Raw genomic sequence first — 115,343 nt, 5'->3', positions numbered from 1 at the left:
ACGAGAGGAGTTGATGCAGGAAGAAAAAATTCGTCCCCAAAGCTTTAAGGATTTTGCGGGACAAAGAAAAACGCTGGAAAATCTTGAGGTTTTTGTAACTGCTGCCAAAAGACGTGGCGGTGCGCTCGATCATGTTCTCTTACATGGTCCTCCGGGTTTGGGAAAGACAACTTTAGCTAATATTATAGCCAATGAGCTTGGGGTAAACTGCAAAATTACTTCTGGTCCTGTATTGGATAAACCAGGAAGTTTAGCAGGGTTATTGACCAATCTGGAAGAAAATGATGTTCTTTTCATTGATGAGATTCATCGTCTTTCTCCGGTTGTTGAAGAGTATTTGTATTCAGCGATGGAAGATTATAAGATTGACATCATGCTGGAAACAGGTCCTAATGCAAGAAGTGTACAGATAGGGTTAAATCCTTTTACTTTGGTGGGAGCTACAACGAGAAGCGGGATGCTTACAAAACCGATGCTTGCCAGATTTGGTATTCAAAGCCGACTGGAATATTATTCTATTGAGCTTTTATCAATGATTATTCAAAGAAGCGCAAGGGTTCTGGGAGTGGCAATTTATGAAGATGCGGCAATTGAAATTGCAAGAAGAAGCCGTGGAACCCCAAGGATTGCCAATGCTTTGCTTAGGAGAGTACGTGATTTTGCAGAGATCAAAGGAAACGGTGAAATTGAGATCAAGATTACTAAATATGCTTTAGATTCTTTGAATGTAGATGAGTTTGGGCTGGATGAAATGGATAATAAGATCATGCGTGTGATGATTGAAAATTTCAAGGGAAAACCCGTGGGAATTTCTGCTTTAGCAACCTCTATCGGAGAAAATCCGGAGACTCTGGAAGAAGTATATGAGCCGTTTTTGATACAGGAAGGCTTTATTATCAGGACTCCGAGAGGTAGAGAGGTTACCGATAAGGCTTACCAGCATTTAAATATTTCAAGACCTAGAAATCCTGGAGAACTTTTTTAGTTTAAAGTTCTAAGTGTGGGTTTAAAGCTTTAATATATAAGTTATTAATTGATGTTTGTACCTAAATTATACAGAAGTGAAGATTTGAATCTGATGAGAGAAATTATCAGGGAGAATTCTTTTGCTTTACTGATTTCTTCTGTTGATAAGATTCGGGCGACTCATTCCATGATGATGCTGAATGAAAATGATCCGGAAAATGCTTATATTGAAACTCATATTTCCCGGGCAAATCCTCAGGCGAAAACTCTGAAGAACGGTGATGAAGTTCTTTGTGACTTTTTAGGTGCTCATACTTATATTTCCAGCAGTTGGTATGATCATATTAATGTTTCTACCTGGAACTATGAAGCGGTACAGATTTATGGAAAAGTGGAATTAATGGATCAGGATGAGCTTTACAGTCATTTGGAGAAATTAACATCAAAATACGAACAGTTTCAGCAATGTCCCATGATGGTAAACGATATGGGAAAGGAATTTGTGGAAAAGGAAATGAAGGGAGCTTTTGGAATTAAAGTGATTCCGACAGAAATATTCATCAAACAAAAGTTGTCTCAAAACAGAAAGGAAAATGATTTTAACAATATCATTTCTCATCTTGAACAATCAGATGATGATGCAAGGAGAATTGCTGAAAAGATGAAACTAATAAAGAAATAATCAAAATATACATATGAAGCTATATCCAATACAATGTGGAAAATTTAAATTAGACGGCGGTGCCATGTTTGGTGTCGTCCCAAAAAGTCTGTGGGAAAAAACCAATCCGGCAGACGAAAAAAACCTGATCGAATTAGGAACCCGTTCTCTTCTTATTGAAGACGGAAAAAAACTGATCCTTGTAGACTGTGGTCTTGGGAACAAACAGGATGACAAGTTTTTCGGACACTATTCTCTTTGGGGAGATGATAATCTTGATAAAAATTTAAAAAAATATGGTTTTGTAAAGGAAGATATCACCGATGTATTCCTTACGCACCTTCATTTTGATCACTGTGGTGGTGCTATTGAATGGAATGACGACAGAACCGGTTACAGACCTGCTTTCAAAAATGCACAGTTCTGGACAAACGAAAACCACTGGCAATGGGCAACGGAACCTAACGCAAGAGAAAAAGCAAGCTTCCTGAAAGAAAACATTATGCCTATGCAGGAAAGTGGACAACTTAACTTTTTACCGCTTCCTACTACAGGAAATTACGGTTTTGCACCTGATCTGAAAATGGATGTCATCTTTGTAGACGGGCATACGGAAAAGCAAATGCTTCCGGTAATCCAGTATCAGGAGAAAACAATTGTTTTTGCAGCAGATCTTATTCCTACCGCAGGACATATCAATCAAGTATATGTGATGGGATATGATACAAGACCTCTTTTAACACTGGAAGAAAAAGGAAAATTCTTAAAACAGTGTATAGATAACGAATATTTATTATTCTTTGAACATGATGCTCATCATGAGCTGGCAAGTCTTAAAATGACCGAAAAAGGAGTAAGACTTGATGAAACGTTCAGTTTTAATGATGTTTTCGGTTATTAATTTTTAATTATGGAAGAATTACATTCAGAAGCACAACAGGCAGAGCCGCCCGCACCCAAGGTTATTGGATTAACAGGAGGAATTGGTTCGGGAAAAACTACAGTAGCTAAATTTATTGAAGAACTCGGTTTTCCGGTTTATTATTCAGACGATAGAGCAAAAGATATCGTGAATGATAATGAGGAGCTGAAAATTAAGATCAAAGAACTTCTTGGAGAAGAGTCTTATGATGAAAACGGAATCTATGACAGGAAGTTTGTTGCCGGTAAGGTTTTTAATAACAAAGACCTTCTTCAACAATTAAATGAGATCATTCATCCGGCAGTTCGCATTGATTTTGAAAACTGGGTAAAACAACAGACTAAGTATTTGGTATTCAAAGAAACAGCATTATTATTTGAGCTAAAGCTAAACAGGCAATGCTACAAGTCTCTTTTGGTAACAGCTGAAGATAATATCAGAACCAAAAGGGTAATGGACAGGGATAACAAAACCTACCGAGAAGTAGAGGCTGTGATGGAAAAGCAGATGCCTGAAAAGGACAAGATCAAAATGGCAGATTGTATCATTTATAATAATACAAATCTGGAAGATTTAAAAGAGCAGACAGAAAAAGTAATCTTTGCTATTGAATAACATATCTTAGATTCCTTCTACGTTACAAAATAGAAAAAGCCCTCTAATCAGAGGGCTTTTTTGTATTATTCTTTGATAAATTTCTTTTCTATCGTTTCTCCATTATCTTCAATATATATTACATATACACTGTTGACGAGTTTACTTACATCAATTTTATTATGCAGTATAATGCCGCTTTCAAGCAATTGTCCTGAGAGACTATAAAGCTTATAATTAGCTTTCTGACTAATATTCTTTATATGTAGCACGGTATGTACAGGATTGGGATAAATTGTGATATCCTTGTTCTGATCTATTAAATTTGGAACTGCTTTTTTAGAGATGATTACTTTGTAATCTTCTACTTCTCCATTTTTGAATTTGGTACAGCTTACAGGTACTCCATCTCTTTCCATCGCCACTCTCATCACAATATATTTGTCATCAGTCATGCTTACAGAAGCATTGGCTGGTACATTAAATTTACCAGATACAGGGCTCGTGGAATTAGGTGAAGAAACAAAAACTCTCTCATTAATATCAAAATCTCCGTTTCGGTTGAAATCAATCCAGACAGCGATTCCTTCGTTTTGGGTATTCCCCGTCCATTTTTTATCGATAATAATTTCGTTATCTACCGATCCTTGAATCAATTCAATAAATGCACTAGGAACTCCTGTGTAGTTTGTATAATTAGAGGCTCCTGAAGAATTTTCCATAACAGGTTTTCCATTTGGTTTCACTGTTATTTTGGAAATATGTTCTCCTACAGAACTTTCCGAAGCCATTTGACAATACCCAACATTAGGCGTTGTAAAATAATACATTGGTGTAAAATTTCCAGGTGCTCCATTACAGATATTGGCTACCTGCATTTCATATTTTGTAAGTTCCAGAAGGTTATTCAATATCAAATTATTAACGGGAGTAGTAATCTCCGTCCAGCTTGGAATACCCACTTTTCTGTATCTAAGAATATAAGTAGCTCCAGGAAACGGATCCCATCTAACTTCGGCTAATGTAGGTAATAGTTGAGTAAGTGTCAATCCAGAAGGTGGAGTATCACATTCTCTTTCTGTGGTAAATACCTTAGGATGTGAGTAAGGATTCAAGCTGCCTCCTATACATTGGTTGGCAATCTGAACTTCATATGTTTTATTCACTCCTAAATTCGTAAGAGGAAAGGTATTTGCTGGTGGAGCAGGTAAATTCTCTGTATTCCAAGGGATTGTCCCTACTTCTCTCCATCTCATAACATAAGTTGCACTTGCTACAAGTGGCGACCATGTCACCAAAGCTGTGGTGGATGTAATATTGCTTATTGTAACTGTAGGAGGTGTAGGATCACACTTCGTTAAAAACTCGTCATGAGAAAAAGCTCCTGTGGTTCCGTTACACACTGCGGCAACTTCCACTTCATACAAAGTGGCAGACAGTAAATTGTTTAAATTAAATGTATTCACCGTTAAAGGAGGTAAAGCTACAGGTACGGTTAGTATGTTCCAGTTTAATGTTCCAACAGGTCTGTACCTCAACTGATAATTATCTACCTGATTGGTTCTTGCCCATTTTAAGGTAACTGAATTATGGGTAATATCACTCAATGTAATTACCGGAGTTGCAATATTACAAGTAGGTGTACTAAAACTTCCGCCAGGTACCCAAATACTTTTATCAGTTGAACTACATGCAGAACGTACCCACCAGTAATAAGTAGTATTGGGAGACAATTGAGAAACACTGATAGTCACATCATTGGCACTTCCTGTAGGTGTAGTTCCTAAATTCGGCGGAGTATTGGTTGTACTTAGATAATATTCATATCCATCTGCGGGTGGTGAGGCCGGAGCAGTCCAATTTAATATTGCTGTGGTGGGTGTTACAGCAGACACTTGTAAAGCAGACGGAAAAAAACATTTTCCCAATGAAATATTGTCTATTGCAGCTGGTGGCTGGGTTCCTCCACTGTTATTATTGATCCATTCAAATACCAATCGCATATCGGAACCGGCAAAAGTATTAAGATCCAGATTAGTATTAATATATGTCTGCCACGCAGTCTGCATATTGAAGTCATTTCCAACCTTAATTCTTCCGGCTCCGGCTGTAATACCGGTACCGGCTGTTGGCGAAAAGGTTGCAGGAACAAGCCATACTCTTAGATAATCTTTGGCACTCTCGCCCCCTGCCCTCCAGTCAAACGAGAAAATAGTATTATCCGTTCCGGCAGGAATAGTAATATCTCTATAAGTATGCACAATACTTGCACCGTTAACATTATAGGCATTTGTATTTCCGTATGTATTAGAAATATAGACTGCATTAGGAGGGTTTCCTACAGCATTTCCATATTCCCATTTATTAGCCTGTGATCCATTGATAAAAGTATAGTTATCATTTCCGGAGCTGAAGTCTTCAGTATATGGAAAAGCTGCAGGATTGATAGGAAAACACGATCCAAGTAAAAAAACAAGAGTAGCTAAGCAAAAAACTCTTAGTAAAAAGTAATGTTGTTTCATGGTATTAGTTTTATTGTTGTTTATAAGTTTCTTGCCAACATTACTTGTGTGGTTACAGGAATAGTTTTTAAAAAATTAAAATCAGACTGGTGATGAATAGCAGAATCCTTAGCAACAATTATTGAATAATTCTTATAAATAATTGTCAACAAACCAAGGAAAACTGAGTAGGTAAAAATTTTTCTCATAATTTCCATTAATATTTTGTTATAATCTCACAAACTTAACAATTTCATTGAAACCCGGCAATACAAAATAAATAATTCAACAATAAATGATAAAAAAGTTTGTTTAACATAAAAAAATGGCTTGAACTCATGATGAAATAGAATATTTATAACACAAAAAGACCATACTTAAGTCTATGAAAATCTGTATAAAGTATATAAAAAATCCGAAGAAAAATTTCTTCGGATTTAATTCTATATCATGTTATTTCAGGAAGACTCAACTTCATCTATTCTTTGATAAATTTCTTCTGAGCGGTAGTACCGTTATCATCAATATCAATTACATAAACACCATGTATTAATCGGCTTACATTGATCTGATTATTAAGTAAAATACCTTCTCCGATTACCTGTCCTGCGGCATTGTAAATTTTATACTTCGCTTTCTTGCTGATATTTTTAACATACAATATTGAGCTTACAGGGTTAGGATAGATCATAATATCAGTCTGATCAAGTGGATTAGGAACTCCTTTTTTCGAAATTCTTACCGTATAGTCTTCCACTTCTCCGTTATTGAAGTTAGTACAACTTACAGGAACTCCATCTCTTTCCATTGCCACTCTCATTACTACATATTTGTAATCTGTCATACTTACAAATGCATCCGAAGGAACATTGAATTTTCCGGATACAGGACTGTCTGTATTTGGAGTGGAAGTAAAGATCTTTTCGTTAATATCAAACTCTCCGTTTCTGTTGAAGTCGATCCAAACTGAAACTCCTTCGTTATAGGTATTTCCTGTCCATTTTTTATCAATGATAATTTCGTTATCGGTAGATCCCTGGATCAATTCGATAAATGTTTTTGGAACTCCTGTATAATCGGTATAGCTTGATGCTCCTGAAGGGTTTTCCATTTTTGGCTTTCCGTTAGGTATAACTGTTACTTTAGAAATATGCTCACCTGTTGAACTTCCGGATGACATCTTACAATAAATTACAGTTGGCGTTGTAAAGTAGTAAGGTGGCGTATAGTTTCCTGATGTGCTGTTACAGATATTAACAACCTGCATTTCGTATTTAGTCATTTCTGTAAGACCATTCAATATAACAGTATTTACAGGTGTCGGAACCTCTGTCCAGCTTGGAATACCTACTTTTCTATATCTTAGAACATAAGTTGCCCCCGGGAAAGCATCCCATTTAATCTCTGCCATTGTTGGCAGTAATTGTGTAATCGTTAAACCTGGAGGTGGAATTTCACAAATCCTTTCTGTGGTAAATACCTTAGGATTGGAGAATGGATTTAAGTTTGAATCTCCAATACACTGATTGGCAACCATTACCTCATAGGTTGTATATGGCTCTAAAGGAATTACACTTCCTAATACATATGTATTTGCAGGAGCAACAGGCAAGGTAATGTCGGCATTTGACCATCCTGGTGTACCCACTTTTCTCCATCTCAATGTATAAGTAGAGCTGGCTGCAAGTGGTGACCAGGTAATCAATGCAGTAGTAGGTGTTATGCTGCTTACTGTAACATTAGGAGGGGTAGGATCACATCTTGTCGTAAATGTTTTAATGGCAGTAGGAGTACCAAAAGTACCTCCACAAACTGCTGACACCTGAACTTCATAAGTAGTATTGGGCTGTAAATTACTCAATACATATGAAACATCTGAGACATAAACTTCGGTCCATGCAGTAGCTCCTGATTCTCTATATTGAACAAGATAGGTAAGATTATCGGTTGCTGCGACCCAATTCAATGTTGCAGAATTATGAGTAATGGCATTTTCTGTAAGGTCGGTTGGTGTTTCAGTACTACATGGTTTTAATTTTACAGTATAATCTTCTACTTCTCCATTGACAATATTTTGGCAAATATTAGGGGCATTCCCTCTTCGTAAAGCCACCCTCATGGTAGTAGTATAAGGACCTGAATATGCATTCGCTGGCACATTAAAAGTACCAGTAATAGGATTACCTGTTCCGGAGGCAGAAGTAAGTATTCTTTCAGAATTGACAAACTGCCCGTCTCTGTTAAAGTCAATCCATACTGTCACTGCATCATTTTGAGATGAAGCCGTCCATGCTTTTGTAACAGAAATTTTATTATTTGTTGAGCCTATTTCCAGAGTAATTAATGTATCAGGCGTTGTATAATTTGTATAGTTATTTTGAACAGAGTTATTGTTCATTATTGGCAATGCTGGATTTACGGGAGTTACCTTTACATTCGAAATATGATCATTTGTTCCGGTACCAATCATTGGGCAATAAGATAAGCCTGGCGTTGTAAATTGCTTCAAGGGAGAAAATGATCCCAAATTATTATTACAATTTGTTGCAACCTGAACTTCATATTGAGTTTGTTCCGTTAAATTTGAAATAGTATAATTATTTCCAGGAGGTAAAACGGGGTCAATGGTAGTCCAATTTATAGTTCCCACTTTTCTGTATCTTACTATATAAGTTGCCCCTGTACTTGCTATCCATGATACATTGGCTGAATTCGGAGTAACATTGGCAATTGTAATGTTATCTGGAACTGAATTCGTACATGCTTGTATATCCATTATTTTCACTGCATAATCTTCTACTTCCCCGTTAGTAAATGATCCACATACAGCCGGATTATTAAGATCTCTTATAACAACGCGCATTTTGGTATCAAGAGGTCCTGCATAAGCTGTTGCGGGTACAGCAAAAGTTCCCGACACCGGAGTCGTCTGATAATTTCCTGCATTTAAAATTCGTTCGCTGGTATCAAAGGTTCCATTCTTATTAAAATCAATCCATACACTTACTGCTTTGTTAGCCATAGCTCCTGACCAAGATTTAGACACTGAAACAGTATTATCTGTTGTTCCTCTAATCAGAGTTATTCGTTTGGTTATATCAGATGAATAGTCTGTATAATTATTGGCTCCTGAATCATTACTCATAGTATAAGAGTTTGTAGCCGTTACTTTCACATTTGAAATATATCCTTCATCTGTATTACTGGATATAGCAGAACAATATGGAGTTGTAAAAATTGTGATTGGCGAGAAGCTACCTGTTACTCCTGCACAAATATTGGCAACCTGAACTTCATAGGTAGTTCCGGGTAATAATGCATTAAGGGTTACAGTATTTGAAGAAGGATTAGGATTGACTGAGCTCCAAGCGGTAGTACCTATTACACGATATTGTACTAAATATGCTGCATTATATGCCGCATTCCATGTTACAGTAGCGGTTGCCGGTGTAAGGTTGGTTATTAAAACTCCTCCTGGCGGATTCGATGAGCAAATTGGCAAAGTAGCTATCGAAGCATTTCCTACAGCATAGAAAACATTATTAATAGCGCTTACTCTTATTTTAGCAGTTCCTCCTACAGGAAGAGGGAATGTACTGAAGTCCAGTGATTCAGTCCCATCATTAGGGGTAGAGTTGGCTACCACATACCAATTTAAGCCATTATCTGGGGTAAAATCAATTTTTACGTTGCTTGTATTATAGGGAGATGAATTGGTTCCTGCAACATCCCAAGTCAATGGTGTTGGTCCATTACTATAAATAGTTGTCGGGTTTACTTTGAAAGGACCATTATTTCCTACAATAATAGTTTGAATTGCTGACTGGCTTTGTTGTTGGCTGACAACTGGATTATTATCTCTTACAGTTATTGAGAATTTTGTTGTTCTTGCGACAGTAGATACAGCCTCCCAGGCATCATTGTCATGCAAAACTCCTGATAATACAGAAGACAGTTTTGGAAAATAGCGTGTAGGGCTTGCAGATGGAGTCAAAGATCTGAATGATGCTCCTGTAGTTGTATTTCCTAAATTTATGTTATCTATTGAAGGACCTCCGGAAATCATTGCATCTGCCTGTTCCCAAGTATAAGTCATCGGGTCATTTTCAGCATCGGTGGCTGAAACTGTTAAGACAAAAGCTGTTCCCTTTGGAATATTATAAGTAGGCAAAGGAGCAATTGTAGGAGGAGTATTAGTTGTGCTAGCTTCTATATCACATGTTCTAGTTTCTAAAATAGTCTGAATTTGCTTAATACTATTATTCAAGAAATAGGCATCTGTATTGTTCTGAATATCAAACGTACCTCCCGGCGAAGGGAAAATACCATAATTAGCAGCATTCCCATTGGCAATACCAGCATATGCCATTAGGGTAGAGCCCGATCCCGGCTCAAATTGTGTGTTAGGTTTTTGAAATTGATATGAAAAAGTATGATTCGCTCCTAGCTGATGCCCCATTTCGTGGGCTACATAATCTATATCAAAAGTATCTCCCTGAGGAATTGCGTTTGCGGGAGAAGTATATCCGGAACCTTTCCCACTTCCTGTATTAGGATTTGGATTACCCGGTTCCAGGCAGATACAGCCTATACAACCGGCATTCCCACCTCCTCCTGTTGCACCAAACAAATGACCTATATCATAATTAGCATCTCCTACATTAGCAGTAAGAGTTTGCTGCAATTCAGTATTCCAGGCATCCGGAGCCTGCCCTCCCACTACAGAAGAATAGGGGTCCGTACTTGGATTCAAATATATTATATTGGGATAGTTTTGTAAAATTAAATGTACCGCCAAATCTTTTTCATAAACACCATTTACTCTGGTAAGGGTTGCATTTATTCCCGTTAAAGCACCCGCTAACGTACCTCCAAAAAACTGAGTATACTCCCCTGTTACAGATATAGCTAACCTTAATGTTCTGTATTTCTTATCGGAAGATCTAGCAAAACTTGATGCTTGCTGATTAAAAGATTGTCCATTTTGGCGTAAAGCTTCTATTTCTTTTTTAGCATGAAAGCTTTCATCAGTAGAACATACAAATCCTGTTTTCCCGCCTTTCGTTTTGGGGTGTACTTCATAGACTGTTTTATTAGTATTGGCTGGTTCAATAAATTCTGTCCCTTCATTTGAGATAATCATTGACTGAAAATCATTTGGAGCAAGGCTGAATCTTATGTATTTGGAAGGATCATCAATTCCTACTCCTGCATATGAACCTAATTGATACTGATCTGCTAATTCTTTCACCATAACCGGAAAACTGTAAACAGCAAACTTTTCTATTTTCCCATTGAGAGTTGGTATTGAAATGGTAACAGGCTTTGCATTAACTTCAGCTTCTTCGGCTTTTGTCAATTGTGATTTCAACAATGAAATATCCAAAGTATAGTAACCTTGTGGACGGGTATCATCCCGAAGCTTTTTTCCGTTAAAAATTGTTTGTGTCCATTGTGCATTAAACATTGTGAACAAACAAAGGAAAAAGAAGGATATAAAGATTTTCTTCATAATTTCTATCAAAAATTTGTATTAATCTCACAAATCTAGCCTATCAATTACCGAAAAACAACACAAGGCAATCAATTACATAAAAAGTCACTAACAAAAATCTATATAAATTGAAAAATTCAATATAAAAAAGAAATTTCCATAAAAAATTCAATACTCATAGATTTATTTATTTTAAAATTCTTCCAATAAAAAAATAAGCCTCCATTTCTGGAGGCTTATTCTATATGAAATTGTATCTATTATTCTTTGATAAATTTCTTCTGAGCGGTAGTACCGTTATCATCAATATCAATTACATAAACACCATTTATCAATCGGCTTACATTGATCTGATTATTAAGTAAAATACCTTCTCCGATTACCTGTCCTGCGGCATTGTAAATTTTATACTTCGCTTTCTTGCTGATATTTTTAACATACAATATTGAGCTTACAGGGTTAGGATAGATCATAATCTCAGTCTGATCAAGTGGATTAGGAACTCCTTTTTTCGAAATTCTTACCGTATAGTCTTCCACTTCTCCGTTATTGAAGTTGGTACAACTTACAGGAACTCCATCTCTTTCCATTGCCACTCTCATTACTACATATTTGTAATCTGTCATACTTACAAATGCATCCGAAGGAACATTGAATTTTCCGGATACAGGGCTGTCTGTATTTGGAGTGGAAGTAAAGATCTTTTCGTTGATATCAAACTCTCCGTTTCTGTTGAAGTCGATCCAAACTGAAACTCCTTCGTTATAGGTATTTCCTGTCCATTTTTTATCAATGATAATTTCGTTATCGGTAGATCCCTGGATCAATTCGATAAATGTTTTTGGAACTCCTGTATAATCGGTATAGCTTGATGCTCCTGAAGGGTTTTCCATTTTTGGCTTTCCGTTAGGTATAACTGTTACTTTAGAAATATGCTCACCTGTTGAACTTCCGGATGACATCTTACAATAAATTACAGTTGGCGTTGTAAAGTAGTAAGGTGGCGTATAGTTTCCTGGTGTGCCGTTACAGATATTAACAACCTGCATTTCGTATTTAGTCATTTCTGTAAGACCATTCAATATAACAGTATTTACAGGTGTCGGAACTTCTGTCCAGCTTGGAATACCTACTTTTCTATATCTTAGAACATAAGTTGCTCCCGGGAAAGCATCCCATTTAATCTCTGCCATTGTTGGCAGTAATTGTGTAATCGTTAAACCTGGAGGTGGAATTTCACAGATTCTTTCTGTGGTAAATACCTTAGGATTGGAGAATGGATTTAAGTTTGAATCTCCAATACACTGATTGGCAACCATTACCTCATAGGTTGTATATGGCTCTAAAGGAATTACACTTCCTAATACATAGGTATTTGCAGGGGCTGCCGGTAAAGCAATATCTGCATTTGGCCATCCTGGTGTACCCACTTTTCTCCATCTCAATGTATAAGTAGAGCTGGCTGCAAGTGGTGACCAGGTAATCAATGCAGTAGTAGGTGTTATGCTGCTTACTGTAACATTAGGAGCGGTAGGATCACATCTTGTCGTGAATGTTTTAATAGCAGTAGGAGTACCAAAAGCACCTCCACAAACTGCGGAAACCTGAACTTCATAAGTAGTAGCAGATTCCAATCCACTGATTGTAAGTGGAGAGGTAGCCGTATATAAATCTATCCACGTAAGATCTCCTAATTTTCTGTATTGTACACGATAAGTAGTGGCTCCACTAAGGACAACATTTACAGAGTTATGAGTAAGCGTTGCAATAGGGAATGTAGGAGCATTTGGAATTGTTGTACCACATGTTCTGATTTTCACTGCATAATCTTCTACTTCTCCATCAATAGCATTTGTACATGCCGTAGGAATAGCCGCTGAGCGTTTTAGTACAACTCTCATCGTAGTAGTATAAGGATCTGTATATGCATTTGCAGGGACATCAAATTGTGCCGAAACCGGTGTAATGGTACTTCCTGTAACACCTAAAATCCTCTCTGCATTATCAAATACTCCATCTCTGTTAAAGTCTATCCATGCTGCAACAGCGTCATTACCTGTAGAACCGTTCCATCCTTTTGCAACAGAAATTTTATTATTCTGAGATCCTGCATCTAAAACTATCAGTGTCCCAGGAGTTGTATAGCTTGTATAGTTATTCTGACCTGTGTTATTACTCATTGGAGGAGTTCCAAGGTTAGCAGAAGTAACTGTCACATTAGAGATATGGTCATTATCTCCACTACCTGTTACCGGACAATACTGTAACGGTAGAGTCGTAAATGGCGTAGGTGTAGACCATGATCCAAAGCCGCCTGTACATTTTACAGAAATTCTAACCTCATATTGAGTCTGCTCTTTTAAAGGTGGTGTAACTGGCACTGTATAAACGTTACCTGGTGCAGGTACAGGGTTTACAGGTACCCAAGTACCACCTGGTAATTCTCTGTATTGTATCTGATATGTTGCACCTGTAGCTGCGATCCAAGAGAAAGTAGCACTCTTATCCGTAATGTTTGAAACGGTAATAGCAGGAGGCGTTGTTGTACATGTAGGCTGATCAATTAATTTCACAGCATAATCTTCTACTTCACCGGTTGCAATTGGTCCGCATGATGAAGGAACTCCACTTTTCATCATAGCCACACGCATACGGGTAAGAAGTGTTCCTGTATATGTTGCAGCATTTGGAGGAAGTGCTATTGTAAAGGTGTTTGTTGCGTTTGAAACAGGAGTTGTTGTGCTGCTTGAAGAAGTAATCATTTGTTCACTAGCTTCAAAGACTCCGTTTCTGTTCAGGTCAATCCATACTGCTACACCATAACTGGTTGTAGAACCAGGCCAGAATTTAGTAACAGTTATTTTATTGTTATCAGTACCTCTGATAAAAGTTACCTGCCTTGTAGGATCTCCTGTATAATCTTTATATCCATCATATCCTGAATTACTTACCATTAATGGTCCATTTGTAGGAGCAACCACTACTTTGGAAATATATCCATCTGCTGTAGTCGCTGTAGGAACATTCGTACAGTACGTTAACGCTGGTGTCGTAAAGTTTACACTTGCAGAAAATGCTCCCTGAGTTCCCTGACATTTAGTAGCAATCTGCACTTCATAAGTAGTACCATCCGTTAAGTTAGGAATAGTATAACTACTTGCTGCAGGTGTATTCAATGTAATTGGTGCAGACCAACCAATCGCTCCTGCCACTTTATATTGCAGAATATATGTAGCCCCCAAAGAAGGTGTCCAGGTAACAAGTGCGGTACTTGCTGTAACGTTGGAAACCGCAATATTTAAAGGAGGTGCTGTAGTACAGTTTTGTAATTGTACTCCTGAAAGCATCAGCCTAGGAATATCTGATTCTCTGCTATAAGCACTTGGTGGGTTAGCAGGATCAGGATTAGTTGAATCAGCACGATACATAATACCTCTATTTGCTCCTGCATTATAAGCTCCCCATGAAGCAGTACTATTTCCGTAGTCAGGTGAGTTTTCATCCACTGCAATAACAAGGTTACTTACTCCGTCCCATATAAATGGGGTTGCTAACTGAATTGTTACCCAACTTCCGGCTGTCATTGTAGGAATTGTTCCTGCAAATGCCTGAGAAAGGTTAGCTACAGGTATCCAATCAGTATTAGATGTAAAACTGGTTTTATTAGTATTTCCTAAATAAACTACCCAATCATTATAGGCAGACTGAGGAGAAGTAATTGTTTCATTATAAAACTTAATCTGAGTAATCTGAATAGGAGTATTACCACCCAATGCTGCTGTTAATTCAGCTGCAGTGTAAAGCTGTTGAGAGTAGTTGTATCCATAATAGGAATTAACAGGAAGCATGGTTGAAGTTCCTGTACCAGTTCCTATCTGCCCTGGAACAAATCTAGGTCCCGCTACCCATGCGCTTTTATCTGTTGCTGTACATACACCTCTTACCCACCAATAATACGTTGTTCCTGTTGTTAAAGGAGATATTGTAGCTGTAGTTCCTGTTGTAACTACCAGAGAAGGTGTTGTTCCTGCCACAGGAGGTGTATTGGTTGTACTATAAAAAATTTCATATCCCATTGCAGGAGCAGGTGTAGGCGCACTCCAGTTAAGGACTGCACTTGTTTGTGTAACTGTTCCTACAGTTAATGTAGATGCAGTCAAAGGTATACATGTAGGAGGAGTTGTAAAACTTCTTGGTCCTGACCATGTGCTTTGATCTGTTGAACTACATCTTGCTCTTACCCATGCATAATATGTAGTATCAGGAGTTAAGGGAGAAAGTGTAGCTGTTGTCCCTCCCGGTACATTTTGTTGAGGCAAGGATGTACTTGTCGGAGGAGTATTACTAGTACTGTAATAAATATCAAATCCGCCTGCAGGTGTTTGAGTATAGGCAGTCCAGTTTAATACAGCAGTTGTTGGTGTTATAGTTCCCATTGTCAGAGTTCCTCCTGCTGGCATTGACGGACACGTTGCAACGAAAGAAACTGGTCCGGACCAACTACTTTGTTCTGTGCCACTACATTTTGCTCTTACCCATACATAGTATGTACTTAAAGGAGTCAAAGGAGAAAGTGTAGCCGTCGTACCTGTTGGTACCGTTTGCGTTGGTGGTGTTCCTACATCTGGTGGAGTATTGGTTGTACTATAGTAAATTTCATATCCCATTGCAGGAGCAGGCGTAGGTGCTGTCCAACTAATAACAGCATTCGCTGCTGTTACTGCCCCTAAACTTATTGCTCCGGACGGTAGACATCCGGTAGCTGGAGCAAATGTTAATTGAGCATTTGGCCTTTGCCCATTAAGGCTCAAAAGATCGGCTGCTGCTGGCGGAGTATTATCTTTTTGTTTGTACAAATGTTTTGCTGTATTACTAGTATAAGTAAAAGCACCACCACTAAAACCTGTACCGGCACCACCTCCCCCATAGTTGGTTTCCACCATTACCATAAGGTTATCTGCTCCATTATAATAATAAGGAGTCTGTAATGGAATTGTATTCCAGCCAACGGTTATATTATTTACAGTGCCATCATATACCAAAACTGCTCCTACAGTTAAAGCATCCCAACTTTGAGCTGTAAGTGCGGTTGTTGAACTTGGTACAGACTTAAGATATACTTTCACGGGAATATTTACAGTCACAGCTGCGGTGGCTTTCCACCCTACAGATTGAATATTTCCGGAAGCACTGATTTCTGCAGATGTATAAAGCCCTGCAGATCGCTCATACCCATAATAAGTCCCTAAAGGATAAATCTGGGTGCTTGTACCCGTACCAATGGTAACTGTTTGTGCCTGCATGGACAGTCCGACGACCATACAGAGCAATGCAATGAGCACCTTAAAAGGCCGGCTCATTTTACAGAGTAAAAGTCCACTCATATTTTTCTTGATTTAATAATGATAACGATAATAAAAGAATTATAGTATTTTCAGTTTAAAGATGCTAAAATAGAATTTATAAACATCTCATTTTACAGTTTACCTGTAATAAAAAAGTAATTTCATTCCATAGGCTAATATTTTAATAATTACACAAATCTAATCATTTTTTCATTATAATACATTTATTAAAATGATTTTTTGAAAAAATTAAACACCAACATCACATATAACTAATAATAAAATAATCCCCAGAAAATCTGAGGATTATTTTATTATTTAAAGATATTATTACTTTTTAATGAATTTAAAACTTTCTGAAATAACTCCATCTTTTACGGTAATAACATAGTTTCCTTTTAACAATTCACCCACATTTACCTTATTATTATCAACCGTTCCTTTTTTAACAATTTGCCCTACTACATCATGAATTTCAAACGTTGCTTTAGACGAAACCTTGGTAATGTTTAGGATATCATTTACAGGGTTTGGATAGATTCCAAAGTTATTATTCTTCTTAGTCACTTCATTTGTTCCCAAAGTCTGAACTTTCAATAGTTTTTTCTGAGATGTTGTAAAGCTGCCACCAGAAACTAAAGGAGCACCTGCTGCTGTTTCGATTGTATAGTATCCTCCATAGAATGCAAAACCATCCCCATATGAATCCTGAATTGTAAATGTATAGCACTCATCAGGAGCCAGTTCCCAGTTTTGAGTAATTAAGCCCGGTAAAGCAGTCGTTGAATCATTATAGCCGGTACCACTGCTATATACTACATTTCCAGCACTGTTTTTCAAATCCCATGTTATCTCACTTCCAAAATAATCCAGTTGAAGTTTAAATACTACTTTTGATGGGACTGCCATAGGAGCACCTACATAAGTAGAAGTAACGGTATTATTAGTAGCTCTCTGATCTGCACCTCCATTAGCTGATTCAATATTAATAGTCATTGGTCCTGCCATAGTTCCAGGAGCTACAGGAAGACTTAGCAACTGAGATTTATTCTGAGCAAGATTACCTGTCCAGTTGTAAGGAGTTTGTGCTACTCCATTAATTGTATAATTGATTTTAGCGGAAGTAAGTGCACTGGTTCCTCTGTTAAATAAAGAAACAGGAACATTTTGAGAAACGGCGCAGGTTCCAGTTGTACAAGTTCTTTCTAGTTTAATTTCTGCATCATTTGCGAATAAAGGAATAGCAACATCCTTTACAGAATTTTTCAACGATGATCTTCTTGGAGAGTTATTCATAACAGCTGCAATTCTATCTTTCTGATTAACAGTAAAAATATTCATACAAGCATCATCAGAATAATCCATATAGTTCTGCACCATTTCCATTACCGAATCATCAGTACAACTTGGTAATGTAGGCAAACAACCATAATTAGCGTGATGAGCAACAGGAGTATCTGCACAGAAATCATCTCCACATTGAGAATCTCCCCAAATATGTCTTAACCCTAAAAAGTGTCCCACCTCATGGGTCATCGTTCTCCCTTTATTATAAGGAGATGCAAGTATAAAATCACTACCATAATTTATACTCCCGAAAGTGTAATAACCAGCTACCACTCCATCAGTAATAGCATCTCCACCTACCGGATCTAATCCAGGAAGTGTTGAACCGTCCGGAAACTGCGCATAACCCAACAAATCATCATTCGGAGCACCAAATGCCACACTCCACATATTCATATACTGATTAGGATCCCAAATTGTTTCAGGTTTTACAAAAGCCTCAATCACATCTCTTTTAAAAACAGACTGACATAGATTAACTCTATCAATACCATTGGTTGGATTTCCATTAGGATCTACTTTTGCTAAAGCAAACTGAATCTGCACATCTGCTCCCGCTGGATGATTATTAAACCCCGGAGTTCCTGTCATTCTACGGTAATCCTCATTCATTACAGTAATCTGTGACTCTACCTGTGCATCTACAATATTAGGAGCACTTCCAATCGGCTGCCCACCGTGAATAACGTGCACAACTACCGGAATAGTGATAATACCTCCATTTTGTGATCTTTCGTTTTTAGCTTTCTCAACTAATGGTTTCAGCCAAGCTTCAAACTGATCTTTAGTCATTCTTCCAGGAAAGTTCCTTCTTAAGAATTCTTCATAGTCAGTAGTACCACATCTATCAAAGCCATGAGATAAAGCCAGCTCTTGTGGAGACTTTTTTTGAAACATTCCTTTTTGCTTAACCCCTTGAGCACCTAATAACCCGGCACATAATAAAGGCAGTAAAAACAAAGATTTTGAAGTAGTAGATTTTTGCATTTCTAATTTTTATTAAGTTTACAAATATATCAGTTTTTAACAAAATTATAACACATATCAAAAAAAATAACGAAAAATAACAACAACAAACACCCATAAAACCCCAAAAACAATTATAAAAACATATAAATACAAAAATATTAAAACCAATCAAACCCATAAAAAAACCTCAGAAAAACTACAAACAATATAAAATAAATTCCAAATATTATTAAAAAAAATAACCTCAGAAAAACTCTGAGGTTACAATATCTATAATAATTTATTTCGTTAAAACTTATAAGCAATATTCCATGCAAAGCCCATGTTAAATTTTGACGAACTCTTTCCAAACCCAGGGATAATCATCGGAGATATATCGTCCTGCTTAGAAGTATACACCCAATATCGAGGCTGAAGGTTTACATCAATATAGAAGTTGGATTCAAAAAGCTGAACCCTGCCTCCCAATGTACCTTCGAACCAAAACGAAGATTGTGATGAAGAAGGAAATGCTACTGAAGAATTGCTGCCTCCAAATCCACGAACAGGGATAGCCATGTATTCCTGGTTATAAAACGATCCTGCAACCTTTCCTCCGGCATAAAATCCATTAAATTCGTTTTCTGGATCTTTTGCCAACATATAAAACGCTCCCAATTTCACAAAGGGTCCGCTTGCTTTAGCATCATATCCGTTTTTTTGGTAAACATTTTTCTCAAATCCTGCTTCCGCAATTGCATGAATATTTCCCTTTATCTTTGAAGAGATAAACCCTTGATACAATTTTCTATCTGAGAAAAAACCTACTCCGGCATTCAGGACATCAACTCCAACCATAAAATTGGGTTTATATTTCAGATTTTCCTTTTTCTCTGCTCCTTCCTTATCCTGTGCCCAGCTTATTATTCCTAATAAACTAAAAAACAAGGTATAGATTAGTCTTATCTTCATTTTCTATTTGATTTTGTCCTGCTTCCAATTTAGTAACAGGAGTAGAAGTTATTAGTTCTGAGGTTAAATTCTCATAAGACTTCTTCATCCCGCATCCCGGAGACACATAAGTCGCTTTAGTGGTGTAATTAATTCTTACTTTAGACTCTGGTCCTTTAATTGATCTCTTGAAATAAACATCTGTATAAGGTGATTCATCTACCCGTAAAGGAAAAAGTTTTGTTTCAATCTTTTTATCCCATCCTAACTCTACTTTTCCTGAACCATAGTCTACCGATACAAGCAATGAATCAAGCGTCATTACCTTTCCGTCTGTAGATCTGAAGGCAACTTTCATTCTGGGAGTTCCTTCACCACTTTCACAGATGTCATCATCTCCGCCACAGGAAAAAAACATTCCGACAAAACAGAGCATTATGAGAAATTTAAAGTACTTCATATTAAGATTTGAATTCAAATTTAATTAAATTATTTTTTAATCAGCAATGCAATATTTTCCACATGGTGAGTTTGTGGGAACATATCTACAGGTAAAATTTTCACCAATGTGTAATGCTCTTTCATTAAAGCCAGATCTCTCGCCTGTGTTGCTGAGTTACAACTTACATAAACTACTTTTTCAGGTGCAAGTTTTAAAATTTGCTCTACAACTTTCTGGTGCATACCATCTCTTGGTGGGTCTGTAATCAGGACATCAGCTTTTGGATGATTTTCCAAAAACTCATCATTAAAGACATTTTTCATATCCCCACAGTAGAATGTTGTATTGGTAAGACCATTTAATTCAGCATGCGCAATGGCTGCATCAATAGCTTCCTGCACGGATTCTATTCCAATTACCTGCTTTGCATTTCTTGCCACATATTGAGCAATAGTTCCTGTACCTGTGTATAGGTCATAAACAACTTCATCTCCTTTCAGATCTGCAAATTCTAATGTTTTTCTATATAATTCTAAAGCTTGCTTATAATTGGTCTGGAAGAATGATTTCGGTCCTATTTTAAACTGCAATCCGTCCATTTCTTCCATTAAATATCCTTCACCATGATAAACATTGATATCTAGATCATAAATAGAGTCGTTTTGCTTTGAATTAATAGCATATACCAACGTTTTGATCTGCGGGAATTTTTCTAATAAGAATTGGAAAAGCTTTTCTCTGTTTTCTTTTTCTTCTCTGTAAAGCTGGAATAGAACCATCCATTCACCTTTAGAGTTTTGTCTCATCATTAAAGTTCTAAGGAATCCTTCCTGGTTTCTAACATCAAAGAAATCTAATCCGTTTTCAACCCCATACTGTTTTACAGCCAATCTTATTGCATTAGACGGATCTTCCTGTAGGAAACATTCTTTAAGATCTAAAATTTTACTCCACATTCCTGGAATATGGAATCCTAGTGCATCCTTACTTCCAAAGTTTTCCTCTGAGCTGATTTCATATTGAGTAAGCCATCTTGCATTGGAAAATGAGAACTCCATTTTATTTCTATAAAAATATTGCTCTTCAGAACCTAGAATTGGAATGGTCTCGAAATCTTCGATACCACCAATTCTTTTGATATTGTTGTATACTTCTTCCTGTTTAAAAGCAAGCTGCTTTTCGTAAGTCATATTCTGCCACTTACATCCACCACAAGTTCCAAAATGAATACACTTAGGCTCAGCTCTAAAAGGTGATTTCTCTATAACCTCTATAGCTTCTCCTTCGTAATATTTCGACTTCGCTTTTTTAACTTTTACATTTACCAGGTCTCCAGGAATTGCTCCAGACACCAATACGGTTTTACCATCTTCAGTTTTACCGATAGCGACTCCTTTGGCTCCGGCAGTCAACAGCTTTATATTTTCAAGAACTAAATTTTTCTTATTCTTTCTGCTCATTCTAAAATTTTCTATTTTCCTAATCGAAACTTTAAAAGTTTCACTTTGCAAAAATACAATAAAAAAAACCTTATCCGAGGATAAGGTTCTGATCTATATTAAAGTTTATTATTTCGCTTGAGCGGGCTGAGGTCCTGCAGGCTGTGGAGCCGTTGGATCAATCTGCAATTGTGGCTGCATTGCCGGGTCAACTTTTGGAGCTGAAAGACCTGTTAATTTGTCTAAAATCGTTACCAATTCCTGCTCTCCAAGGTTTACAAAAGATCTGCTGGCAATTTTACCATCTTTATCAATGATTACAAAACAAGGTAATTTGAATCCATATACTCCATATTTCTTCGCAATATCAGATTCCATACCGCCTTCTCCGTAAACATTTACTCCTTGAATTCCTTTTAATAAAGAATTGCTGGTTTTTGTAAACTGATCTTTAGTATCATCTACATTTACAAATACAAAGTTCATTTTAGATTTGTAAAAGTTCACCACTTCTTTTAGTACAGGAACAGTAGCTTCACTAATGTAAGGATTCCAAGATGCGTAAAAGAATAACATATAAGGTTTTCCTTTGTTTTCAGAAAGCTTATAAGCCTTACCATCCTGCTTTATTAAAGAAGCTTCAGGAGCTGCATCACCAATTTTAAGACCGGTAATCGCAACCTGCATTTTTAAAAGATCACTTTTAATAGTAGCGTCTTTGATATCTGTATCAATTAATTTTTTGATTTTATCAATATTCTGAGCTGAAGTTTTTGGATGGATATCAGCCTGAGCCATTACAAATGCTAAAAGATAATCTTTTGCTGTTTGAGATAAATCTTTTTTAGTTCCTAAATATTTAGCAAACATTTCTGAAGTAGTAATATCAGTTTTTCCTTTGCTGTTCGCTTCTGCATATTTTTGGAAATCAGGAGTCATTTTTACAAGCAAATACTGTCTGTATAATGGGATTGTTTTCACCATTGACTCTTTATCGCTATCTAACTGAGCCTGATAATCTGTTAAAGCTTTAGAAGCCTTATAACCAGGATTTCCAGCCATTGCACCATGAGACATCTCATAGTTAGCAAGCAGGTTAAGAATCGTTACTTTAGTATCATTCTTTTTCCACTCTAAAAGACTTTTGCTTGGATTATGCTTCTTTGCCAGATCATCTACGCTTTTGTTGATATCAGCTTCTACTTTATGCATTCCTTTTACGAACGCAGCTTCATCACCAGCCATTAGCTGACCTAAGTTAATTTTATTTCCATAGTCTCCTAAAAACTTCTGACTTGCCGTAAGGAAATCATTGTTGTTTTTAGCATCACCGGTAATAACATATTCATTCGGGAAAGTAGCTCCATTACCGGAAATATTAATTTTTTGTCCTTTTTCAAGATAAATAAGGTTCTGTTTGTTAGCATAATTGATCACATACATTCCATCTTTAGGAGCATCAAAGCTTCCTGAAAAATTACCATCTTTATCTACACCTATATTAATTAGAGGGAGGGTTCCTACTCCGGAAGCTTCTACAAATTCAATTCTTTCTAATGGAGAACCACCAGTAATTTTTCCTTTTACCTCTACTTTTTTTGAACAAGACATCACGAAAACCGCGATGATAAACAATAAAAGATATTTTTTCATTTCAATTTTAATATTACACAAAAATACGCTTTTTAGCGTTTCTTAATTCACAGTGATTATTTTTTTTAAAAATTTTATTACCGCCGATGAAAAGGGACATTCAGTCCTGTCATTTATCAATTTTTAATGCTGAAAGATAAATAAAATACAAATATCCAATGCAGTTCAACAGCCCTCAAATATATACTTATTAAATAAGGAAAACATAAAGTCTGATCATAAGTTAACAAACTTTAACAACTTCCCATTTATATCAACAAAAATCGCCCCCAAAATGGAGGCGATTTTTATGTGTTTTGAATCAATTCTATCCTTGATCTACAAGAGCAGCCATGTATTCTCTGTTCATTCTTGCGATATTTTCAAGAGAAATACCTTTAGGACATTCTACTTCACAAGCACCTGTATTTGAACAGTTACCGAATCCTTCTTCATCCATCGCTTTCACCATGTTCAGAACTCTTCTCTTAGCTTCTACTCTACCTTGTGGAAGTAATGCATACTGAGAAACCTTAGCTCCTACGAATAGCATTGCTGAACCGTTTTTACAAGTAGCCACGCAAGCTCCACATCCGATACAAGCAGCAGCATCCATTGCTCTGTCTGCATCTTCTTTAGGAACCGGAATTGCGTTCGCATCCAAAGTATTACCTGAAGTGTTTACAGAAATGAAACCACCAGCAGCCATTACTCTGTCAAAAGCGCTTCTGTCTACCATTAAATCTTTAATAACAGGGAAAGCAGCACTTCTCCAAGGTTCAATAACGATAGTTTCCCCATCTTTGAACATTCTCATGTGAAGCTGGCAGGTTGTAATCCCTGTATCCGGACCGTGAGCTCTACCATTGATGTATAGAGAACACATACCGCAGATTCCTTCACGACAGTCGTGGTCAAAAGCAATTGGTTCTTTTCCTTCGTTAATTAAGTTTTCGTTCAGGATATCCAGCATCTCCAAGAATGAAGAATCTGTAGATACATCTGATATTTTATAGGTCTCAAACTGACCTTTAGATTTATTATTTTTTTGTCTCCAAATTTTCAGCGTAAGATGTAAGCCTTTTTTTGCACTCATAATGTTATATTTATAGGTTGGAGATTATTTGTAACTTCTAGTTTTAACCTCGATGTTGTCGTAGATCAGTTCTTCTTTATGCAACACTTCCGCGTTGATATCCGGTCCCTGATATTCCCAAGCTCCAACGTATTTGAAGTTTACGTCGTCTCTTTCCGCTTCCCCATCCGGAGTAGCGTGATCCCAACGGAAGTGACCACCACAAGATTCTTCTCTGTTTAGCGCATCGATAGCCATTAATTGTCCTAATTCAAGGAAGTCTGCTACTCTGAATGCTTTTTCAAGCTCAGTGTTCATTCCTTCACCTTCACCAGGAACTTTTACGTTCTTCCAGAAGTCGTTTCTTACTTCTTCAATTTCTTTGATTGCTTCTTTCAATCCTTCAGGAGTTCTACCCATTCCTACTTTATTCCACATAATGTGTCCTAGTTTCTTGTGGAAGTGATCTACTGAATGAGTTCCTTTATTATTGATGAAGAAATCAACTTTATCTTTAATTCCTTTTTCAGCTTCATCAAATGCTGCTGAATTGGTAGGAATTGTTCCAGTTCTGATATCTGCAGAAAGGTAATCTGCAATCGTATAAGGTAATACGAAATATCCGTCTGCAAGACCCTGCATCAATGCAGATGCTCCAAGTCTGTTCGCTCCGTGGTCAGAGAAGTTAGCTTCACCGATTACGAAACATCCCGGAATGGTAGACTGAAGGTTATAATCAACCCATACACCACCCATTGTATAGTGTACAGCAGGATAGATCTTCATTGGAGTTTTGTAAGGATCATCAGCTGTAATCTTTTCGTACATTACGAATAGGTTACCGTATTTCTCCTCAACCCAGCTCTTACCAAGGTCATAGATCTGCTGATCTGTAGGATTGTGAATATGTTTTTCAATAGCGGCTTCTTTACCTTTTTTCATGATCTCTGTAGAGAAATCAAGGTATACCCCTTCTTGAGTATCATTATTTTCGATTCCGTATCCGGCATCACATCTTTCTTTAGCTGCTCTTGAAGCAACGTCTCTCGGTACAAGGTTACCGAATGCAGGATATCTTCTTTCTAAATAGTAATCTCTATCTTCTTCTTTAATGTTTTCAGGTCTTAATTTACCTTCTCTGATCGCTACTGAATCTTCAATCTTTTTAGGAACCCAGATTCTTCCTGAGTTTCTTAATGATTCAGACATCAAAGTCAGTTTAGACTGCTGAGTTCCGTGAACCGGAATACATGTCGGGTGAATCTGTACGTAGCAAGGGTTTGCAAAGTAAGCTCCTTTCTTGTGAATCTTCCATGCCGCAGAAACGTTTGATCCCATTGCGTTAGTAGAAAGGAAATATACGTTTCCGTATCCTCCTGAAGCGATTACTACCGCGTGAGCAGAGTGTCTTTCAATTTCACCTGTTACAAGGTTTCTTGCGATAATCCCTCTTGCTTTTCCGTCTACAATTACAAGATCAAGCATTTCGTGACGGTTATACATCTTGATTCTACCTTTACCGATCTGACGGCTCATTGCAGAATAAGCACCTAACAATAATTGCTGACCTGTTTGTCCTTTTGCATAGAACGTTCTTTTTACCTGAACTCCACCAAATGAACGGTTATCTAACTGACCTCCGTAATCTCTTCCGAAAGGAACCCCTTGGGAAACACACTGGTCAATAATATTTGCAGAAACTTCAGCTAATCTGTAAACGTTTGCCTCTCTTGCCCTATAGTCACCACCTTTGATGGTATCGTAGAACAATCTGTATGTAGAATCACCATCTCCCTGGTAATTCTTAGCTGCGTTGATCCCTCCCTGAGCTGCAATAGAGTGAGCTCTTCTAGGAGAATCCTGGTAGCAGAATGCTTTTACATTATATCCTTGCTCAGCTAAAGTAGCTGCAGCAGAACCTCCTGCCAAACCTGTACCTACAACAATAATATCAATCTTATCTCTGTTGTTTGGTGCAACAAGGTTCATATGATCTTTATGATTTTTCCACTTGTCTTTAAGAGGACCCGCTGGAATTCTTGAATCTAATTTACTCATACTAGTATATTGATATTATTGAGTTATAAAATGAAAAACTGCCACAATGATAAATCCTGCCGGAATAAGGATAGAATACCATGTTCCGAAAGCCTTAATCACAGGCGTATATTTTGGATGTCTTGCTCCAATAGATTGGAATGAAGACTGGAATCCGTGAGCTAAGTGTAAGCCCAATAGTACAAAAGAGATCACATATAAAGCGACTCTCCAAAGGTCAGCAAACTTCTCATGAAGCTCTGGCCAAAAACGTTCTGAATCAGGAGCGATTCCTTCAACATACTTATAGTTGATTTCATGTAACCAGAAATCATATAAGTGAAGCGCCAAGAAAGCTAACACAACTGCCCCGGAAATAATCATATTTCTGGACATCCATGTAGAATTTACAGCAGCATTGTTTGATGCATACTTTACTGGACGCGCTTTATTATTCTTGATCTCCAATACAAATCCCATCGCAAAATGGAAAATTACTGCAAAACCAAGAATAGGCTGCATTAAGAACTGCACAAAAGGATTATAGCCCATAAACTCAGATGCTGTATTAAATGCATCCCTGTTTAGAACTGATAACAAATTGGTTGTCAAATGCAGTATAAGAAAAATCAGCAAAAACATAGCTGATAATGCCATAGCGTATTTTCTACCTATCGTAGAACTCGTTAAACCTGCCATATAAGTTTAAATTTGAATTTCCCACAAAATTAAGAAATGTTAACAATATCGAAAAGTGAGAAATCTCACAATTAGACAGTTTGTAATCTTTCTAAATAAGAGCTTTACACGTTGTAGATAAAGGAAAGTGAAAAATTAGAAAATCATTATTTCAGATGATAAACCCTACCTTGAAAAACCATTTTTTCCACAGACTTCGGAATCATTTTCACTTCGAAATGATCTATTCTTCTGGAAGAACAATAGGGCATAATAATAAACTGTACGACCTTATCCCTGTCTGCAATATCCGAGATCCAAAAACATGCTGCATTCCCTTTTTTAACTGAAATGATGCTCTGTTTACCATAACGATGAAGCAACATTTCTTCTTTCTGATTTTCAACAACATTACTACTGATCTGTATGATAAAAAACACGAAAACAGCTATTGTCAAATTCATGAAATTTTTAAAGTTAAATTTTAAAATCATAGCTCTTAACAAATAAATAGCTAACGACACAAAAATCACCTCAATGAGATTCATCGGAATATTACTCATCAACAGGAAATCTACCTCAGCAAACCAGTGAATAACTTCCAAAAGAATCTGAATGCAAAAGTCATATACTTTCTCTACCCAGTTAAAATCCAGCCCAACAGCGATCAAAGCTGTCAGCAGAAATGAAAATATGATGATCAATTCCGAAAAAGGAACAACAATAAAATTGGCAATGATTGAAATCAATGAAAACTGATGAAAATAATATAACACCAAAGGAAGAGTTGCCAACTGTGCAGATAAAGATATAGTAATGGTATTAAAGATCAGTTTTTTGAAATAATTATCCTGTTTTGGAAAGTATTTCAGAAGAGGCTGATTTAGCCAAAAAATCCCTAACACAGCAACAAAGCTCAGCTGAAATCCCACATCAAAAAGCTGCTGGGTATCTAAAATCAGAATAACAAATGCAGACAATGCCAATGAATGAAGAAGGTCGGTTTTTCTTTGAAGCAAAACAAATATGAAATAAACCGTCAGCATTATACAAGACCGTAAAACTGAGCTTCCGAATCCAATAAAAAGGGCAAACAGCCAGATAAAACCCAGACTCAAAACGACTGCGTATTTTCTAAACTTTAAAGGAATAATACGAATCATTAAAAAGTAGAAAACTCCAAAAACAACAACAATATGGGTTCCTGAAATCGCTAAAAAATGAACTAAGCCAGCTTTGTTAAAATCTTTTACGGTATCAGCGTCCATTTCGGTTCTGTCGGCAAGAATAATTCCTTTTAAAAATTCTCTGGTCTTTGCTGACATTTCAGCATTGTCTATTTTTTTGAGAACATTTAATCTATTTTGCTTCACTTTATCTTTAAAATTCAGATCATGCCTTTCCGATGAAAAGATTTCATTTGAAATAAAAACCTGATAACCAATATTTTTTCGTTTTAAATATTGAGCATAATTAAATTGATAGGTGTATTGAGGATTTGAAGGTTGTGTTATATAGGATTCAGCTTTATAATAATGTTTAAAATCAAGTTCTTTATGATCTTTGGGAATATAAAAAACCGAATTAAAGCTGTTTTCGCCCAAATGAGCTATCCCTTCATACTTTTTATACTTTTCTGTTGAGTTTAATTTCTGAGAGATTTTAAAAATAATAGTCTGTTTTGTATTAACGGCTGCATCATTTTTTTGAGAATCATTATTATAAAAATGGAGAATTAATCCGAAACCAAAAAACATTATTCCCAGCAGAATAACCTTAGTTCTGTATAAAAAATAAGTAGTAAAAAAGAGGGAAATTAAGATACTAAGATTAAGAATAGCCACACCATAGATGCATTCTTTTTTTAATAGAAAGCAATCTTGAAAAAAAATTCCAAGAATAAAACATATCGCTAAGATCAGTAAAGGTTGTTTATTCAATTTCAATCATTTGTATCACCAAAATAGAAAATTGAACAATCAATTGCTATCACTGTAGTCACTAAATAAAACACCCTGAAGACCTTAAAAAGATCAACAGGGCGCTTATTTTTTTGCTATGAAATTAAATTTAAACGAAATAGTTTTACTTTACATTCAGAAATTTATCCGTTAAACGCTTGGTTTCTTTGATATACATCCATGGATCTTTACCATAATCTTCGTAGATGAAATGGTCTATCTTTTTGGGAATTGCAGGTTCTATCTGAGTTCCTTCATGCCATTCGTTAAATGAAGTAATTCCTATAAATTCGGGATTAACCTGAATAGCAGCATCAAACATTTTTTCATAATATTTACCATTTTCCCTGCTTTTAAAATTTGCCTCATTCCATGGTCTGATTCTCGTATCCGAATATCCCGGACCTACACAAGGAATAAAAATGAGATGATGATTTTCTGCATATTCAGCCATAGTTTTCCAATTAGATGTTGTGCTCCCAAACACAAACCCTTCACTGGCAAAATAAGTGTAGAAACCATCAAATCCGGACGTATCAAAAAAAGCTGAATCATTTTTTTCTACCCATAATCCGATATACAATGCATCCAGCTCCGTATTACGTACTGTTTTTTCACCATTTTCAGAAAGTAGTTTTGACCATTCTTCGGGAGCGATTTTATAACTGTCATATACATAATACATAGGCTTTCCGTCTTTTTTGTAAAATGCCGGATGCTGAGAATATGTTTTAACAAGATAAGAAAGCTGATCTCTAAGCTCAATAATCGTTTTATAGAAAGGTTCTATGTGAAAGGCTATTTTCAAACCAAAACGCTGTGCAGCATCAAGGTACTTAACCACACTTTTATCTGTAAAGGAATCTTTTCCCAGCCAGCTTATAACCACAACACCCACTCCAGAATTTTTCATCATCTGCATGTGTTTCTCTATGATCTTTTTATCATTGGAACTATAATTTCCTAATGCCGGATAAAAATTAGCACCAATATCATTACCTCCTTTATAGTGTCCAAGATTATTCCATTTTGGATTGTTCCAGTGTGGGATTATTTCATGGTTCCAATGTTGCAGACCACCGTCCGTCTGTTCGTTTCCATACCACCCGTAATAAAATATCTGAACTTTATCTCTTTCTTTCTGAGCAAAAGTTTTTGAGAAAAACAGGCATGTAAGCAGTAACAGAAAGTTCTTTAAATGTTTCATTTCAATGCAGGAATTAAAATTTCAGGAAATCTTTTTCAGACTTTTAAAATTACCTCAGCAGCATTATCACTTGCTCCTTTTCCACCAAGTTTTTCTCTTAAAAGGCTATAATCACTCAAGACCCGTTCTCTTTTTGCGCCTCCAAGAATATCATTAAGCTCTTGCACAAGGTTTTTAGTATTCAGATCGCTCTGAATCAGTTCTTTTACCACTTCTCTATCCATAATTAAATTCACCAGGGAAATGTAATTGATATTTTTCACCAGCCTCTTGGCAATCGCATATGAGACAGCGCTTCCACGATAGCAAACGACTTCAGGAATATTCAGTAAAGCGGTTTCCAAAGTTGCAGTTCCTGATGTTACCAAAGCAGCTTTTGAGCATCTCAATAAATCATAGGTTTTATTAGAAACAAAATGAACGTTATCATCCACATATTTCTGATAAAATTCCTTGGGAAGACTTGGTGCACCAGCAATTACAAATTGATATTCTTTAAAATGTGGTCGCACGGAAAGCATAATTTCCAGCATTTTCTCCACTTCCTGTTTTCTTGATCCAGGTAAAAGAGCAATAATTTCCTTTTCATTCAAGCCGTTTTCAGCCTTAAATTTATCACTACTGATTTCCTGTAAATCGGATATGGCATCAAGCAAAGGATGTCCCACGAAATGAGAATGCACTCCATGTTTTCTATAGAAATCTTCTTCGAACGGAAGAATCACCATCATCTCATCCACATATTTTTTTATAATCTCTACTCTTCCTTCTTTCCAAGCCCAAAGCTGTGGAGAAATATAGTAAACGACTTTAATTCCCAGTTCTTTCGCAAACTTGGCAATCCTTAGATTGAATCCAGGATAATCCACCAAGATTAAAACATCCGGTTTATTGTTCAGAATATCTTCTTTGCAAAATTTAATATTGTTTAAAATGGTTCGCAGATTCATGACTACTTCAAGGAATCCCATAAAGGCAAGATCACGGTAATGCTTCACCAAAGTTCCACCTTGTTTTTCCATAAGATCGCCACCCCAAAATCTAAATTCAGCGTTGGGATCTTTTTGTTTAAGGGCTTTCATTAAATTACTTCCGTGCAGATCACCAGAAGCTTCTCCTGCTATAATGTAATATTTCATTTCTTCCGAAATCGTTATTATTGTTTAAACAGCCACCTGAATCATTATTGAATCATGGGTGGTTTCTATGGTAAGGATAGAGAACAAATTAAAATATATATTGATCTTAATTCGTAAATTTGTTCAAAGATAATGATAAAAATGTCAGAAGAATTTGAAATCAGAAATAAAGTTGCGGAAAGCGGTCTTGTAAATTTTGACCTTACAACGCTGCTTCCAAAAGGTGAGAGAAAAGGTATTGATCTTAAAGATTTTCTTTTCCAGGAAATGATCCTGAAAGAGAAAGATTTCCGTGAAAAAGTAGAAGCCATCAATGTTGAAGACTACAAAGACTCCTATATATATATTTATAATTCTGTAGATACAATTATCCCTCTTTGGGCTTATTTTGTACTGACAGCAAAGCTTACCGATGTTGCTAAAAAGATTGTATTCGGAAACCGTGAAGACCTGGAGGTTATCCTGATGCACAATGCAATCCAAACTTATGATTTTGAAGATATGAGAGGAAAAAGAGTTTTGGTAAAAGGCTGTTCGGATAAAGAGATTCCTGAAAATGCATATATTGAACTGGTGGAGCAGTTAAAACCTCTTGTAAAATCTCTAATGTTTGGAGAAGCTTGTTCCAATGTTCCTATTATCAAGAATTAAGATCAAATACATTCAAAAGGAGGTCTGAAAAACTTTAACAATAATTATGAACCTGAAATATTTTGTCAGGCATATTTTTTGATAACTTTGATTCAATTAATACAAGAACAAACACAATGAGCTTAATCGACCTACTTACAGGGAACACAAGCAACCAGGTTGCTGAACAGGCTGAAAACAAATTTGGAATCAATAGAAACCAAGTCATTGCATTATTGGCAGTAGCTACACCTCTTATCATTTCTTATCTTAGAAACAAATCTCAAGATGCAAAAGAAGCAGAAGCCCTGAACAGTGCATTGGAGAAAGATCATAATGGAAGTATCCTCAACGATCCTTCACAAATTGAAGCAAGACAAGCTGAAGGCGGATCTATCCTTGACCATATTTTTGGTGGACAAAAAAGTTCTGTAGAGAACCAGCTATCACAAAATACAGGAATTTCAATCGATAAAATCGGTCCTATTCTTGCGATGCTGGCACCAGTGGTAATGGGATATATCGGACAACAGAAGCAGCAAAGTAATGTAGGAGCAGGTGGATTAGGAGATCTTTTAGGGGGAATTCTTGGAAATGCATCTAGCCAGGCTCAGAGCCAACAATCAAATCCTCTTAATGATATTTTAGGAAGTGTTTTAGGTGGCGGACAATCTCAGGCATCAAGCGGAAATCCTTTAAATGATATATTAGGAAGCGTTCTTGGCGGAGGTGGAAACCAACAACAGCAAGGAGGCGGATTAGGAAGCATCCTTGGAAATATTTTTGGAAAATAATTAGTTTAATTTTTTATAAAAAAAAGACCGAAGAGTAATTCTTTGGTCTTTTTTATTGATCTTACTTTTTAGATTTTTCTTCTACTGCTGCAAAAGATTTCGAAGCTTTTCTGGGTCTTCTTTTTCCATAGCTTCCTGAATTAATCTTACCTCTTCTTGATTTTTTGTCTCCTTTTCCCATAGTAATAAATATTTGTTGTTACCACGAATTTAAAGATTACCCTCTTAAAATACAACAAGTTAAGCTGTTAAAGTTTTATAAAATATCTCGAAAATTACAGATGAAAGTTATTATTCTCATATTGAACAAGCTCAATTTTTCTGTCTTTATACCTTAATTGTTTTCCATTTTCCCTTTTTAAACAGAATAAAAGCAACTACTGTGATTAAAGTCTCTGCTGCCGGAATTGAAATAAAAACTCCCTTGGGTCCCATTTCCAGATATTTTGAAAGAAAATAAGCCAAAGGAATCTGAAACAACCAGAACCCGAAAAGGTTTACCCATGTTGGCGTCCAAGTATCTCCCGCACCATTGAATGCATTGATCATAACCATTCCTATTCCATAAAAAATAAACCCAACACTCATAATATGTAATGCATTTTTAGCAAAATCCTTGATCTCCGTAGCCTGGGTAAAGAAACTTACCAGGAAATCACCCAGAAGCAGGAATATCAGGCTCACAATCAACATGAAAATCACATTGTATTTCACTGTCTTCATTACAGACTGCTCTGCTCTTATCATTTCATTGGCTCCCATATTCTGCCCCACCAAGGTAGAGGCAGCATTACTCAGCCCCCAAGCCGGAAGCATAAAAAACATCATTAATCGTAATGCTGTCTGATAGCCTGCAGAAGCATTTTCACCTCCTGTGGTTGCCACTAATTCCGCAAGAAAAATCCAGCTGCATGAAGCGATGACAAACTGAAATATTCCTGGGGTAGCAATTTTTACAATAGATTTTATCAGTTCGAAATGAGGTTTAAAATACGACAGTTTAATACGAATCAAAGTATCTGCAACCAAAAGATGATACAATTGATATAAAACACCAATACTTCGTCCTATCGTTGTCGCCAATGCAGCTCCTGTAAGTCCTATTTCCGGAATTGGTCCTATCCCTTTGATTAAAACCGGGCAGAGAATAATGTTAGCAATATTAGCGATCCAAAGACTTTTCATGGCAATCATTGCATTTCCGGCACCTCTGAAAATTCCGTTAATCAGGAACAAAAGCATAATAATCGTGCTGCTCCCCATCATGATTCTTGTAAAATCTTTTCCATAGGCTGCGGCTTCAGGCTTTGATCCCATAAGGATTAAAATTTCTTCAGCATACACAACTCCGAATACACTAAAAATAAAAGTGATAATAAATGATACTAATAAAACCTGTGCGGCACTTCTGGAAGCCTGTTCAGGATTTTTCTCACCAATTCTTCGCGCTACAAGAGCTGTAGCTGCCATGCTCATTCCGATTGCGATAGAATACATAATGGAAAGTACAGATTCTGTAAGTCCTACGGTCTGAATGGCAAATCCACTTTCTTTTAAATGTCCTACAAAGTATAGATCTACCAAAGCAAATACGGACTCCATAGCCATTTCCAGCATCATTGGTATCGCCAAAAGAAGAACGGCACTTCTGATATTGACCTTAGTAAAGTCAATTTCTTCACCACTGAATGCTTTTTTAATGAAGTCAATATATTTTATCATGGTTTCTCAATTATGTTTAACAAAAGTATTGATTCAAAACCAATTAAAAATTGGCATATGAAAAGTTTTAAAAGAAATCAGCAAAGTAATTTTAATTGATGTACTTCTGAAATAACCTTTCCAGTATACCGGTTCAGACCTTCCATATTTTAATATTTTCCATTAACTTTTTATATAATTCTTAAATTACAATTCTAATTATTAACAATAACTTACCAATTGATCATAAAAATTAATTAGATTTGTATATTCTAAAAAAATAATTCTTATGAAAAAAATAACCTCTACAATTTTTCTGTTTGGAATTTTAGCATCTGCCAATATGCTTTCTGCTCAAATTATGACACAGGAGAAAATGAAAGCTATCCATACTGATGATGTAGCAATATTTAAAAAACATTTTGCACCAGGGGATTATAACAAATGTTTCGCTGTAGGATCTGCATCATATTCGCCACTTGGATTTAGTGCATCTGCGGGAAAGAATAATATTATAAAGTTTCTTTTAGATAACAAAGCACAGGTGAATAAGAAATGTCAGAACATGACCCCTTTTGAAATAGCGGAAAGCGGAAAAAATCAAAAGACGAAAGATTTATTACTTTCCAGAGGTGGCAACAGAGATTAAAAAGATCTAAAAACAATATCTAAACTTCCGAAAGGGAGTTTTTTTTATTTATAAAACCTGCAAAAATCTTATCTTTGCAAACGAAAAATTCAAGGTTCGGAAAAAAACCTTAAACATTGAACTTTAAACAAATAATTATGTTTCGATCACACACAAACGGAGAGCTTTCTCTAAGGAATCTGAATGAAGAAGTTACACTATCAGGATGGGTACAGACTATCCGTGATAAAGGATTTATGATTTGGGTAGATCTTCGAGATCGTTACGGAATTACCCAGCTGGTATTTGACCAGGAGCGTTCTTCGGCACAATTGATGGAGGAAGCTAAAAAACTAGGTCGTGAATTTGTAATTCAGGCTACCGGAAAAGTTATTGAAAGAGTAAGTAAAAACCCTAATATTCCTACAGGAGAGATTGAGCTTTTAGTAGAGAAGTTAACTATTCTGAATGATTCTCAACTTCCCCCTTTCACAATTGAAGATGAAACTGATGGTGGTGAAGAATTAAGAATGAAATACCGTTATCTGGATATCAGAAGAAATCCGGTAAAAGATAAATTGATCTTCCGTCATAAAATGGCTCAGAAGGTAAGAAACTATTTATCTGATGAAGGTTTCATTGAAGTGGAAACTCCTGTTTTGATTAAATCTACACCGGAAGGGGCAAGAGACTTTGTGGTTCCAAGCAGAATGAACCCGGGACAGTTTTACGCATTACCACAATCTCCACAAACTTTCAAACAGCTTTTAATGGTTGGAGGAATGGATAAATATTTCCAGATTGTGAAATGTTTCCGTGATGAGGATTTAAGAGCAGACAGACAGCCGGAATTTACACAGATCGACTGTGAGATGGCATTTGTAGAGCAGGAAGATGTAATGAATGTTTTTGAAGGAATGACTAAAACTCTTTTAAAAGATATTACAGGTCAGGAATTCGGAGATTTCCCAAGAATGACATTCGCAGATGCAATGAGAAAATATGGAAATGACAAACCGGACATCCGTTTCGGAATGGAATTCGTGGAACTTAATGAGCTTGTGAAAGGGAAAGACTTTAAAATATTTGATGAGGCAGAATTAGTTGTCGGAATTAATGTAGAAGGTTGTGCAGACTATACTAGAAAACAGATTGATGAGCTTGTAGACTGGGTTAAACGTCCTCAGATCGGAGCTTCGGGAATGGTTTGGGCTAAATTCCAGAATGACGGAGTGAAAACCTCATCAGTTAACAAATTCTACAACGAAGAAGACCTTACGAAAATCATTGAGAAATTCGGAGCAAAAGAAGGAGACTTAATGCTTATCCTTTCCGGAAATGAAAATAAAGTAAGAGCTCAGCTTTCTGCTTTAAGAATGGAGCTTGGTAACCGTTTAGGATTAAGAAAAGGAAATGAATTTGCACCACTTTGGGTTGTTGACTTCCCTCTATTGGAATGGGATGAAGATACTCAGAGATACCATGCTATGCACCACCCTTTCACGTCTCCAAAAACTGAAGATATTCACTTATTGGAAACTGATCCTGGTAAAGCAAGAGCTAACGCTTATGATATGGTATTGAACGGAAATGAAATCGGAGGAGGTTCTATCAGAATTTTTGATAAAGATCTTCAATCAAAGATGTTTGATTTATTAGGTTTCACAAAAGAAGAGGCAGAGGCTCAGTTTGGATTCTTAATGAACGCGTTTAAGTACGGAGCACCTCCACATGGTGGTTTGGCATTCGGATTTGACCGTTTGGTAGCTATTCTTGACGGAAATGAGGTAATCAGAGATTATATTGCATTCCCTAAGAACAATTCAGGACGTGATGTAATGATTGATGCTCCGGCGTCTATTGCTGATGCACAGCTCGATGAATTAGAGTTAAAATTAAATTTAAAAGCATAAATTTAAAGCGGGGTATTTGCCCCGCTTTTTTATACATGAAAACTTTAATCCCAATACTTTCTTTAATTACTTATGCCTCAGGTTTTGGTGCTTTAATTTTTATAATACAGATTCTATTAAAAAAAGTAATATACTCTCCTCCCAGCATAAGAGATGAAGTTAAAGAAAAATCTTTAAAATATCAGTCCATGCTAGGATTCTGTTTTACATTAAGCATCGCTAGTTATATCGTGAGCAAAGAGCTTATAAAATATGATTTCATAAAAATGTTGAAAGAAAATAAGATTACTTTAGTAGAAATCAACGGATTTCCCTTCTCTCAGGAAGATGCAGCTGACCTTTTTACCAACTTTGAAGGTGATTCCGGACGTGATCACTGTGAATCTTATCCTGGATATATTACTTTTGAAAATAGTGAAGTTATTCCTATTGAAGTTATTCAACATTGCTATGAGGAAAACCAATACATTATCGTCTCTCACAAATATTCACATGATACTACAATTGGAATCATTACTACTTCAAAATTCGACTATATAAAAAATAAAACACTTTCTACAGATCAACAATAATTCTAAGGAAGATTATTTCATTTTTAAAATCTCCTCTCTTCCCGGTCCAATAGAAAGGTACCCCACAGGAACTCCTAGTTCTGTTTCCAGAAAAGAAAGAAAATCTGTTAGTTCTTTCGGAAGCTCAGACGCATCTGTAATTACTGAGAAATCTGCATTCCAACCGTCTAGCCATTTTAGTACAGGTTTAGCATTTTCAGGAAGTGCCGCTGCAGTTATTTCAATAGCTCCGTCTTCCAATTCATAATGTGTGCAGACAGCTACCGATTTTAATCCGCTTAAAACGTCTGCTTTCGTCAGTACCAATTGAGTAACTCCATTGATCATTACGGCATATCGTAAAGCCGGAAGATCCAGCCAGCCTATTCTTCTTGGGCGTCCAGTATTGGAACCAAATTCATTTCCTTTGATTCTCAGTTCATCGCCCAATTCATCAAAAAGCTCGGTAGGAAATTCTCCATTTCCAACTCTTGTACAATAGGCTTTTGCAATCCCAAAGATCTCACCTATTTTTTTCGGTGAAATGCCTAATCCGCTACAAGCACCTGAAGCCGTGGTAGAAGACGACGTTACATAAGGATAAGTTCCGTGATCAATATCCAGCATTGCCGCCTGAGAACCTTCTGCCAATATAGTTTTTCCTTCATTCAAGGCATTATTTAAAAACAGTTCGGTCTCTGTACAATTGAACTGTTTTAAAAACTCTACAGCATCAAAGAATTCTTCGGATATAGTTTCAAAGTCAGGTAATTTCATTCCGCCATCTGCAAGAAATTGATAGTCTCTCACTAAAATATGTTCAACTCTTTCCTTAAAATCCGGAGAATACATATCTCCAATTCTTACGTTCTGTCTTAGAATTTTATTTGAATATGCCTGAGCAATTCCATTCTTTGTAGTACCTATCGTAGTATAAGTAGGATTTTCTTCCATGTAAACATCCAAAAGTTTATGGGTAGGCAATACAAAATGAGCTTTTTGGGAAATTATCAGATTTTTTTCCGGCTGAATAGATTCATCAAATACCTTAAGATTTAAAATTTCCTTTTTGAAACTTACAGGATCAAGAACAGTTCCTGTACCAATGATATTCTGAACACCTTCCATAAATATTCCGGAAGGAATCATTTTAAGGGTAATTCTTTTATCATTTCTCTTAATACTGTGTCCAGCATTAGCTCCGCCATTAAAACGGGCTGCAATGTCATAATTTTCGCTGATAAGGTCAATAAATTTTCCTTTTCCCTCATCTCCCCATTGAAGTCCTAATACGATGTCCATATAATTATTTTATGGTGCAAAGCTAGGTTGGTTTTAAAAGAAGACCATTGCCATTTGACAAAAACGTGTTTGTATAACTGTATAATGCAGATGTTTATTAATTTAGATTCAGTTTTAAATTGGTTTTATGATGTTAGGTTTGGCTAAAGCCGATGGACTATTTTTTAAACGACAAAACGGGCTAAAGCCCGTTCCTATTGAATATTTACAATTTCTGTGCTTAATTTATTGTACGGCATTACTCATTTATATTTCTTCTGATACGGCTCAATGATGAAGGAGTTACTCCAAGATAAGAAGCAAGCATAGACTGAGGGACTCTGTTCGCAAGCCCGGGGTAATGATTCAAAAAGTGAATGTATCGGGATTTCGCATCCTGATTAAGCATAATACTCGCTACTTTAAGCTTATTTTCAGCTACAAAACCATGAATTCTGGCAAACAGCACAGGCCATATGGCTATCTTTTTCTCTAATATTTTGAAATGTTCAAGATCAATCACCAATAAAACGGCATCAGTAATTGCTTCGATGTCCTCATGGGCAGGCAATTGCTCAGTAAACCCTTGAAAGTCGCCAATAAAGCGTCCTTCATAGATAAAGTAACGGGTAAAATCATCTCCTTGTTTGTTATAGTATAAAGACCGGAACACTCCTTCTTTTACAAAAGCAATTCTTTGACCTACCTTTCCAGCTTCTACAAAGGTTTGCCCTTTTTTTACAGTAATTTCCCGGATGCCTTCTGCAATAAGAAGCTCATCCTGTTTATTTAGCAGTCCGAATTTTTTGATATAATGAAAAAGTTCTTCCATAATTTTTTGCCCATGGATTGGAAATATAAAGATATAAAAGAGTGGTCTAAAAACAATTGCCATTTGACAACAAAGCTTATTACAGGTACCACAAAGCATTCCAACGGCATGTTAATTGCTTGATTTTTAAAAACGTAAGACAATGAAAGCAATTTGGAACGGCGCCATTGGCTTCGGTTTAGTAAATATTCCTGTTAAAATTTACTCAGCAACGGAGACCAGTAAACTGGACCTTGATATGCTCGATAAATCCGATTTTTCTAATATTCGGTTTAAGCGGGTGAATGAAAATACAGGAAAAGAAGTCAAATGGGAAAACATCGTTAAAGGGTATCTCATGGATGATAAATATATTGTTTTGGATCCGGAAGATTACGAAGCAGCAAGCCCTGAAAAAACAAAGATACTTTCCATAGATCAATTTGTAAAGGAAGCAGAAGTAGACAGTGTTTATTTTGAAACTCCATATTATCTGGAGCCTCAGAAAAATGGTGAAAATGCATATCGGCTTTTATTAAAAGCTCTTGAAGAAACAAAAATGGTAGGAATCGGAACTTTTGTACTTCGGGAAAGTCAAGCTATAGGTATGATTCGTCCTTATAATGATGATGTACTGGTATTGAACCGTTTGAGATTTGATCAGGAGATCAGAAATTATTCCGACTTAAAAATTCCTGCTCATAAAGCACCCAAGCCTGCAGAGCTTAAAATGGCAATCAACCTGATAGAACAGCTTTCTCAGGAATTTGATCCTGCTATGTATAAAGATACCTATTCTGATGAACTGCTTAAAATCATCAAACAGAAAGCGAAAGGTAAAAATGTTAAGACCAAAAAGGCTCCGGCAGTAAAAGAAGGTAAAGTGATTGACCTTATGGCTCAGTTAAAAGCCAGCCTGAACAGTTCCAAATCAAAATCTGCATCATAATGGCTCTCAAAGATTATCAAAATAAAAGAAAGTTCAACGAAACGAGTGAACCAAAGGGAAAAACGAAGAAGAGTAAAAGTAAACTGATATTCGTTATCCAAAGACATGCTGCTACAAGACTTCATTATGATTTCCGCTTAGAGATGGAAGGAGTATTAAAAAGTTGGGCAGTTCCTAAAGGTCCTTCATTAGATCCACAAGATAAGCGTCTTGCCATGATGGTAGAAGACCATCCTTATGATTATAAAGATTTTGAAGGAAATATCCCCGAGGGAAATTACGGAGCCGGGCAGGTGGAGGTCTGGGACAGCGGAACTTATGAACCTCTGGAACAAAACAGCAAAATTTCTGATGAAAAAGAGCTGCTTAAAGAATTACATTCAGGCTCTATAAAATTTGTTCTTCATGGTAAAAAACTGAAAGGAGAATTTGCTTTGGTAAAAATGAAAAATTCTGAAGATAATGCCTGGTTACTTATCAAACATAAAGATGAATTTGCAGAAAGCCCTTATGATGCAGAGGAGAATACATCGCCAAAATCACTTGTCACAAAATTCTTAGAGGAAAAAAAAAGCCTAAAAACAAGCAAAAAAAAGAAATTATAACTTCAGAAAAGCAATTTAGAAGTTTTAATGCTTTAACCAATGAAAAAAAACTCAAGTCTTTTATCAAACCGATGCTTGCCAAACCTTATGAAAAAGCATTTGATGATAAAGACTGGATTTTCGAAATAAAATGGGATGGCTATAGAGCTATTGCTGATCTTAGCCACGATGCCCCGCTATTCTACTCCCGAAACGGGATTTCTTTTCTGTCAAAATTTGATAAAGTCGTTCAGGATTTCACTCAGCAGAAATATCAGATGATCCTGGATGGGGAAATTGTGGCTTATGATGATCTGGGAAAGCCTAATTTTCAGCTATTACAGCAAATCGGAGATCACCCTAATATGGCTTTGGCTTATCAGGTATTTGATATTCTTTGGCTAAACGGTCATTCTACTGAGGAACTTCCTCTTCTTCAGCGAAAAGAACTTTTAAAGGAGGCACTGATAGAAACTGATACGATTAAATATTGTGATCATATTCAGGAAAAAGGAATTGATTTTTTTGATCAGATGAAAAAGATGAAACTGGAAGGAATGATTGCAAAACAAGCCAGCAGCCAGTATGTGGAAAACTACAGAACAAGTGATTGGCTGAAAATTAAATTTTCAAATACTGATGAGGCGATTATCTGCGGTTTCACGGCACCAAGAGGTTCACGAAAAAGTTTTGGAGCTTTGATTTTAGGAAAATATACTGATGGAAACCTTATCTATTGTGGACATACAGGAACTGGTTTTAATAATGCTTCTTTAAAGGAACTCTATCAAAGACTTCAGAAATTGGTTGTAAAATCTTCTCCTTTTGACATTGTTCCAAAAACAAATATGCCTGTAACATGGACGAAACCTGAACTCGTATGCGAAATTAAATATTCTGAAATTACCAAAGACGGAATTTTCCGGCATCCAGTTTTCGTAGGTATCAGAGAGGATAAAGAGCCGGAAGATATAAAAACTTTGATTGAAACATCTGATAAAAAATCCAGTAATATGAAAGCTAAAGCACCTTCTAAAAAAGCAGAAAGTAATGAAAAGGAAAAAGAAATTACCCTGAACAGACATGTTATAAAACTTACAAATCAGGATAAAGTATATTTTCCTAAGGATGGTATTACGAAAGGAGAAGTAATAGAATATTATCAATCTGTTGCAGAATATATTGTACCATATTTAAAAAATCGTCCGTTATCGCTTAACCGTTTTCCCAACGGAATTGAGGAACAGGGATTTTATCAAAAGGATGCCGGAGATCATATCCCGGATTGGATAAAAACAACAAAAGTGTATTCTGAATCTAATGATAAGTATATTGATTACATTTACTGTAACGATAAAGCAACTTTAGCTTATTTAAATAATCTTGGATGTATTGACCTCAATCCATGGAACAGTTCATTGCCAGACCTGGAGCATCCTGATTATCTTGTTTTAGATCTTGATCCTTCAAAGAAAAACACATTTGATGAGGTGATTGAAACAGCTCTTGAAGTGAATGATGTTTTAAATTCAATTAAAATAAAAGGATACTGTAAAACTTCAGGAAGTACAGGAATTCATATTTATATTCCTATGGGTGGAAAATATGATTTTGACCAGGTAAAAGATTTTGCACATATTCTGATGAAGCAGGTTCATGAAAGATTACCTGAAATTACAACGTTAGAAAGAAGTTTACAAAAAAGAGATACCAATAAAATTTATCTTGATTATCTTCAGAACAGAACGGGACAAACTCTGGCAAGCGCTTATAGTTTAAGACCTAAACAAGGAGCCTCAGTTTCTATGCCTCTGGATTGGAAAGAACTGAAACCCGGAGTAAAGCCTACTGATTTCACTATTAAAAATGCTTTGGAAAGAATCAAAGAAAAGGGTGATTTATTTAAACCTGTTCTGGGTAAGGGAATTGATATGATGAAAGCTTTGGAATTGCTAGAAAATAACTAACGAAAAAGACGAGAAAAAATCTCGTCTTTTTTATTATTCTTTGATAAATTTATGAGTAGTTTCTCCAACTTTAAGAAAGTAAACTCCTTTCACAAGACTACTTACATCAACTTTGTTATTATTGATTATAAGTTTCATTATTATTTTTCCACTTAGATCCATCACTTCTGCATCTGAATCTTTACTTTTAATATTTTTCAAATAAAGAATGTCTTTAACAGGATTAGGATAAATACCTAACCTTTCTTTTTGAACCTCCTGATTTTTAACAGACAAAGTATTTGTATTATTTAATACTCTGGTGATAATACCTTTACTAGGGGTTTGATGATTTCCAAACATCATAATTTTTTGATCAGGTGTTATTATAGCAGATCTTGACGTGTCCCTGTAACCTAAATCGATATCTACAACTCCATTATTTCCAAAACCTGTATCAACAGATCCATCCGGTTTAAATTTCTTGACATACTGATTCAAAGCCATTGGATCTAATGTTGGTGTTGCCATACCAGTTACATAGAGATTATCACTAGTATCAGATAATAATGTTGGGTATAAGCCATTTTGATCTACATAATAATCATTATTACTATAATACCTTTCACTTACAACTCCACCCATCCCAAAACTATTGTCAAGATTACCATTCTGATCCAGTTTTATTAAAATATTAAGAGCAGGACCTGTTCCCGATAAAGAAAAACCATATAAAAATGTATTATTATGTTTACTTAAAGAGCTCAAAAGAAAAGTATTATACCCTTGCAGTGGAGTATACTGCAAAGTACCATTACTATAAGTAGAATCTAAAATACCATTTTCAGAATATCTAGATTTCAAAATAGTTCCATCAAATTGTTGCCCTATTAATACTATTTTTTTATCATCTTGAACTACTAAATTTGCAAAATCACCATCATGTAATATTATCCCATTTGTTCCAAAAGAAGAATCTACTGTTCCATTTTGGTTAAGCCTAAGGGTTATAAAAGATGAACCATTCAATTTATTAATGCATATCAAAATTTTCCCTGAACTTATTAGTTTCATACTTTTTAATGTTGCTCCTGCTGCCACTCCTAAATTATCCAGAAAATTGCTAATAACAGACTTGTAAACAATCCCATTATTACCAAATGTCATATCATAAGTTCCATTTTCATTTAATCGTAAAATTTTCGTTGCCATCATATCTCCCAAAATGATTTTCTGATCTGGCTGAATACAAATTTTTTGCAAACGAGTATAAGAACCATTTTGATTAGAGGGTGGAATTATTAGAGTATTGAAAGTATTATCAATAGTACCATCGGCGTTTAATCTCTGAACAAAATTTGTTGTCTGGTCTACATAAGGACCCGCAGTATGACTTCCACTTACAATTATCTTATTCTGAGAAGTTACAGCCCCTGTTTCGTACGCAAATCCATACGCGTTATTCGGCGTATATGTAAATACTCCATTCGTTCCAAAAGTAGGGTCTAAAAATTGATTTTGTGCTGAGAAAACTGCTGCACTGAAGATTCCTAAGCAAAGGAATAGTTTTTTAATCATGGTTATTATATTTCCGCAAATATAATACAATCTCACTAAGATAATTAAATAAAAGTCCTGCATTAGTTACTAATACAGGACTTTTATTTATTAAAATCTAATCAAATTATTTGTTATAAACATGTATATCTCTCTGTGGAAAAGGAATCCCGATTCCAGCCTGATCTAACGCTTCTTTACAGTCGATAATCAGTTCTTCATTCATTTTCCAGAAGTTCTCACTAGATGTGCTTACTCTGATAGATAAGTTGATCGCACTATCACCAAGTGTTGTTACCACCACTTGTGGTGCTGGTTCTGTAAGCGCATGTTGATTCTTTCTGATCACATCCATTAATATTTCCTTTGTTTTTCTAAGGTCCGCATCATAGGCAACTCCAATATCCAAAGAGGTCCTTCTTGTACCCAATTGTGTAAAATTGGTAATGCTGTTATTAGAAACAACTCCATTAGGAATAATAATCAGTTGATTTTGTGGTGTGATTAATTTTGTATGGAAAATATCAATTGCCTGTACTGTTCCGGAAACACCAGAATTGGTAGAAATAAAATCCCCGATTTTAAATGGCTTTAACAGTAAAATAAGAATTCCTCCCGCAAAATTGGTCAGAGATCCCTGTAATGCCAAACCTACCGCTAAACCTGCGGCACCAATCATAGCGACAAATGCTGAGGTTTGTACGCCTAATTGAGTAACCACTACGATAAAGAGAAGAATATTAAGTCCCCAATTGATAATGTTTAAAAGGAAATGCTGTAATGAAGCTTCCATATTACGCTTTTTAAAAGCTTTTTCCACAAGTTTTTTGATCATTCTGATCATCCAAGAACCAATCAGGTAAATCAGTAATGCAGAAACTATTGCAGTGAAGATCTTAGGAGCCCAGGCAATTGCCGAAGAAATTAAAGTATCCCAATGTTTTTGAATGTTGTTCAATTCTAAATCGTCCATTTTTATATTACTTATTTATATGTCATACGGATATTTATTCCTTATGGTATTAAGATTTTAAAAATGTACAAAACATGATTTTACAAAAGAAACTTGTCTTTAGCCCTATCTATAGAGTTAAAGTCATACCATCATTTATGAAAACAGATTGAAAGCAGATCAGATATTTCTGCTTACTCAATGATCATTCAAAAAACCGGGTTTTACCGATAAGAAATAATTTCGATTTCTACAGTAACAAAAAAAATACCGAAGTGGATTTTATAGTGATTTTTCTGACTTTAATTGTTTAATTATGTATGATTAAGGAAGCTTTGCAGCTAAACTTTCCGGTAGGAGCCTAAGAATATGATAAATGATTTTCCATTTAAAATTCGGAACAATGGTGAAAGAATTTCCGGCATTAACAATAAATTTTGCAACATAATCCGGCTCCATGATTAAAGATTCGTTAAGCTCAAGCCCCGCATTGATTTTTGTCCTGATATAACCGATCACCAGAGCATTCACTATTATTTTTCTTGAAGCCAATTCTTGTCTTAATCCTGCAAGATATTGGGTAAATGCAGCTTTTGTACTGCCATAAACAAAGTTACTTTTTCTTCCTCTTACTCCGGATAATGACGATAATCCAACGATTCTTTCCAAGTTTTTATTAGTTTCATCCATTGCAATTATATTCAGAATTGAAACGCCGCCCATATAATTAACTTCCATCATTTGCTTTGCTCCTTTAAAATCCCTTAAAGCCAGTTGGTTATCTACCAGGAAACCTGCGGAATATATAGCTATATGTGGTTTTACAGGAAGTTCTTCATAAAATTTCTGATGAGAATCAAAATTTGCAGCATCAAAATACAAAACCTTAATTTTTGACTGATCCAGATTGTTTGTACTGATAAAGCCTTCTAAAGATTGTGTATTTCTTGAAGCAGCTATTACAGAAAAGCCTTTTTCGATATATTGTTTGATGCATTGCTTTGCTACATCTGAATTAGCACCTAAAATGAGAACAGTTTTGTTTGTGTTTTGATTCATGTGGCAAAGATAATTTTTTATTAAACATTAATGTATTCATCAACAGCAAAACTCATCTTTATTGTATTGTATAAAAAATTGCGGCGGGTGAACTTCGTTCACCCGCCGCAGCTTGTTATTTTCAGACTGAATTATTTATTTTCTTCAGTTGCTGTTTCTTTTTTCTCTACTGGTTTGTCAGCAGTTTTTGCTTTATCACCGAAACGGCTTTCTGTCATTTCTCTTGATACTGCAGCTTTTTCAAATTTCAGTTTTCCTGACAATGTTTCGATTACAAAACCGTCATCCTGAACCTGAGCTATTCTTCCGTGAAGACCAGAAGTAAGGACTACTCTAGTTCCCACTTTAAGGTTTTCCTGAAAGTTTTTTTCCTGCTTCTGCTTCTTCATCTGAGGTCTGATCATCAGGAAATAAAACCCGACAAACATCACTCCCATCATGATCAGCATCATAGGTGAAGATCCACCCTGTGCCTGTAAAAATACTGTCAACATATTTTAAAAATTACGGTTGAATGTTCGCAGTGAACGTTAATTTGATTGGAGCCTTCTCTACGTTTGCGAAAACATCAGCATATTTCTGAACATTTCCGTCAAAGTTTGAAGAATCAAAATGTAACGTAATTTTTCCTTTTTTACCAGGTAAGATAGGTTCTTTTGTAAAATCAGGGGCTGTACATCCACATCCAGGTTTTACTTCAGAAATAACTAAAGGATTTTTTCCTGTATTGGTAACTTCATATACGTGCTCTACTTTGTCTCCTTTTTTGATTTTTCCAAAATCGAAGTTGCTTTCAGATAAAGCAATAGAAGTTGATGGCTCGTTAGAAACCGGTGCAGCTTGTGCTTCTCCTGTTACTGGTGTAGCAGCAGAATCAGTTGTTGCTGGTGTTCCTACTACTGTAGAATCCGTAGCTACAGTTTCCGGGCTTTGAGCTTCTTTGTTTTCTTTTTTACATGAAACTAATCCAAAGCCTATAATTGACAAGGCGATAATTGATAACGTCTTTTTCATTTTATATTCTATTTTGATCTTTACAATATTTATCTAAAATACCATTAATGAAGATATTCGAACGGTCTGTTGCAAATACTTTTGCGATCTCGATATATTCATTAATAATGACTCTTGAAGGTGTAAAAGCAAAGTTATCAAGCTCTGCAATTGCTGTAGATAAGATTACTTTATCCATTAGGGAAACTCTTTCCAGATCCCAGTTTTCTAATCTTTCCTCAAGCTTTTTCTCATTGTTTTCCCAGTTGTTCAGAGTATCTTTCAATAATTTGCTGGCGAAAGTTTTGTCATCTTCATCTTTAATCATTTTGATCAAAGTTCTGCTTTCCTCATCTTCTCTCAGGAATCCGATTGTTTTCTGCACCATTGAATTGGCAATATGGATATCATCATACCATGAAAGTTCCTTATCCCCAAGATAATCGTGGAAATCTTCATTTTCAGCAATATATCTTAAAAATAATTTCCCGATAAACTTCTGATCTTCTTCAAAAGAATATCCTTCTTCTTTCATGAAATCCTGATAACGTTTTCCAGCAGTAATTCTTTGGAAAGTCTTCACCAATAAATCATCATGCATATCCCATTTCAGCTGCTTGTGCTGACCTGTGAAGAATAATCTTTCCGGATTTTCTTCAAGCTTAAGCAATACCTGATTGTTGATGAATTTTTGGTTAGGATTAATATCAGCATCGGTTTTAAGAAATTTATTCTTCCCAATTTCAATTTGATGCTCAGCCAATTCTTTTAAACTTACTAAAAAGTTAAGCTGATAGATATAGAGATAATAGATTTTCTCTATTCCAGCGAACATGTTTTTCTCTAAAACATCAAATTTCACAGGGTTCTGATAGTATGAATACACTGCCTGTACTACTTTTTCACGGATTTGTCGTCTTCCTAACATTCAAAGAGCTTTTTAATGAGTGCAAAGATACAAAATTTAAAATTGATTGAATTCGTAGTATGATGACATTTTTGTAATTTTGTAAAACTATATGAAAGCGCTAAAAACCTTAAACCCCTATTTTTGGAAACACAAAATACTATTGTTTTGGGGGGTATTATTTATCATTGCCAGTAATTTCTTCAATATATATAAAGTCCAATTCGTAGGAAAATCTGTGGATGAACTTACAAAAAATGGAAATCTGGGCTTTAACAATCAGGTTCTGATCTATGTCGGGATCATCGTGGGGTGTTCTCTTCTGACAGGTTTTTTCACCTTTATGATGAGACAGACCATTATTGTTGCCTCCAGAAGGATTGAGTATGAACTGAAGAATAAAATTTACAGGCATTATCAGGATTTATCTTTAACGGATTATAAGCAGACTACTATTGGAGACCTAATGAACAGGTTAAGTGAAGATGTGGTTGCTGTAAGAATGTATCTGGGTCCCGGAGTAATGTATGTTGCCAACCTTATCGTCCTTGTTCTGATCACGGCGATATATATGGTAAAAACGGATGCTTCGATGACTTTATGGACTTTGCTACCGCTTCCCATATTATCTTTTGCAATTTATAAAGTAAGTTCTATTATCAATAAGAAGTCGAAGGTCATGCAGAAAAGCCAATCTGCGATTTCAACTTTTGTACAGGACAGCTTTTCGGGAATCCGTGTGGTAAAATTTTTTGCAAGAGAGAAATACATTGAAAAGAACTACGGAATTAAAGTTACCGATTATCAGAATAAGGCATTGGATCTTGCTAAAACAGAGGCTTATTTCTTTACCATCATTTTGTTTGTTATCGGTTTACTAAATGTTGCAATTATCTGGATAGGTGGAACAAAATATATTGCCGGAGAATTAAGCATCGGTAAAATTGCAGATTTCTTCATGTATATCAACACCTTGATTTTCCCTTTCTCTATGGTAGGATGGGTAACTTCCGTGAATCAGAGAGCAGAAGCTTCTATGCAGAGGATTAATGAATTCATGGATAAAAAATCGGAAATTGTAAATACTAATTTTGAGAATTACCCTATCAAAGGAGATATTGAATTCAGAAATGTTTCTTATGTTTATCCTAATACAGGGATTAAAGCGCTGGATAATCTTAGTTTTAAAATTAAAGCAGGAGAATCTCTAGCAATCATGGGTAAAACCGGAAGTGGAAAATCTACAATAGCTCTTCTTCTGTGCCGATTAATAGATCCTACGGAAGGGGAAATTCTGATTGACGGTAAAAACCTTAAAGAGCACAATCTGGACAACTACAGAAACTTCATTGGATATATTCCTCAGGAAAGCTATTTGTTCTCAGATTCCATTGAAAATAACATTGGTTTTGCCATCGATAATCCATCTCATGAAAAAGTAGTGGAGTATGCCAAGATTGCAGATGTTCATAAAAATATTGTGGAGTTTAAGGAGCAATATAAAACACTTGTTGGTGAACGTGGGGTAATGCTTTCGGGAGGACAAAAGCAAAGAATTTGTATTGCCAGAGCCTTAATTAAGGACCCAAATATCATTATTTTTGACGATTCTCTGTCTGCTTTAGACACCGAAACAGAGCAGAATATCCTTGAAAATATTGATAGAAAAATCAGTAATGCGACCTCCATAATTATCACACACAGAGAGTCTAGCGCTCAAAAAGCACATCAGATCATCAACCTCACCGAAATTACCAATTCTGTAACCGCATAGCTGTTTCGTTCTCAATTGTTAAATAAATCATAAAAAAAATTTTGTGATTAAAAGAATTCTTTTATATTTGTTCTTAACAAGATTAAAAAATATCTAACAATGAGTGAATACAAGGAACGCCATGAAAATGAGATTTTCACTAAGGTGTTAAAAGCAGGAAGAAGAACTTATTTCTTTGATGTGCGTGAGACGAAAGCAGGAGATTATTATCTTACAATTACTGAGAGTAAGAAAAATTTCGGAGAGAATGGGGAAGCTACATTCGAGAAGCATAAAATTTACCTTTACAAGGAAGATTTTAAGAGTTTTCAGGAGATGTTTAATGAGTCCACAGATTTCATCATTAATGAAAAGGGTGAGGATGTAATTTCAGAAAAACATGACAAAGATTTCAAAAGCAGATCTTACACTATAGATTCTGACGACGAAGTTTAAAAAAGAATATCTAAAAACACAAGCATCTGAAAAAGGTGCTTTTTTTATGCCCTGAAATCGGATTATGTAAAAATAAAAGGTACACTTATGAAAGCATACCTTTTGATTTTTATGTTCTTATTTATACATATTCACGCTTGATCTGCGATAGTATAGTCGGATCTTGTATTTCATTATCCTTCGCCAATAATAAGACTTTGGATATTACTTCTGCGGATTTAGGATCATCATCTGCAAAAGGAAGGAATAATCTGCCTCTATGCTGTGAATGAACAGGCAGTATGGATAAATACATTCCCGGCATCTGATGCACCACTGCACTTCCCAAATGTACACTATATTCTGCCAGCTGTCCTTTTATTAATACATGAGAACCTTCAATCCTGATGTTATCCAGCTTAAATAAACGTGCGGTTTCCTTCATCAATACACTTCTCATCTCAATAGAAGATTGGCTAGCTTCCGGGTCTACCCCACCCACATGAGCCACAGAAACCACAAGATCTACATCACGCATCACCTCTGAGAATAACCTTAGATTGATCTTTTCAAAAGGAATGTTCTTATAATCTTTTAATGAATGAAACTCTATTGTTTCAAGCGTTGGACTTTCTATATCAGCAGGTGAAAACCAATCTGCCATTGCGTAAAGCTTTACCTGGAAGCCTTCTTTATGATAAACTTTCTGTAATCCTTCTTCATAATCTACTTTCCAGCCTCTTGTTTTAAGCAAAGCCAATGCCTGCTTCGGCTGAATCTGATGTCCTGCATACCGGCGGGATATTGATTTTTCTTTTAATTCGTCAGGAGTGGGAACATAAAGCTCACGGAAAATCTGCTTGAATGGCTGGATTAATTTTTCTTTAAAGCAATAATGCTGATAATCATTCCAGACTGAATGTTGATGCAAATCTACACAATGGGCAATACGCAAAGTATTTCCTTCGTTCAATTCCTGAATTTCACCTTGAGCATTTACGAGAGCTTCATCATGATAGAAACCTATTTTATTATCATTCGAAATGAAGACTAACTTTTCCAGATGTTTTACGATGACAGGATGTTCAAAAAGAGTTTGGATTTCTTTTAAGAAGAACTCATCGCCTCTGATCATTGCTTCTTCCAGTCCTTTTCTTGAACGGTTCCATTGTTCACGCATGATCTTACGATTATTAGTGAGTTCTACAACTGCTTTATCTTTCTTAATCTTCGAAGGAATAGACTTCAGCTGTTTATCGTCTTTGAATACCACAAGTTCTGCTTTCCCGTTATCTTCTATAATTAACCCTACAGTTATTCCATCAATAGTTACCTGAGTATCTTTTGATAAAAGCCCTTGAATTTGCTTGGTTTCCATAGCCCAGGTAAGTCTTACAGGATCAGGATATCCGGCATTTCTGGCTAAATTCTCCAGAGCTACACGAATAGCCAAAGCTTCACTTGCCTGCTTCATTGAACCAAATTCTCTGCTTTCTTTCTTAAATTGCTGAATGTATTCATATCGGTTCAGGACATCTTTCTCTGGATTGGTTTTACTTAAAGGAACGAGCCCATATACACGAAGATAATCCTGATCTCGTTTGTCTTTTACTTTAGCCGTAACTTCTTTGATCTTTAAATTCCCTGATAAGGTATCCGAATAGAGCCTTGCTCTTCGATGCCCGTTTCCGTCAGAAATATATTTTGCAGACTCATACAGCATCTCCCAACGAGCTTTACCAAGTTCTTTATAAGCTTTAGTAAACCAGTCTTTGTCTACTGCTCCGTCTTTGAACTCCTGAATATCTACAGATGAGTATTTAGCGACTTCACTTTCCAGCTTGGCATTCTGTTCTTCATAAGTTCCTGTTTTGGTATGAGCATGCATCCACCAAATAGCTGAATCCAATCCTTTCCAACCTAGATAATTACTCACTAATGACTGCCATTGTGGAGCATATACCGCAGCCTGAATCAGACGAAGCTCTGAAATCTTCTCTTTCTTCATCATTTCATCAAAAGCCTTCTGCGTATCACTTTCTAAAGGATAACATTCTGAAATTAATTTCGAGAACAACTTCTGCTTGGTCATACTTTCATTACCATAGCTGTATATATAATTAGCATACAATCCTGTTTTTCCAAGACCTTTTAAAATCTGGGCAAACCGATTGGCACCATGTATAGCTTGAAACTGTTGTACAAAATGAGAAACTGCTGTATTGGAGTCACCTCTGATAAGCTCTATATCAAGGAATTTGTCCTGTATTTCTGTAATCATTGGCTTCAGAAAAGGAAATACCTCAAGATACTTTACGTTATTGTAATGATTCGCTTTAACTTTCGTAAGGTCTCTGATAGCTGAATCAGCAGTGAGGATTCCTTCGTATAGCTCTTCTTTAGTAATGAGTTTTAATTCATAAGCTTTACAAAAGAAATAGAAATTAGGCACTGATTTCTTGATATTTTCTTCTAACCCGTTATATTGCATCCAACGGTATAAGTTCCATTGTTTGATATGCTGTTCATCAGTAAGTCCGGTTGCAGGGATAGCCCATAAAAAAGGCATGAAAAAATCAAGCTTTTGCCAGCCATTTCCCTGATCCTGGTAATAATAATCATTGCTATCTTTTCCTTTATAATTGATAATGCTTTCAGGAAGATTAGCAAAGAGCGTGCTCGCTGCATCTATAGCAAAATCAATCTTTTCTTCGAATACAAATTTATCTTTCAGTGCGTTTAAAATCATTAAGATTGGATTTTCCCACGCATATCTTCCTTTCAAAGGATTTGTTAAAACATCTTTATAGTAGAATACATAGTTCTCCATAAATTCTCTGAAGACTTTTCTATCACAACTTTCAGCCAATGTTAATAAAAACAGATCTCTTGGTTGTAAACCTGAATCCAGATACCATTGATTCCAAATTTCATGCAAAGGATAGTTCTCTGCCGATTGCTCCGGCGTGAAATTCTCCGTATTTCGCTTAATCTGGCGGAAAGTATTCCCCATTAATAAAGTGGTTACAGAGCCATCCCATTCTTCAGATTCATATTCGTAGTCTTTATGCTTCAGAAACAAATCATTAAGTTTCTTTATTTCCGCTTTTATATCATCCATAGGTTTTGTAAACCCATATTTCTCTTTTTTAGTTGCTTGAGCATATATCGAATCAGGCTTCACCTTTGGTAATTCAAATTTTGAAATTACTGTAGGGTCATAAAAACCATATCCATTATCTTCAGAAAGAATCATCTCATCTGCGGATGGATTGATCTGATCTAATAAACCTTGCTCTCTTTCTGTTATTTTTGATCTTTCAGCATATTGTTTCGTCCAATTGGTAATCTGAACGGCTGCTCTTTTCTCTTTTTGAAGCTGAAGCATAATATCCAAAGAAGCTGCGCGTTGCTCCAGATCACCTTTAGCCATCAATTCTTCCACTAATGGTGCAACGACACCATCTTCCTGCTGAATGACAAGCTCAATAAGTTTTTTACGAAGTACACCACCCTTCCTTTTAAAGAGATCAAAGAAAAACATAATTTCATCCTTATTTAAAGGATCCTGCATCAGAATATTAATCCCCGATGCGATCAATGCCTCTCCTCTGTCTTTTAAAATTTTAAAAGCAAACTCCTTTTGAAATGCAGTTACCTTTAATTTCTTTTTTCCTACAGCATAGGATAAAGAATAACAATAAAATTCGCGCAATATATTTCTGGTCAACAATTCACGCAATGAAAGATCAAACTGATCAAAATAAGAAAGCAGAATATCAAGTTTATTACTATCCTCTCCTACCAGATAAAACATGGATTCATAAAGATCACTTTTTTTGAAAGTAACCTTCAACCACGAAAATATCTTTCCTTCAAATTTCTTTTCCTTGACATCTATTTTTTGAGTAAGTTCATGAATCTTTTCAAAGAAATCAGGATAATCAGGATTATTAATGAAAAATTTCGTCGTAGTATTTGCACCTAATAATGTGGATAAATAGCTACCTGCGAAAGCAAGTACTTCTACATTACCTTCCAATATCGCTTTATAATACAAAGGCATTTGAATATATGGATCTTCAGTTTCAGCAGCAAATTTTATAGCCAGACACTTTTTCTCCACATTGCCTTTGTCAAATAACTCATGCAGATAAGGAACTGTTTGATCTACATCCCAAACGCCCTGTACCCAAAGCGCCATATAAATCTCACTATTATTTTTGCTCTTCATTGCCACGGGAATCTGCTCCGGATGACTGAAGTAAGTTGAAGCTAATGATAAAATTCCTTTGACAACAGTTTCTTTCTCTGCTTCCCAGCCTAATCCTGTCCAGGTATCAACTCCACGTACCACAGATGAAAAGCGGGTTAGCTTATGTTCAATAATTACATTGATCATATATTCCAGCGCTCCAATACTTGTTTCGTCTAATGCTTCAAGAATGGTTTGCCTTAGCCCTTCCTGTCTCTGTGCTGCAAGCAAAAGTTTTTCTACCAGTTCCCAACAATGTCTCTGCTCACTATTCAGCAGAGCTTTTATAATATTTAAAGATACTTTACCTTCATTATGTTTATTGAATAGAATATCTTCAATCAATTGATAAATACCTGTGTTCCCGGTGTCAATGGCTGCAGACCAAATATAAAACTGATGACTGTTATTATAAACCTCATTATCATAAATGATCTGTTCCTCCAATGAAAGCATATAATACTGATGGTCATATGAATTTTCGGCTGTAAATCGCAGTAATTCGCGGATCAGGTTAGCCTGATTAAGCTGAATATGCTTTTCGTTATGGGGAGCTCTGAAAGAACGGCGATAATAGCCTCTTTGGTACATTTTATAAGGCATCCGATTCCAAGCATACTTTACCAGATCAGCATTCTCACCAAAATAATAAACCAGCAATTGATAATAATCCGGATCTTCCCAAATATCAGGTTTTATAAGACCTTTAAACTTTTCCGCTTCTTTTGAACCTAATGTCATAGCCTGATAATAATTGGTTTTCCCCATCAGGACTAAGGCTAGTTCTGCAACTTCCTTCTTTAGTACAGGCTTCTCTGGAAAGACCTGTGTAGAGACTCCATTTTCGACCAGACCTAGAAGATCTTTCCGTAGTTTTTCAAAATAGTTCTTAACAAGTTTTTTCGATTCTAATTTTTTTGTGATTTCCATGTATTTTGTTTGTTAGTATAGTTTGATTACCAATAACTCCCTGCCAGAAAAGTGAGTCTTATAAAGGTAAATGTATATTGTAAATTCAGATCGATTGTTTGAGTAAGGTCTTCAAGTTGCTCATCATTATAAAATACAGCAAACATTCCATCTTCAAAAGCCTGAATAGCATTTTCCTGTGCTTTTTGTACATCAGCCTTTTTCAGATTATAAATACTCCCGAAACCTATTTTTCCAGTATCTGTAAGAATATTCAGATAATTATCCGCCGGGGTTTTAGTATCATCTTCATCCTCCAGCTCAAACGATTTTGCATTAAACATTTCAACCTGCTGCTGAACAATTAGCTTTAATAAATTTTCTAATGAAATATTTGGATCATCGTATCTGATGTCAATTTTTTGTTCCGAAAGAACAGGGTACTTTTTCCCCAACTGCTTTACAGTGACTTTTATTTCCATATTTAAACTTAGTGCAGTTAAATATAGGGAAATTTTCTACTGCTAATGGCTCAAACTGAGGTTTTATGATGAATATCAAGAATAGATAGAAATAAAAAACAGTGAAGTTAAATTGGATTAATCTCAAAAACCGGGATCGCATTGTTAGCGATTTATGGAATTTAATTTGACACAAAGTTTTTATCACCTTATTTTAAGTCACTCTTCTTAGCTTCCTAAAATAAAACATTTGAATCATCTTTCTTTGCGATTAAAAGAATATGTTTCTTCAATAAAAAGTATGCAGATTTTTTTGCTTAGCCCCCAACATTTACAATCAAAAACATCCGGAATTTCAACTACGCTTTACCATTTTTAGCACCAACAAAGAATAAACAAATCAAAAGCAGTAAAAAACATTCTGAAAAAATATAGAATCGTATTTATATTTTGTTCCTGAGTTGGAATAAAATAAAAAAGTACACTTTCAAAAAGTGTACTTTCTTTGGGTGAATGATGGGTCTCGAACCCACGACCTTCGGAACCACAATCCGACGCTCTAACCAACTGAGCTACAATCACCGTTTTCTGAGTGCAAATATAGGACAATTTTCTCAACTACCAAACAATTCCATCAAAATTTTTCAAAGAAATTAATCTTTCTGACGTAAAGCCCTCAGCATAAGTCACTCCCGATAATCGCCCTAAATCCTGAGCACGGTATGTTAAGCTCTCATAAAAGTCTTTTGTCGTGATCGGAGTCTCAGGTTCCTTAGATGTCGGATCATAAAATTGAGTTTTATAAGCCATACATGAGGCAATCTTCTTATCGAGAAATTCTGAAATATCAATAACGAATTCCGGCTTAATATCTTTCCACTGAATATAATGAAAAATATGCTTGGGTCTCCATACTTCCTGATGCTCTCCTTCCAAAATCGTTTCAATTTTTCTCAGTCCGGACAAAAAGCACGCATCAGACACTAATTTCGCTCCTTTTGCATGATCTGGATGTCTATCATCAATAGCATTGGCTAAGACGATTTCCGGGCGGTATTTGCGAATCATTTTTACGATCCTCATTTGGTATTCTTCAGAATTGACAAGAAAGCCATCTTTCATTCCCAGGTTCTCTCTTGCTGCAAGCCCAAGAATCTTTGCAGCATCAGCCGCTTCTGCTTTTCTTGTTTCATCCGTACCTCTCGTTCCCAGCTCTCCTCGGGTAAGATCTACCACTACACATTTTTTTCCTTCTGAAACCATTTTAGCAATAGTTCCTCCACATCCTAATTCTACATCGTCAGGATGCGCTCCAAAAGCAAGTATATCAGTTTTCATATAATCAAATATAAGGTTTAAAATAAAAACTTCCCAAACATTACGAATGGGAAGTTTTAATATTTATAATTTAAATTTTAAATTATTTGTTGATTTCTGCATTTAATTTTACAGCATCCTGGTATGTAGGATCTAACTGTAAAGATTTTGCAACATAATCTTTTGCTTTTGCCAAATCAGAATCTTTGCTCATATAAGCTACTGCAAAGTAAGCATATGCTAAAGTCTGTTTGTTTGCTTCCTGATCAGCAGGTTTTACAGTACTAATGAATTTTTCGTAAGCTAATTTAGCTGCTTCATTATTTCCTGCCTGTTGATAAGAATATCCTTGGCTATAATAAGCTGGTGCCCAATCAGGAAGAAGAGCAGACATTTTTTGCCATGTAAGAATTGCTCCATTCCAGTTTTTAGCATCTTGATAAGCTGTAGCTAATTTAAATAAGGCATCAGAATCCTGGCTGTTAGCAGCAACTTGTTTCTTCAATGCTTCAATAGCAGGGTTAGTAGGTCCTTTATCAGCTTCTGATTGAGAAGCTCCACCACCTCCTGCAATGTTAGCTAATTCAAGATCCCACTTCATAGTTTCGTCTTTTGCAGCTTTAGCAATAGCGATCTTTTGTTGAGATTCAGTAGTTAAAGCAGACTTCTTAGCAGCATCTTTTTCATCTTTAGCTAATCCAGCAGCAATAAGTCCTTGTAGACCTTGATCAGCCGGCTGTATTCTTGTTTTCTCAGCCTGAGAAACGAAAGTATCCATGTTCTGCTTTGCATCAGTATAATTTTTGTCTGCATATGCCTGGTAAGCTCTTAATTTGAACTTAATAGGGTCATCAATTTTGTCAAAAATCTTATCTAATACAGTTTTAGAGTTTGCATAATCTTCATTTGTGAAATATAATTTTGCAATTTCTAATTGAGTATATGGATCCTCATCTGCATATTTTGTATAGTTGATAAGGTCTTGTGTAGCCTTAGCATTTTGCTGATATCTGATATCATAACCTGCTAATGCTTTATATGCTGGTGCATATGTAGGGTCTACTGCAATCGCTTTATCTACACTTTCTTTAGCTTTTTGCCATACCTGAGCAGCCATCCATAATGTAGCCATTCTTGTATAAACTGAAGCTTTATTTTTAGCTACAGGTAATGCTTTGTCATAAGCAGACATTGCCTCTCCCGGAGCTCTTTTTAATCTGTAAGCATCTCCTAATGTATAATAGTAATGTGCAGGAACTCCTTTTTTCTCAGCTTTTTCAATTGCTTTTGTTAAGAACTGGATAGCTAAGTCAGGTGAGCTGTTTTTTTCAAATAAAGTCAAAGCTTCAGCAGCTCTGAACAATACTTCAGCATCTTTTTCTTTTGAATCAGTCACTACTTTTTGAATTTCAGCAACAGCGTTTTTATCACCTTTACCTAGTTTTACAGTAGCCAAACCAATTTTATTAAGATAGCTTTTCCCGTCTGCAGCTAAACCTTTATTAAAGTTTTCAGTAGCTTTAGCATAATCAGGCTCTCCTTGCTTTAAGAAAGTATTTCCTAAATAGAAGTAGTTTTCAGCAGTAGGCTCTTTAGCGATCATATCAGTGAAATTGGTCTTTGCCTGAGCAAATTTATCACTGTCTATACTGTTAATACCATCCTGCAATGTCTGTGCAGAGGCGAAACCGGTAAAAAATACCACAGCTGCTCCAAAAGCAATCTTCTTTACATTCATATTCATTATATCTTTCATTTTATATTTTCTAATAATTGAGTTATATTCTACACAATTTTCAGACCAAAATATTAATTTTAGTGGAGATAAATTGTGAGTTTAATAATTTTTAACGCATCTGCACTTCTCTCTTGTAGATATTATAAGGTTGCAGCCCTTCTTTTTGAACAATTTTTTGTCCTAAGTGAGTACATGAGAATCGGATAAATCCATTAGCAATATTGAAATTCCCTTCATTGATAAGGAAATAAAGCACTCTTGTAAAAGGGTATTCCATGCTGCGAAGCGATTCAAAGTCGGCATTGTATGATTTTCCCTTATTGATTACAGGAAGAATCTTTACCATATCTCTAAGCTTTTCAGAATTTTTATCGTAGGGACGACTGAATGTATTAAGTCCTATTACTCCTATTTTATCGGGATATTTCCCTAATTCCTCTACAATCTTCTGATTTCCCGGAATAATGGAAAATTTAAGATCTTTCGGTTGTTTTTTTAATTTTTCAGCGACGAAGTTCAGATTACTTGAGTTTGTTCCATCAAAAATAAATTCTTTCTTATCGGATAAAAGTCCATCATTAATCTCTTCCATCGTAATACTTTCCTTTGGAGAATCTTTCGGGACTACAAAAACTACAGCATCTGCAGCAAATTTAGCAGGAAGAAACTTTAAGTCAGTTCTTTCTTCGTAAGTTTTGATTTCCTCAGGATTAAGGTTTCTGGACATCACAATAACCTTCGCATTTCCTTTCAAAAGATCAAGAAGTCCTAAGTCTTCTTTCTTAGTTTCTACTTTAATACGTGTTTCAGGATAGTTAATCATATAACCATCTGCAAGTGCTTCTGTAACACTTTGAAAAGATTCGTCAGTAAAAATCGTTAGATCTCCTTTGTAATAAGAAGGTGTTTTTTCTTCTTTTTTACAGCTTGTCAGTATAATACTGATCATAAAGACAAGTGCAATTTTAAAACTATTCTTCATCTTTCGATTTTTTGATTTTAGCAACTGCTCTATAGATTCTAAAAATACCATATACAATCAAAAGTCCCCCCATTGCATAAGCAACACCTGGTTCCAAAATGGTAAAGAAAAATTTATAGATAATCACTACAATTCCTAAAACGATATAAAACAATCCCGTAACGAGGGATAACCAATTGAACATCATGTAACAAAAATACCAAAAAAAATAAAAAAGAGAAGCATAACTGCTTCTCTTTTTATTTATAATTTGAATAAATAAGTCTTATTCAAAGTTCATAGTAAATGGTACGCTATAATAAGATCTTACGCTTTCTCCATTTCTCTTAGCAGGAGTCCACTTTTTAAGTTTCTTAACTACACGCATTGCTTCACTGTTAAAGTCGCCATTTGGAGATTTTTCTTCAATAGTAACGTTTGAAACAGTTCCGTCTTTTTCTACAACGAACTTAAGCTTAGCTTTAAGAGTACCTTCACCTCCTTCCATTAAGGAAGTATCGAAGTTATCACCTAAGAATTTTCTTAATGCTCCCATACCTCCAGGATATTCTGCAGATTGGTCTACATCTTTATAGATTTCGTTAGGGTTATTCGCTTTCACTTCTACTGTACTAGCTTTAGTACCTGTAGATGGTGGCGGTGGCGGTGGCGTATAAGCTGGTGCCTTTACCCCCTCCTGATTCTGTAAACCAGTTGTAGTTTCCAACTGCTTAGAGATCGGTGGTGGTGGAGTTTCAATTTTCGGAGCTTTTACAGGCTCAGGAACTACGTTCTGAATCACCTCAATTTTCTCCTCTTCTTTTGGTGGTGGAGGTGGTGGAGGTGGTTCTTCCTCTTTAGGCTGCTCGATAATCGGATCTTCTTCGATAATATCTACTAGATCTGCCTTTACTTCTTGCTTAGGCGGAGCTGTAAGATTCTTAATCGTAAGATAGATGAACGGAGACAAAGCTGCCAAAAGGAATAAAGCTGTTCCGATGATAAAAGACTTTGTTAAAAGTCTCGGATACTGATGTCTAAGATCATAGGCACCATATTCCTTGTTTCTATTTTCAAATACGATCTCGTCTAAAGAAAGCTTCTGACCGTATACATTTTCATCTGCCATAGATTAGTATAACAATTTTATGGTTAAATTACTTTGTTGCAGCCGGTGCAGCAGCACCACCTACTTTCTTATCATAAACAGCTTTTTCCCAAGGCTTGATATCAGTAACACCGTACTGCTCACTCTTAGTAATTGCCATTTCATCAAGAATATCTACAAAGTTCTTATATACAGCATCATCAGTTGGCTTAATGATCACAGTAAATTTACTTTGATCTGCAGCTCTAGATTTTGCCTGCTGAATTACTTTTCTGATTCCTTCTCTATCAAGCGTAGTTTCCATTAGAGTCTGGTCATTCAAGGATGTTGCATCCTGCTGGTGCCAGAAAACTCTATTGTCTTTTCCTAATAAGATAGAAATTGAGTTCGAAAGTTTAATTTCTGTTGGAGGTGGTTTTTGTTTTTCATCTTTCGGTTTAGCCGGAAGACCCAAATCCATAACATTCGGTTTACTGAATGTAGTTGTGAACATAAAGAAGGTAATCAATAGGAAACCTAAGTCCACCATCGGAGTCATATCGACTCTGGTACTCTGCTTCTTGGAACGGACCTTGCCGCCTTTGCCGCCTTTTTCTTGTACTTGTACTTCTGCCATTTCTATCGATATTATTCGTTAGGTTTACCTTCTTGTGATGTAATCAACCAAAATTTAAGAAAATCAATATCTCTTAAACCTTCAAACAGGCTTTTAACTTTAGGGTACTGAGTAGTAACGTCACCTTTAATAGCTAACTTGTAGTCAGGGTTAACGCTCAAACTTTCTTTTACCCAATCAATTAATTGCTTATTTGTACTGTCCATAGGAATACCTGTAGGACTCTTATAATTTTTCTGCTCATCTCCAGACATATCCAAGTAACCTTTTAGCTGGTTCATTGGAACTCCAATTGCCTGAACTTTCTGGAAAGCAGCTTTTTGGTTGTTGTCAAAAGTAATACCATACTTTTGTCCCATTTTTTCCAAAAGAGCAACTCTTTCTGATGCATTTTCTACTGGTTGGAAATAGAATTTTCCGTCCGGAGTAGCATTGATAGTCATTAAACTAGCATCAGGAAGCAATTTTTCCGAAATTGAAGATGGCGGTTTGATCTGCTCCACGTCAGGTTTTTTAAACTGAGTGGTCAAGATAAAGAACGTAAGGAGTAGGAACGCAACGTCACACATTGCAGTCATGTCCGTAATTACTCCATGTCTTTTTGGTTTGACTCTCGCCATTATTATAAAATATTTTTAATTAAACTTCTTTTAATTGCTAATGCAAATTTCTTGCTAATTCTTAGTTGAATTCAGCGAAAGATTGTTGGATACTCATAGAGATCTCGTCGATCTTGTAAGTTAATCCATCAATTTTAGAAGTAAAGAAGTTATAAAGGATAATAGCGATAGCTGAAGTACCAATACCTAATGCCGTGTTGATCAAGGCTTCAGAGATACCTGTAGATAGAGCAGCAGCATCTGGAGTACCACCTCCTGAACCTAATGCGAAGAACGCCTTGATCATCCCGATTACCGTTCCAAGTAGTGCTACTAACGTTGCAACTGTACCTAAAGTAGAAAGGATCATCATGTTTTTCTCAAGCATTGGCATCTCAAGAGTTGTAGCTTCTTCGATAGCTTTGTTAAGCGCTACCATTTTTTGCTCTTTATTTAAAGTAGTATCGTGAGAAAGTGCTTTGTAAGTAGTAAGACCTTCTTTTACTACGTTACCTACAGAACCTTGTTGTCTGTCACACTCTTCGATAGCTTCGTCAATTTTGTTTTGGTTTAGTAAGCTTCTTACTTGTACAACGAAGTTGTCTAAGTTTCCTTTTCCAGCAGCTTTACCTAAAACGAAATATCTTTCAAAAGAGAAAACGATTACAGTAATCATGAAAGTAATCAAGATTGGTACGATAACCCCTCCTTTGTAGATAATACCTAAAAACGACTCTGGGTGAATGTCTTTACCTTCAATACTTGAAAAAGCTACAGATCCGCTTCCTAATTTGTCTGCGTCTTTAAAGTTTCCTGGGCTACCAAGAACGAATAAATAAATACATACTCCTATAGCAAATAGAATAGGAATAATAACAGCTGGATTTAAACCTCCTGCCTTTCTAGCAACTACTTGCTCATCATTTTTTGAAACATTCATTTCCATATTTAACTAAATTATATTGTTTTAAAATTTTACAGGGTGTAAATTAAAGGCAAAATTAATTAAAATGCAAGAGTCTGAATTAAACATTTTGCTTTTTTTTAATAAAGAAAATTTAATACGATTTTGATATTATAATTATTCGCAAATATTTTATTTATTTTTTTCAAATTTAACATTTGAGTTAAAAAATCAAAAAAATAAGACCTCCATTTTTTTTAATTTCCCAATGTTAATTTTTTTTTAAATTACGATATTCACAATACGGTGAGGGACTACAATGATTTTTTTAGGGGTTTTACCCTCCAAAATCTGTTGCATTTTCTCATTAGAAATCACCAAATCTTCCACCTCCTTAGCAGATAATTGAGCCGAAAGCGAAATTTTGAACTTCATTTTACCATTTACGCTTACCGGATATTCAATTTCGTCTTCCACTAAATATTCTTCATTCAACACCGGGAATTTCTCAAATTCAATAGATGTATCGTGACCTAATAAACTCCACAGTTCTTCACAGATGTGAGGTGCATATGGAGAAATGATAACGGCTAACGGTTCTAAAATATTGCGCTTGTTACATTTTAATTTTTGAAGTTCGTTTACAGCAATCATAAATGATGATACTGAAGTATTGAAAGAGAAGTTTTCAATATCGTAAACGACTTTCTTTATTAAGGTATGTAAAACTTTGTATTCTGCTTTTGTAGGTTCTTCTTCAGAAACTTCAAATAGATCTCCATTAAAATAAAGGTTCCAGAATTTTTTAAGGAAACCATATACTCCACTCAGACCTTGTGTGTTCCAAGGCTTGGATTGCTCTAATGGTCCTAAGAACATTTCATATAGTCTTAAGCCATCTGCTCCATATTCATCACAGATATCATCAGGGTTTACTACATTATATTTAGACTTGGACATTTTTTCTACCTCACGGTCTGTGATATATTTTCCGTCTTCTAAAATAAATTCTGCATCTGCATAATCTGGTCTCCACGCTTTGAATGCTTCAGTATCCAATTCATCAGATGTTCCTTTTAATAAGGATACGTCTACGTGAATCTGCTGAGTCTGATATTCACCGGCAAGATTTTTTGATACATATTGATTGGTTCCATCAATTCTGTAAACAAAAGCACTCATTCCTAAGATCATCCCTTGGTTGATCAATTTTTGGAATGGCTCATCGTGATTGATATATCCTCTGTCTTTTAGGAACATATTCCAGAAACGTGAATATAATAAATGTCCGGTTGCATGCTCGCTACCTCCAATATATAAATCTACCTGTCCCCAATAATCTGAAAGATCTTTTGCACAGAATTCTCCGTCATTATGAGAATCCATATATCTAAGGAAATACCATGAGCTTCCTGCCCAGCCCGGCATTGTAGATAATTCCAGCGGGAATATTGTTTGATCATCAATTAAATCTGTAGCTACCACTTTCTGGTTGACCTCATCCCAAGCAAATGTCTTTGCATTTCCTAATGGTGGATCTCCGTCTTCTGTAGGCAAATATTTTTCAACTTCAGGAAGTTCTAATGGTAAAGCTGAAACAGGTAATGTATATGGCATTCCTTCCTTATAATATATAGGAACGGGTTCTCCCCAATAACGTTGTCTTGAGAAAATTGCATCACGTTGTCTATAGTTCGTAGTTCCGTGACCGATACCTTTCGTTTCAATCTCTGCAATTATTTTTGATTTTGCATCATTATAATTTAATCCGTTTAAGAAATCAGAGTTTACACAAACTGAGTCTTTGGAATCAAAAGATTTTTCCTGAACGTCTTCTTCTGTATCTACAACTTTTTTAATTTCTAAATTAAATTTCTTTGCAAATCTGTGATCACGTTCGTCATGTGCAGGAACAGCCATTACAGCTCCTGTTCCGTAGCCCATTAATACATAATCTGAAATATAGATTGGCATTTTTTCTCCACTGAAAGGATTAATCGCATAGCTTCCTGTGAAAGCTCCGCTCACGTTTTTCACGTCAGACATTCTGTCTCTTTCAGACTTCTTGGAAGTTTCTTCAATATAAGTATCTACTTCTGCTTTTTGAGCTTCTGTAGTAATGGTTTCCACTAATGGGTTTTCAGGAGCCAATACCATAAATGTTGCTCCAAAGATTGTATCAGGTCTTGTTGTAAATACTTCAACGATTTCGTCATGACCTTCTACCTGAAACTGAACCTGTGCTCCCTGAGATTTTCCGATCCAGTATTCCTGAGAGTCTTTCAAAGGCTGTGGCCAGTCTAATTTAGAAAGACCTTGTAATAATCTTTCAGAATATGCAGAAATTCTCATACTCCACTGCATCATTTTCTTTTGGAATACAGGGAATCCTCCTCTTTCAGATTTTCCGTCTTTTACCTCATCATTTGCCAAAACGGTTCCTAGTGCCGGGCACCAGTTCACTGTAGTTTCAGCTCTGTAAGCTAAACGATAATTTAAAAGAATGTCTTCCTTATCAAGATCTGAAGCATTTGCCCATTCCTCTGCTGTAAAGTTTAGTTCGTCGTTTTGGTTGGCATTTAATCCTTCTGTTCCTTTTTCTTCAAAATGTTTGATCAAAGTTTCAATAGATTCAGCCTTATCTGTATTTTTATTATACCAAGAATGATATAACTCAATAAAGATCCATTGTGTCCATTTATAATAAGAAGCATCAGAAGTTCTCAGCTCTCTGCTCCAATCGAAAGAGAAACCGATTTTTCTTAACTGCTCTTCGTATCTGTTGATGTTTTGTTCTGTAGTGATTGCCGGATGCTGTCCTGTTTGGATCGCATACTGTTCAGCAGGAAGCCCGAAGCTATCGTACCCTACCGGGTGGAGCACATTAAACCCTTGATGTCTTTTATATCTCGCATAGATGTCTGACGCAATGTATCCCAGTGGATGCCCTACGTGAAGCCCGGCACCTGATGGGTACGGGAACATATCGAGTACATAAAATTTTGGTTTATCTGTGTTATTGGAGGTTTTATATGTTTGATTTTCCTCCCAGTATTTCTGCCACTTTTTTTCTATCTGCTGATGATCGTAAAACACTTGATATATATATTATATGTTAGACTTTAAATATTTGATTGTTTTTCTTTTAACAAGATTCACAAAATTAATGATTTTAAAAGAAATAAAAATTTAATTTATGATGAATTGTAATCTACCACTCAAACAAAAAAGTCTCACCCGAAGATGAGACCTGTTTTAATATCTTGAAGTACACTTATTATTGTTGAGGATTTACTCTTTTAAAAGTATAGGTTCTTGTTTTGAATACAGTCGGATCCTGGGTTTCTTCTCTGATCGCTAAATTGAGAGTTACTTCATCCAATGAAACAACTTTTGCACTTACAGGCTCTACAGTTCCCTGAACTTTCATCACTACCGCTTTACTGCCTTTATCATAAGAGTAAGTAAAATTACTATCTGGCTGAATATCGCAAGGACCAGGCACAGCAGGGTCTTTTACATCTATTCTTTTTCCCGTAGTCTCATTACTAAACCACCATCTGGACATCATCTGACAATCTGTATAAGTAATCACATCCGAAACCGGTTGTTCATCTACTTTTACAACAGTTACGACTTCTTTAATCGGTTTCCAAAGCCCGATAAGTGGAGCTTCTTGGACAAAATCGTTACTTGTAGAGCATCCGGAGGCTACCAATAATGATAAACCTGAAAACAGTAGTGCTAATTTCTTCATAGATTAATTTTTTCAAGCGCTAAAATTATAATTTTTTTGATTTATATCACCATTTTTTGTGAAAAATTATTTTATCAGCTTTTATTTATATATATTTTAAAACAGTAAGAGCCCATATTGCCTTTATTTAACAAATATTGAATAGCTCAAATAGACTATATTTTATTAAAAAAGTTATTTTTGTAGGAAAGAAAAAAAATGCAAAATATAGCGAAAAACAATTTTGACTTCATCCGTGTTCTCCTCGCTTTCATTGTCTTCGTTGGACATTTGGGAGCGCTAAGTGGTTCAGATCAGCTTACTTTTCTCACACACAGCCCTGTAGAAGTTGCCGTTTTTTCGTTTTTCGTGGTAAGTGGCTTTCTGATCGCCAGAAGTTACGAGAGATCTTCCAGCCTTAAAAGCTATGCAAAAAAAAGATTTAACAGAATTGTTCCTGCTTACCTGCTTGTCGTTTTTCTGTGCGCCACTCTGCTGAGTTTGGTCAGCTCTCTTTCTTTTTCAGAATATTTTAGTAACGCGCAGGTTTATAAATATCTTTTCTGGAATTCATTATTCTTAAATTTCAAAGCACCCTGGCTGCCAGGAGTATTTGGAAATCAGGCTGTAAACGGTGCTTTATGGACATTAAAAATAGAAATGTGTTTCTACATGGCAGTCCCGTTAATGTTTTTATTATTTAGAAAAAATAACAAGTATAGAAATATCAGTTTGATTGTGTTATACTTCCTCTCATTGGTTTTTCTTAATTATTTTGAAATGACAGGAAAGGCATCCATTTCAAGACAGCTACCTGGTTCTCTATGTTATTTCATTGGAGGAATGCTTCTGTATTTTAATTTTGATAAATTTATTAAGCATAAAAATATTCTTTTTATTATTGCTATTATTACGGTATGGCTGGATCTTATTATAAAGATCAAACTATTCTCACCTATGATGATCAGCATTATCGTTCTGTATATTGCTTATTCATTTAAGTTTCTGAATAATTTTGGTAAATACGGAGACTTCACCTACGGAATTTATATATTCCATTTCCCTATTATCAGAGTATTTGCTACATTGGGGCTTTTTGCCAATTACAACCCTTTCCTCATGGGATTGGTATGTATGTTTGTGGTAATTGGTGTAGGAATTGCTTCATGGCATCTTTATGAAAAAAGATTTTTATAATTTTAAATATATTTTAAAGCACGAATGAAAGACCTTGTTTCCATCATCACCCCTTGTTATAATTCTGCAGAATTTATCGAAGAAACGATAGCCTCTGTCCTGAACCAAACCTATGAAAACTGGGAATGGCTGATTACTGATGATCTTTCCAAGGATAATACAGTCGAAATCATCAAAAAATATAATGATCCACGGATAAAACTTCAGATTCTTGAGAAAAACGGAGGTGCAGGAAATGCCAGAAACAAAAGCCTTGAAAGAGCTCAGGGAAGATATATAGCCTTCTTAGATTCCGATGATTATTGGCATCCTGAGTATATTGAAACAATGACCGGTTATATGGAGGAGCATCATGCTGAGCTTGTCTATTGTAATTACTCAAGATGTAATGAACAGCTTCAACCTATTCTAAAGGATTTTCTTGCGGATAAAGTTGTAACCTTTTCCAATCTGTTGAAAACCTGCCGTCTGGCACCTGTTTCCACAATGTATGATACAAAAAGGGTCGGAAAGTTTTTATTCCCTGTAAAAAGTAAACGTGAAGATCATGTAATGTGGTTGAACCTATTAAAAGTAATTCCGGAAGGAATGCCTATTAATAAAACAATGGCAAAGTATAGAATGCGTGAAAACAGCGTTTCCAGAAAAAAGAAAAACATCATTAAAGATCAATATCTGGTCTATAAGGATTTTATGGGATTCTCTACATTAAAATCTCTGTACTACACCGCCAATTGGGCATTGAACGGATTTCTTAAATATTCAAAAATTTTCAATTAATGGAGTATTCAAAAGAGTTTAAAGCAGCGCTGAGTGCTTTTTCAAGTACTGAAAAGGATAAACTGATCTTCAGACTTTTGAGAAAGGATAAATTACTTTCCAAGAAACTGTATTTCGAACTTATTGACCCGGAAACTACCGATGATAAGAGAAATGCAATGGAAGAAAATGTAGAAGAGAAAATTCTTTTAGCATCCAAATATATCGGAAATGCAAAATATTTCCTTACCATAGTCCGAAAAATAAGTGCCGAGATTACGGAACATGTAAAAATTACTACAGATAAATTTGGGGAGGTTTCTCTGAATATTCTGATGATCAACAAGATTTTAGATTATAATAATGAGCTGAGCAGACAGAGGTTTGATAACGTTTATAAACTTTACCTTTATATGATCAATAAGATCTTTAAATCCTTGATTTTAATAAAGAAACTGGATGAAGATTACTGGATGGAAATTGATTAGCTATTCCGAGAAACTCAAAACAAAATTTCTGAGAACAATTATCTCCAAAAACTTTGTATCAATAATGGATTGGACATTAATTGGCTTGAGTGTGACAACATTCCTGAGAATATTGAACAGACGATGAAGGAGATAAAAAGCCAGGGATTTTTAAGATAATATTTTCTGTAAAATCATTTCTGTAGAATTGGGCTTTTCATCAATGAAACTCTTAGCATTCTGAGACATTGTGATAAGCTCTTCTTCATTATCTTCATTTGTCAGAAATAAGACAAATTCTGCTGCCTCATGTTCATCTCCAAAGGATTTACCACCATTCCCGGCAATAAGATCATCTGCTTCAGGGTTCTTTTTATAGTGGTTTCCAAAAATTACCGGAACTCCAAACGTAGCTGCTTCCAGAATATTGTGAAGTCCTGCATTATGAAACCCGCCTCCTACTACCGCAATATCTGCGTAAGAATACAGCTTTGAAAGCAATCCTATGCTATCTATGATCAGAACTTGAGAATTTAAAACTGATGACGATAAATGTTTCAATTCACTATATAATAATGCATCAGGAAATATATTTTTAAGATGTTCCACTCTTTTAAGATCGTGAGGAGCTATAATTATTTTAGCAGCATTATTCTTTTGGGAAACCATCTCTGCAATCTTCTCTTCAGCCTGCCATGAACTTCCAAAAACTACGGCTTTGTGTCCGTTAATAAAATCTGAAATAAACACTACATGATTATCACGAATCTGCAGCTGTTTTACTCTGTCAAATCTTGTATCTCCCGTTACAGAAGACTTTACCAGCCCTACACTTTTTGCTAATGCAAGAGAAAACTGTGTCTGATGAAAAAACCAGTCTACATTTTTCTGTAGTTGCTTTACAAACCATTTCCCATAAGAAGTAAAAAATGACTGACTTTCGTAAAATAAAGCTGAAATCACATAGATTTTCACATCTTTATTCTTAAGCTCTGTGAGTAAATTATACCAATAATCATACTTTACCGTAAAATATAGTTTAACATCAAACTGTGACACAAATTCTTTTACATCAGTCTTTTTATCAAAAGGAAGATAACAGATTACATCGGCAATATGCTTCTTTTTAACAACATTTTCGTATCCTGACGGAGAAAAGAATGTCACTAAAATTTTATGATCAGAAAATCTTTCTTTAAGCCTTTCTAAAACAGGAAGACCTTGCTCATATTCTCCTAAACTGGCAGCATGCATCCAAATAACCTTATCCGTTTTTGAAAACGCAGACTTTACTTTATTCAGAGATTGCTTCCTTCCTTCGACGCCTTTTTTAGTTTTATCATTAAATAATGAAAACACCTTCATCCCAAAAATGAGAAGACTGATAAATATATTATATAGTAAGTTCAATTTTTGACTGCTTTAATCATTAGATTTTCGGGAACTTTCACGAATGGATTTTACGAGACCTATTCCAATCACAGCAAACATTAGTCCCAGAATAAAAAAAACGGCATCACTAAGCTCTTTTTGCTTCCCTTCTGCAACACGGATACTTTCAACAATAATATCCAAAAACAGGATCATTACAGGAAGTTGTAAAGAAAAGAGATACAACTTATGGAATTTCGAACGGCGAAAGCCGTCAGGAATATGTAATAATGGGGAATTAGGATTTCTGGTTGCTCCTATAAACAGAAGATGTACAAAAGTAGCAATACAAGGTAAAAGCCATATTGTTGATCTTCCGGATTCTCCGTCTACGTTCCCCTGAAAGTCGAAATGAGTAGGAATCATTTCTGGTAATCCGGCATACTTAATTCCTGTAAAAATCCACATGCTAATAAGCAATAGGGTATTTACAATTAATAATAAGCCGGAAGTTTTCATAATTTAAATAACCTTTTTAAGGACTCTTAATTTATGAGTATGCTTGTTCATTTCCTGATTAAAGATTCCGGTGGAGTCTAAAGTATCAATTCTCACTTTACCTGATGCATGAATGATCTTCTGATTATCCAGCATAATTCCTACATGAGTAATTTTTCCTTCAGCATTTTCAAAGAATGCAAGATCACCCGGCTGAGTTTCTTCCACAAAGGTAAGTGCCTCCCCTATTTCAGCTTGCTGTGAAGCATCTCTGGGTAACTTAACGTTATGAATTTTATATACCAGCTGAGTAAATCCGGAGCAGTCTACAGCAAAAAAACTTTTACCACCCCATAAATAAGGGACATTAAGGAATTCTTTTGCCGCAAGCGCTATACTTTCTCTTACATCATGGCTTCTTCTTGATGCTACTACAGGAAATTCCACTTCAGAACCCATGGAAAGCAATGTTTTTCCGTCCTTCGTTAAGACTGAGGAAAAATCTTCCGTAACAACAGTCACTTTTCTGTTGGCAAGTTCTTCATCTGTTACAGGCTTAAGCTGTTTGGTATCCATCCATCCTTCATAGCCGTCATAATGCATTTTTATCTTAGTCCAGTTTTTATTAACCTCTACAATATCTGCACTTTCTCCAAACAATATCTCAGTAACAATTTCTGCCCTGTCAGAAGCTTCTGCGCGAACCGGTGCTACTGTAACATTACAAATTCCTTTATTCATTTTATTTATTTAGAAATTAGGAAATTAAAAAATTTGGAAATCACAGTATAATATAATTCCCAAATCTTTTAATCTTTAATTATTTTCTTCTCAGAAAATTTACTCCATCCCGCAAAGGTAGAATAAGATTTTCAAAATCGTCGTCTTTTGCTGCTAAATCATTCAATTCCTGAATAGATTGGGTAGATTTCAACTTAGGATTTTCTTCCAGTACTTTTCCATACCACAATACATTATCAAACATTACGACCGTTCCTGATTTTGTATGTGGTTTTATCAGCCTGAAATACTCAGCGTAATTTTCCTTATCAGCATCTACAAAAATCAAATCAAAAACCTCATCAGTCTCTTGTAAATATTCCTTTGCATCCTGAAGCCTGAAATCTATCTGATCAGCATATTCACTGGATTCAAAGTATTTTTTAGGTAGATAAGCAAGATCTTCGTTAACATCTAAAGTTGTAATTTTTCCATCCTTTGCCAATCCAGAAGCAAGACATAAGGTAGCATATCCTGTAAAAGTACCTATTTCAAGGACATTTTTAGGCTGCACCATTTGAGAAATGATTGTTAAGAGTCTTCCCTGCTGATATCCGGAGATCATATGGGGCTGTGTTGTTTTCTGATAGGTTTCTCTTCTCAGTTTTTTCAGAATTTCAGATTCTGAGGAAGCGTGTGCCTCCAAATATCTATCCATTTCGGGATTCTTTTCTTCAAAAAAACTCATATCTTTTTTTATTTAAACAAATTTACGCATTTTAAACTTCTTTTAATCACCATATCTTCATCCTTATTTTACAAAAAAAGAGAGAAAAATGAATTCCTCTCTTAAGAAAATCTACTTGTGTAGAAAAAGAAATTAATAAGCGATGCAATATTCTCCTTTTGTACCACATACCCATCCTGGGCAGCAATCACTTGTTCTTTGGCAAATAATCTGAGGATTGCAGTCTAAAGAAGCTCCCTGTACTTTTTTCATTTGTCCTCTTGAAAGTTTCGTTAAATTTTTCATAGTAATAATTTTGATTTGTTTTCCTACTCTATAAGATTTTCGGAGACCTCTCTTATTTATTTCCTTTTATGGAGAATTAAATATACGTAATAATTTATCAATCAGATTACTTTAAAAAGAAAAATTATAAGCGTAAAAAAGAAAAATCAATTTATAAATGGGGAAAACCTCATATGAAATACCGTGAAAATACGGATACCTTTTGTGTGGTATTAGTTCTAAATTTGCAAAGACATCAGAAGGGTAAAAACACTAAGAGAAACAAAATGATTGCAGGAGAAAAACCAATTAACCATGAGAATCAAAAAGGCGTCTTATCGAAAGATAGAACGCGATCTTCTGCAAAAAAACCCAAGACTGAAATATCCAATTCATTTTTGCAACGAATTATTTCACTTTTAAAAAAAGAAGAATTAATTTGATTAAAAAAATAAATCCCGAATTTCTTCGGGATTTATTTTATGTATTGTTTAGCAATTATTTCTTTGCCGGAGCAATATCCATTAACTTCATAAACTCATCCAGCTTAGGCATAATGATAATTTCTGTTCTTCTGTTTTCTCCTCTACCGGATACACTCATATTAGTAGCCTTAGGATTATATTCAGAACGTCCACCTGCTGTAATTCTTGCCGGATCTACCCCAAACTGTGTCTGAAGAACTTTAGCAACAGAAGTACCTCTCAATGCTGAAAGATCCCAGTTGTCTCTCGGTAAGTTCACTGAATTCAATGGAGCATTATCCGTATTACCTTCAATTAATACAGAATATTTATCGTAATCATTGATCACTTTAGCAACTTTACCTAACACTTCCTGAGCCGCCGGTAAAATATTATAATCTCCTGTTTTATATAGCATTTTATCAGAAAGGGAGATCATCACTACTCCTTTCAATACTTTCACTTGTACATCTTCATCCGATACATTATCCAAAGATCTCTTAAGCTTGTTAGACAAAGCAAGGTTCAAGCTGTCATTTTTAGCATTGCTAGAGATCAATTGCTTGATATAAGAATTAGAAGCGTTGATTTCTCCTACAAGTTTATCAATGTTAGCAGAACTTTTTCCTGTGTTGGAAAGACAGGCATCAAGTGATGATTTTAGAGCATCATGTTGACTTTTCAATAAAGTATTTTCACCTGTCAATGCAGAATTCTGAGATTTCAAATCCTGAATTTCTCTTTGTCTTTCTCCGATATTTTCAATACACTGCTTGTAGTTTGTGCTCAGGGCATCATACTGCTTCTTGCTCACACAAGATGTCATTCCCAGCGCCATTGCCGAAACCGCTAAAATTTTTAAAATCTTCATAAGTAATCATTTTTAGACTACTCAAAGTTAGGGAAATTCAATTGAATTATATCGGTTATCTTTGCATAAAAGAAATTCTCAACAGATATGTTGGAAAAATCAAGCTTAAAAAATCAATTAGAAAATCTTGTTCATCAGCCGGAAAATCATACGTATCTTCTTGCTGTAAGTGGAGGAGCCGATTCAATGGTTCTAGCCTCATTATTTCAGGATTTCAGAGATACTATTAAAAATTCAGAAGCCGGATTTCAGGTTGCTCATATAAATTACAAACTTCGTGGTGAAGATTCGGATTTTGATCAAAAAGTGGTTCAGGACTTTTGTGAGAAAAATCATATAAAGTTCCATTTGTATGAAGTATCGGAAAAAGACAAAAAGCCGGATCACTCTATTCAGCTTTGGGCAAGGGAACTTAGGTATAAATTTTTCAAAGAAGTACAGGAAAAAGAAAATTTGAAATATTTGGTTACAGCTCATCACCTGAATGATCAGTTGGAAACATTTATCATCAACCTATCAAAGGCAGCCGGAATCAACGGATTGAGCGGAATTCCTGCTAATGACAATAACATACTCCGCCCTCTTTTACATTTCTCGAAACAGGAAATCTATCAGTTTGCGAAAGAAAATAATATTGAATTCAGAGAAGATCTTTCCAATAAAAAAAGTGATTACCTCAGGAATAAAATCAGGAATGAACTTGTTCCAAAATTATTGGAAACCAATGATCATTTTCTGGAAAATTTTAAAAAAAGTTCTTCACATCTTAATCAGACAAAAGATTTTGTTCAAAAACAGATTCAGCAGATAGAAAATAACCTTACTGCATTTAACAAAGGCTATAAAATTCTATCAAAGGAAAAGCTGGATCAGGAAAGCGATTTCGTAAAGTTTGAGATTTTAAAAAAATACGGATTTAATCAGGAAGAAGAAATTCCAAAGATTTTTAAGGCTGAAAACAACAGTACTTTTTTCTCTAAAGAGTATCAACTCATTGTTAATCGCGATGAACTGATTTTAACGCTTAAAAATGAAAAACCGGAAATCAAAAATGAAATCGTATTAATCGACAGTTTTGATTTTCCTGAAAAGCTGGTACAAATCAATATTCAAAATACAATTGAAGCTATTGAAGGAATCAATAAAGGTTTTGAATGGGATTTTGATGTTCAGAAACTCCATTTTCCACTACGTTTGAGAAAACAACAGGACGGAGATGAGTTTTACCCGACAGGTTTTTCGGGAAAAAAGAAAGTTTCTAAATTTTTTAGGGACGAAAAATTATCTATTTTAGCGAGGCAAAAAATTTGGATACTGACTGACAGTGAGAATTCCATACTTGGAGTACTACCACTGAGACAGGATAGAAGATACGCAAAGGATGAGAAAACAGAATGTGTTCTCAAAATTTTTAATGAAACGAAAAATGAAATTTAGAAATTGGTTTTTATTAATTCTACTATTTTTAGCAACAGGGATTAATGCACAGATAAAAAACCCTGTCAAGTTTAAATTCACCATCAACGACCTTGGCAACAATCAGTATGAAGCTGTTTTGAATGCTACCATGGAAAGTGGCTGGCACATTTATTCCAAAGATCTTCCTGAAGACACAGGAATTCCAACGGAATACAAAGTTACAGGGAAAAATATTGAACTGATCGGAAAGTTTACTGAGGCTGGAAAAAAGCATGAAGAGTTTTCTGAGGCATTCGGCGGAACTATTGTTTATTACTCTAACTCCGCGGGATTCAAGCAAAAATTCAAGTTAAAAGATCCTACAAAACCAGCTGATGTCACTTCTGAAATTACATATCAGACTTGTGATGACAGAGTTTGTCTTGCTCCGAATACACTGGAATTTAATCAAAAAGTAACTCCAAAAGGAGCCACCGAGGAAACTGCAACGGAAGAAACCACAGAGCCTGCAAAGGATTCTGTAAAAACTATTGAAACAGTTACTGAAAATCCTGCAAAAACAGAAGCTACAATTTCAGAGGTCTCAAAATTAGATCCTAAACAGCTTAAAATAGAAACACTGGACTTCAAGAATCCATTGACAGATTGCGGAACAGCGACGACAAAGGCAGATGAAAACTACTGGACTTATCTTTTCCTTGGTTTCATCGGAGGTTTAATTGCTTTACTTACACCATGCGTTTTCCCTATGATTCCGCTTACGGTTTCATTCTTTACTAAAGGAAGCAAGGATAAGGCAAAGGGTAAAAGAGATGCGCTTATTTATGGTTTCTTTATTCTTTTGATCTTTGTTTTATTAAGTATTCCTTTCCATATTATTGACGGGATTGCAGGAAATATTTTCAATGAGATCTCTACGAGTGTATGGCTGAACATTGTGTTCTTCATTATCTTTATATTCTTTGCCGGAAGTTTCTTCGGGTATTATGATATTACTTTACCAAGCTCCATTGCCAATAAGTCTTCAAGAGCTGAGGAAGCTGGTGGGATCATCGGAATTTTCTTTATGGCATTAACGCTGGTAATTGTTTCATTCTCTTGTACAGGTCCTATTTTAGGAAGTTTATTAGGAAGCGCGGTTACAGGCTCATCTAACGTTCCTATGCTGCTAACGTTTGCTTTAGCAGGATTTGGTCTTGCTTGGGCTATTGTCTTTGGTTTATTGGCGTTATTCCCGCAAGCATTACAAAGTCTTCCAAAATCAGGAGGATGGATGAATACAGTGAAAGTAGTTTTAGGATTTGTAGAACTTGCTTTGGCTTTAAAATTCTTATCAAAAGCAGACTTAGTATCTAAAACATTCTTCTTAAAAAGAGAGCTTTTCATTGCAATATGGATCATCATTGCATTAGGATTAGCTTTATATTTATTCGGGTTAATCAGGTTCCCGCACGATGATAAGAAACCAAAAATTTCTATTACAAGAAAAGTCTTGGGAGCATTGGGTATCGGTTTTGTTATTTATTTAGTTCAGGGACTTATTCCGTCTGATCGTCCAAAACTTCAGCTTTTAAGCGGTATTCTACCCCCACTGAATGTAAGCTATTTCCATGATGAAAAAGATGGTATTCTTGGAATGCATCCTGAGCATGATTTCTTCAACGCTATAGAGATTGCTAAAAAGGAAAACAAACCTATCTTAATTGACTTTACAGGTTACGGTTGTGAAAATTGTAGAAAAATGGAAGAGTTTGTATGGAGTGAACCCGATATTTTACCAATCCTACAAAATGATGTCGTACTTGCTTCTCTATATGTGGATGACAAGGAAGAGCTTCCTGAGGATCAGAAAACAAAGATTGATCTTGGAGAAGGGCAGATTAAAAAGGTTAAAACAATCGGGGACAGATGGAGCTTATTCCAACAGGTTAATTTTAACAATAACTCACAGCCTCATTATGTTTTAATAACTCCTGACGGAAAAGTAATTAACACCCCTGTTTCAGGATACATGCCAAAGGAAGACTTTAAAAAATTCTTAGAGTGCGGAGTGAATTACTTCAAAAAAAGCAAATAGATTTTTACATCAAAATAAATCAAGCCTTATCAATTCTTTGATAAGGCTTTTTTAATGCACTGATTTTAACAATATTTAAGGATAATTATTTAATAAAATTATAATTTTATTAATGTTTTGTAATTTTAGGTATAAACTTTGCATCAATTCTCCAAAATCACAATCGGATTTTTACCATTTTCATCAAATACCGTTTAACATTTAAAATATTAATTATGGCTGAAGTAATCGCACAAGAGAAACACGGCGGCAAACAAAAGAAAAAGCTGATCAGAGTAGACATGACTCCCATGGTTGATTTAGGATTTCTCCTTATAACCTTCTTTATGTTTACTACAAACTTTACAAAACCCAATGTAATGGACCTTGGATTACCCGCAAAAGACCCTAATCCCATTCCTACTACAACCAATGTGATTGGAGATAAAAACCAGGTAACTTTTATCCTAGGAAAAGACAACCGTGTTTTTTACCATCAAAGCAATGCAAAAGATTTGAATACAACCAATCTTAAAGAAACTGATTTCAGTGGAATAAAAATCTCAAAAATCATTTCAGAGGCTTATAAAAACGCTCCGGTACCTGCCAACTTCACTGTGATTGTAAAACCTACAGATGAAGCTAACTACAAAAACTTTGTAGACATGCTGGACAATCTGGCTATTGCAAAAAAAGAGCGCTACGGGGTAACAGACATCAAGCCATGGGAAGCAAAAATTTATAAAGAGTTAGTTCAATAGAAAGAAGGCTGTTTCAAAATTGAGACAGCCTTTTTAATACCTTTTATTTTTAGCAATCTACCTGATGAAGAGTTCTTCTTTTTTGTTTAAATTTGAAAATAGAATTCAACGGAACTCTCTTATTATATTCATCTAACCTTTTATATTATTGATATGATGCTGAACTTTGAAAAAAAAGGAAACGGAAAAGAAACATTAGTTCTTCTTCACGGATTTATGGAGAATCTATCTATCTGGAGCGACATGGAGCCTCATCTTTCTGAAGACTTCACGCTGTTAAAAATAGATCTTCCGGGTCATGGACAGTCCGATATTCTGGGGGAAGTTCATACAATGGAACTTATGGCTGATGAAGTAAAAAAAGTATTAGATCATCAACACCTTGGAAAAGTACATTTATTAGGACACTCTATGGGTGGCTATACATCTCTTGCCTTTGCTGAAAAATATCCTGATTCTCTAAAAAGCTTAACTTTATTTTTCTCTACGTATTTCGCAGATGATGAAGAGAAAAAACAACAGCGTATCAAAAGCTACAGAATCATTAAAGATGCCTTTGCTCATTACGCAAGAGCAGGAATTCCGAACCTGTTCAATCCCAATGAAAGAGATATTCTGGAAGGAAAAATTGAAATAGCTTTAGAAACAGCACTTTCTACAAACAATATGGGAGCTCTTGCCTGCGTAAAAGGAATGGTAGAAAGAACCGACAAAAAGCACGTAATGCAAAATCTGGAAGCTAAAATATTAGTATTGGCAGGAAAACATGACAACGCTGTTAAGACCGATATCACAATCAAAAACCTTCCTGACAGAACCAATATAAAATCCTATATCCTGGATTGCGGACATAACGGACATTGGGAAAAACCTCGAATCTGCGCAGAAATTATCAATACAGAACTTCTTCATAACCTTCCGAAAAAGCTGGTTTTATAAGTTCCTGACATGCATTGGAGTTAAACATATGTTTATATAAAAATCCTGTATATTAGTAAGGTATAATTTTTTCAATGGGCTTATTCTCGTTCAAAAAAAAGAAACCAGAGAAACGACCGGTTATCGGTCTTACACTTTCAGGCGGAGGAATGCGTGGAATTGCCCATATTGCCGTCCTTAAAGCTCTCGAAGAATACAATCTTAAACCCCATATCATTTCGGGAACCAGTGCAGGCTCTATCATAGGAGCTTTTTACTCATTCGGGAAAACGCCTGACGAAATGATGGAAATTGTAAAGCAAACTTCTTTTTTTTCCAGATCAGCATTAAAATTATCAAAAAACGGAATATTCAGCTCGAACTTTATTTTAAAACTTTTTAAAGATTATTTTCCAGAAGACAATTTCAGCATATTAAAAATTCCCGTTTACGTCGCCACTACGGAAATGACCCACGGCATTGTAGACTTTTTTTCCGAAGGAGAACTTTTTACTCCTCTTCTCGCTTCTTCAAGTGTTCCTTTTATTTTACCGCCTGTAAGAATGGGTGATAAAATATATGTAGATGGAGGGGTACTTGACAATCTTCCTATTGAGCCAATCATGGATAAGTGCGATTTTTTGATAGCATCCCATGTCAATTCAATAAGCTATGATGAATTAAATAAAATGAGTCTTATGAAAGAATTTGACCGAATTCTTCACCTTGCCATTGCAAAATCTGTATATTCAAAGGTAAAGCACTGCAATATTTTTCTGGATCCGCCTAAAATGACAAAATACAGCCTTTTCAATAAGAAATATATGGACGAAATGTTTCAGCAGGTATACGAATATACTTGTATAGAGCTGGAAGAAAAGGGATATAAAAAGGTTTGAGAGTTTGAGTACAAAAGAGTTTAAGAGTATATTAAAATTTAATTTACAATCTTTTCTTTAGCTCACTCCCACTTTTTACAAGTTCTCTTCGATCAGCCTTTTTTTGAATATTTCTATAGTTCCAGATAAAGAATCAAGAGATTTCCCGCCTGCTGCATTGATATGCCCGCCTCCATTGAAGTATTTTCTGGAGAATTGGTTCACATCTACGTCATCCTTACTTCTGAAAGAAATCTTTACGAAATCTTCATACAGGTCTTCCATAAAGAATGCAGACATTTTTACTCCGGCAATACTTAAACCATAGTTTACAAAACCTTCTGTATCTCCTTTCTGGAAGCCAAACTCTTTAAGTTCGTTTCTCGTAAGACTCAGAATAGCGACTCTACCTTCATTCACCACTTCAATTCTTCCCAATACCAAGGCAAGCAGGTGAAGTCTGGAAACAGTATTCGTGTCCCATGTATTGGAAGTAATCATTGCCGGATCTGCTCCTTTTTCAATCAGATTGGCAATAATTCTGTGGGTAGCAGCACTTGTGGAACGAAAACGGAAACCTCCGGTATCAGTCATTATTCCTGTATATAAGCATTCTGCAATATCAAGGTTTACCAGCTTTTCATCTTCCATTGCTTCAATGAAATGATAAATCATCTGTGAAGTTGCAGGAATTACCGTATCAGAATATACAAAATCAAATTGTTCCGGTTGTTGGTGATGATCAATAAGAATTTTCTTACCCTGAGCTTTTACCAGCCAGTCACCCAATAACCCGATTCTTGATGGAGAATTAAAATCCAGACAGAAAATAACATCTGCTCCGGCAATCATGTCTGATGCCAGCTTTCTTTTATATTCTGCAATAATTACCTTTTTAGATTCCGGCATCCATTTCAGAAATTTTGGAAAATCATTGGGTACAATAACCTCAGCATGAATTCCTTTTGTCTTTAGATAATGTTTTAATCCCATGCTGGAACCAATAGCATCACCATCCGGATTATAGTGAGTAAGAATAACTATTTTGTTTTCAGGCGTAAGTAATGTATTGATATCTAAAAGTTCTGCTGGTGTAAACATCTTGTGTTTATTTTCGTTAAAATTAAAGTTTTCAAAGATAGAGCTTTTATATAAATCATTTAAATATTATTTTTGCACCCGAAATTATGTTTCAAATGAAGGTTTATACAAACTTTGATCAAAAAACATTTCATTTAATTTTAAAAAAAGATAATTAAAGTTTGTAACTTATAAAATTTTATATATCTTTGCAACCTGAAAATTAATAGATTAATTACGATTTAAACATATAGTAATGAGTAAAAGAACATTCCAGCCATCAGAAAGAAAAAGAAGAAACAAACACGGTTTCAGAGAAAGAATGTCTACGCCAAATGGAAGAAGAGTTTTGGCTGCGAGAAGAGCTAAAGGCAGAAAGAGTTTAACTGTAAGTGCTGCACGCGCTAAGAGATAATCTTTTTATTATCATATACAAAACATGCTTGAGAAGTTCCTTTTCAGGCATTTTTTGTTGTTAAAATTTATTAAAATTAGAGTCAAATAGACTTCTTTTTTCTATTTTTAAAAGTTGAAATTTTTTTATTAGAAAACAGCCTTTAAAATCAAATTATGCCACATACAAATATCTCCGGAGACAATATTATAAGTTTACAGCACGCCAAAATTGCTCAAAAAAACTTTACTGTTCTTTCTGATGTAAATCTTAACATTAAAAAAGGTAGATTCTGCTATCTTATCGGAAAAACAGGTTCCGGAAAAAGTTCACTTCTGAAAACACTTTACGGACACATTCCATTAGCATCAGGACATGGAGCTGTCGTAGGATTTGATCTGGCAAAGCTAAAACCGTCTGATATCCCTAACCTTAGAAGAAAGCTGGGAATTGTATTTCAGGATTTCCAATTATTATCCGACAGAACTGTTGAGAAAAACTTAAAATTCGTTCTGGAAGCTACAGGATGGAATGATAAAGTAAAAATAGAAGACAGAATCAACGAGGTATTGGGGAGCGTGAACATGAAGAGCAAAAAGCATAAAATGCCACACGAACTTTCCGGAGGTGAACAACAACGTATCGCCATCGCAAGAGCTCTTCTAAACCACCCGGATCTTATCCTGGCAGATGAGCCAACAGGAAACCTTGACCCTGAAACATCGAACGAAATTATGACCCTGCTAAAACAGGTTGCCCTTGAAAATGGAGCTGCTGTAGTAATGGCAACGCACGACTACCATATGATCCAGAATTTTCCTGGTGAAGCAATTAGATGTGAGGACGGAAAAGTTTCTGTGTTAGATACAGCTGAGCTGTTTGAGTAAAAACAAAGGCTACGTAATTCTTAAATATCCTTTTTAAAGACATGAAACTCCTTAGTGAGTTCAAGATATTGGTCCGAGTATATTCTCGGACTTTTTTCTATAATAAATGCTGATTCTTCAGTAATTTTTTCTACCGGAGAAAACTCTAAAATCAGTCTTTTTACATTTGAGTTTTCAATTCCTTTAATATTCACCTTTCGGTTCAGAAATAAATTCCTTTCCGATGCAATCTGAATGAAAATCTCTCCTGCTTCCACAGGAATTATAACAGACAACACCCCTTTTTCAGTCAAAAGAACTGCTGACTTTTCAATCAGTTGCCTGAAATTCAATTCTACAGTCTGACGCGCGATTTTATCTTTTTCCGAACCAGATTCTTCAAAATAAGGCGGATTCGAAACAATGAGATCAAAGTTACTTTTCGTTTCAAATGTTTTAAAATCCTGATGGCTATTTTTAAGTCTATCCCTAAAAGGCGAGTTTTCAAAATTGAGTTTTGTAAGCTCAGCTGCTTCTTCATTAATATCTAATCCAATAAAGTCTGCATTCAGATTTCTCTGTGCTAACATTAATGAAATCAATCCTGTTCCCGTTCCTACTTCCAAAACATGAGAAGCAGATTCAATAGCAGCCAAAGCTCCCAGCAAAACACCGTCTGTTCCTACACGAAAGACGTTTTTAGACTGTTGAATTTCAAATTGTTTAAATGTAAAAGGCTTCACTATAAATTAGTAGGTAATGTAATAATAAATGTAGACCCCTTTCCTACTTCTGATTTCACAGAGATTTCTCCTTTGTAATCTTCGATCATTTTTCTTACCATAGATAATCCAAGCCCCATACCACTGTTTTTAGAGGTGAAATTGGGTTCAAAAATTCTCTCATACATATTTTCAGGGATACCGATCCCATTATCCTGAACAGAAACAATTACCCTTCTCTGATGCTGTTCTACATCTACATTAATGATCAGTTTTCGTTGATCACTTTCTGCCTGTTTAGCATTAGTTACAAGATTGGTAATGATCCTGGAAAGATAAATCCTGTCCATATTGATCATAATATTACTCTTGTTAGCATGCATGAAGATACTGTCATCATTGAATACACGAAGGATATCTTCCACTTCAGTATTCAGGTTAATTACCTCATTATTCTTTTCAGGAAGTTTTGCAAATTCTGAGAACGCAGAAGCTACGGTAGCTATCAAATCGATTTGATCTACCATTGTTTTGCTCATTTGCTTTACTCTTTCTTTAATATTCGGATCTTCGGGGTCAAATTTTCGTTCAAAGTTCTGAATAGTAAGCTTCATAGGAGTAAGCGGATTTTTCACCTCATGAGCCACCTGTTTTGCCATTTCTCTCCACGCCTCTTCCGAAGCTTTGAATCTTAATCTTTCTTTTTGATCCTGAATCTGAAGAATCATTCTGTTATAAGCCCTGGCAAGAGCATTCAATTCATCATTCTTATAATACCTGATAGGACGCATTTCATTTTCAAATAATGTAATACGGGTAATCATATCAGAAAATTTCGTAATGGTTTTAGCAAGGCTGTTAGAAGTTACCCAACTGATCCAAATACTAAACAGAATAAGAAATATATCTACTAAAAGTATATATTTTACATATTGGTGAAGAACCTCCAGATATGCGGATTCATTATGATATAAAGGAATATAAACTACACCTATTGGCTCTAGTTCATTATTTTTCAATAAAAGGTACGAAGATGTAAGCTTGGCATCTTTAGCAGCATCATATCTGGTCATATCAACTCTCGCATCTGTAGCAAGAATTTTGTTGATAATCTCTATTGAAAGCGATTTCTGATCAATCAGACTTTCATCTTTATTAGAAAGCACATAGTTACCTTTCAGATCATAAATAACAATATCATGCTGATTAATATCTGCTATTTCAAAGATTTTATTACCTAAAACCTTTGGAAGATCTTTTGTTTCTACCAAGGTACGGCTTACTGCATAATCCAGATACCTCATTACAGCATTGGTTTTTTCCTGCATATCAATATTACTTTGCTGCAGAGAATTATTTCTCAACACAAAGTAAGGAACCAATGAAGTCGCTACAACACTTAAAAAGCATACCAATAAGAAACCAAAAAAGACACGGTTCCTTAAGCTATATCCTTTATATTTATTAATTGACATCCTACTTTTTAATTAACCTAGCAATATACTTACCAATGATATCAAATTCTAAGTTCACTTTATCACCAATTTTCAGGTGTTTCATATTGGTAAACTCCCAGGTATAAGGAATAATTGCCACTGAAAACTGCGTGTCTTCACTTTTAGCTACGGTTAAACTGATTCCATTCACAGTAATTGATCCTTGAGGTACTGTCACAAAACTTCCGTCTGATTCATACTTCATGGTGATGAAATAGCTTCCGTCTTTGTTTTCAATTCCTACTACTTCTCCTGTTTTATCAACATGTCCCTGAACGATATGACCATCCAGCCTTCCGTCCATTTTCATACAGCGCTCAAGATTTACAACTGTTCCCAATTCCCATTTTCCAAGATTGGTTTTTTCCAGTGTCTCACTGATGGCTGTTACTACATATTGAGTATCTTTAATCTCAACTACAGTAAGACAACATCCATTGTGAGCAAGGCTCTGATCAATTTTAAGCTCGTTTGTAAAGGGGCATGTAAGGGTGAAATCTATGTTACTTCCTTTCTCTTCAATCTTTTCAATAACACCAACTGCTTCAATAATTCCTGTGAACATATTATTTTTTGCTAAATTTGTAAATTATAATCTTCAAAGATAATCAAAATGAGCCCAAAAAACCATAAAGTACGAGTAGGAATTTCAATCGGTGATTTCAACGGCATAGGTCCGGAGATCATTATGAAGTCTCTGAAAGACAAAACCATTACGGATTTTTTCACTCCTGTAATTTTTGGTTCGGGGAAATTATTCACTTATCAGAAAAACATTTTCAAGCTGAATCTTAATTTCAACTATGTTAATGAAGCGTCTCAGGCTCAGCCCGGAAAGCTGAATATGGTGAATCTTACCAAAGAAAATGTAAATGTTGAATTGGGTGTCCCTACTGAAGAATCTACCAAAATGGCTATTGACTCTCTTGAAGCCGCTACCGAAGCTTTAATGAAAGGAGACATTGATGTTTTGGTAACAGCTCCTATCAACAAGGATGAGATGGTAAAAATGGGCTTTAAACATGCCGGACACACAGGGTATTTTGAGGAGAAATTCAGTAAAAAGGGATTAATGTTCCTGGTAACTGAAGATCTTAAAGTAGCTGTATCTACTCATCACATTCCTATTGCTCAGGTTGCAGAGAATATTTCCAAAGATAAAATCAAAAAGCAAATCAAAGTATTAAATCAAACTCTTATTGAAGATTTCTGCATTCCAAAGCCAAAGATTGCCATATTAGGACTTAATCCACATGCAGGTGATGGCGGAGTAATCGGAAGTGAGGAAATTGAAATTATCAGCCCAGCTATCAAGGAACTTTCGGACAATGGAATTCTTGCCTTTGGACCTTTCCCGGCAGACAGCTTCTTTCAGCCGAACAAATACAGAAACTTCGATGCTGTTTTAGCGATGTATCACGATCAGGGGCTGGCTCCTTTCAAGACATTGGCATATGAAGAAGGTGTAAACTATACTGCAGGACTTCCTTTTATCAGAACATCTCCCGATCATGGAGTTGCCTATGATATTGCAGGGAAGAACATTGCTGATGAGCAGAGTTTTATGGAAGCTATTTTCACGGCTATTAAGGTATTTAAGAACAGAAGTGAATACAGCGAGCTGATGAATAATCGTCTTCAGCCAAGAAAAATGGCTGTTGACAACGGAATAGATGAAGATCTACCTGAGGAAACTGAAGCATAAATCGTTGAAACAAATTTTAAATTAATTTGTTTTAGATTTTATTTGTTATTATAAAAAAAATGCATATTTTTGCACACTCATTTTATGGACAAGTTAAGAAACTATGACGTAAGCTTTTCCGGACTTAAAAACGGAAAACACGAGTTCAAGTTTGAGATAGATAAAACGTTCTTTCAATTATTTGACACTGAGCAGGAATTTACAAATCCAAGGATAGAAGTAAATGTATTACTTGATAAGCATACTACTTTCCTGGAGTTTGAGATTAAAATCAAAGGTTTAGTTGAGCTGGTTTGTGATATCACAAATGAAGATTTTGACTATCCTATTGAAAATGAAATTAAAATTCTGGTGAATTTCGGGGAAGAATATGATGACAGTAATGAAGATGTCATTACCATTCCTACAGCAGAGCATGCTTTCAATGTAGCGCATTTGATTTACGAAAATGTAATGCTTTCTATCCCGATGAAAAAGATTTCACCGAATGTAAGTGATGAAGATATTAAAATTCTTGATCAGTTCAGTCCAAAAGAAATTGAGGAAACCGAAGAGGAAGAACATGAGAGCGACCCTAGATGGGATGCTTTAAGAAAGTTAAGAGACAATAATTAAATAGAATAATTTAAATATGATGAGATGATGAATCTCATCGCTCATCAATTAAAAAAGTTATTAGAAAATGGCACATCCAAAGAGAAGACAGTCGTCTACAAGAAGAGATAAGAGAAGAACTCACTACAAAGCTGTAGTTCCTCAATTAGCTAAAGATGCAACAACAGGAGAGCTTCACCTATACCACAGAGCTCACTGGCATGAAGGAAAACTTTACTACAGAGGTAAAGTAGTATTGGAAAAAGAAGTAGCTACTACTGAAGAAAACTAAGAGTCGCTTTTCACTGAAAAAGCCTCATTTTAATACAAAAACCGCCCAATTTTGATAAAATTTGGCGGTTTTTTGTTGTTTTTTGCGTTTTTTTGGTATCTTTGACACCAAATCAAATATCAAATTTATGGACATTAAAGACATACAGAATCTTATTAAGTTTGTATCTAAGGCTGAAGTTTCAGAAGTAAAATACAAGACTAAGGATTTCGAAATCACTATTAAAACTCCATTAGCTGGAAGCGATGCTGTTTATGCACAACCTGCAGTATACCACACTGCTCCACAGGCTGTAGCTGCTCCGGCACCTGTTGCAAGTCCTGCTGCTGCACCTGCAGAGAAAGCTGAGGCTGCATCTGATGATAGCAAATATGTAACAATCAAGTCTCCGATGATCGGTACTTTCTATAGAAAACCATCTCCAGATAAAGATGTATTCGTAAATGTAGGTGACGAAGTTTCTGTTGGTAAAGTAGTTTGCGTAATTGAAGCAATGAAGTTATTCAACCAGATTGAATCTGAAATCAGTGGAAAAATCGTTAAAATTTTAGTTGACGACGCTACTCCTGTAGAATACGACCAACCATTATTCTTAGTAGATCCATCTTAATTTAAAGGTTAGATGTTAGACATTAGATGTTAGATTAAATTCTACATTAAAATAACATTATCTAATTTTCAAATTATCTAATTTTCAAATTGAAGAAGATGTTCAAAAAAATATTAATAGCCAATCGTGGCGAAATTGCAATGCGTATTTTACGTACTTGTAAAGAAATGGGGATCAAGACCGTTGCTGTATATTCTACTGCAGATAAAGACAGTCTTCACGTAAGATTTGCTGATGAAGCAGTATGTATCGGTCCTGCAATGAGTAAAGACTCATACCTTAAAATCCCTAACATTATTGCTGCAGCTGAGATTACAAATGCTGATGCCATTCACCCAGGTTACGGATTCTTATCTGAAAACGCTAATTTCTCAAGAATCTGCGAAAAGAACGGTATCAAATTTATCGGTGCTTCTCCTGAACAGATTGAGAAAATGGGAGATAAAGCAAATGCTAAAGCTACCATGAAAGCTGCTGGTGTACCTTGTGTACCTGGTTCTGACGGCTTGATCGAGTCTTACGAGCATGCTGTAAAAATTGCTGAAGAAACTGGATACCCAGTTATGATTAAAGCAACTGCCGGTGGTGGTGGTAAAGGGATGAGAGCTGTATGGAAAGCTGAAGACCTTAAAGAACACTGGGAATCTGCTATTCAGGAAGCTGTAGCTGCCTTTGGAAACGGAGGTATGTATATGGAAAAACTGATTGAAGAGCCAAGACACATCGAAATTCAGGTTGCAGGAGACCAATATGGTAAAGCATGTCACCTTTCTGAAAGAGACTGTTCTGTACAGAGAAGAAATCAGAAATTAACTGAAGAAACTCCTTCTCCGTTCATGACAGACGAACTTCGTGAGAAAATGGGTGATGCTGCTGTAAAGGCTGCTGAATTTATTGGATATGAAGGGGTAGGAACTATCGAATTTCTTGTAGACAAGCACAGAAATTTCTATTTCATGGAAATGAATACAAGAATCCAGGTAGAACACCCAATTACTGAGCAGGTAATTGATTATGATCTTATCAGAGAACAAATCCTTCTTGCTGCAGGAACTCCTATTTCAGGAATTAATTATTATCCTAAATTACACTCTATTGAGTGTAGAATCAACGCTGAAGACCCTTATGCAGACTTCAGACCATCTCCGGGAAAAATCACAGGATTAAATATTCCTGGAGGACACGGGATCAGAGTAGATACTCACGTTTATTCAGGATATACAATTCCTTCCAACTATGACTCTATGATTGCTAAGCTTATTACTACGGCTCAAACCCGTGAGGAAGCGATTGCAAAAATGAGACGTGCTCTAGAGGAATTCTATATCGAAGGTGTAAAAACTACGATTCCTTTCCACAGACAACTAATGGATAATGAAGATTATCTTGCAGGAAACTACACTACAAAATTCATGGAGGATTTTGTAATGGACAGAAAATACGACAATCATCACTAAGATGATGTAAAATAAAACTTCAATAATCCGTCATACAAATTTGTGTGACGGATTATTTTTTTTCTTTATACCTTTGAATACAACCATGAATAGAGTCTTAAAATGGATACTGATCATTTGCACAGGTAGTCTTCTGATTTACCTGGCAACAAGTCTTTTTGCGGTTTTCATGCTTACTTATTTCAGTTCATCGAAGAGGATAAACCATCTGGGAGAAGAAAAATTATTTGAACAGATAAAGAAAGATTATCATATCGAAACTATCGAACGCACTCCTGAATTTGAAAGGCAAATTAAAGATCAGGACACCATTACTTACAGCCTTTATCTTTACAGTAAACACAATTGCGGTATAGAATCTGATTCTATGAAAAACAATGCTTTAGAGATTGCTGAAAAAATCAATACGATTCATCTTGATCCAAAGTATTATAAATATCGACTGATATTTTCCTGTAAATCCTACAACCCTTCCGGATCAGAGATTGACTTTTTAAGAAAAGATTTAAAGAATTAATATACAACATATTAGAATTTATTTTTAAAGGGAAAAGTATAAATATAAAAGAAAATACTAGATTATTACGGCTCTATTTCTAAAGATAGAATACCTGCCACAGTTTATTCGTCCAAGAAATATTCTCTAAAACGCCCCGTTTAAACCCCAAAATACACTTCATTTACAGCTTTACAGTCTACTCCATTTTTGTTCATTCATCTCATTAATATTATGTAAATTTGTGAAAAACCAAACATATGTCAACAGCAGAACAAACAAAAAACTCGCAGTATTTTATTGACCTTGAAGACAAGCATGGAGCACACAATTATCACCCTCTTCCAGTAGTTCTGGATCGTGGAGAAGGTGTTTTCGTATGGGATGTAGAGGGCAAAAAATATTATGATTTTCTTTCAGCATATTCTGCTGTGAACCAAGGACACTCTCACCCAAAAATTGTAGGAGCATTAGTAGAGCAGGCTCAAAAGCTGGCTTTAACTTCAAGAGCTTTCTACAACTCTAAACTGGGAGAATATGAACAAAAGATCACTACTCTTTTCGGGTTTGATAAAGTATTACCTATGAACTCTGGTGCTGAAGCAGTAGAAACAGCGGTAAAACTTGCCAGAAAATGGAGCTACGAAGTAAAAGGTATTTCAGAAAATGCAGCAAAGATCATCGTTTGTGAAAACAATTTCCACGGAAGAACAACCACTATTGTTTCTTTCTCTAATGATCCTGATGCTAACCAAAACTATGGTCCTTTCACCCCTGGATTTATTAAGATTCCTTATAATGATATTGCAGCACTGGAAGAAGTTCTTAGCAGAGAAGCTGCAAATATTGCTGCCTTCCTGGTAGAGCCTATTCAAGGAGAAGCCGGAGTGTATGTTCCAGACGAAAATTTCCTTAAAAATGCTTCTGAATTATGTAAAAAATACAACGTTCTTTTCATTGCTGATGAAGTTCAGACAGGTATTGCCAGAACCGGAAAATTAATCGCTTGCCACCATGAAAATGTTCAACCGGACATCTTAATTCTAGGAAAAGCACTTTCAGGAGGAATGTACCCTGTATCTGCCGTACTTGCCAATGATGAGATCATGAACGTAATCAAGCCAGGACAACACGGATCTACTTTCGGAGGAAATCCAATTGCTTGTGCAGTAGCAGTAGCAGCTTTGGATGTAGTAGCTGATGAAAAATTATCTGAAAGAGCTGAAGAGCTTGGACAGTTATTCAGAGCTGAAATCGAAAAATTAATTGAGAAGTCTGATCTTATCACTAAAGTAAGAGGAAAAGGTCTTTTAAATGCTATCTTAATCAATGATACACCGGAAAGTTCTACAGCATGGAATCTTTGTTTACAATTAAAAGAAAACGGTTTATTGGCAAAACCTACCCACGGAAACATCATCAGACTGGCTCCACCATTGGTAATTACAGAAGAGCAGCTTTTAGACTGTGTGAAGATTATTGAAAAGACAATTCTTGAATACAAATAAGAATTAAATACAATATAAGTAGACACTATTTTAGTGATCTCCTTTCAAAAATGGGTATGGTTTTTATAAAAATCATACCCATAATTTATATACCTTAAGGCTATTAAGAAATGATATTCTGCCGATAAATACATTTAGGAATCGAATTTGCAGTATCAATTCAATAAGATGGTTCTATTTGGATATATAGAATAGTTATAAATGGTAAGGATTCGTTTATAAAATTCAAATTAAAACTTATCTTTGACAGATAAAAAACAGGTTGAAAATGATATTAAGAGAGATAGCAATTATTTCCTTATTAAACAATACGTTATGATGCAAATAAGTGGTTTAATCATAACATACAATGAAGAAAAAAATATACAGGAAGTCCTGGAATGTTTTGATTTCTGTGATGAAATTATCGTAATTGATTCATTCAGTACGGACAAAACTGTAGATATTGCAAAAAAATTCCCTAATGTAAAGGTGATTCAGAATAAATTTGAAGACTTTACAAAGCAAAGAAATCTAGCCTTAGATGCTGCAACTCATGATTGGGTATTATTTCTGGACGGAGATGAAAGAATTACTCCTGCCTTAAAGACAGAAATTATAGAGGAACTGAACAAACCAGAGCAAAAAGATGCTTACTACTTTTACAGAAAATTCTTTTTTGCTAAAAAACCGATCCATTTTTCTGGAACGCAATCTGATAAAAACTTCAGACTTTTCAGAAAGTCGAAAGCAAGGTATATGGCAGACAAAAAGGTACACGAAACTCTTGAAGTAAATGGGACTATTGGAGTTTTAAAAAATAAATTGCTTCATTATTCCGTTTCAGATTATGAATCGTATAAACAGAAAATGATTCATTACGGAGTATTAAAGGGAAAAGAACTGGCTGCAAAAGGGAAAAAGTATAGTGTTTGGGTTCAATATCTTAAAACTGCTTTTAAATTCTTTAAAGCCTATATAATGAGACTTGGTATTTTAGACGGAAAAGAAGGATATCAGCTTTCATATCTGCAATCCTTAAGTGTGTTTGAAACCTATGAATCATTAAAAAAAGAGCAAAATTAGTTGAATGAAGATTTGTATCATTAGTTATGACTTCTGGGATTATGATAAGTATATTGTTGAAGCATTATGCAAAAGAGGTATTGAATCCCATCATATAAAAATAAGTGCTGTTACCCATTCCAACTTCAACGAAAGGGCTGTAAATGCCTTGAGCAAAACATTTTTAAATAAAAATCTTAAGACAGAAAAAAGGCAGAAATACGTTCTTGATTCCCTTGAAAAACTGGGGCATCAGGATCAGATTCTTGTATTAAATCCTGATACCTTTGATCTTATCACTCTGGAAACGATCAAAACATACACCAACCGTCTCATCACTTATCTTTATGATAATCTGGAAAGAGTTCCGGTAGAAGATAAGCTGCATCTTTTTGACAAAATATTCTCCTTTGATGGAATAGACGTCAAAAAGCACGGTTTTGAAAAGATTACCAATTATATTTACCTTCCCCATATTTCGCAGGAAAAACAAAATCCTCAGATGGATATGTTCTATATCACTTCCTACGACAGCAGAAGAGTTTCAATGGTGAAGTTATTGGCTAAGAAACTCATGGATCTTGGATTAAAGTTTCAGATTATGGTAATAGGAAAAAAATCCTGGAGACATCAGCTGACCAATATGTTTATCAAGATTCCTAAAAATCTGTTTCTTATTTTCAGCATTAAAAAGATTCCACATAATGATCTTCCCTCCTATTATAAAAACTCCAGAGTTTTACTTGATCTGATGCGTGAAGGACAGTATGGACTAAGCTTTAGGGTTTTCGAAGCTATGTCTTTGGAAAAGAAAATCATAACGGATAATGAATCTATTAAAACTTATGATTTTTATAACCCGAATAATATTTTGATTTTAAATAAAAATATCACTAATCTTGATCAATCTTTTTTTGAAAGCCCTTATGAAAAGATCCCCGAGGAAATCTATGAAAGATATACTCTTCAAAGCTGGGTAAACAAGGTTTTTGAATTAGGCCTATAATTATGAAAGAAATCAAGAGAATACTAATCCTTACTCGTGAATATAAATGCTCCGCAAATCTTAAGGTAGGCGGAACTGGGATTTTTTATGCGACACTTGCTTCAGAATTAGTAAAAAGAGGAATTAATGTCAATGTATTTGTAATTTCTAAAAAAAACTTTGATATTAATGAACAAGGAGTAGGCATTCATTCAATCAAGGATATTTTCAAAGCCAATCCTTTTCTTGAACTTTTGAGATCTTTTACAGGACGATTTATTTTTTTGGAGAATTTACATTTTAGAATTTATCAACAGGAAAAAAAGATTATTTCTAAAAAAATAAAGGATTGGATGAACAGTAATAATTATCAATTTGATATAGCTGAGACTCATGATTTTGACGGCATTGCCCTTTCAGTTCCAGAACAGATTCCTTATGTAATAAGATGTCATGGCTCATGGAATGCCTTAAAAACCTATTTTGGATATAAAAAGGTAGCGAAAGGAAGGATTTTCTCTGAAAAACAAGCTTTTAAATTTGCAAAAAATATTATTACGATATCAAAGTACAATGAAAAAATCAACGAAAGACTTTTCAACATCGAAAATCCTAAACTGATTTATAATGGTATTGATACAAAATTGTATATGCCTATTCAAGAGAGAAGTATAATCCATAAATCTATTTTTTACTTAGGAAATGTCTCTTATGAAAAAGGAGCAGATACCTTACTCGATGCTTTTATTAAAGTAAAAGCGATATATCCTGATGCTACTTTACATTTCATAGGAAATTCTAATGATTATCCTTCTTCTATTCTGCAAAACCCCAGTCTCTTAGCAATAAAAGATTCTATTATTTTCTACGGAAATAAAAATAATACTGAGATTATAAAATTAATCAATAACGCACAGGTAGTATGCTTCCCGTCAAAAGGTGAAAATTTTAGTTTATCTTTGCTTGAAGTAATGGCCATGCAAAAACCGGTAATATGTTCCGATATAGATTCTTTTAAAGAAATTATTGATGATTCAGTGAACGGACTTATTGCTAATGAGAATAATTTTCATGAAAAAATAAGTATTCTTTTCGAAAATCAGAATCTGGAAAATATTATCTCGAAAAATGCCAGGGCAACAGTAGAGACTGAGTTTTATATAGACAAAATGGTCACTCAAACTATCAATTATTATAAAGAAATTATATGAAAGATTATACATCCCCATTCCTTATAGAGTTCCCAAAAATTGGAGCTCCTTCGTTAGGCTATATTTCAGTAGCAGAAAATGAAAATCTACCGTTTGTTCCCAAAAGAATCTACTGGACTTATTTCACTCCTGAAGAAGTAGAAAGAGGAGGTCATTCACATTTTGATCTACAGCAGATCCTTATTGCAGTTGCTGGAAAAATACAAGTAACAACGGAATTGCTATCTGGTAAAAAGGAAACTTTCGTTTTGGAGAAACCTAACGTTGGACTTTTTATCCCTAAAATGTGCTGGAGAGATATGAAATACAGTCATAATGCTGTTCAAATATGCATTGCCAGTATAGAATATGATGAAAAAGATTACATTAGGGAATATTCTGAATTTTTAAATCATGGACGCTAAAAAACGAGTTGAAAAGTTAGAAAAACAGCTTACACTTCTTAGAAAAAAATATTATATCAAATCATTTTTCAGAAAAGCTAAGAGACTGGTAACTGATTTCATTCCTTTACACTCTATTACACCTGAATACTATACTCAAAGAAAAATAGTAAGAGTATCTGAAGAAATAGAAACGTTTTTACCAAAAATTTTTTCAAAACCTGAAACTTCAGTAAAAACCAAAATCAATTCTGTTGAAATTTTTGAACTTAAAAACGTTTTTTGTATTCCTAATTCTACTTATTTTTTAGATTTAAAAAAGAGGAAAATTTTTTACGAAAAATGGCATGATGACGATAGAACTCATTATCTTTATAATACAACAAATCTTCTTCAGCATGCTATTACATTAGCAAAAGTAAAAAATTATAAAAATTTAACTTTCAATGAAGAAGCTATTTTTTTAGGTGGTACTTTTACATTTAATTATTATCATTTTTTCACTGAGATCCTATCAAAGATAGAGTTCTTTAAGCATATTCCTGATGCAAAAAAGAAGGTTATAGTTGTCTCCAAGGAAGTTGAAAAAATTGAGAATTTAAAGGAACTTTTATTTTTTTTCCTGAAAGACTACAAAATAATCTTTCTGGAAAATGATCATTATTATCATTTTAAAACAATTTGGCATATTACAAGTCCTACTTATACTATTCCAAATGTATTACCTGGGGAAAAATTTGAATCTGGATTTTCAAAACATTCAAAAAAAACTCTGGAATATTTAAGACAGGTCTCTTTTGAAAACATTGATGATCAAAAGATAAAGATAAAACCTATAAAAAAGGTATTCATCTCTAGAAAGTCTACATTCAGAAAATACAATGAAGAAGAAATTGTAGAATTGGCTAAAGGTTATGGTTTTGAAGAAGTTTTTTTTGAAGAACTAAATATACATGAACAGATTTTTCTTGTGAACAATGCAGATTATATTATTGGACCAAGTGGCGCTGCATGGACCAATCTGTTATTTACAAAACCCGGGGCAAAAGGACTAACATGGCTAAGTTCTGTATGGGGAGATTTTTCGATATACTCTACCATAGCAAAGCATATGGATTTTGATTTGTATTTTTATATTTATCCACAAACTTCAGATGATTTTCACGAAGACTATCGTTTAGACCCCAGTACCTTTTCCAATCAATTAGAAAAATTACTTAAATTATGATAAAGATACATCCTACTGCTGAAGTATTAACCGATACTATCGGTGAAAATACAATGATATGGCAATATTGCGTAATATTAGCCAAAGCTAAAATTGGAAAAAATTGTAATATAAACTATAACGTATTTATTGAAAATGACGTTATGATTGGTGATAATGTAACCATAAAACCAGGAGTTCAGATATGGGATGGGATAAAGATTGAAGACAATGTTTTCATTGGACCAAACGTTACCTTTACAAATGATAAATATCCTGTTTCAAAAAACACAGAATTTGAGCTTCTCAAAACTATTGTAAAAAAAGGGGTATCAATAGGTGCCAATGCTACAATTCTTCCTGGAATTACAATCAATGAGGGTGCAGTAATCGGAGCAGGAAGTGTGATTACAAAAGATGTCCCTGCAGGTGAAACATGGTTTGGCAATCCTGCAAAAAAGAGAGGCTAATTATCAACCTTTTAAATTATAAAACCTCATACAATAAAGACAGTAATATATACATATGAATACAGCAAAATACAATTATAAGAAGTTGCTTTCCTCAGGCATCCTCATCTTATCCATTATATATCTTGCTTTTATATGTATTTATTCCATAAACCAGTTTGATCTTGGCTATCAATTATCTATGATAGAGAGAATAAAAGCTGGTCAAAAAATTTATAAGGATTTTGATTATATAAGACCTTTCTTCAGTATTATTTTTTGGGATAATTTGCTTAAAATATTCCCAAAAACATTCAATTATTTGATATTGGTTTCCCGGATTATCGTTATTCTGGAAAGCTTTATGATTTGTTGTATTATTCAAAAATTAATTTTTGAAAAGGTACGCATACAGGTCTCCGTCTTTTTACTGATCTGTTTTTTACATACGTTTCCGATTATGCCCTGGCATACCATTGACGGGATATTATTTTCTGTTCTCTCTTTATTTTTTTTGAAGAAAAGATGGTATTTAAGCTCATTACTTTTTCTTGTTTTAGCATCACTTGTAAAACAATCTTTTTTCATCTTCAGTTTTGTGATAGGTCTAATCATATTAGTGAATGTATACAAAAATAGACAATGGGATAAAAAAGATTTTTATGTTTTTGTTCCAGCAGCAATATTTCTTGTGTTTTCTCTGTTCCATTATGGAATTCTGGAAAATTTTGGAGATTTTTTTAATCAGGTTTTTAAATCTTCAGCTTCTGCAAATTTTTATCAAAGCAGTATAGCTATTTATCTTTCAGATAAGACACTGATAAATTTTGCTTTTATTATAGGCTTGATTGTACTTTATTTTTCAAAAATCAACAGAAGTACAGTTGAGCTATTATTATTGATGCTTTTCCCTGCCGTTATTATCTACCCCCTTTTTAATCAGGGCACATTTTTAGGAATACATTCCTTATTTTTGATTCTTCTTGTTCTATTTTGGAAATATGAGCCAGAAAATAAATTTATTTTTTTCCTGTTATTCCTGGCTTGGTCATCTTCGATTTCGTGGGGTTACAATACTCCTATTTTTTTCATTCTCATTTTTCTTTACAAATTCATTGAAAAAAAGAACAAATTCTTTCTTGCTTTGTGGTTTTTAACACTTATAACATTTTTCTTTCATAGGGTAAAGTATACCTATTTATCAGATAGCTTATTAAATACGGAATATACTTACACAAAAAATATCAGATCAATTTCAGGACTGCTTATTTCAGAAAATGAGTACTTTTACATTCTGGAAGCTAAGAAAATTAACCATTATTATAAGGACGTTATTTTTTTACCAGGTTCTCCTATATTAGATATTATTAATATGAGTTTTCCCAACAAGGCTTCTTGGGAAATGGATGTTGAATATCCTAATTGGAAAGAAGATCTATCAAAATTAAAAAACAATATAATAGCTGTAGATAATACACAAAACTATTATAAGGAAGGATTTTATATCAGTTCTTTTACTCTTGAACTGATAAAACAAAAAAAAATTATTAAGAAAACTAAATATTTTACCATTTATGGAAATTAAATTTCTTGACTTACAAAAGATAAACTTACTTCATCAGGAAGAAATTGAAAATAATTTGTTGAAAACATTTCGCAGCGGATGGTATCTTCAGGGTGCTGAAACAAAAACGTTTGAAAAAAATCTTGCTGAATATATTGGAGTAAAACATATTATTGGAGTAGCTAATGGACTTGATGCATTAAGACTGATTATCAGAGCTTATATAGAGCTGGGAATATTTCAGAAAGGTGACGAAGTTATCATACCTGCGAATACTTATATAGCTTCAATTCTAGCTATTACAGATAATAATATGACTCCTGTATTTGTAGAACCTGATATTAATGATCAAAATATTGACATTAATAAAATAGAAGAGCAAATTACACCAAGAACCAAAGCAATAATGACAGTTCACCTGTATGGAAAAACTGCATATAGCACACAGCTTTCTGAGATTATAAAAAAATACAATCTTAAATTAATAGAAGATAACGCACAGGCAATCGGTGCGGTATATAATAATATTAAAACAGGAAACCTAGGTGATGCTGCAGGCTTCAGTTTCTATCCAGGTAAAAATCTTGGTGCTTTAGGAGATGGAGGTGCTATTTCTACCAATGATGATCAGCTTGCTGCTACTATAAGAGCAATTGCAAACTATGGTTCCAATGAAAAATATGTTAACATTTATAAAGGGCTAAACTCAAGATTAGACGAAATACAGGCAAGTATACTGAATGTAAAGCTAAAGTATATTGATGAGGAAAATGGCAAAAGAAGACATATTGCCGAAAGGTATTCCTGCGAAATAACAAATCCTAGTATTATCTTACCATCTGTGCATACAAATGATCAGGAACATGTATGGCATTTATATGTGATCAGAAGTAGTAAAAGAGACCGTCTTCAAAAATATCTGTCTGAAAAAGGTATTCATACACTCATTCATTACCCTATTCCACCACATTTACAAAAGTGTTATTCTGAATATAATTCCTTAAAGTTCCCTATCACCGAGCAACTTAGCAATGAGGTATTAAGCCTTCCAATAAGCCCTGTTTTAGAAGAAGAAGCTGTAGATTATATTATCGATGCAATCAATAGTTTTGAATAATGAATAATCCGCCTTTAGTAAGTTTAGTCATTATTACGATGAATCATGAAAGATTCATAGAACAGGCTTGTTTGTCTGCAATTTCGCAAACTTACTCTAATTTTGAAATAATACTTTTGGATAATGCATCAAAGGACAGTACCTTTGAGATCGCAGAAAAAGTTCTTTCTTCACAGTTTGAAATCAAGTGTAAACTTATTAAAAATACTGAAATTTTTGGAGTATCTAAGAACTTAAATATTCTTGTTTCTCATGCTTCAGGAGACTATGTTTCTATTCTTTCCGGAGATGATTGGTATACAGAAGACAATTTAGCTGAAAAAATAAATTTCATAGCAAAAAATACTGCTGACTTTATTCTTACAGATGGATATAAATACCTTCAGGATACGGATATAACAACTGATGTATATACTCAAAAAGAAAAAAAGCATATTCTTCAGAATATTGATAATTTTTTCCATGAAAATGTTGCGGAAAATCAAACTGCTAACGTAGGAACTTTTGTAAGAAGACAACTTCTGATAGAACTTCCTTTTGATGAAAATGTAAATACGGAAGATTGGGATATGAATCTTCGCTTTGCCTCTAAAGGTTATAAATTGGGATTTATTGATAAAAAACTATTCTACTACAGGATTCTTTCTACCAGCCTCTCCAGAAACTGGGAACTTATGAAAGATTCTTATGAGAAAGTAACTGTTAAATATATTAATTACATCAAATCTGATAAGAAGCTCTATCAAAAATATAAACTAAAACTTCTTCATTTTAAATTTGAAATTCTTCTATCAAAAGCTCAATCAGAGACAGAAAAAGAAAAATTAAGACTGGAATGGAAAAAAGAAAAATATAGATTGAAGTATAAAAATCCGATTTTATTTTTAAAGCTATTATTGCTAAGGTAAAATATAAATAAACAATCTCTTAAATAAAATTATAGTATAAAAAAGAAACCGCCACAAGGCGGTTTCTTCTATTATGACAATATATTTTTTTATTATTAGTAAGCATAGAAAGGGATACCTTCTGCCACATATTTATACGGCGTCCCGGGAGTTTGCCCCGGAGTTGATGGAGCTATATAATAATGATCTCTCTCACTTCCATTGTAGAATTGATAAATTGGTTTTTTAGAGCTATCCATCGTTGCATAAAATGCAATTCCTTCATAAGAGTAATTCCAAGGTGTCCCCTTATTGATTGAATAGTAATGATCTTTATCACTATTACTATAGAATTGATAAACAGGAACGGTATTGGGAGCTTTATAACTATAAGCTTTAAACATCTCACCTTCAGTCTGATAATTATATGGTGCTCCAGATAATGTAGATAGGTAATGATCTTTATCTCCATTACTATAGAACCCATACACTGAAACCGGAATATAATCCAATATTACCTTATTGTCAATTAGATACTGAATAACATAAGCTTTTAATGCCGCTTTTTTAACCGGATCCTTTACTAAATCAAAAATAAACACTAATCCGTTATTTCCAAAATCTACCAATACTGAGTTATTTACTGTAGAACTACTTTGCCAATTTGCTATATTAATTTTAGGATTATTCTGATCAAGATTTAATTCTCCTATCAAGCCTTTTGAAGGATCTCCTCCTCTTGTTCTAAATGATAATTTTTTAGAAAAGTTTTTATTAGATTCGGATGTATTGACATCATTCTGAACTTCTGCATCAAAAACTTTAAGCATTCCAACTTTCACTCCAATTCTTGCAGCACGACTACGATCTTCGTTGGTGGTCTCAGACTGGAATAAAATATCCATTTTTGCACCCGTATAAATATCTACTGCTACATGAGTTCCATAATCCTGTACAATCTGTTGTGGACTTTTTGTCTGCAGATCCTGTGCAAACTCCGGAGTTATGTAATCTGCCAACATATCTGTCGTAGCGTTCAATCTCAATCGTCTCTGTTTTATTAAAAGGTTATAACTTCCATAGATATACTTAGCATCAAATTTTTGATTAGTAGTAACTGCAGAATTAAACCCTGCAGATAAAACTTTTTTAAATAATGGAATTCCTACTGTAGCATCTATTTTAGTTGAAACCATTTTTGAATAGCTTTCTGCATTTTCACCATATTCTTCAACATACTCCTGGGTATTTGTATTTTCAGAGATCAATCTCCCTCCCTGTTCAAGCTTAAATCTGTCAATATCTACGACTTTAAATCCAGCTGAACTAGCATTAGCATATTCACCAGTAGCATTATAGCCATGTCCAAGAACATCATAAATTCCATCTCCTGCAAATTTTGAAGCTGATAAACGATTAACTTTTTCAGGACTGTCTGAAGTAAATTCATTACTTAGGTTTTCAGAAGAACAAGCCCCCATGAAAAGCAACAACGCTGTGTTGATGCAAAATAAAATTTGTTTTCTCATAATGTGATTTTAAAATTCGCAACAAATCTAAACTTTATATCTCTTAAAAACAATAAAAAAAATGATTAATATCATTAAATATTGAATGCAAAAAAAACCACACAAACAACTGTTAATGAACACAATAGACATCACAAAAACGTGATTTAATTAAATAAATAATTACATTTTCTCATTATACAAAAAAAAATAAATATTGAATAAAAAAGTTATTTATTAATTTAGTATACATAACATAAATTACAAGTAATAATTGCACATTAAAATTTAATAATTAGAATTTTAAAACTTATAGTTCACGACAATGAAAGGAAAGAAAGAAAAAATTACAGTCAAAAAATATAGTGCAATCATAAATCATCCCGTAAACGCATAATTTTAAGTAAATTTGCAAAAATTTAAATTGAAATGGAGAAAGTAAGAGTACGTTTTGCTCCAAGTCCTACAGGACCTTTACATTTGGGAGGCGTAAGAACTGCATTATATGATTACCTTTTTGCTAAAAATCAAGGAGGAGAATTTGTATTAAGAATTGAAGATACAGATACCGCAAGATATGTAGAAGGAGCTGAGGAATATATTGAAGAAGCTTTAGAATGGTGTGGAATCATTCCTGACGAAAGTCCTAAAAAAGGAGGAAAATATGCTCCTTACAGACAATCTGAAAGAAGAGATATCTATGACAGGTATACAGAGCAGATCTTAAAAACAGACTATGCCTACATCGCTTTCGATACTGCAGAAGAGCTGGATGCCGTTCGTGCAGAATATGAAGCAAGAGGTGATGTTTTCTCTTATGATAATAAAACCCGAAACAGTTTAAGAAACAGTCTTGCCCTTTCTGAAGAAGAAGTTCAAAGATTACTGGATGACAAAACTCCATATGTAGTAAGGTTCAAAATGCCTGTAGACAGAGTATTGAATCTTGAAGACATCATCCGTGGAAAATCTGCTGTTAACACCAATACATTAGATGATAAAGTTCTGGTAAAAAATGACGGAATGCCAACATATCACTTCGCCAACATCATTGATGACCACGAAATGGAAATTTCTCATGTGATCCGTGGTGAAGAATGGCTACCATCTCTTGGATTACACACTTTATTATATGAAGCAATGGGTTGGGAAACTCCGCAATTTGCACACCTTTCTCTAATTTTAAAGCCTGAAGGAAAAGGGAAACTAAGCAAAAGAGATGGTGATAAATTCGGATTCCCTGTATTTCCGCTTGATTTTAAAGATCCTGCAACAGGAATTGTGTCTAAAGGATACAGAGAAAACGGTTACCTTCCGGATGCATTCATTAATATGGTAGCATTATTAGGATGGTCTCCTTCTGATGATAAAGAAATTTTGTCTTTAGATGAAATGATTAAAGAATTTGATCTTCATAAAGTACATAAGGCAGGTGCAAGATTCAGTAAAGAGAAGTCTGAATGGTTTAACCACCAGTATATTCAGATGAAATCTGATGCTGAGCTTCTTGAAATGCTTAAAAATTCAGGTCTTGATCTTTCCAACGCTACAGATGAAAAGCTTCTAAAAGTAATTCCTCTGATGAAAGAAAGAGCTACATTCCCTAAAGATATTTATGAAAACGGAAGATTTTTCTTTGAAGCTCCGACCTCTTATGATGAAAAAGCATCTAAAAAAGCTTGGAATGACGAAACTTCTGCCATTTTAGGAGAATTAGCTGCCCAGTTTGAGTCTACAGACTTTGTTGCGGAAACATTAAAGCAAACGATGCATGATTTCGCGGAAAATAAAGGTCTGGGAATGGGTAAAGTGATGATGCCTCTGCGTTTATCTTTGGTAGGAGAGCTAAAAGGACCAGACGTTCCGGACATTCTGGAAATCATTGGAAAAGAGGAAAGTATCGCCAGAATAAGCAATGCTATAAATAATTTTAAATAAAATTACCATAATTTTTCATACATTTGAAAGATTTAATTTACTTCAAGAAATGGAATATTTAAGTTTCGAGCTTCCTATCAAAGAATTGATGGACCAATACCAGACGTGTTCTTTAGTAGGAGAAGAAAGTGGTGTTGATGTAAAATTAGCATGCAGCCAGATTGAGGATAAGATTTTAGAAAAGAAAAAAGAAATCTATGGAAATCTTACACCTTGGCAAAGAGTACAACTGTCCCGTCATCCGGATCGTCCTTATACATTGGATTATATCAATGGAATGGCAGACAAAGGCAGTTTCTTAGAACTTCACGGAGACAGAAATTTCGCTGATGACCCGGCAATGATTGGAGGATTGATTACCTTGGATGGTCAAAAAGTAATGATCATAGGGACTCAAAAAGGAAGAACTACAAAGGAAAGACAACACAGAAGATTTGGAATGCCAAATCCTGAAGGTTACAGAAAAGCTTTAAGACTAATGAAGCTTGCTGAAAAATTCAACATTCCTGTAGTAACATTAGTGGATACACCGGGAGCATACCCAGGATTAGAAGCTGAAGAAAGAGGACAGGGTGAAGCTATTGCAAGAAATATTTTTGAAATGGTTCAGCTAAAAACTCCGATCTTCACTTATATCATCGGAGAAGGTGCGAGTGGTGGAGCATTAGGAATAGGTGTAGGTAACAAAGTATATATGTTGGAAAACACATGGTACACCGTAATTGCACCGGAAAGCTGCTCTTCTATCTTATGGAGAAACTGGGATCACAAGGAAGATGCAGCCAACGCATTAAACCTTACTCCACAGGATGCACTGAGAGAGAAATTCATTGATGGAATCATCGAAGAACCTCTAGGAGGCGCTCACTATGATACGGAGACTACCTATTTAAACTTGAAAAATTCTATTTTACAAAATATTAAGGCTTTTTCTAAATTCACAGGACAGGAGCTTGAAACCCAGAGACAGGATAAATTCATTGCGATGGGTCAGTTTAAAGGATAAAAAACAAAAAAGGTTAAGAAAATTTCTTAACCTTTTTTACTTTAGTTTTCTTCTTCGTTACTCAGCAACATTGAGAGCGATCTCAATATCCTGAGTAATTTTCTTTAATGATGAGTATTTGGCATCACATACCATGGTAGTCAGTACATATTCTCCTTTATCTATCAGAATAAAATTCTGTCCTTTCGCAGGAACACTTAAGTTATAATATTTTTTACCACTGATTTTTACGATCAGATTACAGCTTGATCTATTCTTAATATTAATATATGCTTCATTTTTATTAATATCATTATTAAAAAGATGGGTAAGCATTGCTGCTGTCTTTTTATTCTCCTCACTTGGTCCCGAATTAGAGGTTCCTGCGCTTTTTGCAGACCCTGCTGAAGCATATGCTACTCTTCTCTCTTCTTTCAGCGCATTGATCGCATCATTTATTTTATCGGTATTCTTTATATTGTTTGAAGTGGCTGCTGTATTGTTTGTAGTGATTGTTTTCCCACTGTTCAGCTCATTATTTTTAACTATTTTTTCAATTTTCTCCTTACTGATAGGCTTAATAGTAGGTTTTGCTTCAGGAGAATTATCTGCCATAATAATTTCCATCAGCCTTTTTTTAAAGTAATCTGTTCTGGTGTGCCCCGGATTCTGCTTGATAAAACCGGCAATCACCCTCGCTTCTTTGGAGGTTTCAGCTTCTTGTTCTGTATAAATGATGACTGTTTCTTTTTCTACGACAGCTTTAGATTTTGTTTTTTTCTTTTTTTGAGAAAAACCCAGAGAGAAAATGCATATAAAAAGGAGAAAGAAGACTTTTTTCATTAATCAAATCTTTAAAATAGTATTAAATATATTAATAACGTGAAAAGTCGTTTTTTAGTTTATCATTAAAATCATTATCTTTGCACTGCTTTAAAATTAAGCTAAAAATTAATACTAATCTTAAATAAAAAATAATAGATATTATGTCTTATACACCAGTTGCTGCAGACGTAGCTAAATTAAGAAACCAAACAGGTGCAGGTATGATGGACTGCAAAAAAGCTCTAGTTGAAGCTGAAGGAGACTTCGAAAAAGCGGTAGATATCCTTAGAAAAAAGGGACAAAAAGTTGCTGCTAACAGAGCTGACAGAGAATCTACTGAAGGAGCTGTAATCGCAAGAGTAAATGAGGATAACACTTTAGGTGCTATTATCTCTTTAAACTGTGAGACTGACTTCGTTGGTAAAAACGAAGCTTTCATCGAGCTAGCTTACGAATTAGCTGAGATGGCAATCTTCGCTGCTACTAAAGAAGAATTATTAGCTACAGATTTCCACGGAATGACTGTTGCTGAGAAATTAATTGAGCAGACAGGTGTTATCGGTGAAAAAATCGAAATCGGTACATTCGAAAGAATCGAAGGACCATTCCTAGGAGCTTACATCCACGCTGGAAACAAAATTGCTGCCATCACTTCTCTTTCTGCAAAAGTAGACGGAGCTGATGAAGTTGCTAAATCTGTTTCTATGCAAGCTGCTGCGATGAACCCAATCGCTCTTGACGAAACTAAAGTTTCTCAGGAAACTATCGACAAAGAATTAGAGATCGAAAGACACAAACTTACTGAAGAAGGTAAGCCTGCAAACATTATCGACAATATCCTGAAAGGTAAAATGCAGAGATTCTACAAAGACAACACTTTGGTACACCAAGATTTCATTAAGGATTCTAGTATCTCAGTTGCTGACTATGTAAAATCTGTAAACGCAGATCTAAAAGTAACAGGATTTATCAGAGTAAGCTTATAATCCATACTTCAAAAAAATATTTGATCCCGATGATTTTCATCGGGATTTTTTGTGCTTATCTTTTTCTTTTAATAAGATATCTTCTGTTTATAGTTTAAAAACAATCATATTGGGGAAATTCAATAGAAGAAATTCATTTCCAGCCCCAAACGCACTCTGAATTACTAAATTTACATTCAGGACAGCAATTAATCAAGAATTGGAAATAAACATCAATATTTATTTCCAATTTTTCAAACATATTTGGATTTTTATTTTGTAGAAATCCTAATTCCCACATTCATGAAAAGATTTCTACTCAGTCTGGCATTAATTTTTTTATCAATTAATACCCTTTTTGCGCAAAGGGATACCGAGCATTGGATCGCTCCTTATTTTGTATCACCTGGCGTAAGTAATGTATACAATAACAGATTGTATATTTCTACTGATTCTGTCACTCCTTTTCCTGTCCAAATATTCAGTAATAATACTCTTCTTACAACGGTCACAGTGAGTAAGGGGAATCCACAGATCTATGATGTTGATAAAGCACGAATATCTTCTACTGCTGATGCTGATGCTTTTACTGTTATCAATAAAGGTCTATATTTAAAAGGAGATAAGCCTTTTTATTGTAGTTTAAGAATGGCTCAATCCATTCATGGTGAGATCATCACCAGCAAAGGGAAAGCCGGGATTGGTAAAAAATTCTATGTTGCGACCAGCCCAAGTACTTTTAATTTAGCTACAAATTCATTTTATAATTTTACTGCCGGTATTCTTGCTACTGAAGACAACACTAATGTGACTGTATCATGGAATAACAATGTTACTTTTACGAATAGCGGAACATTTACAGGAAATACAAAAACTTTTATTTTACAGAAAGGGCAGTCCTTTATTTTTACTGGAAATGATAACCCTTCAACTGACAGTAAAGGACTCTTTACCGGAGCAAAAATTGTTTCAGACAAGCCAGTAACGCTTACCAACGGGAGCTGTAATGCAAACTTTACAAAATCTCCAACCGGTTCCGATCCCATTCTTGATCAATCTGTTCCTGTAGAAAGGTTAGGTAATACTTTCGCAATGGTAAAAACCAGATCACTCAGACCAGAGTTAAATATGGAAGGAGGACTTATTATTGCTACAGAAGATAATACAGACATTTATATAAATGGATCAACCAATCCTGTTGCCAGCTTAAGTGAAGGACAATATTACAGAATTGATGAAACCAGCTATGCGCTTCAGCCTGGCGCTGGTAATCACTCCAATATGTATATTTCAGCATCTAAAAATATTTATTTATATCAGTTTATTGGAATTGAGAATAGTGATGCAACCAATGGCTTTAACTATATACCACCATTGAACTGCTTCTTACCAAGAAAAATTGATGAAATTGGTAAGATTAATGAAATGCCTGGTATTGCAACCAATTCAATTAAATTAAAGCTGAATATTTTAACAGAAACAGGAGCCACTGTATTGGTAAATGGTAACCCACCAAGTGCAGATCAGGGACCGTTTCCTTTAACAGGAAATACACAATGGGTAACATATGCAATACCTGAAGTGATAGATAATCTTGTTATTACTTCTACAAAAGCTGTAACAGCTGGTATCAATGGAGGATATGGCTCTGCAGGATATGGAGGGTACTTTGCCGGTTTCTCTTCTATCCCTGTAATTTCGAAAAAATCAGGAGAATGTGTTCCCGGTCTTATTCTGGAAGTAGATGACGGATATGAAACTTACCAATGGTATCGAAATAGTGTAGCTATTCCAGGAGCGACAGCTTATACTCATACCCCTACACAATCGGGAAATTATACGGTAAAAGTAACTATGGGAACATGCCCGCCTGTTACTACACCGATCTACAAAGTACAGAACTGTCTGAAATTAACTAAGCAGACTCTTGCCATCTGTGCTACAAAGGTTATTACACCAGCTTTCTCCTCTTCTACCCAGACTCCGGTGGCGACTACTGTAAAAATCCTTACACCTCCTACAAAAGGAACTGCAGTTGTAAATCCTAACGGCACCATTACTTATACTCCAAATGCCAATTATGAAGGTCCGGATAAAATAGTTTACACATTCTGTGGAGACAATGCTGAGTTTACAGATTGTGAAGAAATTACCCTTGAGCTAACTGTAGTACCTTTCGTGGTAAAAGATGCTTCTATTACTGCTTGTTGGTATGATGTAGATCCTTATGCTTACTTTGATCTTACGAAAGCTAAAGTTACAGATTACACTGCTGTTACTAAAAAATACTACCGTACATTAAATGACTTGAATGCCGGAATAAACGAAATTACTGCAGCGGATAAATTCCCGGCAACCGGAGGTTTTGTATTTGTGAAAATAACAACCAATGAAGGATGTACAGCCAATGCAAAAATTGAGCTCGTTCCTCTTCCTATTAAAAAATCTCCTGTCCTGGTAGATCAATATATTTGTATAGATGCCAGAACGAACCTGGATGCCGGACCTGGATATGATTCATACTTATGGAACACAGGAGCTACTACTTCCGGAATCAGAAATGTGGGTGTAGGTGAATATTCGGTAACTTTAAGTAAAAACGGATGTTTCCTTACTCAGATCGTAAGAGTAAAAAAATCCGAAGATCCTGTAATACAGACTATAGAAATTAGTAACAATAATGCATCTGTAATTGTAGCCGGTGGAAAAGCTCCTTATAAATATGCTGTTGACGGTACAGGTAACTGGCAAGATTCAAATACCTTTACAGGATTATCCAGAGGGCAGCATACTTTCTATGTAAAAGATGCTTATAACTGTACTCCTGTTGCGGTAGAAATTACAGTTCCAAATCTATTAAACGCGATTACTCCTAATGGAGATAATGTAAATGACTTTATAGATTACAGTGAATTGTCTTATAAGGATAACCTTTCTTTTGTAGTATATGACAGATATGGAAATATGGTATTTACCGGAAATAAATTCAACAACTACAAATGGGATGGAAAACATTTTGATAAGAAAATGGTAACCGGCACTTATTGGTACCATATCAATTGGAATGAATCTAATAAAGAAAGAACTCCAGTAAAATACACAGGCTGGGTGCTCGTAAAAAACAGAGAATAACAATTCGAATACAAAATTTCATAAACCACGATATTTAAATCGTGGTTTTTTATTATATTTTCAACAATACAATATATTTTATTATTAAATTTGTGATAAATACGATTACTGAATGAAGAAATTTCTATCTTTTTTACTATTATTTTATTTTTTCTCCTCAACATTCGCTCAATTGGACAGAGAACATTGGTTTGCTCCGATGGTAGACAGGTCCGGCGCACCCAACCCTTATCAGAAACTTTACCTTTCTACGAACAGAACAACTCCGTTTCCGGTAAGTATTTATAACAATAATGTACTGATTGGAACAGTTAATATCAGTAAAAATAGCCCCCAGAAATTTGACGTTTTAAGAAATTATATAATCACAACCCAACAAACCGATTTGTTCACACCCACAACAAAAGGTTTATACTTAAAGGCTGAATTTCCATTTTATGCCAACTTAAGATTTTCTGTATTCAATCATGCCGAAATCATTACCTCAAAAGGAATTCCTTCTACTGGAAATAATTTCTTTGCCGCATCAGCACCCATTTCCGTAAGCTATGACATTCTTAATTTTATGACCAGCGTTTTGGCTACGGAAAACAATACTACAGTTACCATTACAGGCTATAGCCCTTTAGTTCAGTTTTCAAATGGCACAACCGGAGCTACCAACCCTACAATGACATTTACCTTAAATAAGGGACAATCCTACATTATTGACGGAATTGGAAATATCACCGGCAACTTTGATGGGTTTATCGGAGCAAAAATAACAGCAAACAAGCCTGTAAATGTCACCAACGGAAACTTTAACGGACAATATGCCGGAAATTTCTCTACCAGCTCAGATATTTTAATGGATCAGGCAGTACCCGTCAACAGATTAGGAAATGAATTTGCTTTGGTAAAAGGCAACGGAAACATTGGTGCCAATATGGAAGGAGCGCTCGTTATTGCTACCGAAGACAACACTCAAATCTACGTAAACAATGAAACCATACCTGTTGCCACCATTAATACCGGAAAGTATTTTGTAATTCCAGACTCCAAATACAGCAATCAGGGAGGAGGACATTTTAACCTATATATTAAAACATCTAAAAACGCTTATGTTTATCAGCTTTTAGCAGGTGGCTCGGCTACCGGAAATGAAGTAGCTACGGGAGGATTCAATTTCATCCCTGCTCTCAATTGTTATCTTCCCAAGCAAATTAATGAACTCGGATTTATTGATGAAAACTTCGTTCTTTCAAACGGAAATCCTTCAGGAATCCTTAATATTCCTACAAAACTTAATCTTATTACTGAAAGAGGAGCCATCGTAAAAGTAAACGGAATAGATCCTCCCACCAGCAGCGGACCTTATAATATGACAGGAACTACCAATTGGGTAACCTATGGAATCCCGAATACTACCGGAACAATAACCATCACTTCTACCAAAGCCATCACCGGAGGAATTACAGCAGGAAGTGATGCGGTAGGCTACGGAGGTTTTTTCGCAGGTTTTCCTACACAACCTGTTATTTTAAAATCCGGTGGAGATTGTGCCCCCGGAATAGAGCTTACAGTAGACCCTATTATTTATGACACCTACCAATGGTACAGAAACGGAATACTTATCAACGGAGCTACCGGATCTTCCATCACCCCTACACAGTCCGGATATTATACCTGCTCCGTAACAATGGGAAGCTGTGCACCACTGGTTACTGAACGATACAAGGTCTTAAACTGCACCAAATTAACAAACACCGCTTATAATGTTTGTAACACACAAGCTATTACTCCAAGTTTCAGTAATTCAACTCAAACACCAGTAATAAGTACTATTGCAATTACTACTCCGCCCACATTAGGCACCGCTGTAATTAATCCGGCTACCGGAGTGATTACCTATACCATAAACACACCCGGAGTTGCAGGAAATGATACTTTCACTTATACTTTCTGCGGTAATGACACAGATTTCCCGGATTGCGAAACCGTCACCGTAAATATTAATATTACACCGATTACGGTAACAAATGTAACACTATCAGCATGTGATATCAACGGACAGGGAACATTTAACTTAACAACTGCCAATGTAACGTCTGCCTCTCCTGTTAATATCACGTATTACCCGACATTAGCCGACGCTCAAACAGAGAATCCTGCAACATTGATCACAGGAAACACCTCGTATACTGCCCCTAATGGAACAATCATTTATGCCGTAGTAAAAAACAATATCGGATGTAAAAGTATTGCCCAGATTACCCTTTCTCTATACAATAAAGCCATCGTTGTAGATAATTACAATGGAACCTTCTGTGATGATAATCTTGATGGAACAGTTGAAATTACGCTGTCTAATATAACGCCCATTGTATTAAATAACCCTACTTATTTTACAGTAAGATACTACCAGGATTTAACCAATGCTAATGCGGGAAACAACAATACTCTTCCTAATAACTGGAACTATACAGCACCTACTACAATTTATATCAGAGTAGATTCTCCGGATGGATGTGCAACAGTAATCAAACCTCTACAGCTTAGTATCGGTCCCAGAGTTCCATTATTAACAAGAGCTGTTACCCAAAGCGTATGCGATGATGACTTAGATGGTTTAAAGTCTGTAAACCTGGCACAATTTATCCCTCAGTTTACATTAGACCCTGGCGTGACATATACATTTCATGAAAGTCTTGCTAATGCACGAAACAATATCAGCCCGATTGCTCCAACAGTAAATATTACAAACTCTCAGACATTCTATATCCGTTTTGAAAAAAATGGAGTTTGTCCGGAAGTAGAATCTATTACAATCAACATTAAGATTCCTAAAAAATCAGATGTATTAATAGATCAGAGTATCTGCCCTCAGGCAACTACCAAGCTGGATGCCGGACCTGGATTTGATAAATATTTATGGAGTACCGGAGCCACCACTTCTTCTATTAATAATGTTCCTGCAGGAAGTTATTGGGTGGAGCTTACTTTTAATGGCTGCACTTACAAGCAATTGGTGAATGTTACAGAATATCAACTTCCGGTTATCAGCTCCATTGAAATTGATGGTACGAACGTAAAAATAGGGGTAACGGGCGGTAATCCTCCTTATGAATATTCTCTTGACGGAGTAATATGGCAAACCTCAAATATTTTTAATAATGTTCCGAGAGGAGCTCATCAGGTCTTCGTAAGGGATTCTAAGCGATGTGCAGAAGTAAAAAAAGAATTTGCTATTATTAACCTTATCAATACCATTACACCCAATGGGGATGGTCGTAATGAAGCCGTTGATTACTCTGCTTTAATGGCAAATGAAAACCTTGTTTTCAGAATTTTTGACAGATATGGAGCCGAGATTTTCAGAGGTAGCCCGGAAAACAGATATACCTGGGACGGAAGAGTGGGTGGCAGATATGTACCCACCGCAACCTATTGGTATTTTATCAGCTGGACAGAATTTGGATCAACAGTTTCCGTAAAGTATTCCAGTTGGCTACTGGTAAGACACAGATAAAGAATAAGGCTGAAATAACATGTTATTTCAGCCTTATTCTTTATATTTTTCGTCAAAATATAATTTTAAAATGCTTTTATAACACTCATTAACAAATTAATGCTAAAGTTTAATATAACTTTAACCACTATTCCTTATCTAAATAAGCACAAATTGCTGTATTTCTATGTAATTTTGCCAATTATATGAAGAAACTGTTTACTCTGTTGCTATTGATTTTTCTTGCAAAAATTAATGCTCAAACATACTCTGGAGAGGTATTCTTAAGAGATAACTCAATCCTGTATCTTAATCAGGTATATGTTACCAACCTTAACACCCAAAAGACTGTTCTTACCGACTATAACGGCAATTTTACAGTCCCTGCCAATCCCGGGGATGTTATCCGATTTACTTCTATTGTTACAGAAAGAAAAGATATAAAACTAACTCCACAATTGATGGAGCAGAAAAACCTGGTGGAGCTTAAGATTGCTTATTATGAAATTCAGGAAATTGTACTCAGCAGATTCAAACCTACCGGAAACCTTAGGTATGATGTAAATTCACTTAGAAAAGAAGATAAAGGACTTGCAATTAAAAAGGTAATCGGTCTTCCTGAGCCTAAAGGAGATGGAAATTCACCGGAACTACCTGTTGCCGGATTAAGAGATGGCGGACTTACTTTCAGTCTAGAAAGTATTTATGACGTTCTTTCCGGAGAAAGAAAGAAAAAACAACGTTATCTTGCTTATGAAAAAATGAATAGTTCTGTTACTCAGATTAAAAATTATCTTGGTAAAGACTATTTCCTGAGATTTAAAATCCCTGAAAACCTGATAGACAACTTTCTGCAATTTGTTTACAGTTCTGAAAATATTGAAGCTTATGTTCTTGCAGGAAATTTTGAAGCAATAAAAATCCCTATTGAAAAGTATCTTCCAATTTATCAGAGAAGATTAAGAAATTCTCACCTTCAGGAAATCGTTGACAGTAAATAATTGATTATATTAACAAACAAAAAATCCATGTACAATAATTGTGCATGGATTTTTTATTATATAATCATGATTATTGAAACTTTGTCTAATACTTTTCGCAAATATTCAAAAATATATGTAAATTTATGTCACGATCAAGTGTTTAAAATAAAAATAATACTATTTCGTTATTAAAAAGAAAGACTATAGACCTAAACACAGATTAAGAGAAGTACACCATTTCTAACTTAATATTTATTAATGAAAAGAATACTTTTACTTATTGGCTCAGTCATGTTTTTTAGTCTGTCTGCCCAAAAAAGAGGGAAAGACTATAGTAATATTATCAAAAGTAATAACATCTATGAAATCAACGCTTTTTTGAGGGATGCCCATCCCGATGATCCAAGACGCTCAGTACTGAAACCAAGGGTAATGGAACTGATGAAAGAATATATCAAAAACGCCCATCCCGCAGATCAGAAGGTAAAAGATATGCAGGAAATGCTTGCTTTGCTCCGAAGAAGACCTTCTACAAAGATTACTTTTGATGAAATGAATGCGATCATTAAGCAAAAACAAATTGCAAAATACAAGGCTGAGCTGGCCGCCAAACAATCTACCACGGTTTACACTCCAAGTAATGCCCAAAATACATTTGTTGTAAATACCGCTTCA

The 115,343-nt window shown here is 35.1% G+C and carries 97 protein-coding genes and 1 tRNA gene (2 of these 98 cut by a window edge); 48 read left to right on the top strand and 50 right to left on the bottom strand.

Annotation, left to right across the window (positions count from 1 at the left end; translation table 11 throughout):
* The 4 genes in view from ruvB to coaE are tightly spaced (at most 51 nt apart) and all read left to right on the top strand, a layout consistent with a single transcriptional unit that may run on beyond the window.
* Positions 1–985 carry the 3' portion of a Holliday junction branch migration DNA helicase RuvB gene (gene ruvB, locus AC5YGG_RS12295; RefSeq protein ID WP_496144775.1) on the top strand. It extends 38 nt beyond the left edge of the window, so the window shows 985 of its 1,023 coding nt (coding positions 39–1,023); its start codon lies beyond the left edge, outside the window; the stop codon is at positions 983–985.
* 51 nt (positions 986–1,036) lie between these two features.
* Positions 1,037–1,648 carry an FMN-binding negative transcriptional regulator gene (locus AC5YGG_RS12290; RefSeq protein ID WP_496144774.1) on the top strand — a complete coding sequence of 204 codons (612 nt, stop codon included), beginning with the start codon at positions 1,037–1,039 and terminating at the stop codon, positions 1,646–1,648.
* 13 nt (positions 1,649–1,661) lie between these two features.
* Positions 1,662–2,528, top strand: coding sequence for an MBL fold metallo-hydrolase (locus tag AC5YGG_RS12285; protein ID WP_496144773.1), 867 nt, complete (start codon positions 1,662–1,664; stop codon positions 2,526–2,528).
* Between the two features lie 9 nt (positions 2,529–2,537).
* Entirely contained in the window at positions 2,538–3,164 is a 627-nt protein-coding gene (gene coaE / locus AC5YGG_RS12280) for a dephospho-CoA kinase (protein ID WP_496144772.1), read from the top strand.
* 65 nt (positions 3,165–3,229) lie between these two features.
* Here the strand turns inward: coaE and AC5YGG_RS12275 are convergent, their stop codons facing one another.
* From AC5YGG_RS12275 to lpxB, 15 genes are all read right to left on the bottom strand, one after another.
* Positions 3,230–5,665, bottom strand: coding sequence for a fibronectin type III domain-containing protein (locus AC5YGG_RS12275; protein ID WP_496144771.1), 2,436 nt, complete (start codon positions 5,663–5,665; stop codon positions 3,230–3,232).
* Between the two features lie 20 nt (positions 5,666–5,685).
* Positions 5,686–5,853: a hypothetical protein gene (locus AC5YGG_RS12270; RefSeq protein WP_496144770.1), complete on the bottom strand. Its 168-nt coding sequence runs from the start codon at positions 5,851–5,853 to the stop codon at positions 5,686–5,688.
* Between the two features lie 269 nt (positions 5,854–6,122).
* A complete protein-coding gene (locus tag AC5YGG_RS12265; protein WP_496144769.1) occupies positions 6,123–11,156 on the bottom strand; it encodes a GEVED domain-containing protein in 5,034 nt (1,677 codons plus the stop codon).
* 242 nt (positions 11,157–11,398) lie between these two features.
* Entirely contained in the window at positions 11,399–16,459 is a 5,061-nt protein-coding gene (locus tag AC5YGG_RS12260) for a fibronectin type III domain-containing protein (RefSeq protein ID WP_496144768.1), read from the bottom strand.
* A 354-nt stretch (positions 16,460–16,813) separates the two neighbouring features.
* Positions 16,814–18,817, bottom strand: coding sequence for a M43 family zinc metalloprotease (locus AC5YGG_RS12255; RefSeq protein ID WP_496144767.1), 2,004 nt, complete (start codon positions 18,815–18,817; stop codon positions 16,814–16,816).
* Positions 18,818–19,087: 270 nt separating this feature from the next.
* On the bottom strand, positions 19,088–19,750 hold the full coding sequence (locus AC5YGG_RS12250; RefSeq protein WP_496144766.1) for a DUF6048 family protein: 663 nt from the start codon (positions 19,748–19,750) through the stop codon (positions 19,088–19,090).
* Positions 19,716–20,165, bottom strand: coding sequence for a DUF6452 family protein (locus AC5YGG_RS12245; protein ID WP_496144765.1), 450 nt, complete (start codon positions 20,163–20,165; stop codon positions 19,716–19,718). Before AC5YGG_RS12245 ends, AC5YGG_RS12250 begins: the two co-directional genes overlap by 35 nt.
* A gap of 53 nt (positions 20,166–20,218) precedes the next feature.
* Positions 20,219–21,631, bottom strand: a complete 1,413-nt coding sequence (gene rlmD, locus AC5YGG_RS12240) for a 23S rRNA (uracil(1939)-C(5))-methyltransferase RlmD (protein WP_496144764.1) — start codon at positions 21,629–21,631, stop codon at positions 20,219–20,221.
* A gap of 108 nt (positions 21,632–21,739) precedes the next feature.
* A complete protein-coding gene (locus tag AC5YGG_RS12235; RefSeq protein ID WP_496144763.1) occupies positions 21,740–23,263 on the bottom strand; it encodes a TlpA family protein disulfide reductase in 1,524 nt (507 codons plus the stop codon).
* Positions 23,264–23,570: 307 nt separating this feature from the next.
* Complete coding sequence (locus AC5YGG_RS12230) at positions 23,571–24,338, bottom strand: succinate dehydrogenase/fumarate reductase iron-sulfur subunit (RefSeq protein WP_047096265.1); 768 nt, start codon at positions 24,336–24,338, stop codon at positions 23,571–23,573.
* A gap of 24 nt (positions 24,339–24,362) precedes the next feature.
* The gene (locus AC5YGG_RS12225) at positions 24,363–26,375 is read right to left on the bottom strand and encodes a fumarate reductase/succinate dehydrogenase flavoprotein subunit (RefSeq protein WP_496144762.1); all 2,013 of its coding nucleotides are present in this window, start codon (positions 26,373–26,375) and stop codon (positions 24,363–24,365) included.
* Positions 26,376–26,390: 15 nt separating this feature from the next.
* Complete coding sequence (locus tag AC5YGG_RS12220; protein WP_068944805.1) at positions 26,391–27,053, bottom strand: succinate dehydrogenase cytochrome b subunit; 663 nt, start codon at positions 27,051–27,053, stop codon at positions 26,391–26,393.
* Between the two features lie 146 nt (positions 27,054–27,199).
* Positions 27,200–28,972 carry a ComEC/Rec2 family competence protein gene (locus AC5YGG_RS12215; RefSeq protein ID WP_496144761.1) on the bottom strand — a complete coding sequence of 591 codons (1,773 nt, stop codon included), beginning with the start codon at positions 28,970–28,972 and terminating at the stop codon, positions 27,200–27,202.
* Between the two features lie 145 nt (positions 28,973–29,117).
* Complete coding sequence (locus tag AC5YGG_RS12210) at positions 29,118–30,200, bottom strand: glycoside hydrolase family 99 protein (RefSeq protein WP_496144760.1); 1,083 nt, start codon at positions 30,198–30,200, stop codon at positions 29,118–29,120.
* Positions 30,201–30,235: 35 nt separating this feature from the next.
* A complete protein-coding gene (lpxB, locus tag AC5YGG_RS12205) occupies positions 30,236–31,339 on the bottom strand; it encodes a lipid-A-disaccharide synthase (RefSeq protein ID WP_496144759.1) in 1,104 nt (367 codons plus the stop codon).
* Between the two features lie 141 nt (positions 31,340–31,480).
* Here lpxB and AC5YGG_RS12200 point away from each other — a divergent pair, with 141 nt between their 5' ends.
* Both AC5YGG_RS12200 and AC5YGG_RS12195 read left to right on the top strand, forming a co-directional pair.
* Positions 31,481–31,990, top strand: coding sequence for a DUF2480 family protein (locus AC5YGG_RS12200; protein WP_496144758.1), 510 nt, complete (start codon positions 31,481–31,483; stop codon positions 31,988–31,990).
* Between the two features lie 116 nt (positions 31,991–32,106).
* On the top strand, positions 32,107–32,763 hold the full coding sequence (locus tag AC5YGG_RS12195) for a DUF937 domain-containing protein (protein ID WP_496144757.1): 657 nt from the start codon (positions 32,107–32,109) through the stop codon (positions 32,761–32,763).
* Positions 32,764–32,824: 61 nt separating this feature from the next.
* Here the strand turns inward: AC5YGG_RS12195 and AC5YGG_RS12190 are convergent, their stop codons facing one another.
* Both AC5YGG_RS12190 and AC5YGG_RS12185 read right to left on the bottom strand, forming a co-directional pair.
* Positions 32,825–32,944, bottom strand: coding sequence for a 30S ribosomal protein THX (locus AC5YGG_RS12190; RefSeq protein ID WP_496144756.1), 120 nt, complete (start codon positions 32,942–32,944; stop codon positions 32,825–32,827).
* A 146-nt stretch (positions 32,945–33,090) separates the two neighbouring features.
* Complete coding sequence (locus tag AC5YGG_RS12185; RefSeq protein ID WP_496144755.1) at positions 33,091–34,485, bottom strand: MATE family efflux transporter; 1,395 nt, start codon at positions 34,483–34,485, stop codon at positions 33,091–33,093.
* Positions 34,486–34,753: 268 nt separating this feature from the next.
* Between AC5YGG_RS12185 and AC5YGG_RS12180 the strand changes: the two genes are divergently transcribed.
* From AC5YGG_RS12180 to AC5YGG_RS12170, 3 genes are all read left to right on the top strand, one after another.
* Complete coding sequence (locus AC5YGG_RS12180; RefSeq protein WP_065395293.1) at positions 34,754–35,113, top strand: ankyrin repeat domain-containing protein; 360 nt, start codon at positions 34,754–34,756, stop codon at positions 35,111–35,113.
* Between the two features lie 137 nt (positions 35,114–35,250).
* Positions 35,251–37,005 carry an aspartate--tRNA ligase gene (gene aspS, locus AC5YGG_RS12175; RefSeq protein WP_496144754.1) on the top strand — a complete coding sequence of 585 codons (1,755 nt, stop codon included), beginning with the start codon at positions 35,251–35,253 and terminating at the stop codon, positions 37,003–37,005.
* A gap of 35 nt (positions 37,006–37,040) precedes the next feature.
* The gene (locus AC5YGG_RS12170) at positions 37,041–37,577 is read left to right on the top strand and encodes a hypothetical protein (RefSeq protein ID WP_496144753.1); all 537 of its coding nucleotides are present in this window, start codon (positions 37,041–37,043) and stop codon (positions 37,575–37,577) included.
* 12 nt (positions 37,578–37,589) lie between these two features.
* Here the strand turns inward: AC5YGG_RS12170 and AC5YGG_RS12165 are convergent, their stop codons facing one another.
* Positions 37,590–38,858 carry an adenylosuccinate synthase gene (locus tag AC5YGG_RS12165; protein ID WP_496144752.1) on the bottom strand — a complete coding sequence of 423 codons (1,269 nt, stop codon included), beginning with the start codon at positions 38,856–38,858 and terminating at the stop codon, positions 37,590–37,592.
* A gap of 238 nt (positions 38,859–39,096) precedes the next feature.
* Positions 39,097–39,669, bottom strand: a complete 573-nt coding sequence (locus AC5YGG_RS12160; protein WP_496144751.1) for a Crp/Fnr family transcriptional regulator — start codon at positions 39,667–39,669, stop codon at positions 39,097–39,099.
* 142 nt (positions 39,670–39,811) lie between these two features.
* On the opposite strand from AC5YGG_RS12160, the gene ku reads away from it, so the two are divergent.
* The 3 genes from ku (at position 39,812) to ligD (ending at position 43,148) form a co-directional block, all read left to right on the top strand.
* Entirely contained in the window at positions 39,812–40,597 is a 786-nt protein-coding gene (gene ku / locus AC5YGG_RS12155) for a non-homologous end joining protein Ku (RefSeq protein ID WP_496144750.1), read from the top strand.
* On the top strand, positions 40,597–41,202 hold the full coding sequence (locus AC5YGG_RS12150; RefSeq protein ID WP_496144749.1) for a DNA polymerase ligase N-terminal domain-containing protein: 606 nt from the start codon (positions 40,597–40,599) through the stop codon (positions 41,200–41,202). The genes ku and AC5YGG_RS12150 overlap by 1 nt, the downstream gene beginning before the upstream one ends.
* A gap of 71 nt (positions 41,203–41,273) precedes the next feature.
* Positions 41,274–43,148 (top strand): DNA ligase D, encoded by a 1,875-nt coding sequence (gene ligD / locus AC5YGG_RS12145; protein ID WP_496144748.1) that lies wholly within the window; start codon positions 41,274–41,276, stop codon positions 43,146–43,148.
* 33 nt (positions 43,149–43,181) lie between these two features.
* Here the strand turns inward: ligD and AC5YGG_RS12140 are convergent, their stop codons facing one another.
* The 6 genes from AC5YGG_RS12140 to AC5YGG_RS12115 form a co-directional block, all read right to left on the bottom strand.
* Positions 43,182–44,705, bottom strand: a complete 1,524-nt coding sequence (locus tag AC5YGG_RS12140; protein ID WP_496144747.1) for a T9SS type A sorting domain-containing protein — start codon at positions 44,703–44,705, stop codon at positions 43,182–43,184.
* A gap of 106 nt (positions 44,706–44,811) precedes the next feature.
* A complete protein-coding gene (locus AC5YGG_RS12135) occupies positions 44,812–45,657 on the bottom strand; it encodes a mechanosensitive ion channel family protein (protein WP_496144746.1) in 846 nt (281 codons plus the stop codon).
* Positions 45,658–45,960: 303 nt separating this feature from the next.
* Positions 45,961–46,695: an SDR family NAD(P)-dependent oxidoreductase gene (locus AC5YGG_RS12130; RefSeq protein ID WP_496144745.1), complete on the bottom strand. Its 735-nt coding sequence runs from the start codon at positions 46,693–46,695 to the stop codon at positions 45,961–45,963.
* 131 nt (positions 46,696–46,826) lie between these two features.
* A complete protein-coding gene (gene yajC / locus AC5YGG_RS12125) occupies positions 46,827–47,189 on the bottom strand; it encodes a preprotein translocase subunit YajC (protein ID WP_496144744.1) in 363 nt (120 codons plus the stop codon).
* Between the two features lie 10 nt (positions 47,190–47,199).
* Positions 47,200–47,709, bottom strand: a complete 510-nt coding sequence (locus AC5YGG_RS12120; RefSeq protein ID WP_496144743.1) for a DUF1573 domain-containing protein — start codon at positions 47,707–47,709, stop codon at positions 47,200–47,202.
* Between the two features lies 1 nt (position 47,710).
* Complete coding sequence (locus tag AC5YGG_RS12115) at positions 47,711–48,616, bottom strand: transcription antitermination protein NusB (protein WP_065395303.1); 906 nt, start codon at positions 48,614–48,616, stop codon at positions 47,711–47,713.
* Between the two features lie 91 nt (positions 48,617–48,707).
* On the opposite strand from AC5YGG_RS12115, the gene AC5YGG_RS12110 reads away from it, so the two are divergent.
* Both AC5YGG_RS12110 and AC5YGG_RS12105 read left to right on the top strand, forming a co-directional pair.
* A complete protein-coding gene (locus AC5YGG_RS12110) occupies positions 48,708–50,369 on the top strand; it encodes an ABC transporter ATP-binding protein (RefSeq protein WP_496144742.1) in 1,662 nt (553 codons plus the stop codon).
* 99 nt (positions 50,370–50,468) lie between these two features.
* Entirely contained in the window at positions 50,469–50,804 is a 336-nt protein-coding gene (locus tag AC5YGG_RS12105; protein ID WP_002976288.1) for a DUF3276 family protein, read from the top strand.
* Between the two features lie 121 nt (positions 50,805–50,925).
* Here AC5YGG_RS12105 and AC5YGG_RS12100 read toward each other — a convergent pair whose 3' ends face one another.
* The 13 genes from AC5YGG_RS12100 to AC5YGG_RS12040 form a co-directional block, all read right to left on the bottom strand.
* Complete coding sequence (locus tag AC5YGG_RS12100) at positions 50,926–55,968, bottom strand: DUF4132 domain-containing protein (RefSeq protein ID WP_496144741.1); 5,043 nt, start codon at positions 55,966–55,968, stop codon at positions 50,926–50,928.
* Between the two features lie 26 nt (positions 55,969–55,994).
* Positions 55,995–56,429, bottom strand: coding sequence for a hypothetical protein (locus AC5YGG_RS12095; RefSeq protein WP_496144740.1), 435 nt, complete (start codon positions 56,427–56,429; stop codon positions 55,995–55,997).
* A 486-nt stretch (positions 56,430–56,915) separates the two neighbouring features.
* Positions 56,916–56,991 (bottom strand) — tRNA-His (locus tag AC5YGG_RS12090).
* 35 nt (positions 56,992–57,026) lie between these two features.
* Positions 57,027–57,746 (bottom strand): bacillithiol biosynthesis deacetylase BshB1, encoded by a 720-nt coding sequence (gene bshB1, locus AC5YGG_RS12085; RefSeq protein ID WP_496144739.1) that lies wholly within the window; start codon positions 57,744–57,746, stop codon positions 57,027–57,029.
* An 82-nt stretch (positions 57,747–57,828) separates the two neighbouring features.
* Complete coding sequence (locus AC5YGG_RS12080; protein WP_496144738.1) at positions 57,829–59,481, bottom strand: tetratricopeptide repeat protein; 1,653 nt, start codon at positions 59,479–59,481, stop codon at positions 57,829–57,831.
* A 91-nt stretch (positions 59,482–59,572) separates the two neighbouring features.
* The gene (locus AC5YGG_RS12075) at positions 59,573–60,445 is read right to left on the bottom strand and encodes a PstS family phosphate ABC transporter substrate-binding protein (RefSeq protein WP_496144737.1); all 873 of its coding nucleotides are present in this window, start codon (positions 60,443–60,445) and stop codon (positions 59,573–59,575) included.
* The gene (locus AC5YGG_RS12070) at positions 60,435–60,632 is read right to left on the bottom strand and encodes a DUF308 domain-containing protein (protein ID WP_185116862.1); all 198 of its coding nucleotides are present in this window, start codon (positions 60,630–60,632) and stop codon (positions 60,435–60,437) included. Before AC5YGG_RS12070 ends, AC5YGG_RS12075 begins: the two co-directional genes overlap by 11 nt.
* A 78-nt stretch (positions 60,633–60,710) precedes the next feature.
* Positions 60,711–61,553, bottom strand: a complete 843-nt coding sequence (locus tag AC5YGG_RS12065; protein WP_496144736.1) for an energy transducer TonB — start codon at positions 61,551–61,553, stop codon at positions 60,711–60,713.
* A gap of 28 nt (positions 61,554–61,581) precedes the next feature.
* A complete protein-coding gene (locus AC5YGG_RS12060) occupies positions 61,582–62,148 on the bottom strand; it encodes an ExbD/TolR family protein (protein ID WP_496144735.1) in 567 nt (188 codons plus the stop codon).
* Positions 62,149–62,159: 11 nt separating this feature from the next.
* Complete coding sequence (locus AC5YGG_RS12055) at positions 62,160–62,768, bottom strand: ExbD/TolR family protein (RefSeq protein WP_065395314.1); 609 nt, start codon at positions 62,766–62,768, stop codon at positions 62,160–62,162.
* Between the two features lie 61 nt (positions 62,769–62,829).
* On the bottom strand, positions 62,830–63,693 hold the full coding sequence (locus AC5YGG_RS12050; protein WP_065395315.1) for a MotA/TolQ/ExbB proton channel family protein: 864 nt from the start codon (positions 63,691–63,693) through the stop codon (positions 62,830–62,832).
* Positions 63,694–63,933: 240 nt separating this feature from the next.
* The gene (leuS, locus tag AC5YGG_RS12045; protein WP_496144734.1) at positions 63,934–66,747 is read right to left on the bottom strand and encodes a leucine--tRNA ligase; all 2,814 of its coding nucleotides are present in this window, start codon (positions 66,745–66,747) and stop codon (positions 63,934–63,936) included.
* Between the two features lie 181 nt (positions 66,748–66,928).
* The gene (locus tag AC5YGG_RS12040; RefSeq protein WP_496144733.1) at positions 66,929–67,408 is read right to left on the bottom strand and encodes a lipocalin family protein; all 480 of its coding nucleotides are present in this window, start codon (positions 67,406–67,408) and stop codon (positions 66,929–66,931) included.
* Positions 67,409–67,606: 198 nt separating this feature from the next.
* Here AC5YGG_RS12040 and AC5YGG_RS12035 point away from each other — a divergent pair, with 198 nt between their 5' ends.
* The 3 genes from AC5YGG_RS12035 to AC5YGG_RS12025 are packed head-to-tail and all read left to right on the top strand — an operon-like array spanning position 67,607 to position 69,831.
* Positions 67,607–68,584: an acyltransferase family protein gene (locus AC5YGG_RS12035; RefSeq protein ID WP_496144732.1), complete on the top strand. Its 978-nt coding sequence runs from the start codon at positions 67,607–67,609 to the stop codon at positions 68,582–68,584.
* A gap of 24 nt (positions 68,585–68,608) precedes the next feature.
* Complete coding sequence (locus AC5YGG_RS12030) at positions 68,609–69,364, top strand: glycosyltransferase family 2 protein (protein ID WP_496144731.1); 756 nt, start codon at positions 68,609–68,611, stop codon at positions 69,362–69,364.
* A complete protein-coding gene (locus AC5YGG_RS12025; RefSeq protein WP_496144730.1) occupies positions 69,364–69,831 on the top strand; it encodes a calponin homology domain-containing protein in 468 nt (155 codons plus the stop codon). Before AC5YGG_RS12030 ends, AC5YGG_RS12025 begins: the two co-directional genes overlap by 1 nt.
* Before the next feature lie 150 nt (positions 69,832–69,981).
* On the opposite strand, the gene AC5YGG_RS12020 is transcribed toward AC5YGG_RS12025, so the two are convergent.
* From AC5YGG_RS12020 to AC5YGG_RS12000, 5 genes are all read right to left on the bottom strand, one after another.
* Entirely contained in the window at positions 69,982–71,220 is a 1,239-nt protein-coding gene (locus tag AC5YGG_RS12020) for a 3-deoxy-D-manno-octulosonic acid transferase (RefSeq protein WP_496144729.1), read from the bottom strand.
* Positions 71,221–71,232: 12 nt separating this feature from the next.
* Positions 71,233–71,700: a DUF1648 domain-containing protein gene (locus tag AC5YGG_RS12015; RefSeq protein WP_496144728.1), complete on the bottom strand. Its 468-nt coding sequence runs from the start codon at positions 71,698–71,700 to the stop codon at positions 71,233–71,235.
* Between the two features lie 3 nt (positions 71,701–71,703).
* Positions 71,704–72,420: a C40 family peptidase gene (locus AC5YGG_RS12010; protein ID WP_496144727.1), complete on the bottom strand. Its 717-nt coding sequence runs from the start codon at positions 72,418–72,420 to the stop codon at positions 71,704–71,706.
* Between the two features lie 79 nt (positions 72,421–72,499).
* Positions 72,500–73,147, bottom strand: a complete 648-nt coding sequence (locus tag AC5YGG_RS12005) for an O-methyltransferase (protein WP_496144726.1) — start codon at positions 73,145–73,147, stop codon at positions 72,500–72,502.
* Between the two features lie 132 nt (positions 73,148–73,279).
* Positions 73,280–73,432 (bottom strand): CCPGW family putative bacteriocin, encoded by a 153-nt coding sequence (locus tag AC5YGG_RS12000; protein WP_496144725.1) that lies wholly within the window; start codon positions 73,430–73,432, stop codon positions 73,280–73,282.
* Positions 73,433–73,605: 173 nt separating this feature from the next.
* Between AC5YGG_RS12000 and AC5YGG_RS11995 the strand changes: the two genes are divergently transcribed.
* Complete coding sequence (locus AC5YGG_RS11995) at positions 73,606–73,854, top strand: hypothetical protein (protein WP_496144724.1); 249 nt, start codon at positions 73,606–73,608, stop codon at positions 73,852–73,854.
* Positions 73,855–73,909: 55 nt separating this feature from the next.
* Here the strand turns inward: AC5YGG_RS11995 and AC5YGG_RS11990 are convergent, their stop codons facing one another.
* A complete protein-coding gene (locus AC5YGG_RS11990) occupies positions 73,910–74,746 on the bottom strand; it encodes an OmpA family protein (protein ID WP_496144723.1) in 837 nt (278 codons plus the stop codon).
* A gap of 87 nt (positions 74,747–74,833) precedes the next feature.
* On the opposite strand from AC5YGG_RS11990, the gene tilS reads away from it, so the two are divergent.
* The 5 genes from tilS to AC5YGG_RS11965 all read left to right on the top strand — a co-directional run bounded on the left by tilS (position 74,834) and on the right by AC5YGG_RS11965 (position 80,799).
* Positions 74,834–76,183 (top strand): tRNA lysidine(34) synthetase TilS, encoded by a 1,350-nt coding sequence (gene tilS / locus AC5YGG_RS11985; protein ID WP_496144722.1) that lies wholly within the window; start codon positions 74,834–74,836, stop codon positions 76,181–76,183.
* On the top strand, positions 76,173–78,242 hold the full coding sequence (locus AC5YGG_RS11980; protein WP_496144721.1) for a protein-disulfide reductase DsbD family protein: 2,070 nt from the start codon (positions 76,173–76,175) through the stop codon (positions 78,240–78,242). Before tilS ends, AC5YGG_RS11980 begins: the two co-directional genes overlap by 11 nt.
* A 215-nt stretch (positions 78,243–78,457) precedes the next feature.
* On the top strand, positions 78,458–78,982 hold the full coding sequence (locus AC5YGG_RS11975) for a biopolymer transporter ExbD (protein ID WP_496144720.1): 525 nt from the start codon (positions 78,458–78,460) through the stop codon (positions 78,980–78,982).
* Positions 78,983–79,138: 156 nt separating this feature from the next.
* Complete coding sequence (locus tag AC5YGG_RS11970; RefSeq protein WP_496144923.1) at positions 79,139–79,921, top strand: alpha/beta fold hydrolase; 783 nt, start codon at positions 79,139–79,141, stop codon at positions 79,919–79,921.
* Between the two features lie 74 nt (positions 79,922–79,995).
* Positions 79,996–80,799 carry a patatin-like phospholipase family protein gene (locus tag AC5YGG_RS11965; protein ID WP_496144719.1) on the top strand — a complete coding sequence of 268 codons (804 nt, stop codon included), beginning with the start codon at positions 79,996–79,998 and terminating at the stop codon, positions 80,797–80,799.
* A 75-nt stretch (positions 80,800–80,874) separates the two neighbouring features.
* Here AC5YGG_RS11965 and AC5YGG_RS11960 read toward each other — a convergent pair whose 3' ends face one another.
* On the bottom strand, positions 80,875–81,879 hold the full coding sequence (locus tag AC5YGG_RS11960; protein WP_496144718.1) for a DHH family phosphoesterase: 1,005 nt from the start codon (positions 81,877–81,879) through the stop codon (positions 80,875–80,877).
* Between the two features lie 235 nt (positions 81,880–82,114).
* On the opposite strand from AC5YGG_RS11960, the gene rpmH reads away from it, so the two are divergent.
* Together rpmH and AC5YGG_RS11950 are read left to right on the top strand one after the other, a co-directional pair.
* Positions 82,115–82,273 carry a 50S ribosomal protein L34 gene (gene rpmH, locus AC5YGG_RS11955; RefSeq protein WP_039365072.1) on the top strand — a complete coding sequence of 53 codons (159 nt, stop codon included), beginning with the start codon at positions 82,115–82,117 and terminating at the stop codon, positions 82,271–82,273.
* Positions 82,274–82,428: 155 nt separating this feature from the next.
* Positions 82,429–83,139 carry a cell division ATP-binding protein FtsE gene (locus tag AC5YGG_RS11950; RefSeq protein ID WP_047098788.1) on the top strand — a complete coding sequence of 237 codons (711 nt, stop codon included), beginning with the start codon at positions 82,429–82,431 and terminating at the stop codon, positions 83,137–83,139.
* Positions 83,140–83,159: 20 nt separating this feature from the next.
* On the opposite strand, the gene AC5YGG_RS11945 is transcribed toward AC5YGG_RS11950, so the two are convergent.
* From AC5YGG_RS11945 to AC5YGG_RS11935, 3 genes are read right to left on the bottom strand one after another with little or no spacing between them, the layout of a single operon-like run.
* Positions 83,160–83,861, bottom strand: coding sequence for a tRNA1(Val) (adenine(37)-N6)-methyltransferase (locus tag AC5YGG_RS11945; protein WP_496144717.1), 702 nt, complete (start codon positions 83,859–83,861; stop codon positions 83,160–83,162).
* A complete protein-coding gene (locus AC5YGG_RS11940; protein WP_496144716.1) occupies positions 83,861–85,315 on the bottom strand; it encodes an ATP-binding protein in 1,455 nt (484 codons plus the stop codon). The genes AC5YGG_RS11945 and AC5YGG_RS11940 overlap by 1 nt, the downstream gene beginning before the upstream one ends.
* A 1-nt stretch (position 85,316) precedes the next feature.
* Complete coding sequence (locus AC5YGG_RS11935) at positions 85,317–85,901, bottom strand: riboflavin synthase (protein ID WP_496144715.1); 585 nt, start codon at positions 85,899–85,901, stop codon at positions 85,317–85,319.
* Positions 85,902–85,949: 48 nt separating this feature from the next.
* Here AC5YGG_RS11935 and pdxA point away from each other — a divergent pair, with 48 nt between their 5' ends.
* From pdxA to AC5YGG_RS11855, 16 genes are all read left to right on the top strand, one after another.
* Entirely contained in the window at positions 85,950–87,041 is a 1,092-nt protein-coding gene (gene pdxA / locus AC5YGG_RS11930; protein ID WP_496144714.1) for a 4-hydroxythreonine-4-phosphate dehydrogenase PdxA, read from the top strand.
* A gap of 84 nt (positions 87,042–87,125) precedes the next feature.
* The gene (locus AC5YGG_RS11925; RefSeq protein WP_496144713.1) at positions 87,126–87,656 is read left to right on the top strand and encodes a YceD family protein; all 531 of its coding nucleotides are present in this window, start codon (positions 87,126–87,128) and stop codon (positions 87,654–87,656) included.
* 67 nt (positions 87,657–87,723) lie between these two features.
* Positions 87,724–87,927, top strand: coding sequence for a 50S ribosomal protein L32 (gene rpmF / locus AC5YGG_RS11920; protein WP_007843326.1), 204 nt, complete (start codon positions 87,724–87,726; stop codon positions 87,925–87,927).
* 127 nt (positions 87,928–88,054) lie between these two features.
* A complete protein-coding gene (accB, locus tag AC5YGG_RS11915; RefSeq protein WP_496144712.1) occupies positions 88,055–88,537 on the top strand; it encodes an acetyl-CoA carboxylase biotin carboxyl carrier protein in 483 nt (160 codons plus the stop codon).
* A gap of 98 nt (positions 88,538–88,635) precedes the next feature.
* The gene (gene accC / locus AC5YGG_RS11910; RefSeq protein ID WP_496144711.1) at positions 88,636–89,994 is read left to right on the top strand and encodes an acetyl-CoA carboxylase biotin carboxylase subunit; all 1,359 of its coding nucleotides are present in this window, start codon (positions 88,636–88,638) and stop codon (positions 89,992–89,994) included.
* 85 nt (positions 89,995–90,079) lie between these two features.
* On the top strand, positions 90,080–90,511 hold the full coding sequence (locus AC5YGG_RS11905; RefSeq protein ID WP_496144710.1) for a hypothetical protein: 432 nt from the start codon (positions 90,080–90,082) through the stop codon (positions 90,509–90,511).
* A gap of 239 nt (positions 90,512–90,750) precedes the next feature.
* A complete protein-coding gene (gene rocD / locus AC5YGG_RS11900) occupies positions 90,751–91,998 on the top strand; it encodes an ornithine--oxo-acid transaminase (protein ID WP_496144709.1) in 1,248 nt (415 codons plus the stop codon).
* Positions 91,999–92,313: 315 nt separating this feature from the next.
* Positions 92,314–93,063, top strand: a complete 750-nt coding sequence (locus tag AC5YGG_RS11895; RefSeq protein WP_496144708.1) for a glycosyltransferase family 2 protein — start codon at positions 92,314–92,316, stop codon at positions 93,061–93,063.
* Positions 93,064–93,067: 4 nt separating this feature from the next.
* Positions 93,068–94,048 (top strand): WaaS/CpsH family glycosyltransferase, encoded by a 981-nt coding sequence (locus AC5YGG_RS11890; RefSeq protein ID WP_496144707.1) that lies wholly within the window; start codon positions 93,068–93,070, stop codon positions 94,046–94,048.
* Between the two features lie 2 nt (positions 94,049–94,050).
* Positions 94,051–95,238, top strand: a complete 1,188-nt coding sequence (locus AC5YGG_RS11885; protein ID WP_496144706.1) for a glycosyltransferase family 4 protein — start codon at positions 94,051–94,053, stop codon at positions 95,236–95,238.
* On the top strand, positions 95,235–95,642 hold the full coding sequence (locus AC5YGG_RS11880; RefSeq protein WP_496144705.1) for a sugar 3,4-ketoisomerase: 408 nt from the start codon (positions 95,235–95,237) through the stop codon (positions 95,640–95,642). The genes AC5YGG_RS11885 and AC5YGG_RS11880 overlap by 4 nt, the downstream gene beginning before the upstream one ends.
* Positions 95,632–96,849, top strand: a complete 1,218-nt coding sequence (locus AC5YGG_RS11875) for a glycosyltransferase family 61 protein (protein ID WP_496144704.1) — start codon at positions 95,632–95,634, stop codon at positions 96,847–96,849. Before AC5YGG_RS11880 ends, AC5YGG_RS11875 begins: the two co-directional genes overlap by 11 nt.
* Positions 96,846–97,298: an acyltransferase gene (locus tag AC5YGG_RS11870; protein WP_496144703.1), complete on the top strand. Its 453-nt coding sequence runs from the start codon at positions 96,846–96,848 to the stop codon at positions 97,296–97,298. Before AC5YGG_RS11875 ends, AC5YGG_RS11870 begins: the two co-directional genes overlap by 4 nt.
* Before the next feature lie 1,351 nt (positions 97,299–98,649).
* Positions 98,650–98,862 (top strand): hypothetical protein, encoded by a 213-nt coding sequence (locus AC5YGG_RS11865; protein ID WP_496144702.1) that lies wholly within the window; start codon positions 98,650–98,652, stop codon positions 98,860–98,862.
* On the top strand, positions 98,852–99,958 hold the full coding sequence (locus tag AC5YGG_RS11860) for a DegT/DnrJ/EryC1/StrS family aminotransferase (RefSeq protein ID WP_496144701.1): 1,107 nt from the start codon (positions 98,852–98,854) through the stop codon (positions 99,956–99,958). Before AC5YGG_RS11865 ends, AC5YGG_RS11860 begins: the two co-directional genes overlap by 11 nt.
* A complete protein-coding gene (locus AC5YGG_RS11855) occupies positions 99,958–100,866 on the top strand; it encodes a glycosyltransferase family 2 protein (protein ID WP_496144700.1) in 909 nt (302 codons plus the stop codon). Before AC5YGG_RS11860 ends, AC5YGG_RS11855 begins: the two co-directional genes overlap by 1 nt.
* A gap of 95 nt (positions 100,867–100,961) precedes the next feature.
* Here the strand turns inward: AC5YGG_RS11855 and AC5YGG_RS11850 are convergent, their stop codons facing one another.
* On the bottom strand, positions 100,962–102,374 hold the full coding sequence (locus tag AC5YGG_RS11850) for an MAC/perforin domain-containing protein (RefSeq protein WP_496144699.1): 1,413 nt from the start codon (positions 102,372–102,374) through the stop codon (positions 100,962–100,964).
* 408 nt (positions 102,375–102,782) lie between these two features.
* On the opposite strand from AC5YGG_RS11850, the gene gltX reads away from it, so the two are divergent.
* Both gltX and AC5YGG_RS11840 read left to right on the top strand, forming a co-directional pair.
* On the top strand, positions 102,783–104,291 hold the full coding sequence (gene gltX / locus AC5YGG_RS11845) for a glutamate--tRNA ligase (protein WP_496144698.1): 1,509 nt from the start codon (positions 102,783–102,785) through the stop codon (positions 104,289–104,291).
* A 49-nt stretch (positions 104,292–104,340) separates the two neighbouring features.
* Positions 104,341–105,297 (top strand): acetyl-CoA carboxylase carboxyltransferase subunit alpha, encoded by a 957-nt coding sequence (locus AC5YGG_RS11840; RefSeq protein WP_315025801.1) that lies wholly within the window; start codon positions 104,341–104,343, stop codon positions 105,295–105,297.
* Positions 105,298–105,354: 57 nt separating this feature from the next.
* Here the strand turns inward: AC5YGG_RS11840 and AC5YGG_RS11835 are convergent, their stop codons facing one another.
* On the bottom strand, positions 105,355–106,119 hold the full coding sequence (locus tag AC5YGG_RS11835; protein WP_496144697.1) for a DUF6759 domain-containing protein: 765 nt from the start codon (positions 106,117–106,119) through the stop codon (positions 105,355–105,357).
* A 143-nt stretch (positions 106,120–106,262) separates the two neighbouring features.
* Between AC5YGG_RS11835 and tsf the strand changes: the two genes are divergently transcribed.
* The 5 genes from tsf to AC5YGG_RS11810 all read left to right on the top strand — a co-directional run.
* A complete protein-coding gene (gene tsf, locus AC5YGG_RS11830) occupies positions 106,263–107,087 on the top strand; it encodes a translation elongation factor Ts (protein WP_068944942.1) in 825 nt (274 codons plus the stop codon).
* Positions 107,088–107,369: 282 nt separating this feature from the next.
* Positions 107,370–110,198 (top strand): T9SS type B sorting domain-containing protein, encoded by a 2,829-nt coding sequence (locus AC5YGG_RS11825; RefSeq protein WP_496144696.1) that lies wholly within the window; start codon positions 107,370–107,372, stop codon positions 110,196–110,198.
* 112 nt (positions 110,199–110,310) lie between these two features.
* Positions 110,311–113,706: an FIDD domain-containing protein gene (locus AC5YGG_RS11820; RefSeq protein ID WP_496144695.1), complete on the top strand. Its 3,396-nt coding sequence runs from the start codon at positions 110,311–110,313 to the stop codon at positions 113,704–113,706.
* A 185-nt stretch (positions 113,707–113,891) separates the two neighbouring features.
* On the top strand, positions 113,892–114,686 hold the full coding sequence (locus AC5YGG_RS11815) for a hypothetical protein (RefSeq protein ID WP_496144694.1): 795 nt from the start codon (positions 113,892–113,894) through the stop codon (positions 114,684–114,686).
* A gap of 240 nt (positions 114,687–114,926) precedes the next feature.
* Positions 114,927–115,343, top strand: the 5' portion of a protein-coding gene (locus tag AC5YGG_RS11810) for a DUF6759 domain-containing protein (RefSeq protein WP_496144693.1). 357 nt of this gene lie beyond the right edge of the window; only the first 417 of its 774 coding nucleotides appear in the window; it begins with the start codon at positions 114,927–114,929; the stop codon falls past the right edge of the window.

The sequence above is a fragment of the Chryseobacterium sp. CS2K3 genome, from assembly GCF_059515185.1.
This window is presented reverse-complemented; position numbering and strand designations above follow the sequence as displayed.

Bases quoted from the DNA above. Each gene is read 5' to 3' on its own strand.
- AC5YGG_RS12290 (WP_496144774.1), top strand. From the start codon at position 1,037: ATGTTTGTACCTAAATTATACAGAAGTGAAGATTTGAATCTGATGAGA.
- AC5YGG_RS12285 (WP_496144773.1), top strand. From the start codon at position 1,662: ATGAAGCTATATCCAATACAATGTGGAAAATTTAAATTAGACGGCGGT.
- coaE (WP_496144772.1), top strand. From the start codon at position 2,538: ATGGAAGAATTACATTCAGAAGCACAACAGGCAGAGCCGCCCGCACCC.
- AC5YGG_RS12275 (WP_496144771.1), bottom strand. From the start codon at position 5,665: ATGAAACAACATTACTTTTTACTAAGAGTTTTTTGCTTAGCTACTCTT.
- AC5YGG_RS12270 (WP_496144770.1), bottom strand. From the start codon at position 5,853: ATGAGAAAAATTTTTACCTACTCAGTTTTCCTTGGTTTGTTGACAATT.
- AC5YGG_RS12265 (WP_496144769.1), bottom strand. From the start codon at position 11,156: ATGAAGAAAATCTTTATATCCTTCTTTTTCCTTTGTTTGTTCACAATG.
- AC5YGG_RS12260 (WP_496144768.1), bottom strand. From the start codon at position 16,459: ATGGTCGTCGGACTGTCCATGCAGGCACAAACAGTTACCATTGGTACG.
- AC5YGG_RS12255 (WP_496144767.1), bottom strand. From the start codon at position 18,817: ATGCAAAAATCTACTACTTCAAAATCTTTGTTTTTACTGCCTTTATTA.
- AC5YGG_RS12250 (WP_496144766.1), bottom strand. From the start codon at position 19,750: ATGAAGATAAGACTAATCTATACCTTGTTTTTTAGTTTATTAGGAATA.
- AC5YGG_RS12245 (WP_496144765.1), bottom strand. From the start codon at position 20,165: ATGCTCTGTTTTGTCGGAATGTTTTTTTCCTGTGGCGGAGATGATGAC.
- rlmD (WP_496144764.1), bottom strand. From the start codon at position 21,631: ATGAGCAGAAAGAATAAGAAAAATTTAGTTCTTGAAAATATAAAGCTG.
- AC5YGG_RS12235 (WP_496144763.1), bottom strand. From the start codon at position 23,263: ATGAAAAAATATCTTTTATTGTTTATCATCGCGGTTTTCGTGATGTCT.
- AC5YGG_RS12230 (WP_047096265.1), bottom strand. From the start codon at position 24,338: ATGAGTGCAAAAAAAGGCTTACATCTTACGCTGAAAATTTGGAGACAA.
- AC5YGG_RS12225 (WP_496144762.1), bottom strand. From the start codon at position 26,375: ATGAGTAAATTAGATTCAAGAATTCCAGCGGGTCCTCTTAAAGACAAG.
- AC5YGG_RS12220 (WP_068944805.1), bottom strand. From the start codon at position 27,053: ATGGCAGGTTTAACGAGTTCTACGATAGGTAGAAAATACGCTATGGCA.
- AC5YGG_RS12210 (WP_496144760.1), bottom strand. From the start codon at position 30,200: ATGAAACATTTAAAGAACTTTCTGTTACTGCTTACATGCCTGTTTTTC.
- lpxB (WP_496144759.1), bottom strand. From the start codon at position 31,339: ATGAAATATTACATTATAGCAGGAGAAGCTTCTGGTGATCTGCACGGA.
- AC5YGG_RS12200 (WP_496144758.1), top strand. From the start codon at position 31,481: ATGTCAGAAGAATTTGAAATCAGAAATAAAGTTGCGGAAAGCGGTCTT.
- AC5YGG_RS12195 (WP_496144757.1), top strand. From the start codon at position 32,107: ATGAGCTTAATCGACCTACTTACAGGGAACACAAGCAACCAGGTTGCT.
- AC5YGG_RS12190 (WP_496144756.1), bottom strand. From the start codon at position 32,944: ATGGGAAAAGGAGACAAAAAATCAAGAAGAGGTAAGATTAATTCAGGA.
- AC5YGG_RS12185 (WP_496144755.1), bottom strand. From the start codon at position 34,485: ATGATAAAATATATTGACTTCATTAAAAAAGCATTCAGTGGTGAAGAA.
- AC5YGG_RS12180 (WP_065395293.1), top strand. From the start codon at position 34,754: ATGAAAAAAATAACCTCTACAATTTTTCTGTTTGGAATTTTAGCATCT.
- aspS (WP_496144754.1), top strand. From the start codon at position 35,251: ATGTTTCGATCACACACAAACGGAGAGCTTTCTCTAAGGAATCTGAAT.
- AC5YGG_RS12170 (WP_496144753.1), top strand. From the start codon at position 37,041: ATGAAAACTTTAATCCCAATACTTTCTTTAATTACTTATGCCTCAGGT.
- AC5YGG_RS12165 (WP_496144752.1), bottom strand. From the start codon at position 38,858: ATGGACATCGTATTAGGACTTCAATGGGGAGATGAGGGAAAAGGAAAA.
- AC5YGG_RS12160 (WP_496144751.1), bottom strand. From the start codon at position 39,669: ATGGAAGAACTTTTTCATTATATCAAAAAATTCGGACTGCTAAATAAA.
- ku (WP_496144750.1), top strand. From the start codon at position 39,812: ATGAAAGCAATTTGGAACGGCGCCATTGGCTTCGGTTTAGTAAATATT.
- AC5YGG_RS12150 (WP_496144749.1), top strand. From the start codon at position 40,597: ATGGCTCTCAAAGATTATCAAAATAAAAGAAAGTTCAACGAAACGAGT.
- ligD (WP_496144748.1), top strand. From the start codon at position 41,274: ATGCTTGCCAAACCTTATGAAAAAGCATTTGATGATAAAGACTGGATT.
- AC5YGG_RS12140 (WP_496144747.1), bottom strand. From the start codon at position 44,705: ATGATTAAAAAACTATTCCTTTGCTTAGGAATCTTCAGTGCAGCAGTT.
- AC5YGG_RS12135 (WP_496144746.1), bottom strand. From the start codon at position 45,657: ATGGACGATTTAGAATTGAACAACATTCAAAAACATTGGGATACTTTA.
- AC5YGG_RS12130 (WP_496144745.1), bottom strand. From the start codon at position 46,695: ATGAATCAAAACACAAACAAAACTGTTCTCATTTTAGGTGCTAATTCA.
- yajC (WP_496144744.1), bottom strand. From the start codon at position 47,189: ATGTTGACAGTATTTTTACAGGCACAGGGTGGATCTTCACCTATGATG.
- AC5YGG_RS12120 (WP_496144743.1), bottom strand. From the start codon at position 47,709: ATGAAAAAGACGTTATCAATTATCGCCTTGTCAATTATAGGCTTTGGA.
- AC5YGG_RS12115 (WP_065395303.1), bottom strand. From the start codon at position 48,616: ATGTTAGGAAGACGACAAATCCGTGAAAAAGTAGTACAGGCAGTGTAT.
- AC5YGG_RS12110 (WP_496144742.1), top strand. From the start codon at position 48,708: ATGAAAGCGCTAAAAACCTTAAACCCCTATTTTTGGAAACACAAAATA.
- AC5YGG_RS12105 (WP_002976288.1), top strand. From the start codon at position 50,469: ATGAGTGAATACAAGGAACGCCATGAAAATGAGATTTTCACTAAGGTG.
- AC5YGG_RS12100 (WP_496144741.1), bottom strand. From the start codon at position 55,968: ATGGAAATCACAAAAAAATTAGAATCGAAAAAACTTGTTAAGAACTAT.
- AC5YGG_RS12095 (WP_496144740.1), bottom strand. From the start codon at position 56,429: ATGGAAATAAAAGTCACTGTAAAGCAGTTGGGGAAAAAGTACCCTGTT.
- bshB1 (WP_496144739.1), bottom strand. From the start codon at position 57,746: ATGAAAACTGATATACTTGCTTTTGGAGCGCATCCTGACGATGTAGAA.
- AC5YGG_RS12080 (WP_496144738.1), bottom strand. From the start codon at position 59,481: ATGAAAGATATAATGAATATGAATGTAAAGAAGATTGCTTTTGGAGCA.
- AC5YGG_RS12075 (WP_496144737.1), bottom strand. From the start codon at position 60,445: ATGAAGAATAGTTTTAAAATTGCACTTGTCTTTATGATCAGTATTATA.
- AC5YGG_RS12070 (WP_185116862.1), bottom strand. From the start codon at position 60,632: ATGATGTTCAATTGGTTATCCCTCGTTACGGGATTGTTTTATATCGTT.
- AC5YGG_RS12065 (WP_496144736.1), bottom strand. From the start codon at position 61,553: ATGGCAGATGAAAATGTATACGGTCAGAAGCTTTCTTTAGACGAGATC.
- AC5YGG_RS12060 (WP_496144735.1), bottom strand. From the start codon at position 62,148: ATGGCAGAAGTACAAGTACAAGAAAAAGGCGGCAAAGGCGGCAAGGTC.
- AC5YGG_RS12055 (WP_065395314.1), bottom strand. From the start codon at position 62,768: ATGGCGAGAGTCAAACCAAAAAGACATGGAGTAATTACGGACATGACT.
- AC5YGG_RS12050 (WP_065395315.1), bottom strand. From the start codon at position 63,693: ATGGAAATGAATGTTTCAAAAAATGATGAGCAAGTAGTTGCTAGAAAG.
- AC5YGG_RS12040 (WP_496144733.1), bottom strand. From the start codon at position 67,408: ATGAAGAAATTAGCACTACTGTTTTCAGGTTTATCATTATTGGTAGCC.
- AC5YGG_RS12035 (WP_496144732.1), top strand. From the start codon at position 67,607: ATGCAAAATATAGCGAAAAACAATTTTGACTTCATCCGTGTTCTCCTC.
- AC5YGG_RS12030 (WP_496144731.1), top strand. From the start codon at position 68,609: ATGAAAGACCTTGTTTCCATCATCACCCCTTGTTATAATTCTGCAGAA.
- AC5YGG_RS12025 (WP_496144730.1), top strand. From the start codon at position 69,364: ATGGAGTATTCAAAAGAGTTTAAAGCAGCGCTGAGTGCTTTTTCAAGT.
- AC5YGG_RS12015 (WP_496144728.1), bottom strand. From the start codon at position 71,700: ATGAAAACTTCCGGCTTATTATTAATTGTAAATACCCTATTGCTTATT.
- AC5YGG_RS12010 (WP_496144727.1), bottom strand. From the start codon at position 72,420: ATGAATAAAGGAATTTGTAATGTTACAGTAGCACCGGTTCGCGCAGAA.
- AC5YGG_RS12005 (WP_496144726.1), bottom strand. From the start codon at position 73,147: ATGAGTTTTTTTGAAGAAAAGAATCCCGAAATGGATAGATATTTGGAG.
- AC5YGG_RS12000 (WP_496144725.1), bottom strand. From the start codon at position 73,432: ATGAAAAATTTAACGAAACTTTCAAGAGGACAAATGAAAAAAGTACAG.
- AC5YGG_RS11995 (WP_496144724.1), top strand. From the start codon at position 73,606: ATGAAATACCGTGAAAATACGGATACCTTTTGTGTGGTATTAGTTCTA.
- AC5YGG_RS11990 (WP_496144723.1), bottom strand. From the start codon at position 74,746: ATGAAGATTTTAAAAATTTTAGCGGTTTCGGCAATGGCGCTGGGAATG.
- tilS (WP_496144722.1), top strand. From the start codon at position 74,834: ATGTTGGAAAAATCAAGCTTAAAAAATCAATTAGAAAATCTTGTTCAT.
- AC5YGG_RS11980 (WP_496144721.1), top strand. From the start codon at position 76,173: ATGAAATTTAGAAATTGGTTTTTATTAATTCTACTATTTTTAGCAACA.
- AC5YGG_RS11975 (WP_496144720.1), top strand. From the start codon at position 78,458: ATGGCTGAAGTAATCGCACAAGAGAAACACGGCGGCAAACAAAAGAAA.
- AC5YGG_RS11970 (WP_496144923.1), top strand. From the start codon at position 79,139: ATGCTGAACTTTGAAAAAAAAGGAAACGGAAAAGAAACATTAGTTCTT.
- AC5YGG_RS11965 (WP_496144719.1), top strand. From the start codon at position 79,996: ATGGGCTTATTCTCGTTCAAAAAAAAGAAACCAGAGAAACGACCGGTT.
- AC5YGG_RS11960 (WP_496144718.1), bottom strand. From the start codon at position 81,879: ATGTTTACACCAGCAGAACTTTTAGATATCAATACATTACTTACGCCT.
- rpmH (WP_039365072.1), top strand. From the start codon at position 82,115: ATGAGTAAAAGAACATTCCAGCCATCAGAAAGAAAAAGAAGAAACAAA.
- AC5YGG_RS11950 (WP_047098788.1), top strand. From the start codon at position 82,429: ATGCCACATACAAATATCTCCGGAGACAATATTATAAGTTTACAGCAC.
- AC5YGG_RS11940 (WP_496144716.1), bottom strand. From the start codon at position 85,315: ATGTCAATTAATAAATATAAAGGATATAGCTTAAGGAACCGTGTCTTT.
- AC5YGG_RS11935 (WP_496144715.1), bottom strand. From the start codon at position 85,901: ATGTTCACAGGAATTATTGAAGCAGTTGGTGTTATTGAAAAGATTGAA.
- pdxA (WP_496144714.1), top strand. From the start codon at position 85,950: ATGAGCCCAAAAAACCATAAAGTACGAGTAGGAATTTCAATCGGTGAT.
- AC5YGG_RS11925 (WP_496144713.1), top strand. From the start codon at position 87,126: ATGGACAAGTTAAGAAACTATGACGTAAGCTTTTCCGGACTTAAAAAC.
- rpmF (WP_007843326.1), top strand. From the start codon at position 87,724: ATGGCACATCCAAAGAGAAGACAGTCGTCTACAAGAAGAGATAAGAGA.
- accB (WP_496144712.1), top strand. From the start codon at position 88,055: ATGGACATTAAAGACATACAGAATCTTATTAAGTTTGTATCTAAGGCT.
- accC (WP_496144711.1), top strand. From the start codon at position 88,636: ATGTTCAAAAAAATATTAATAGCCAATCGTGGCGAAATTGCAATGCGT.
- AC5YGG_RS11905 (WP_496144710.1), top strand. From the start codon at position 90,080: ATGAATAGAGTCTTAAAATGGATACTGATCATTTGCACAGGTAGTCTT.
- rocD (WP_496144709.1), top strand. From the start codon at position 90,751: ATGTCAACAGCAGAACAAACAAAAAACTCGCAGTATTTTATTGACCTT.
- AC5YGG_RS11895 (WP_496144708.1), top strand. From the start codon at position 92,314: ATGATGCAAATAAGTGGTTTAATCATAACATACAATGAAGAAAAAAAT.
- AC5YGG_RS11890 (WP_496144707.1), top strand. From the start codon at position 93,068: ATGAAGATTTGTATCATTAGTTATGACTTCTGGGATTATGATAAGTAT.
- AC5YGG_RS11885 (WP_496144706.1), top strand. From the start codon at position 94,051: ATGAAAGAAATCAAGAGAATACTAATCCTTACTCGTGAATATAAATGC.
- AC5YGG_RS11880 (WP_496144705.1), top strand. From the start codon at position 95,235: ATGAAAGATTATACATCCCCATTCCTTATAGAGTTCCCAAAAATTGGA.
- AC5YGG_RS11875 (WP_496144704.1), top strand. From the start codon at position 95,632: ATGGACGCTAAAAAACGAGTTGAAAAGTTAGAAAAACAGCTTACACTT.
- AC5YGG_RS11870 (WP_496144703.1), top strand. From the start codon at position 96,846: ATGATAAAGATACATCCTACTGCTGAAGTATTAACCGATACTATCGGT.
- AC5YGG_RS11865 (WP_496144702.1), top strand. From the start codon at position 98,650: ATGAGTTTTCCCAACAAGGCTTCTTGGGAAATGGATGTTGAATATCCT.
- AC5YGG_RS11860 (WP_496144701.1), top strand. From the start codon at position 98,852: ATGGAAATTAAATTTCTTGACTTACAAAAGATAAACTTACTTCATCAG.
- AC5YGG_RS11855 (WP_496144700.1), top strand. From the start codon at position 99,958: ATGAATAATCCGCCTTTAGTAAGTTTAGTCATTATTACGATGAATCAT.
- AC5YGG_RS11850 (WP_496144699.1), bottom strand. From the start codon at position 102,374: ATGAGAAAACAAATTTTATTTTGCATCAACACAGCGTTGTTGCTTTTC.
- gltX (WP_496144698.1), top strand. From the start codon at position 102,783: ATGGAGAAAGTAAGAGTACGTTTTGCTCCAAGTCCTACAGGACCTTTA.
- AC5YGG_RS11840 (WP_315025801.1), top strand. From the start codon at position 104,341: ATGGAATATTTAAGTTTCGAGCTTCCTATCAAAGAATTGATGGACCAA.
- AC5YGG_RS11835 (WP_496144697.1), bottom strand. From the start codon at position 106,119: ATGAAAAAAGTCTTCTTTCTCCTTTTTATATGCATTTTCTCTCTGGGT.
- tsf (WP_068944942.1), top strand. From the start codon at position 106,263: ATGTCTTATACACCAGTTGCTGCAGACGTAGCTAAATTAAGAAACCAA.
- AC5YGG_RS11825 (WP_496144696.1), top strand. From the start codon at position 107,370: ATGAAAAGATTTCTACTCAGTCTGGCATTAATTTTTTTATCAATTAAT.
- AC5YGG_RS11820 (WP_496144695.1), top strand. From the start codon at position 110,311: ATGAAGAAATTTCTATCTTTTTTACTATTATTTTATTTTTTCTCCTCA.
- AC5YGG_RS11815 (WP_496144694.1), top strand. From the start codon at position 113,892: ATGAAGAAACTGTTTACTCTGTTGCTATTGATTTTTCTTGCAAAAATT.